The sequence below is a fragment of the Phyllobacterium brassicacearum genome (genome assembly GCF_003010955.1).
Lineage (GTDB): Bacteria > Pseudomonadota > Alphaproteobacteria > Rhizobiales > Rhizobiaceae > Phyllobacterium > Phyllobacterium brassicacearum.
Genome location: NZ_PGGO01000004.1, coordinates 1 through 109682 on the forward strand (window position 1 = coordinate 1; position 109682 = coordinate 109682).

Here is a 109682-nt window from a genome sequence, read left to right on the forward strand (position 1 = left end):
AGGCGCCGATGGTCACATCCGCCTCGACATTCATCATGACCAGATGCTTGCCGTGCTCCATCGCCTTCAAGCCGATCTCGGCCCCGACCGCCGGCACCCCGGTCGCATCGATGACCACATCGATCAGGTCGTTCTCAAGGATGAGATCGGCATCATTGGTGACGGCGATCTTGCCCGCTTCCATCGCCGCGGTGAGCGCCGAAGCATTCGAGACCTCGCGCGAATGCCCTTCTTCCTGATAGGCGATGTCGACCGCCTTCAGCGCACCCTGCAAGTTGAGTTCCGAAATCGCCCCGATCTCGATGCCGGGCATATGCGCCACACGCGTGACGATGTCGGTGCCCATCTCGCCCGAACCGATCAGGCCGATGCGGATCGGACGGCCCGTATCCGCCCGCGCCTGCATGTCCCGCGCCAACCCCGTCAGTGCAACATTCGTAGCCATGATGTCTCCTCCACGGCTTTTTCAGTATGCAAAGCCGTTCAAATTTCATTCATCGAATATTGAACATTTGTATTTTAGTCAAGACCTATGTGCACTATAAGAGAAGTAACGAGGGTGCCTTAAGAACCTCAGTGAAACGCACTATGACGAGGACGGAAATGCCGCAGAACCGATTTGACCTGGTGATTTTTGATTGTGACGGCGTCCTCGTAGACAGTGAACCCTTGGCCACACTTGCCTATCACAACGTCTATGCCAACCAGGGAATGACGCTGCCGGAGGGTACCATAGCGCAATGCGTCGGCATGAAGCAGTCGGATATCATCAAGCGAATCGCCGACCTCACGGGGCACTACCTTTCCGACGCTGCAGAAAGTGGATTATGGCCGGAAACCAGGCGAGTGTTCGGCCAATCGTTACAGCCAACGCCGGGTATCAAGTTGCTCTTGGACGAACTTGATACTCCCCGTTGCGTGGCTTCGTCATCCTCATTGAAACGCATTCATTTCAGCCTGGATACCACCGGGCTCGCGGTTTTTTTCGGTGATGCGATTTATAGTTCTTCCATGGTCAAGCGTGGCAAGCCCGCGCCAGACCTCTTCTTGCACGCTGCAAAGGCAATGGGAGCGGATGCCAGCGGCTGTGTGGTGATTGAGGATTCACCGTTCGGCATCGAAGGTGCTGTCGCCGCCGGCATGACTGCCATCGGCTATACCGGAGGCACTCACACCGACAAGGATCACGCTCAGAGACTTTTTGACAAAGGCGCTGCCGCCGTGTTCTCCGATTGGAAGGATATTAGCTACTGGATGCGTGCGGCCAATGATGAGTGATACCCAAGCTTCTGACCCTAGTCGTTGAAGCGCCGCCCTGTCCGCTCCGGGTCACGTGCAATTTCCTCTTCTTCCTCGTCATCAGGCAAGGCATCATCGCTATTCTGATAAGGATTATCGTCGTCGTCTTCCGACAGGTCTCCGGCGTCTTCCGATTCGACCTGCCTCTCGCCTCGAATGGCGAGCTCGTCGTCGGCGATGGTTTCTTCTTCTGTGAACTCCTCCCAGTCCTGCTTGGCAATCGGAGCAGTCGAAACTTCTTTTGGTTTGATCTTAGTGGCTTTCACTTCTTTGCCTGTCATCGCGCACTCCTTCCATCGTCGAAGGAGAAACGCACATAAAAACATTTGGATGCATAAAATGCATAGGTCTTCGAATGTTTTGCCTTTTGCCCTAATCCACCCATAATCGCCTGCGACGCATCAGCTTCACGTCACTTGGGGAGATATCCATGACATCCAAAATTCTGAGCCTGGCATTCGCCACAACTGCAATGATGGCCTTGCCTTTCGCCGCATTGGCAGACGAAGCTCCGCGCCCACGCATTACAGTGACGGGAGAAGGCGAGGCAGCCGCCGCGCCGGACATGGCCATCCTTTCACTGGTCGTGTTGCAGGAAAAGCCAACCGCGCGCGAGGCGCTCACTGCAAACAATGAAGCCATGGCCAAGGTGCTTGATGCGATGAAGAAGGCAGGGATTGCCGAACGCGACCTGCAGACGTCGGGCTTCAGCATCGACCCGCGCTATGTCTATCCGGAAAACAAGGATAACACACAGCCGCCTCAAGCACCGAAGATCGTCGGTTATGCGGTTTCCAACTCGTTGACCGTCCGCGTGCGCGATCTGAAGAAAGTTGGAGATATCCTCGACCAATCCGTGACGCTGGGTGTCAATCAGGGCGGTAATCTCACCTTCACCAACGACAAACCCGAGACGGTTGTCGAGGAAGCCCGCAAGAAGGCCGTTGCAAATGCGCTGGCCAAGGCGAAGACTCTAACAGAGGCTGCGGGTGTCAGTCTTGGTAAGGTGATCGAGATCAGCGAGCAGTCCTACAGCCCGCGCCCGATGCCCATGGGCCGGGAGAAGATGATGGCGGCAGCCCCCGCTGACTCCGTTCCGGTTGCAGCAGGCGAGAACACCTACAATGTGAACGTGAATGTGACGTTCGAGCTGAAGAATTGATCCACCACCATAGTGAAGCAAAAAAAGGGTGCCCTGCAGCACCCTTTTTCGATGATTGCCCTTATCGAATGAATGGGCATCCGGGTGCCCGTGCAAAAACGGCGATCGTGCGCAGGCCATGTTTCCACCCGGCGACACGGACAACGTTGCGGTTCACGACCACACGCGGATTGCGGATGCCCATGCGGCTGGCCTTGTAGGCTGCCTGACGGGGCGTGCAGACGGCAGGACGATAAGGTGGGCGATAGTAGCGATAGTCCACCTGCACGAGAGGTGCAGCTGCGTTACCATGTTCGGCGGCCATTGGCGCAGGCGTTAGTGGTGCCGCATTCGATGTGTTTGCGCCGAGAATGGCACCGATGCTAATCGCAGCACCGACTGCCAGCAACTTCAATGAAAGACTAGCCATAGGGCGTTCTCCTGTTCGATTATCCGGGATTGGGGGCAAGACTTCTGAAAATCCGGACAGGCGCCCTTTTTTCACATGCGAGCTGAACAATTCCTCAACACGCCGTTCACTCACGGTTCAGAGATGGCAGTTCGGCCTGCATCATGTGTTCAAAATAATCTTCGTCACTTGAGAGATCGTGATCATATGCAGTGATCTTGCCTCGCACGGAAATACCGGCCTCGTGCACGGTTTCTACGCTGCCCGATACGAGCGGATGCCACCAATAAAGATCCCTGCCCTCGTCGATCAACCGATATCCACAGGTCTCCGGCAGCCAGTCGACAGTACGGACGATCTCCGGTGTCAAAAAAACGCAGTCGGGCACCTTCCTCTTTCTGTGGGTATAATCCGAACACTGGCATGTCCCTGCGTCCAGCAACGTGCAGGCTACGGTGGTGAAATAAATTTCTTCCGTATCTTCGTCTTCAAGCTTGTGCAGGCAGCAGCGACCGCAGCCATCGCACAGGCTTTCCCATTCTGAGCGGTTCAGCTCGTCGAGGGTCTTGGTTTTCCAGAATGGTTCGGTAGGCATGTGCTCAAATACATCGCATGAGCTGTTGCGTCTATGTTTTAAACATGAACGCCAGATGAACGGCATCTTCACATGACATACAGGCGGGGGCTGCAATTCTGACGACATCGGTTTCGGCCAATGTCGGGCCGGACACATTGCCAGCGGCAATGAAACTGTAATGAGGATCGCACGGACAAGCCGTTGCCATGAAGCGGAACCAAGCTGCGGTCGCAAACATTTGACGTGTTTCAAAGGAAGGAACGCGAGACAGGGATGAAAATGAAACGGACAGCGCTCTTTTTTGCCTCAACGGCAATTCTCTTTTCTTCGCCATCGGCGATGGCTGAACAACCCCCGCTCAACCGGCCATTTATCTCCTCCAATTCGAATGTACCGCCGCTCATGCTGGCGCAAGCCGAGCAAGCGGCGCCAGAAGAAGATCCAGCGGCTGAGGAACTGAAGCGAAAGGGTGCAAAACAGGCCGAGCAAGCGCAGAAGCGTGCGGCAGAAGAAGCTGAAGCGGGTGCGAAGGCACAGCAGCAGGCCGAAGAACAGGCAAAGCAACAGGCTGAGGAAGCTGCGAAGGCCTCCGAGGCACAAGCTGCTCAGCAGGCCAAAGAAGCGAAACGCGCCGCGCAAGCTGAAGCCGACAAGGCAGCTGAGCAACAGCAGGCAGTAGAAGAGGAAGCAAAGCGGAAAGCTGCCGCGGAAGCCAAAGCCGCCAAGGCTGCCGAAAAGGAAGCTGCGCAGGAAACTGAGAAAGCCAAGCGTGCGGCCGAGGTCGAGGCGAACAAGGCCGCAGAACAACAGAAGGCAATTGAGGAGGAGGTACGCAAGAAGGCTGCAGCCGAGGCTGAAGCCGCGAAGGCGGCCGAGCAGGACACTGCGAAAGAAACGGAAAAGGCCAAAAAGGCCGCCGAGCAGGAAGCAGCCAAGGCGGCCGAGGCTCAAAAGGCTGCGGAAGAAGAGGCTCGCAAGAAGGCTGACGGCGCTCAAAAAGCTGCCGACAAGCAATCGGAAAAGGCTGCCGAAGAAGCCAAGAAAGCAGCAGATGAAGCTGCCAAGCAAGCGCCCGCTCAGCCGACACCGGAAACCCCGGCAACGGCGGAACAACCCTCGAGCGATCAGCCTGCAACCGCAACTGGCGAAAAGCCGATTGCACCCGCCCAGGAGGCCAAACCGGCAAAACCAGTTGATCCTGCAACGGGTCAACCTGCCCCTGATGGTACGGCGACCGCTCCCGCGACAACGCCTGACAGTCCAGCCCAGCCCGCCCAGCAGGAAGCCTCGCCCCTTCCGGCGAATGCAGCGCCCGTGCTTGATAGCGCCAAGCCAGCACCTGTTGTTGATGGCAAGGGTGGAAAGGCCGGACAAGCGGTTGAGGCGCCCGCAACTCAACAGCCGGTGGCCCAGGAGCCGGCGGCGGCGGCAGCACCACCGCCTAAATCCGACGCCGACGTCCAGCAGGCACTCGCCCCTATCAAGATTGAGCCGGTCCTGGTCGAAAAGGGTACCCGTATCAAGCAACGCCCGCGTGACGAGCGGCCAAGTGACGTCCAGGTCATCAAGCAGTTCGACGACCGGACCATTGTCGAGGTCAACAATAACGTCTTCGTCGAAAGTTCGGATCGTCCCCGCATGTCGCGCAACGCACAGGAGGTTTACTATGAAGATCTTCCGCGCCGCCGCACCCGCGAAACCATCGTGCGCGAAAATGGTGTCCAGATCGTCACGATCCGCAACCGCTATGGCGATGTGATCCAGCGCTCACGTGTAATGCCTGACGGGCGCGAAGTGCTGCTGACCTATACGCCGGACTATGATCGCGAGGAACGTCTGGCATGGCGTGATCCTGGCGATGATCTGCCGCCGCTTCGCCTGACCATTCCGGTTAGCGATTATATTCTGGACGCCGAGGAAGCCCCTGAAGAAGACGTCTACGAGTTCTTCGCGCAGCCACCAGTGGAACGTGTCGAGCGCATCTATTCCATTGATGAGGTCAAACGTTCCGCCCGTATCCGCGACAAGGTACGCCGCGTCGATCTCGATACGATTACCTTCCAGTTCGGCTCAGCGGAAATCGGTGAAGACCAGATCGAACGGATTGAGAGCGTTGCCAAGGCCATGGCGCAAATCCTCAAGAAGAACCCGGCGGAGACCTTCCTGATTGAGGGCCATACGGACGCTGTTGGTTCGGATCAAGCAAATCTTGTGCTGTCGGACAAGCGCGCCGAGTCGGTTGCGCAGGCACTGACCAACGTCTTCGATATTCCGCCGGAAAATATGGCCACCCAAGGTTACGGTGAGCGTTATCTGAAGATCAAATCGGATACTCCCGAGCAGCAGAACCGCCGCGTAGCCATACGTCGCATCACACCTCTTGTTGCTCCCGTGGCCAGCAGCCAATAACGGACTGATCATTGCAACAAGCAAAAACCCGGACTTTCGGTCCGGGTTTTTTATGATTATAGCTTGAGTTCACGACCTTCATCGCTATGTGATGGCTTGAGCCCAGTTTATGCAACCGGACCCCGCCTTATGAAACGTATCGAAATCTTCATCGAAAATATCATCCTCGCCTCGCGCTGGCTTCTCGTGGTTTTCTATCTCGGTCTCGCCGTCGCCCTTGCCATATACGCGTTTTCCTTTGCCGGAAAACTCATCGATTTCGTCGCCAAGGTCACGGTTCTCGACGAAACAGACACGATCCTCAAAATGCTCGGCCTGATCGACGCTGCACTCGTCGCCAGTCTGGTCGTCATGGTGATCATCTCCGGCTACGAAAATTTCGTCAGCCGCTTCGATGAGGCCGAAGAGGTACACTGGCTCGGGACCATCGATGCGGGATCGCTGAAGATCAAGGTCGCGTCGACGATCGTCGCCATTTCCTCGATCCATCTGCTGCAGGTCTTTCTAAACCTGACGCAATTCAGCACCGAACAATTGACGTGGTTCACAGTGATTCACCTTGCCTTCGTCTTCTCGGCGCTGTTCCTGGCCTACATCGACAAACTAATGGTCAAGGAAAAGGCCGGAAAGCAATCACCATCGCTTTGAAGGTAGCCAGCTTGGCTGGTGAATCATCCTGCCGCTAGGGGCAAAGAAAAACGGGATGGGCTCGCACCCATCCCGTTCATTTTTATAACTGGCCGCCGCAGATCAGCTGTCGAGGAATGAACGCAGCTTGCGCGACCGACTCGGATGCTTGAGCTTGCGCAGCGCCTTCGCTTCGATCTGACGAATGCGTTCGCGCGTCACCGAGAACTGCTGACCAACTTCTTCAAGCGTATGGTCGGTGTTCATGCCGATACCGAAACGCATCCGCAGTACGCGCTCTTCGCGCGGCGTGAGCGAAGCCAGAACCCGTGTCGTGGTATCGCGCAGATTGGCCTGAATGGCAGCGTCGATTGGCAACAGCGCGTTCTTGTCCTCGATGAAATCGCCGAGATGTGAATCTTCCTCGTCGCCAACCGGCGTTTCGAGCGAGATCGGCTCCTTGGCAATCTTCAGGACCTTCCGCACTTTTTCGAGCGGCATCGCCAGTTTTTCGGCTAGCTCCTCGGGCGTTGGCTCGCGGCCGATTTCATGCAGCATCTGGCGCGAGGTCCGGACGATCTTGTTGATCGTTTCGATCATATGCACAGGAATACGGATGGTGCGGGCCTGATCGGCGATCGAGCGGGTGATTGCCTGACGAATCCACCAGGTCGCATAGGTCGAAAACTTGTAACCACGGCGGTACTCGAACTTGTCGACGGCCTTCATCAGGCCGATATTGCCTTCCTGGATGAGATCAAGGAACTGCAGGCCACGATTAGTGTATTTCTTGGCGATCGAGATTACGAGACGCAGGTTGGCCTCGACCATTTCCTTCTTGGCCAGCGCAGCTTCGCGTTCGCCCTTCTGTACCTGATTGACGATACGACGGAATTCCGAGATCGAAATCGCAGTTTCCTGCGCCATGTTCTGGATTTCCGTGCGCAGGTTCTTGATCGTGTCCTTCTCGTTCTTGGTGAACTCTTTCCAGCCACGGGTCGTCAGGTTCGAAACGGCTTTGAGCCAGTTCGGGTCAAGTTCGTTGCCCTGATATTCCTTGAGGAAATCCTCTCGACGCACGCCATAGGACTCCGCAAGGCGCAGCAGGCGGCCTTCGTTCTGAACAAGGCGCTTGTTGATGTCGTATAGCTGCGCGACGAGCGCTTCGATACGGTTCTGGTTCAGCGACAGCGACTTAACCGCCTTGATCAGTTGATCCTTAAGCTCCTTGTAGCGGCGCTCCTGGCTTGGAGACAGTGAGCCCGAGGCAGCAAGGCGATTTTCGACCTGTTGATCCTGCAGCTTGCGCAGCTTCTTATAGGTATCAGCGATAACGTCGAGCGTTTCCATAACCTGCGGGCGAAGTTCGGCTTCCATCGCAGCAAGCGACAGATTGGCCTCATCGTCCTCGTCGTCGTCTTCCTCGACCGGCGTATCGCCACCGACATTGGTGATGTCGTCATCGTCGCGCGAGCGGCGTGGCTTGTCATTGGCCGCGGGCCGTTCTTCTTCGACGCGTTCGATCACCGGGGCTTGCTTGGCTTCCGGGCCCGCATAGGTGGTTTCGAGATCGATGATTTCGCGCAGGAGAATCTTCGATTCGTTCAAATCCTCGCGCCAGATAATGATTGCCTGAAAGGTCAGCGGGCTTTCGCACAGGCCGGAGATCATGGTCTCGCGGCCAGCCTCGATGCGCTTCGCGATGGCGATTTCGCCTTCGCGCGACAACAGTTCGACTGTACCCATCTCACGCAGATACATGCGAACAGGATCGTCAGTGCGATCGGTAGGTTCTTTCTTGGTGGTTGTGGGTGCTACCGCGGTGCCGGTCGCATCGGCCAGCTCGCGCGCCTCATTTTCCTCGTCGCCGCTGTTATCGGCTTCTTCGGCGTCAGCGTCCTGCTCATCATCTTCGACGACATTGATGCCCATATCGCTGAGCATAGCCATCGTGTCTTCGATCTGCTCGGAAGTGACCTCTTCAGATGGAAGAACCGCATTGAGCTCATCCATCGTCACATAGCCGCGCTTCTTCGCGAGCTTGATCATCTTCTTGACAGCGTCATCGGAAAGGTCGAGAAGCGGTCCGTCTGGCGCGCCTTCGCGCTCGACTTCTACTTCCTCGTTTTCCTTTGCCTTTGTTGCCATATTCCGTATCTCCAAGCGACGTCCGCTTTGTTCATGCGTGGGAACAACGAGTGCGGCGCTGCACCGGTTCCCCCACACCATAAAGGTAATAAATGATCGACTAGCCGAAATCCCGTTAATGTCGGATTAACCTTGTTATCCCGGTGGCGAGCACGTTACATATCTGCCGAATTTGCCGGTTTTTCTGCTGGACCCGCAAATATCTTCAATTCCGCGCAATCTGATTCCGTCATTATTGACCCACGTCAACCCCGACTCAACTGATTCGCTATAAAAAAGCGAATCAATTCGGTCAAAAACCCTTACCCGACCGTCCCGAGGGTATTCCGAACCCTTCGATCAGCGCTTCGGTTGCCTGCGCATTGCGAATATCGTTCTGAATATCGAGCAGCCGGTTGAGATTTTCGTCGGTGGCTTCAGTAGCCAGGGCGGTTTCAGCAACTTTCAGCTCTTTATGTAGTGTGCCTGCACGCTGATGCAAGTGAACGGCCTGCCTCAATGCTTCCAACGCATCCTCTTCCGCCGCTTCTGCTGTCGCTGTCCACATGCGGGCGCGCCGTACCAGCGCCTCCAGAGCTTCGATGAGCGCGCCATGGCTGGTTTCGACCATTGCCTTGCGCATCTCGGCGCCGGTTGCGACGTGATGCTCTGCCAAGGCGTTGAGCATCGCTGCATGAAAGCGCTTAAGGTCGGGATGGCTGAACTCCAGCCGCACGACCGTTTCAAAATCTTCCTCGATCAGACGAGGATGGTTGAACAAGGTCATGAGGATTGCGGTCTCGCGCAGCGGTGGTGCGGCTGATGTTGTCTTTACCAACACCGAACGCGCCAGACTGTCCGAAACAGCCAGACGGCCATTGGCCGCGCCCCTGCCCCGCTGTCCATATCCATTCTGCTGGCCGAAGCCATTCTGATTATGGCCACGCGGACCGGAATTGCGCCTGTCATTACCGCGCTGGCCCGACCTGAAAAACTGCTGGATGCGATCACGTACATCCTGAGCATAGTGACGGCGCACATTCTCGTCGCCAATCAGCGCCGTCATCTGTTTCAGCCGCGCTTCAAGTTCGGCGCGTCGCTCAGGCGTATCGAAGACACCGCCGCTCGTCTCACGCGCCCAAAGCATATCGGCCAGCGGACGTGCATCGTCGAGCACCGCTTGGAAAGCCTGCGGCCCGGATGATTTGACGAGATCGTCGGGATCCTTGCCCTCCGGCAGCACTGCAAAACGCAAGGAGCGCCCGGGCTTCAGTGCAGGCAGTGCTAGATCTATCGCACGATGTGCCGCCTTGATGCCGGCATTGTCACCATCGAAACAAAGGATAGGCTCGGGTGACATGCGCCAAAGAAGATCGAGCTGATCTTCGGTCAGCGCCGTCCCCAGTGGCGCAACAGCCTGGGCAAAGCCCGCCTGGGCCAGAGCAATCACATCCATATAGCCTTCGACGGCAATCACCGCCTTTGCTTGCTGCCCGCCTTGAGGCTGCGCGGCTTTTCTGGCACGCAAAGCATTGTAGAGAACCTTGCCTTTGTGGAAGAGCTCCGTCTCGTTGGAGTTCATGTATTTCGCGATTGCGTTGGGCGCCAGCGCCCGGCCGCCAAAGGCGATGATGCGGCCGCGCAAGTCCTCGATCGGGAACATGATACGATCGCGGAAGCGATCAAAGGAAACCGGCTTGTCATCACCATAGACCACGAGCCCGCAGGCCTCGATCTGCTCCTTCGTGGCACCCTTCAGGGCTAGGTGTTCTTTCAACGCATTGCGGCTCTCGGGAGCATAGCCCAAACGATAAGAATGTTGCGTCGCCGCGCTCAAGCCGCGGTCGCGCAGATAGGCACGTGCTTTCGCGCCGCCCGCCGCCTGCAATTGTTCCTCGAAGAACTTGGTCGCCATCTCCATGACATCGTAGAGCGTTGCACGCTTCGCCTCCCGTATTTCCATCTCGGCATCGCGCGCAGGCATGGGCACGCCGGCCATGTCGGCCACACGTTGCACTGCCTCCGGAAAGCTCAGTCCTTCGAGTTCCGTCAGGAAACGGAAATGATCGCCAGTAACGCCGCAGCCAAAGCAGTGATAGCGGCCCTTGCGGTCCTCACAATGGAAGCTTGGCGATTTCTCTCCATGAAACGGGCAACACGCCCAAAAATCACCCTTGGGCGCATTTGTCTTTTTCCGGTCGAAAGAAACACGCGTTCCGATCACACTGGAGATCGGTACACGCTCCCTGATCTCATCGAGGAAGGACGGCGGAAATCGCATGCTGCTCTTCGTGCTTCAAATGGACGGGTTCTAAAAGCCGGATTGTTTGACAACCTGAAGATCGCGTTTTCAGGTCTGACTCATACTGCAACAAATAGGAGCTGGGCGGAAGGGCCGCAAGGCATTCGTCCCCCGCTCATTACCGGTATCGTTCATGAGAACCGTGATTTTTGCCCAGCAGACAAGTCACAAAGTTATCCACTTAAATCTGTCATAAAACTGTTACATTTTGTCAAATGCGACACCTTTTTTCTTAGCCGGAACATATTTTTTTCTCTTTCTGAACGATATGTTATCTTAATCTGCTGCAACTAAAATGCACAAATTGCATTACCATATTGTCGAACTGATCAGGATTGTCTTCAAAGTGAACGGCTCGGAAATTTTGTTGCATCTAGCGGGCGCTGTGGCGCTCCTGTTGTGGGCAACTCGCATGGTGCGTACCGGCGTCGAGCGCGCTTATGGTGAGCGCATGCGCCAGAGCCTGCGCGGCGTCCTGCATAACCCGGTCCTCGCCGTGCTCTGGGGCTTGATGCTATCGATCGCGTTGCAGAGTTCGACGGCTGTGAGCCTTCTCGTCGGTTCCTTTGTCGGATCCGGAATTGTCAGCGGCATTGCCGGCCTAATGGCCGTGCGCGGTGCTGAAGTTGGATCGGCCCTTGTCGTCAAAATCCTGAGCTTTGATCTTACCCTGCTGGTGCCGCTCTGCCTCGTTGCCGGCACAGCCATCTTCATGTCGACAGAACGCAGCAACTGGCGTCAGGCGGGGCGTATCCTTGTCGGCATCGGCCTTTTGATACTTTCCCTCGAAATGACCGGCCAGGCGACCGAGCCGTTGCGCAACAGCGAACTGTTGCCGGTCATCGTTGGTTATCTCGATACGGATCCGGTTACGGCCTTCCTGCTTGCGGCAGTGATGACGTGGCTGTTCCATTCCAGTATCGCCGCCGTCCTGTTGCTGGTCACTTTTGCGTCCCGCGGGCTGATTCAACCGGAGCTCGGGATCGTGATGATTTTCGGCGTCAATCTTGGCTCGTCCTTCATCGCCCCAATCTTGACCCGCAATGCTGCCCCGCAGACGCGTATAGTGCCAATGGGCAATCTCCTGATGCGTGGCGCGGGTTCCGTGGTGATCCTGATCCTCTATCTGACATTCAAGCCATCGGTAGCTTTTCTTGGCGCTGCACCGGCAGACCAAGTGATCAACGGTCATATCCTCTTCAACATCCTCATCCTTGTTGCCGGTGTCCCGCTTTCCGCTCTCGTTCTCAAGGCTACCAAGGCCATCGTTACTCTCAACACTCCAGCGCAGCGACCGCCATCATTGGACCACGAGGAACTCAGCGCTCTGGACGAAACCGTTCTCGACACGCCGAGCCTGGCGCTGGCAAACGCGACACGCGAGACCGTGGCGGTTTGCGAAACGGTAGAGATCATGTTGCGGCGGATCATCGAACTGTATGAGCACGCAGAGCAGGACCGCATTGACGAATTGTCGGCTCTTGACGACAAGGTCGATCGCAAACATGCCGCTATCAAGCTTTATCTCGCCAAGCTGACAACGAGGTCGCTGACGAATTTTGAAGTCGCGCGTGCCCGGGAATTGCTCGGCGCGTGCGTCAAGCTCGAACAGGTCGGCGATATTATTGTTCGCAACATGCTGGCGCTGGTGCAGAAAAAGATGGACCGTAATCTCAAATTCACGGACGAAGGCTGGCTGGAGCTCAGCAATTTTCATGCAAAAGTGCTGAGCAATGCGCGTATGGCGTTTAACGTCCTCGTTTCACGCGATCGCGAAACGGCACACCAGCTGGTCCTGGAGAAAGATCATCTGCGCGACCTTGAAAGCCAGAGCAGCGACCGGCATTTCACCCGATTGCGCGAAGGAACCACTCGCAGTCTGGAAACAAGCTCCATTCACCTTGATACGATCCGAGATCTGAAGCAGGTTAATTCGCTGCTTGCCGCAATGGCTTATCCTGTGCTCGAAGAACAGGGCCTTCTGAACACAACACGTTTGCGTACATTGCACAGCTGATCGTTTAAAGTAGCAATGAACTAATAGTCGCGGTGGATGTGGGTGTTAGACCCGATGAATGCCCCCATGGCGCTGCCGATAAGCAGTCCGAGGAGTATATTGCCCATCATCGCACCACCGATGCCCGCACCAACAGACAACCCGGCCAGTATCCCAATAATGGTAGACCATCTTTGTTCTTTCATTATCGCCTCCATTCCTGTCAACAAAGAACGCGGATGTAGCGCGCAAGTTCCATATCCCGCGGCACTGGTATAAATTTCGACAGCGCGTACATCGAAGCCAGGCTCACAGCATCTCCTCGCCGCAGCCGGATACCATCCGGGCCAAACACGTCTATGATGTCTCGGGATTTTCGGATCACCATTATCAGCAAGGTGGTTGCACAATAGCTATGGGGACAGGTCCATGCCGAATGTAGACGAAGTAAAACAGGGCTTGTGGGGAGCCGAGCGCAAGCTGCTGCATCATTTAAGGGATGTTCGCCGGCGGGAGCGTCAAAAGAAGCCTTCCGACCGCGAGAGCGAACTTACGCGTGGACAGAAAATCGCGGACCTGGTGGCAGCAACGATGGGGTCCTGGTCGTTCATCATTATCCAGTCGACGATCTTGTTCGTCTGGATCGTGCTGAATGTTACAGCCTACGTGCGTGAATGGGATCCCTATCCATTCATACTCCTCAATCTCGCTCTGTCATTTCAGGCCGCATACGCGGCGCCGTTTATCATGATGAGCCAGAACCGCCAGCAGGACATAGATCGCAAGGAGGCGGAGAATGATTACCGCATCAACATCAAGGCAGAGCTTGAGATCGAACTGTTGCATGAAAAGATCGAACTTCTTCACCAGAAGATAGACCAGCTTCGCGAAAAGGAAGTGGTGTCACTCACCGAAGCGGTCCAGGAACTGTCAGATCCAAAACGGCCGCCAGAAAAGGCTGACTGACCCCAAGAACGAAAAAGGACCGCTGCGGGAGGAGGTGCAGCGGTCCTGATTGTAAATGTACCGCGGGAGGAGGTGCAGTACATTCGATGTTGGGGTATCTGGGAGGAGAAGAACCCAACGACCCCAGAATAGTACAGCACAAAAAAATGGCAACTTTCAATTTTGCATAATAGCTATGCAAATTGTCGCATTGACCAAATTTGCATGGCGGCTCGCAGAAGTCCGATGCTCCGACTCACGAGAGCGGCAATTCTGACGTCTGCTTTACCGTCTGACTCGGAACGTCCGTCTTGACGTTCTGCACCCCCTTGATCCGGCTCAAATGCTCTGACTGGAAGCGGCGATAGTCGTGTATATCGGCAGCTACCACACGGACCATGGCGTCGCAGTCACCAAGCATCAGATAACATTCGAGCACCTGAGGCAGCTTGGCCACCTCGGCTGCAAAATGTTCTATCGTGTCCTCGTCCTGCGCCTTCAGCCAGATGCGCGTGAAGAATGTCAGGCCCTTGCCGATCTTCGCAGGGTTGAGCACCGCGACATAGCGGTCAATCACGCCGGCATCTTCCAAGAGTTTTACACGCCTTAGACAGGGTGACGCTGAAAGCCCCACTGCCTTGGCAAGCTCATTGTTGGGCATCCGGCCGTCGCGTTGAAGTGCCCGAAGGATGCGCCTGTCAATATCATCCAGATTCATTGGCGTATGATTCCAATATCTACCATAATTTAGATACTAAATGCCAAATATTGGCAAAAACCAAGAATATTCGCAACCAAATTGCGAACTAATTTACCTATGTTCCCATTCGACATCATCGACATCCGACAAATCGGGAGGAGGCGGCCGCAAGGCGCGCCCAGGGAAAACTATGAGCACGACGCAAACTTATCTGCCGCAACAGGCCGGCGAAAGAGCCAGTCCCGAGTTCTGGCGCGGAATTGTGTCTTGCACGCCAGTCCTGCTTGGCATCGTTCCGTATGCGCTTGTGCTCGGTGCTCAGGCGGCCGAGAAAGGACTGAGCGTCGTTGAAGTGCCGCTCATGACGGGGCTGAACTTTGCCGGCGGTTCGGAGTTCGCCGCGATACAGCTATGGACCTCTCCCCCGCACATCCTGCTCATTGTCGCCATCACCTTTCTGGTAAACAGTCGCCATCTGCTCATGGGAGCAGCCCTCGCGCCATTCCTGCCCCAGCTGCCCAAACGCAAGGCGCTGCCGGCCCTCTTCTTCATGTGCGACGAAAGTTGGGCGCTCGGCCTGGCGGATAGCAAGAAGCGCGCCTCGGCCGGCAGGTACCCGGCATTCAGCCTGCCATATTATCTGGGAGCCGCACTCCCCTTCTATCTCACGTGGGTAGTCTTCACGACCCTTGGCGCCGTATTTGGCCCGGTGCTCGGCAACGTCGAGCCCTATGGCTTCGACATGGCGTTTCCGGCTGTGTTCCTGGTGCTGCTCCGGGGCATGTGGAAAGGTATGGCCCGTGCACGCCCCTGGATCGTCAGCCTTGCCGTTGCGGCGCTGACCTACCTTCTCATTCCCGGAGCCTGGTATGTCGCCGCTGGCGCACTCTCCGGGCTCGTTTCAGCCTACATACTGTCAGGTGACACATGAGTGATACAGCAACTCTTCTCACCATCGTCCTTATGGCAAGTGCCACCTATCTCACACGCATTGGGGGCTACCTCGTGCTGCGCAATCGCACGCTCAGCCCGCGCGCGGCTGCGGTCATGGAAGCCGCACCGGGATGTGTCCTGATCTCTGTGATCGCACCGAACTTCGTTTCCGACAACCCGGCCGACCTCCTTGCTCTTGCAATCACGTTCCTCGCGGCAACGCGCCTCTCCATGCTGCCGACCGTTCTGATCGGGATCGCTTCAGCGGGTCTCCTGCGGCATCTGATCGGGTAGGGCGTACTCCCTGCTTTACTGCAAAAGCTCTTTCACGATGCTGCTCGCGCGGCTGAAATCCATCTGGCCGGCATATCTGTCCTTCAGCATGTTCATGGTTTTACCCATGTCGCGCGGGCCGGCGGCGCCGATTTCATCGATGACGCCTTTGGCAGCCTGACGTATCTCTGCTTCGGTGAGCTGCTTCGGCATGAAGTCGCGAATGATCTCGATTTCCGCACGCTCCTGTTCGGCGAGCTCAAGGCGATTGCCTTCCTCGTAGAGCTTGGCTGACTCCTCACGCTGCTTGATCATCTTAGCGAGAATCGAACTGATCTCGTCACTCGTTGCCGGATCCTTGCCCGTGCCACGATTGAGGATGTCGCGATCTTTGATGGCGGCCATAATTAGGCGCAGTGTTGGGACGCGGCCCTTGTCCTGTGCTTTGATAGCTGTGTTCAATGCCCCGGCGATTGTATCGCGCATAACTTGTTCTCCTACTTTCGCGCACCCTAATGTTGACAGCTCACAAAGACAATCATCGCGAAATGCCAATTCTGGCAAGATTCCGCGAAGAGTGCTTGTGTCGCAATTGACCGGAGGTGCAGCTTTGTTTATGGCTTCAGTCTTAGCCAGACAAATTTCTATTGTTATGCGGTGAGGATCATCCAACACCGCGTTTAGCCACGTCATATGAAACGATGAACGACATCTTTCAATGTCGGGCGGACAGCAACAGACGACACACAACGATGCCAGCCAGAGCTTAAGGAAACCGCATGACCGCCACCACAATAACAGACGTAGGTATCCAGGCAGCGGGTCCCAAGACAGCTGGTTGGACCGAATTCAAGCCGACAGCCGTGCTTGTCCTAGCAGACGGCACCGTCATCGAAGGTAAGGGCCTCGGCGCGACAGGGATCTGTGAGGCGGAGGTCTGCTTCAATACTGCGCTTACCGGCTACGAGGAAATTCTCACCGATCCATCCTATGCAGGCCAGATCGTCACATTTACTTTCCCCCACATCGGCAATGTCGGCACCAACAAGGAAGACATCGAAGACCTGACCCCGGCCAATCGTGCAGGCGCGGTTGGAGCGATTTTCAAGGCCGACATCACCGCGCCGTCAAGTTATCGCGCTGCCGAACATCTCGATCATTGGTTGAAAGCGCGCGGTGTCATTGCCTTGGCTGGTGCCGATACACGCGCTTTGACTGTTTTGATACGCGAAAAGGGCATGCCCAACGCGGTGATTGCGCACGATCCGGACGGCAAGTTCGACATTCCTGCGCTCAAAGCACGCGCCGCCGCCTGGCACGGCCTGCTCGACCTCGATCTCGCCAAAGATGTCACGTCAGGGCAGAGCTCGGTCTGGACCGAAAAGCCGTGGGTCTGGAACGAAGGGTTCGACGATCAATCAGATCCGGAATTCCACGTGGTCGCCATCGACTACGGCATCAAGCGCAATATCCTGCGTCTGATTGCGGGTCTCGGCGCTAAGGTCACCATTCTCCCGGCTTCAGCCACCGCTGCCGATGTTCTGGCCTACAAGCCGGACGGCATCTTCCTGTCCAATGGTCCTGGTGATCCGGCAGCGACCGGCAAATACGCAGTGCCGGCCATCAAAGAACTGATCAAGACCGATATTCCGGTCTTCGGGATCTGCCTCGGTCACCAGATGCTGGCACTGGCACTTGGCGGCGATACCAAGAAGATGCATCAGGGCCATCACGGCGCCAACCATCCGGTGCGCGACGATACGACAGGCAAGGTCGAGATCGTCTCGATGAATCATGGGTTTGCGGTCGACGCAGGATCCTTCCCGGACGGCGTCGAGGAAACCCATGTCTCCCTGTTCGACGGCAGCAATTGCGGGTTGCGTGTGGTTGGCCGCCCGGTGTTTTCAGTGCAGCATCACCCGGAAGCATCGCCCGGACCGCAGGACTCACATTACCTCTTCCGCCGGTTCTTCAATCTGATCCGCGAAAGGAAGGGGCTGGAGGCTCTGCCCGAACGCGATCATGCCGCCTGAGATACCGGGGAGCTTGCCGAGGCACATTCACTGCTTACGGAACGTCTTCCCCAGTGCTTGCCTTCAAAATCTCGAACCATTGCTGGCGCTCGAGCTCGATGTCGAGCGCGGCTGCCATTAAAGCCAGACGTTCGCGCTTGAGACTGCCAAGCACCGGAATTGGCCGGGCTGGATGGCGCAACAGCCAGGCAATCGCGATCGCAGCGATATCGACGACGCCGGCTGCATCTGCCGCCACCTTCAAGGCCCCACGTACCCGCCTCTCCTGCGCGCCATCACCGGTAAAGAGACTGCCGCCACCCAGTGGTGACCAGATCATCGGCGAATAGCGCAGGCGCTGCGCGTGATCGAGACTGCCATCGAACAGCGCGGCCGTGTGGATGACTGAAACTTCGATCTGGTTGGTGACCAGCGGGAAAGGCAGCCGCGACGCGAGCAGATCGAATTGTGAAGGCGTGAAATTGGAAACGCCGACGGCCCGCACCTTACCTGCCGTGACGACGCTCTCGAGTCCCCTCGCCGTTTCATCCGCATCCATGAGGGGATCAGGCCGGTGGATCAGCAACACGTCAATATAGTCGGTGTGCAAGTTTTTGAGCGAGCGGTCCACAGATGCTTCAATATGGGCGGCACTCGTATCATAGTGTTTGATACGGTTAGCCGGACGCACATCCGATTTCAGTATGATGTCACACTTGGTGATCAGTTCGATCTGCTCTCGTTTGCCGCCCCAGTGCTTCAGCCCGGCGCCAAAGACTTCTTCCACGCCATAATCACCATAAATGTCGGCATGATCGAAGCTGGTCATGCCAAGATCGATGGCACCATTAATGAGATCTGCCACGCTGGCTGCGTCAGGTTTTTCGGGCCCGCTCAGCAACCGCCAGGCACCGAGGACGAGACGGGACAGGCTCAGGCCTTCGGCATGGAGCGCGATACGTTTTTCATAGGACATCGGGATTTCACCTCAGCTCCGACAGTGATCCTGCCTGCTTAAAGCAAAGCCTCAAGAGAGAAAATAGCGCGAGTGGCGCCGACTACGAAAGTTGTATCCGCGGCTGGTTGACAGCAATCGATTCCAAGTGTACCAAATGATACACACTTTACCAATCAGTACACAGCTACAAGGAGAACAGAATTGTCCGAACAACGCCCACCTTTGCCACCATACACCCGGGAGACCGCGATACAGAAAGTGCGCTTGGCGGAAGATGGCTGGAACACCCGCAACGCCGAACGCGTATCTCTGGCCTATACGATCGATAGCTACTGGCGAAATCGATCGACATTTGTGCAGGGACGTGAGGCCATCGTCGCCTTCCTCTCCGGCAAGTGGGACAGGGAATTGGATTATCGGCTGATCAAGGAGCTTTGGGCGTTTACCGACAACCGCATCGCCGTGCGTTTCGCCTATGAATATCATGACGATTCCGGTAACTGGTTCCGGGCCTACGGCAATGAAAACTGGGAATTCGACGAGAATGGCCTGATGCGAAAGCGTTTTGCAAGTATCAATGATTTGCCAATCAATGAATCGGAACGCAAGTTCTTCTGGGACCGCTCGGGACCACGCCCGGCCGACCATCCTGGCCTCTCAGATCTGGGACTGTAATTGATGGCAAGAACAGTTGCCGAACGTTCGGATGTTATTCCAGTTCTCGCGGAGATCTTCCGCGAGAACGGTTTCGAGGGCGCCAGCCTTGCGATCATCGGCGAGAAGACCGGGCTCGGCAAAGGCAGCCTCTACCACTTCTTTCCCGGCGGGAAAGAACAGATGGCTGCCGTCGTTCTGAACGAAATCGATACTTGGTTTGAGGATCATATCTATAGTCCGCTGCGCGAAGCCGACGACCCGCGCGAGGCGATCAGCGCGATGTGCCGCGCCGTGGACGATTATTTCCGCTCCGGGCGGCGCATCTGTCTCGTCGGCGCGTTTGCTCTCGATAGCGTACGGGACCGCTTTACCGCACAGATCAGGGGCTATTTTGTCGGCTGGAGAATTGCCCTTGCCGCGGCCCTGGAAAAGGCCGGGCATGAAACCGCCAAGGCCACAGATCTCGCCGAAGAGGCGGTCATCAGCATTCAGGGCGCGCTCGTCCTCGCCCGCGCGCTCAACGATCCTTCAGTATTCGAGCGCGCAATGAGCAAAGCCGAGAAACGGCTTCTAGAGTAGCCAGCAACGGCAGCTACTCTACCCGGCTTCGTTTGGAGCCAACGCACCTGGGGCGAGAACTTCGTCTTTAGCAAGCGATGGTTTCTCGACGCGAAGAACAAAAACAATCAGGCCGATCAACACGAAAATCCCACCAAGCACGTAAGGCGCACCACTAAACTTGATCGACGCGTCAGGCGCTGTGAAGATCGCGAATATCTGGGTGAAGATCAGCGGCCCGATAACGTTGGTAATGCTGAACAGGCTCGTCATGGCTCCTTGCAACTCGCCCTGCTCCGACGCAGGAACCTTTGCCGCGGCGATACTGCGCATGGCCGGATCTGCTACACCTTCAAGACAAGTGGCAACGATAACCACATAAACCAGCCAACCCTGCCAGGCACCGGCATAACCGAAGAAACCGAGCGCAGCGAAGGTGAGGCCGATAACCGCCGTACGCCACTCGCCAAATCTCGACACGATGCGCGGCAGGACGAGCCCCATCACGATCGCGCTGCACAGACCGTAAATGCCCAGTGACATGCCGATATCGCTCTCGCTCCAGCCATAGCGATAACTGCCGACATAGGCCCACACCGCAGGATAGGACATGTGTCCAAGCGTCAGCATGAAAAAGACCAAACCAATCCACAGGATCCCCTTGTGGTTACGCATCTGCTTCAGCGCGCCAAGCGGATTGGACCGCTTCCACTCGAACTTCCGGCGGTCCTTCGCCCCAAGCGTTTCAGGTAAGAGGAAATAGGCAGCAACAAAGTTCAGAAACGAAATCAGCGCTGCACCGAAGAAGGGTACGCGTGGGCCAAATTCACCAAGAAAGCCGCCAATGATCGGTCCGAGAATAAACCCGACGCCGAATGCAATGCCAAGCAGTCCGAAATTCTTCGCCCGATTCTCGTCGGTACTGACGTCGGCAATGTAAGCCGAGGCAGTCGAGTAACTGCCGCCGCTGATGCCTGCAAGAATTCGTCCGACTAGCAGGATTCCAAAGTTCGGCGCGAGCGCACAGATGAGATTGTCGAGAGCGAAGGTTACCACGGATACCAGCAACACCGGGCGGCGACCAAAGCGATCGCTCAGATTTCCGATCAGTGGCGCAAAAACAAACTGCATTCCGGCATAAGCAAGGAGCAGCCAGCCCCCGTAAATCGCCGCCTGCCCCACGTTCGAACCGGTCAGTTGCTCTAGATATTCCGGCAGGACGGGAACGATGATCCCGATACCGATAATATCCAGAAGCAAGATAATGAAGACGAGTGTGAGGCCGCGCTTGGCCAGAATCGGGTCAATCATCGGAAAACTCGCAAATGGCGTTTATATCCGCGATTGACGCGGAAAATCATCATGTCCGGTTCGCAAGAGCGAAACAATACGTGAACATGATCAGGAAACGACCCAATTTACCACCGGAAAGTGTCTTCGACACAAATTCCTCCTGACAGTTCCTGCCAGCCTAGCGCACATAATTGGTCGGCAATGCTGTCGTTGCCTTCAATGTTTCCATCGATACCGACGCTGAGATGTCGAAAAATTCGACTTTTTCGACGAGCGTTTTGTAGATGCTGTCATAAGCTTCCACGCGTGGAAGTACGATCTTCAGGATATAGTCGATCGTGCCGGTCATGCGATGCACTTCGACGATTTCAGGAATGTCACTGATCGCTTTGCGAAACTGTTCGAGCCATTCGGCCGAGTGACGCGCTGTCCGAACAATCACGAACATCGTGGTTGGCAATCCCATCAGCGGACGATCAAGCAATACGACCCGCCGGGCGATGTATCCGTCTTCCTCAAGGCGCTGGATGCGGCGCGAACAGGCAGAAATGGATAGGCTCACCCTGTCGGCCAGATCGGAGACGGCAAGCGATGCGTTATCCTGCAGCAGATCTAGAATCTTGCGGTCGCGATCGTCGAGCATTCTGCTTCCTTAGCAAATTTCAAGCGCATATGAATAACTTTACGCCATATGTTTGCATAAAAACAAGCATGCGCAACAATCTTCGCGAACCGTTCCCGCGCGATCCGACCTATCATCCCGGTCGAGTGAACAGTCAGGGGAATTTTGCAATGCGCACCATTGGATTGATCGGCGGTATGAGCTGGGAAAGCACCGCGGTCTATTATCGCCAGATCAATGAGAACGTCCGGACACGTCTGGGTGGCCTTGCTTCAGCCAAGATCGCGATGCAGTCATTGGATTTTGCAGAAGTGGTTGCCTTGCAGAAAAGTGACCGCTGGGATGAAGCTGCTGCACTCTTGTCCGATGCGGCCCGGCGTCTTGAAAGAGCGGGCGCCGATTGCATTCTGATCTGCACCAACACGATGCATCTTGTTGCCGACGCTGTCGCAACGGCGGTCAGTGTTCCGCTCATCGACATCAGGCATGAAACCGGGCGCACTCTTGCGGCAGCGGGTAAGAAGCGCCCTTTGCTCCTTGCAACCCGCTACACGATGGAGCATGGCTTCTACGCCGACTATATGCGCGCAGAATTCAACATCGAGGTCGTCGTTCCCAATGAAATCGATCGCGCCAAGGTTCATTCGGTGATTTTCGATGAACTCTGCTGCGGCATCGTCAAGGACGACTCGCGCCAGGCGCTGGAAAAGATCATTCAGCGCGGCATGGACGCTGGCGCTGATAGCGTTATTCTTGGCTGTACTGAAATCTGCCTGTCCCTGACCGACGACAACGTCGCCCTCCCGGCATTCGACTCCACCACCATCCATTCCAACGCTGCCGTGGCGCACGCGCTGGGGATGGATTTCAAGAGCGAGCAAAACGCAGTTTGACAATCGCAAACCCTCCCCTGCGGGAGGGCAAGGATGTTAGAGCAAGTTCCCGACCAGACCAGATAGACGCCTTCTGGTCGGACTTTGCTTTAGATGGCTCCGCTGAACGTGTCGCAACTCTCCAGCTTGCCGCTGTCGAATCCGCGTTTGAACCACGTAGCGCGCTGGGCTGACGTGCCGTGGTTGAAACTTTCCGGCACGACATAGCCCTGCATCTTGCGCTGCAGAGTATCATCGCCAATCTGTTGTGCGGCGTTGAGCGCTTCTTCCAGATCGCCAGCATCAAGGATGCCCTTTTGCTTGGTGAAATGGCCCCAGATTCCGGCAAAACAGTCGGCCTGGAGTTCGACCCGAACTGACATGGCGTTTGACTCCGCCTCACCCATGTTCTGGCGCATCTGATTGAATTTCGGCAGTACACCGATCAAGTTTTGCACGTGGTGGCCAACTTCGTGCGCAAGTACATAGGCCTGGGCAAAGTCGCCAGAGGCACCAAACTTCCTGTCGAGTTCGTCATAGAAACTCAAATCAATGTAGAGCTTGCGGTCACCCGGGCAGTAGAAGGGCCCTGACGCGGCGCTCGCAAAACCGCAGGCTGACTTAACCTGCCCATCGAACAGGACCATGGTCGGTGGCGGATATTGCTGTCCTTCGGCCTGGAAAATGCCGCTCCAGACGTCTTCCGTTTCCGCAAGCACTGTTTTCACGAATTGCGTCATCTCGTCATCAGTCTTAACGGACGCATCGCCAGAGGGAGCCTGGCTCTGGCCTGGCACCAATTGCCCCCCGGTGCCGCCGGAATCGACGAGAATCTGCATCGGATCGATACTCGTGCAGAATTTCAGGAACAGGAAGATCGCGGCCAGAATGATGATACCGGTAAACCCGCCGCCGCGTGCGGTTCGTATGCCAGACCCGCCCGGAAGGCGGAAGCCGCCACCTCGACCGATTCCGCCGGGAAACCCGCCGCCTTGTCCGCGTTGATCCTCAACGTTGTCACTCTGTCTGCGGCCCTGCCAACGCATTTCCCGTCTCCTGGTCACCTATCGGTCCAATCGGCCGATATGCTGTATTTGCAGTAGTATAGTGCGATATTTGTTTCACGCACGATGCTATTTTTCAACGTGCGGCTGCAATCGATACATAATCAATTTTCGTGACTGATTAATGCAGGAGCAAAACCAAAGTTGCATTGCGATGAAAACTGCAGCGAAAAAGCGTGAAATTGCGCGTTTTTGGGGTTACGCAATGCGATTGCTTTGCCTATAAGGCAACCTTAGCCTCGCATTTGGAACTATGTGCCTGCCCGTACGGTCAAAACCGTGCGGTTTTTTGTGCAGCACGCTGTTGATAGGAACGTACCCATGCCAAAACGCACCGACATCAAATCTATTCTGATCATCGGGGCTGGACCGATCATTATCGGTCAGGCATGCGAATTCGACTACTCCGGCACGCAGGCCTGTAAGGCGCTCAAAGAAGAGGGCTATCGCGTTATCCTGGTCAACTCCAATCCGGCAACGATCATGACCGATCCGGAATTGGCTGACGCAACCTACATCGAGCCCATCACCCCGGAAGTTGTCGCCAAGATCATCGCTAAGGAACGTCCTGACGCGCTGCTGCCGACCATGGGTGGCCAGACCGCGCTGAACACCGCCCTGTCACTCCGTCGCATGGGGGTCCTCGAACGCTACAATGTCGAGATGATCGGCGCCAACGCCGAAGCGATCGACAAGGCCGAGGACCGCGCCCTCTTCCGCGAGGCAATGTCCAAGATTGGTCTCGAGACACCGAGGTCGATGCTGGCCAATGCCACCGAGGTCAAGGATCTCGACCGCAGATTGCACAAGGAACAGCGCGAGGCAGTAAAGGCCAAGTATTCGGGCGCTGAGCTCGATGCAGCTTTGGACAAGCTGGAAACGGAATGGCAGTTGGGCGAAGGTGACCGCAAGCAGCGCTATGTCGCCCATGCCCTTGGAATGGCTGGCGCAGCGCTCGACCATGTTGGCCTGCCAGCGATCATTCGCCCCTCCTTCACCATGGGCGGCACCGGTGGCGGCATTGCCTATAACCGCGCCGAATTCTACGAGATCATCGGCAGCGGCCTCGACGCTTCGCCCACGACAGAGGTTCTGATCGAGGAATCCGTTCTCGGCTGGAAAGAATATGAGATGGAAGTCGTCCGCGACAAGGCGGACAATTGCATCATCATCTGCTCGATCGAGAACGTCGACCCGATGGGCGTTCATACCGGCGACTCCATCACCGTTGCGCCTGCCCTTACCTTGACGGACAAGGAATACCAGATCATGCGCAACGCCTCGATCGCGGTGCTGCGCGAGATTGGCGTCGAGACCGGCGGCTCAAACGTGCAATTTGCGGTCAACCCCGAGAATGGACGCCTCATTGTCATCGAAATGAACCCGCGCGTATCGCGGTCCTCGGCGCTAGCATCGAAAGCAACAGGCTTCCCGATTGCCAAGGTCGCGGCAAAACTCGCTGTCGGCTACACACTCGATGAACTTGAAAACGACATTACCGGCGGTGCGACACCTGCCTCGTTCGAGCCATCCATCGACTACGTCGTCACCAAAATCCCGCGTTTCGCCTTCGAGAAATTTCCGGGCGCCGAACCGACGCTGACGACTGCGATGAAATCGGTCGGCGAAGTCATGGCCATTGGCCGTACCTTCAAGGAATCGCTGCAAAAAGCGCTGCGCGGCCTTGAAACCGGGCTTACCGGCCTTGATGAGATCGCAATTCCCGGACTTGGCGAAGGCAATGACAACAATGCCATCCGTGCCGCCATCGGCGTGCCTACACCCGATCGTCTGCGCATGGTCGGACAGGCGCTGCGTCTTGGCCTATCAGTCGAGGAAGTTCACGAAGGGTGCAAGATCGATCCATGGTTCCTGGAACAGATGGCGGAGATTATCGCTACGGAAGAGCGCGTGCGGGAGCATGGCCTGCCAAAGGACGCGCAGAACCTGCGCATGTTGAAAGGCATGGGCTTTTCCGACGCCCGCCTTGCCAGCCTCGCCAAAATCGAACCCAGCGAAGTTACCAAGCTGCGCCACAAGCTCGATGTCCACCCGGTATTCAAGCGCATCGATACCTGCGCGGCCGAGTTCGCCTCCCCGACGGCCTATATGTACTCGACCTATGAAGTGCCGTTCGCCGGAGTGCTCGCATCCGAGGCACAGGTTTCCAACCGCAAGAAGGTCGTCATCCTCGGTGGCGGTCCGAACCGCATTGGTCAGGGCATCGAGTTCGATTATTGCTGCTGCCATGCCGCCTTTGCCCTGCGCGATGCAGGGTATGAGGCCATCATGATCAACTGCAATCCGGAAACGGTCTCGACCGACTACGACACATCGGACCGGCTTTATTTCGAGCCGCTGACTGCCGAAGATGTCCTGGAAATCCTGCGCACCGAACAGACCGCCGGAACGCTGCATGGCGTTATCGTCCAATTCGGCGGCCAGACGCCGTTGAAGCTCGCCGATGCCCTTGAGAAAGCCGGCATCCCGATCCTCGGCACCTCACCCGATGCAATCGACCTCGCCGAAGATCGCGACCGTTTCCAGAAGCTCCTGATCAAACTCGACCTTGCCCAGCCGAAAAACGGCATCGCCTATTCCGTGGAACAGGCACGTACGATTGCCGGCGAACTCGGCTTCCCGCTTGTCGTTCGCCCGTCCTATGTTCTTGGTGGCCGCGCTATGCAGATCATCCACGATGAACGCGGCCTGCAGAGCTACTTGCTCGACACCGTTCCGGAACTCGTGCCGGAAGACATCAAGCAGAAATACCCGAACGACAAGACCGGTCAGATCAACACGCTGCTCGGCAAGAATCCGCTGTTGTTCGATCGCTATCTGACGGAAGCAACCGAGGTTGATGTGGACTGCCTGTGTGATGGCAAGAACACCTGGATTTCGGGCATCATGGAACACATCGAGGAAGCGGGCATCCATTCCGGCGATAGCGCGTGCTCGTTGCCCGTCCACTCCCTCTCCGTTGAAACCGTGGCCGAGCTCGAAAAACAAACCGCCGCGCTCGCAAAATCGCTTAACGTCGTCGGCCTAATGAACGTGCAGTATGCCATCAAGGACGACACGATCTACGTGCTCGAAGTCAACCCGCGCGCCTCGCGTACAGTGCCATTCGTCGCCAAGACCATTGGCACACCGATCGCCAAAGTTGCGGCACGCATCATGGCCGGGGAAACCCTGGATGGTGCACTTGCCAACTATGGCGGCAGGCCGTCAACCACCGGACGCCAGCATATCGCCGTGAAAGAGGCAGTATTTCCGTTTGCACGCTTCCCAGGCGTCGATACGCTGCTTGGACCGGAAATGCGCTCAACTGGTGAGGTCATGGGCCTCGATTATGATTACGCGCTGGCCTTCGCCAAGTCGCAGCTCGGTGCCGGTGTCGATCTCCCGCGCGATGGAACGCTCTTCGTCTCTGTGCGCGATGAGGACAAGCCGGGGATCTTGCCCTCGGTCAAACGTCTGGCCGGGCTTGGCTTCAAGATTCTTGCAACCGGCGGGACCGCGCGCTTTCTCGGTGAGAACGGTGTCGAGGCGCAGAAGATCAACAAGGTTCAGGAAGGCCGCCCGCATGTAGAGGACGCAATTCGCAACAGGCAGGTGCAGCTGGTGTTCAATACCACCGACAGCGCCAAGGCGATCTCGGATTCGAAGTCGCTGCGCCGTGCAACGCTGATGCAGAAGGTGCCCTATTACACAACGCTTTCAGGTGCCGGCGCCGTGGCGGAGGCCATTGCCGCACTGAAAGCCGGATCGCTGGAAGTTCGGCCCCTACAGGATTATTTTGTGTGATCCATTGATCGAAATACAGGTTGCCCCGGTTACCGGGGCTCCTTGTTTTGGGCAGAACTTAGACGCCCTCGAGTCCCTCGCCTTCCATACCATGTCCCGAGGGATCACTAACAAAATGCAGCACCTTGGCGAAGACATGGTCGCCTCTGTCTTCGCGTCCGATATGCACCACCGTTGACTTGCCGAGGTGATTGCGAAGAACGCCCATGACCCGGTCGTGGGCGCCAGCTTCCATCCCATCAAGCGCCTCATCAATCACCACCCAGCGCGGCTTATGCAGTTTGAGCCGAGCGAACGCCAAGGACTTCTGCTCGTCATCGCTTAGCTCCCTATCCCAGCGCGCCCGGAAATCGAGCATCGACTCAAGGCGGGTTAGCCCAAGCTCATGCAGTGCTGAGACGAGCTCCTCGTCCGAGAACCCATCCTTGCCAACCGGGTAGGACATGGCCTCGCGCAAGGTGCCCGGCGGGAAATAGGGCAGTCGCGGCATGAATATGACATTCGCGTCTGTAGGCAGACTGACGGTTCCTGCTCCCCATGGCCAAAGGCCCGCGATCGCGCGAAAAAGCAATGTGCGATCGATCCCCGGTTCGCTCGTGATCAGAACCCGCTCTCCTTCCTTCACGACCGCCTGCTTTTCCTTCAAACGGACTGTCGCCCGGGGTGCGGTGATTTTGAGCGAATCGAGCCGGATCTCATTCGATCCAGATTCCGCGAATTTGATCCGTTGGTCTACACTGTTCCTGATATCAGTCGCTTGCACAGCCTGCCGGAACGATGTGATGCGCAGAAGTGTCGCGCGCCAGTCGGCAATGGCACCAAAATTATTGACGAACCATTTCAGCGCATCATGCACTTGATTGAACGCCCCGACCGCTGCCATCAACCCGCCAAATGACAGGTTCCCGGCAAAGTACACCGGTGCGGCCACGAGAATCGGCGCAACAATGGTGATCCAGCCATAACCGGATGTGACCCAGGTGAGCTGCGTTAGCGCCGTGACCAGCAAGCGGATAGCCGCAAGGAGGCTGTCAATATCGAAGCCAATCCGGCGGTTCTCATCCGCCTCTCCACGATAGAGCGAGATCGCATCGATGTGCTCATTAACCCGCATCAGCGAAAAACGTAGCTCGGATTCCTTCTGGTAGCGATCGGCGTTGTACTTGATCAACTTCCGGCCAACGAGCCAACTCAGCCAGGACGCCGAGGCAGCGTAGAGAAAGGCAGCCCAAACCATGTAGCCGGGGATGGAGAAGCTATAACCATAGACGTTGAACACGAAACCGCTGGAGAATGTCCACAGCACGCCGACAAAACTGATCAACAGAATCGAGGCCTGCAAGAGCCCGAACCCAAGGTCCGTCGACATTTCAGACAGATGCCGGGCATCTTCGTGAAGCCGCTGGTCAGGATTGACACCAATGGGCCCGGAATTGGACAGCTTGAATGCCCGGCGGGGCTGCAGCCATTCACCGACCAGGTCCCGCGTCAGTCCTTCGCGCAGTTTCAGGCGCGTCATCTGATTGAGCCATGTCTGGGCAACGTTAAGGACCAAAAGCACCGAGGCTATCGCGAAGAAAACCATCAACTGGTCCACAAATGCCGGGAAATCTCGTCTGGACAGCGCATCGTAAAATGGAACGTTCCAGCGATTCAGCAGAACTTGGCCCGCGGAGGTCACGATAATGATGCTGAACACGCCGAGAATCATCAGAATCAGTCGGTTGCGAACCGGTGAAATCCAATAAATGTCGCCAATGACGCGTAATTGGGAGAGAAGGCTTGCTTCCACTTCGCCTGCGACGGAGGTGGCTGTGGATCGGTTTTTTTTCTGCTCCGCCATGAGTTCCCCCCGTGGACGACCGCGATTCGGCCTGTTCACTTACCATTTAATCTTAAAACACGTCGGGTTGTGCGCTGAAATTCTAGAGAGAATGTAAAGCCAAAATTTGCTCGTACAACCCGTGACAGCGAGCCTCAAGGATAACCGCAATTGAATACGGCTTGTTTTGGCGCAAATTCTGTCATATGTATCCGGCATCGATTTTATCGGTCGAGTGACTTTGCGACCTGCGTAACCCGTTGCGCTTCCTGATGAACTCCATTGCATAGGTTCGATTCCCTTGGGCCGCATATGTGCATGCTGCCTGTCTTATACATCTGAAAGGAACTTCCCATGGCTTCGGGAACAGTGAAATGGTTCAACAGCACTAAGGGCTACGGCTTCATCCAGCCTGATACTGGTGGTGCAGACGTATTCGTCCATATCTCCGCTGTTGAACGCGCAGGTCTGCGCGGTCTCAATGATGGCCAGAAGGTCAACTACGAGATCGTACAGGACCGTCGTTCGGGCAAGTCGTCTGCTGACAACCTCAGCGTTGCCGGCTGATAACCGCATACGGGAATCGTCGGATTTCTGAACGCACATGAATTTGAAAAGGCGGGATTTTATCCCGCCTTTTTTATGTTATATCAATGGATTAGGCTGCGTATAGGAATCAATCTCTAACCGGCTTCATCCACGATCTTACCCAGTTAATCCGGCAGCCAACCGATGGGAACGTGCCCCTCATCGGCCGCCACACGACTCAACCATTTCGACACTGAAGGATAGGCCGAGAGGTCATAACCGCCACGATTCGCCTCATGCGTGTAGGCATAGAGCGCAATATCCGCGACACTGATGTTGTTCCCGGTGAAGTATGGCGTTTTCTGCAACTGGCTTTCCATGACGAGCAGCGCCTTATTGCCACCTTCCAGCGTCGCTGCCAGGCGTTCCGGCGTCGCATCCTTGGCTCGCTCTGGGTAGACCAGCAAAGCACGCCTGACGGCAATATTTGGCTCATGCGTATACTGCTCAAAGAACAGCCATTGATACATCAACGCACGATCATAAGCATCTTCCGGAATAAACCGGCTTCCCTCAGCGAGGTGCAGAAGGATGGCATTCGATTCTGCCAGAAGCCGGCCATCGTCAAATTCGAGCAGCGGCACCTTGCCATTCGGGTTCTTCGCCAGGAATTCCGGTTTGCGCGTTGAACCATCGGTTGAAGAAATGGAGATGTGCTCGAATGGCAACGCCAGTTTTGCCATCAAAAGCCGTGGCTTGTAGCAGTTTCCGGAATCGATTTGCGAATAGAGTTTTGGCATCGTGCTAGTCTCCTGTGGCGGGCGAATATTCCCGCTACTTCCCTCTCTGTCCAATCATTTTGATTGAAGCGTAATGCAAGCATCGCTGATGTTTGCAGCAATCCATGCCACACCCTGCACAGAAAGTGCACGATGTGAAGACCATCACCATGCTTTTGCTTGCGATTCTCCGGCCATTGCGACATAGCAGGCCCGCAAACCGTCTACCGGTCATCAAACCCTCGTTATTGGAGAACGATACCATGGCATTCCTCGCAGACGCCCTTTCCCGCGTGAAGACTTCCGCAACGATTGCGATCACCCAGAAAGCGCGCGATCTGAAAGCCGAGGGCCGGGATGTCATATCGCTTTCCGTTGGCGAGCCGGATTTTGATACGCCCGACAATGTCAAGGAAGCTGCTATCGCCGCTATTCGCCGCGGTGAGACGAAATACACCCCTGTCGCCGGCATCCCGCAGCTGCGCGAGGCTATTGTGCGCAAGTTCAAGCGCGAGAACGAGCTCGAATACAAGTCGAACCAGGTGATCGTCGGAACCGGCGGCAAGCACGTCATTTACAATGCGTTGCTCGCGACTCTAAACCCTGGGGATGAAGTGATCTGCGTCGCTCCGTATTGGGTGAGCTACCCTGAAATGGTGGCCCTGTGCGGTGGCACACCCGTCATCGTTTCAGCCGTCCAGGAGAACGAGTTCAAGCTGCAGCCGGAGGATCTGGAAAGGGTCATTACACCTAAAACCAAATGGATCATCATGAACTCTCCCTCTAACCCATCCGGCGCTGCATACAGCTGGGACGAGATGAAGAAGCTTACCGACGTCCTCATGCGCCATCCGCATGTCTGGGTGTTGACTGACGACATGTACGAACATCTGACCTATGGCGATTTCAAGTTCGTAACACCAGCACAGGTTGAAACGAACCTTTATGATCGCACGTTGACCATGAACGGCGTGTCGAAAGCCTACGCCATGACCGGTTGGCGTATCGGCTACGCTGCCGGTCCGCTGGAACTGATCAAGGCCATGGATATGGTGCAAGGTCAGCAAACCTCGGGCACAAGCTCGATCTCGCAATGGGCGGCAGTGGAGGCCCTCGACGGCACACAGGCCCACCTGACGGTCTTTAAGAAAGCATTCGAAGCGCGCCGCGATCTCATTGTCTCGATGCTTAACCAGACCAATTTCCTGGAATGCCCCAAGCCGGAAGGAGCCTTCTACGTCTATCCGTCCTGCGCGGCAGCAATCGGCAAGACCGCCCCGTCCGGCAAGGTCATTGCAACGGACGAGGATTTTGTGAGCGAACTGCTCGCGACCGAAGCCGTCGCGGCTGTGCACGGTTCGGCATTCGGTCTTGGACCGAATTTCCGCATCTCCTATGCCACGTCCGATGCCAATCTCGAAGAAGCCGGTAAGCGCATCCAGCGCTTCTGCGCCAACCTTCGCTGAGGCCAGCGAACAGGCAAGAATTGAGGGGCCCGTTGTGGCCCTTTTATTTTTGCGCGCCTCCCAAAGCTTCACAGTATTGTGTGACTCCAGTTGTCGAAAACTGGGTACGTTCAGTCGAAAACTGCACACAAGGAATGATCATGATTGCTATCCACCGAAAGCCCGGCTGGGCGCTTTCCGAAGCCCTGGCAACACCTGAAGACGTATTCCTCAATCGGCGTGCGATCCTCAAGGCCTGGGGCTTGGGTGCGCTGGTGGTTGCGACCTCCCCTCTGTCCGGAACGGCGCATGCAGAAGCCGAGCGCAAACCCGCAGGCAACCCTGCCCTTTATCCGGCGAAGCGGAATGAAGCCTACAAGCTTGATCGCAGCCTCACACCCGAAGAGATCAATTCGAAATACAACAATTTCTACGAGTTTGGTGGCGACAAGGACATCTGGACGGAAGCACAGACACTGATTACAAACCCTTGGGACATCGAGATCGACGGGATGGTGGACGAACCCTTCACGATAGCCTTTGCGGATCTCGAAACAAAAATCCCGCTGGAGGAGCGGCTTTATCGCCATCGCTGTGTCGAGGCCTGGTCAATGACAGTACCCTGGACCGGCTTCTCCCTGGCAAAACTCGTTGAACTTGCCAAGCCAACAGCATCCGCAAAATACATTCGCTTCGAGACGTTCAATGATCCCTCGATGGCAAGCGGACAGAACGGCTTCCTCTATACCTGGCCTTACGTCGAAGGCGTGACGATGGCAGAAGCCGCCAACGACCTGGCGTTCATCGTCACCGGAGCCTACGGCAAACCCCTGCTCAACCAGTTCGGCGCGCCCATACGGCTCGCCTTGCCCTGGAAATACGGGTTCAAGTCGGTGAAATCGATCCGCAAAATCACCTTCACTGATGAGCGTCCTGTAAGCTTCTGGGAGGGATTGGCTTCGAACGAATACGGCTTCTGGGCTAACGTTAACCCGGAGGTCGCGCACCCGCGCTGGAGCCAGGCACAGGAACGCGTGCTGCATACGGGAGAAACGGTGCCGACCCTGTTGTTTAACGGTTATGGCGAACAGGTTGCGTCGATGTACAAGGAACTCGAGAGCGAACCGCTCTATCGATGATGTACCGTGAATTTACCCCTGAAAAGAAAAGAGGCCGGACAATTGCCCGGCCTTAAGTTTTGAAGGGATGCCGTTTCCGGCGAAACCTCCAGAGGGGAACACTTGCGGGCGCGCAATGGGAGGAGGAGACGCACCGGCAAGTGATGTGGATATGAGGGTTTTAGCCGTTTATCGCAACACCCATTTGTGCAACGCACCCATGCGCCGAATGCATAGCACCAGTTTCCCTTGCAATATTGGAATGATCGTCAGCGGCATGGGAAAAACGGGTAATTTTATGCTGCCGCCAGGCGCTCGGCTGGAAAGAAAAACTTTTCGCAAAACCTCTGACCGATGCGCTCAATACGACCAGGTGCGCGCTTTCGAGAAAAGGAAATCTCGAAACACGTGCAATTTGGCAGCGTTTTTGATTCCTTCCGGATAGCAGAAGAACGTATCGAATGACGGCAGTTCCATTTCAGGCAGTAGCCGGACCAGCGTTGAATCCTTCTCCACCATGTAGTCCGGCAGCACACCGAGGCCGACACCCTTCTGGATCGCCCGCTTGATCGAGAGGAGGTTGTTGATCTGCAGGACTGCCGGCCGCAAATTGCCGTCTGACCGGCCGATCACCTCCAGCCAGTTAAGATTGGTCAGGTAAGAGGGCGCGGGCTCACCAAAGCTGACAATGCGATGCGTGTCGATCTCTTCGATACTTTCGATCTTGCCATACTTGGCAATATAGGCCGGCGATGCATAGACGTGCATGTGCACGGTAAACAGCCGACGCTGAATCAGATCTGGTTGCTGCGGCTGACGCAGGCGAATAGCGCAATCCGCATGGCGCATCGTCAGATCAAGCTCCTCATTGTCGAGTAGCAATTGCAGTTGCACTTCCGGGTAAAGCTCAATGAACTCCTGCACGCGCTCGATCAGCCAGCCTGAGCCAAGTCCGACCGTTGTGGTGACGCGCAATTTTCCGGATGGCCTGTCCTTGCTCTCGGTGAGACGCGAGCGGACATTTTCGAGCTTCATCAGCACTTCATGAGCCGTGCGGTAGAGAACCTCGCCCTGCTCGGTAAGGATAAGTCCACGGGCGTGGCGGTGGAACAGCGGTACGCCAACGTCCTGCTCAAGTGCACTCACCTGGCGGGAAATAGCCGATTGCGACAAATGCAGCGTCTCAGCGGCATGGGTGAATGACCCCGCCTCCGCAGCAGCATGAAATATTCGCAGCTTGTCCCAATCAAGCGACATCGCGCAATTTCTCCCCGTTCTGACCACGCATATCGTGGTCAGCTCCAATTATTGGCTGCTATTCAGCAGCTTCGCGTACTGGTTCCTGAGCAGCAAGCCAACGTTCGGCTTCGAGAGCTGCCATGCAGCCCATCCCGGCCGCAGTGACCGCCTGACGATAAATATCGTCAGTGACATCGCCAGCAGCATAGACACCTGAGACGTCCGTTGCAGTCGAGTCTGGCGCAGTCCAGAGATAACCATTCGGCTTATGCTTGAGTTTCCCCTTAAAAAGCTCAACGGCCGGTGCATGGCCGATGGCAACGAAGACACCATCAGTAGCCAGGTCTGTCGTCTCGCCCGTCTTCACATTCTTCAGCCGCACGCCGGATACCGATGCTGGTAGCGGCGCCTTGGCTTCTGTACCGGTGATCTCATCAACGACACTGTCCCAAACGACTTTGATGTTCTCTTTTCTGAAAAGACGGTCCTGCAGGATTTTTTCCGCACGGAAGTGATCGCGACGATGCACGACCGTGACCGACTTAGCCAGATTGGCAAGGTAAAGTGCTTCTTCCACCGCAGTATTGCCGCCGCCGACCACCACAACATCTTTGTTGCGATAAAAGAAACCATCGCATGTAGCGCAGGCGGATACGCCGAAGCCCATGAACGCCTGTTCTGTCGGTATGCCGAGCCATTTTGCCTGCGCACCCGTGGCAATGATGAGGGCGTCACATGTATATTGCGTACCGCCATCACCAACGAGGCGGAACGGACGAACGGACAAATCGACCTCAGTGATGATGTCATGCACGATCTCGGCGCCAACATGCTCAGCCTGGATACGCATTTGATCCATCATCCAGGGGCCCTGAACTGTATCGGCATAGCCCGGATAATTTTCCACATCGGTCGTGATCATCAACTGCCCGCCCTGCTGCAGGCCGGCCACGATAACCGGCTTCAGGTTTGCGCGGGCCGCATAGATCGCTGCGGTGTAACCGGCGGGACCGGAACCGATGATAAGAACGGGCACATGGCGCTGTGACATAACAAGACCTTGAATTATTGTCGGTTCGAGCCACGATAGGTGGCTTAAACCGGGGTTCGCTTTCAACCGCCATAAAGTAGTGGTTCAGACCCCTTTGTTGCAAGGTCTGTGCGCAACATAGGCGCGTTAGCCACAGCTTGTACGTTTGATTGCGGATCTCCAGCGCGTTGTACCGTCTGCCGGAACAGGTTATGACGCATCAGATGTCAAAATTGCGGTCTGGGGCTCTCGTATTCTTCGTATGCATCTTCCAGTGTTGAACCTGTTTGCAACCGGCGCGGGATGTGATTACACAGCGCGGGGAATCGCCTATGGTGACCACAATTCTCTTGGGACAGGATAGAATATGCCTTTGAAGGCGGACCTCGATGCGATCGACTGGAAAATCCTGAAACAGCTGCAGGATAATGGCCGGATCACCAATGTGGAACTGGCTGAACGCGTCGGTATTTCGGCGCCGCCGTGCCTGCGCCGGGTGCGCAAGCTCGAGGAGAGCGGCGTCATTCAAGGTTATCGGGCTATTCTCAACGGCTCGATCCTGGGTCAGGATATTGTCGCCTTTTGCATGATCCGCCTGCATCGCCAATCGGATGCCGATCTGAAAAGTTTCGCAGAAAAGACGCGGGACTGGATTCTGGTTCGCCGCGCCTGGATGGTATCGGGCGAGTCGGATTTTCTGCTCCACTGCGTCGCCAGCGACCTCAGCACGTTCCAGAACTTCGTCATCGAAGAATTGACGTCGACGCCGAATGTCGATTCCGTACGCACATCGCTGACCATCCGGTCCGTCAAGAACGAACCCCTGATGGTACTCTAGAGCCGTTTGCGTGTCAGGCTGTGGAAATACAGGCTGACACGATAGCAAGGCCGCAGGATCTCCCGGCCCAGCCGCGCCAAAACGGTCTTGTTCTTGCCCTGAACCACCGTTCCGCCAAGATTGAAATCAATCTCGCGAATGGTGATCGGACGCGCTGAAAGTATGCGGATCGGGTGCAACCAGCGCATCTGGATCGTCGTATCGACGGGCCGGTCGAAACGTTCGGTTGCCGCAAGCAGCGCGGCCGCCGCATCACGTCCGACGAGTTGCATCTGCATCCCGAGGCCCGGCAATGCCGGCTCTATAAGGCTGTTTGTACCGGCCCGGGCAACTTCTGGCCCCTTCTCACCCCGCGGCCAGCGCGGAAAGCGGATATAGTCGCTTTGCTTCACGCTATCCATGGCAAGCTTCAATTGCGTGGCAAAAGCTGCATCGTCCACATCGACATCGTCCTCTATGATGAGGCCGGCATCGAGATTGCGGTTGACGATTGCTTGCCAGGCCTTGCGATGCGATAGAAAGCAGGCAACTTCTGACACACGCAGCGCAAATGGATAATGCGGGCTGTGCAGCGAGCGGCTATAGACGGCCCGCACCTCGTCATCGCTCATGTCCAGCGCGTCCAAAGCTTCGACGATCTCTGCTTTGACTGGCAAGCGCCTGATCAATCCGCGAACATGTTCTCCACGCTTCTCCGCCCGTCCAAGATGGATGATGAAAGCCGCAACCGTCACAGCTTCGATCCGCTGTCGAACATGTTCTCATAGACTTCAAGGATCTTGACGGCTTCCTTTTGCAACGGGAAGTTTTCCCGGACATGGGCAAGCGCCGATCTGCCAGCGCTTTCACACATAGCTGGATCCGCAAGGTAAGGTGCAATGGCCGCCTCGAGCGCAGCACCATCGCCGGCGGTAACGACAGTTCCGGTTCCAGCCTCGATCATCTCGGCATACGCACCGGCATCGCTCGCCACGACAGCCGTTTGTGACGCCATGGCTTCAAGCGGCGTTAGGCCAAAACCTTCATTGCGCGAAGGCGCCACATAGAGGGTCATCCTGCGATACCAGAGGCGCACATCAGGCACCTCCCCCAGGAACAGGATGCGATCCGCGAGTCCCGCTTGCGCAATTTTGTCACGGAGCGCTTGTTCAAAGCCCTTGTTTTCCGTGGTCGTGCGGCCAGTCATGACCGCTGTCCATCGCGGGTGCTGCGGCAATAGATTGATCATCGCATCAACGAAGAGATCCGTACCTTTAGAAGGCCGGATGCGTCCCGAACAGCCAACCAGAAGTTCTCCCGGAAGGCCTGAGGCCGCAAACCTGTCCTGTTCATCCTGTGGTGGATGGAACAGGTCTGTATCGACACCGTGCATAATGACCGTGTGGGGCACTTTCAGGAAACTGCCAGACTTGCCACTCGTGGCAATCACCGCGTTCATTTGCCGGATCAGCCATTTGGTGAAAGGCTTGTGATCCCGTTGCGCAGCCGAAGTGAACAACAGCTTCAATCTCATGCGCAGCACCGAGCGCATAAGAATCCCGGCAATCATCTCATTGTTGCGGCGCGCGTGCCAGATGCGAAATGGTCGGGTCCTCGGCTTGAACCAAAGAGCTGGAACCGACATCCAGCCAATACTCGGCAGTGCCGCGGGCAATCCCGGACCCATGGTGACAATATTGAGGCCATTGGCCCGCTGCAACGGAATGAGTTGAATGATCGTCGAAGTGACTCCGGAAAGCTCTCGCTTGAAATTCGGAGCGATCACTTCGACGCTGTTCACGCTATCGGCAGACACCGATTCAGACGAATCTGAAGCCGATGATTTCGTAAGACCGGGCACCACCCGGTGCATTGACCTCGATCGTCTCACCCTCGCTCTTGCCGATCAGCGCGCGCGCAATCGGCGATGAAATGGAAATGCGTCCGGCTTTCGGGTCTGCCTCCTGATCGCCAACAATCTGATAGATCCGCTTCTCTTCGGTATCCTCGTCGATCAGATGGATCGTGGCGCCAAACTTGATCTTGTCGCCTGAAAGCTTTGATATATCGATGATTTCGGCGCGAGCGGTATAATCCTCAAGCTCGCCCACGCGGCCTTCATTATGGCTCTGCGCTTCCTTGGCGGCATGATACTCGGCATTTTCCGAAAGGTCGCCATGGGCGCGCGCTTCCGAAATTGCCTGGATGATGCGCGGCCGCTCTTCCTGTTGGCGCCAGCGCAATTCTTCCTTGAGCTTATCAAACCCAGCCTGTGTCATCGGGACCTTTTCCATGCCCTCTCCTTTCGTAGTCAGTACCGAACGGCGCCTTATCGGGTAGCCGCGCGGCACAAAAAGAAAACGGTCACCGAAGCTCAAACTTCGGAACCGTTCAGTCATCCGTCCCTCAATATAGCACTGTTTCGGGCAATTTCACGAAGAAAGTGGAAAATGTCGCAACTCACGGCTTGTTCTTAGCCGGCTGGTGGAGCCGAGGCATCATTCACATCACTGTGAGACGACGGATGAGTGGATTATGCGCAAAATACGGCATGCTTTGCCGAACGACAAAAGGATAGTCATTAATGAATTCGGGATTTAGAGCCTTATCCGTCAGCGTGTTCACCACCCTGATTGCCGCTTCTTGCGTCACTGCTTCCGCGAAGGACTTCAAGACCGAAAAAGTAACTGTTTCGACGGAAACAGTTGCAGGCAGTCTCAACCATCCGTGGAGCCTTGCCTTTCTGCCGGATGGCGCCCTCCTCGTGACCGAACGGGTCGGCAACATGCGCATCATCACCAACGGCAAGGTTTCGGAACCAATCGCCAACGTACCCAAGGTCGCAGTCATGGGTCAGGGTGGATTGCTCGACGTTGCGCTCGCCCCCGACTTCCCGACAAGCGGCGGAATTTATTTCACCTATTCACAACCGGGCAAGGGGGGAGCCGGAACGGCATTGGCAAGCGCGAAACTTGTCCGCGACCAGAATGGCGCAGCACTTGAAGATGTATCCGTGCTCGTTTCGATGAACCGGAAGAGCAGGAGAGGACAGCATTTCGGCTCGCGCATCGTTGTAGCGCCCGACGGCAAGCTGTTCGTCACCATGGGTGAACGGGGCGAGCAACGGCGTGCACAGGATTTCAGGGATCATGCAGGTTCTGTGCTACGCATCAACGCGGATGGCTCCATTCCGGCAGACAATCCGTTTGCCGATGGAAAGCTGGGCCTTCCGGAGCTCTGGTCCAAGGGCCACCGTAACCCGCAAGGCGCATTTTGGGACCCCGTCACGCAATCACTGTGGACCGTAGAGCATGGCGCAATGGGTGGCGACGAGGTCAACCAGCCGCAGCCAGGAAAGAATTATGGCTGGCCAGTGATAACATATGGCAAGGATTACTCGGGCGCGAAGATTGGTAAGGGTACGGCGGCCAAAGGCTATGAGCAGCCGCTTTACTACTGGGACCCGTCGATCGCGCCTTCGGGGGCCGCAGTCTATGAGGGGGCAATGTTTCCCGAATGGAAAGGCGACCTCCTTGTCGGGTCACTCAAGTTCGAATTGCTATCGCGCCTCGACCGCGATGAAAAAGGCGTGATCACGGGCGAAGAGCGGATTTTCGACGGCGAGTTTGGGCGTATACGCGATGTTCGGGTTGCTCCTGACGGCTCAGTCTACCTCCTCACCGATGAAAGCAATGGAGAAATCATCCGCTTGAGCCGCACACCTCAGACCTGATTCAAATCCGCTTGCTGCCGTGTGTCGTAGCCATTACAGATTCGCCGCGGCGGGGACAGGGTATCCGCGGAGAATCATCATGACGCACGGCCGTGCCAATATTTTGCTGCTTGCTGCTGGAGCTATCTGGGGCCTCGGTTTTGTCGCGCAATCCAGCGCCATGAGCAGTGTTGGCCCCTTCATGTTTGTTGCCGTCCGATTCCTCTTGGCGGCTCTGACCGTCCTCCCCTTCGCAGTCCGCGAAGAAAAAAATTCCCACGAAAAGCTGACACGCTCGGACTATTACGGATTTTTCTTCATCGGCGTGCTGCTTTTTTCCGGCGCAGCACTCCAGCAAATCGGCATAATGACAACGTCGGTTACCAACTCAGGCTTCCTGACCGGGCTTTATGTCGTGATGGTGCCATTCCTGGCCGTCTTGCTGTTCTGGCAGTGGCCCCATCCTGTGGTGTGGCCCTGCGCCATGACGGCGCTTGCAGGCATTTATTTGTTATCCGGCGGTCAGCTCGATGGATTGGCGATCGGCGACTGGTTGACAGTTGCCTGCGCTGCGTTCTGGGCACTTCAGATCATTTTCGTCAATCGCATTGCAATCAAGAGCGGCAGACCGATCATGCTTGCACTCGTGCAATTTGTCGTATGCGGTGTCCTCGGCCTCATCATCGCGCTCGGGACCGAACGCACCGAAGTCTTTTCAGTGCTGGCAGCCGCACCGGAGATCCTCTTTGCTGGTATATTCTCTTCCGGAATTGCCTTCACGCTGCAGGCAGTCGGTCAACGTTTCACAACCGCACCACAAGCTGCCATCATGTTGTCTTCCGAAGCGCTCTTCGCTGCACTTTTTGGCGCCCTCATACTTGGAGAACGCATGTCGATCCAGGGGGCAGTTGGCTGCGCCCTCATCTTCGTCGCAATGATTGCAGTCGAGCTTGTTCCGGCTCTGCGCAGCCGGGCCGATGTCAGGCCTTGAAAATCAACGTTGCCCCACCGGCTATCAGGGCGAATCCCGCCACATGCTGCCAAGTGAACGATTCCTTCAGGTAAAGGACAGAGAACACGCTGAAGACAACCAGCGTGATCACTTCCTGCATGGTCTTCAGCTCCGCCGTCGAATAGACCGCGTGTCCAATACGATTTGCGGGGATCGCAAACCAGTATTCAACGAGTGCGATACCCCAACTGCCGAAGACCACTGGGGTCAAAGGTGCAGCCGGGTACTTCAGATGACCATACCAGGCGAAGGTCATGAACACGTTCGACACTATGAGCAGCAGGATGGGCATGATGGAGGGTGAAAGGAAGGTTGACATCATTGGCTCATTTGGGAGGAAAGGAGAGACTGCAGTTCCACCTAATTGCATTGCCGCATGCAATGAAATCAAGCCACAACCGCGCGCGCCGTATTTCTGACGCAGGTCTTAAGGCCAGCGCTGACCTTTCCTTTACAATTTATAACTAGTTTTAGCTGCATCAGGCAAGGGGATGTGGTGACATGAGTTTTGCGTTGTCGTCCGCTAGGCGCTTGAGGCGCATGTCAACGATCATGGTTCTGTGTTCATGCACGGCGCTCAATGCTTGCGGCATGGGCGATGTCAGACGCCCGATGGCTGACGTCGGGAGCAGCACGGACACGGCTGTAGCTGAGCAATCCCTGGCCAGTGAGGAGAACCAGCAGGTAGCAACAGAGGATACTCAGAGACTGGTTGTACCAGAGAGCGAACAGATGGCGAGCGAGGAGCTGCAGCCGCTGTCGACACCGGACGATCAGCAAATTGCGAACCAGGATACCCAGTTACCGTCCACCCCTGAACCCGATCCAGTCATCAACGAAGAAAACCAGGACGATAGCCATGGTTATCCGGGCGGCATAAGCGATCCGATAGCCCGGGGTGAAAACCTTTATGCCATGTCCAGCAGCGAGGTCGCCTGCCGGACCCAGCTGAAACGGCTTGGCGTTGTCTTCCAGGAACGCGAACCGATCAACGATGGAGGCGTATGCCGTATCGATCATCCGCTTAGAGTCAGCGGTTTCTCGAGCGGTCGGATCAAACTCAAGCCGAGCGCAACGTTGAACTGCCAGATGACGCTGGCATTTGCGCGCTGGGTCAAGGGCGATCTCTCACCTTCTACGCGACTTCGCTATCTCTCCGGGATCAACACGATTCACCAGGCGTCGAGCTATTCCTGCCGTACCATGAGCAATCAACGCGGGCGAAGCATGTCTGAACATTCCAAGGGCAACGCACTCGATATCGCGAAGATCACCCTCAACAATGGTCGCGATATTAAGGTACAGAAGCCCGGCTTCTTCGCCTTCCGCCAGCGCGGGCTGCTAAATTCCGTGCGCTCAGACGCGTGCGATTATTTCACAACTGTTCTCGGCCCTGGCTACGACAGGTTCCACCGCGATCATTTCCATTTTGACCTGATGCAGCGCCGCACCGGGCGCCGCGCCTGTCGCTGAGCAAGAACAGAACGCTTTTATAAGCATGTCATTCCGACTGAACCGGATGATCCGCTTCCGCTCGTCCCCAATATTCCAGATCATGAAAATTGATCGGCCGACTTGCATGAAGACGAAGGCGCAAGCGAACACCGTTCCGCGTTCTCCGAACGCCGTGGGAATTGACGTGGAAAGCACAAGACCCGCCAGCATCAGCACGAACAGCATGATCCGCCCCGGCAGCGTGGCCGGGTCGAGCCAGTTGTTACACCACATCGTATAGACCCAGACCCACCAGATCGCTGCGAGCATCAACGCACTTTCGGCAAGACCTTTAATGCTCAGGTCGTGCAGTAGCAGATGCGATATTTGAGTGATTGCGAAGACAAAAACGAGATCGAAGAACAATTCGACAAAGTCGACTTTCGCGCTGTTGGCTTCATCGCGCGTGCGTGAGTATGAATTGCGCCAAAAAATGCCACGTTTTTGCCCCAATTTTCGAACGCATTTTTCCAGAAATGGTATGTCTTTTATCAAAATGAGGATCGTTTGATCCTGGAATTTTACAAGAATCGTATTCGACATTACCGATAACGACACGAACTTACCATGTCTCTGTGCATGATGATTTGCAATGCCACCGAAGTTCTCATCTGAGAACATATTCCTATAACGCTACTGCCAAATGGGACTTGCCACGTGCTTTTCATATCTTCTTTAATGGGCAGAATCGCACATTACAGGAGGACAATATGCGTTTCACCGACCGCTATCCGATCATCGTCACCACTCGAAAAGAAGCGTGCCGTGACTTCTGGATCAAGCACTTGGGCTTTGTCAGCGGCTTCGACAGCACGTGGATCTCCTGGCTCACAACCGAGGACCAGTCGGCCTCCATCGCCTTTATGACACCCGACCATCCGTCCGCCCCGCCCGGCCCCGAGTCTTTCAGCGGTAAAGGCATGTGCTTCGAACTACAGGTCGACGATGCCAAGGCTGTGTTCGAAAACATCAGCGCTACCGGCCTTGAGATCGAGTATCCGTTGACTGACGAGCCTTTCGGTCAGCGCCGCTTCGGTTTCCATGATCCTTCTGGCCTGTGGATCGACATAGTCGAACAGACTGAAGCAGAAGCAGGGTTCTGGGATAAATATTTGATCGGCAGCCAGAGCTAGCCGTTAGGTCTCCGGCACGGGTGTCGGCTTGCCTTCCTTATCGAGCGCAACCATGACAAAGTCGGCATGGGTAACCAGTTCCATCAGATCCGACAGATAACGCTGTGCCCATGCCTCGACCTTCAAGACGATCGATGTGCGTCCGACATGGGCGATATGCGTGTAGATACAGAGCGTATCGCCGATCTTTACGGGCTTGGCGAAAGCCATTTCCTTGACCGCAGCTGTCACCACGCGCCCGCGTGCTCTTTCCGCTGCCCGGATGCCACAGGACAAATCCATCTGCGCCATAACCCAGCCACCGAAAATATCCCCCGCCGCATTGGCATCGGCTGGCATGGCGAGGGTGCGCAGGGTCAGTTCGCCAATCGGCTTGGTCTTTTCGGTCAATTCCGGTCTCCGTAGGTGATTGCTGGTTCGGTCAATGATGCGGTGCGCCAATAGGATTGAAAAGGGGGTATGTGCAACAACTGTCGGAAACCCGACATACCGGGTCGTTGCGCGGTTTCAGGATCGTTCCTGGCCTGGCCTAGTCTGTGTCGGTAACGAATTTCGGAGGGATCCATGAAAATCACCGATGTCAAAACCTTCGTGGTCGGCAATCCGCCACCAGCGTTTGGCGGGACCTGGTTTCTCTTCGTCAAACTTACAACAGACTCCGGTGTTGTTGGCTACGGCGAGGCCTACAATTCCACCGTCAGTCCGCAAGTGATGCGCATGGTTGTTGAAGACGTTGCGGAACGCTGGCTCGTCGGAGAAGACCCGCATCACATTGAGCGCTTCTTCCGTCGCGCCTATTCCGCCGGTTTTACCCAGCGACCGGATGTGACCATCATGGGCGCGGTATCGGCGCTTGAGATGGCCTGCTGGGACATTATCGGCAAGGAAGCAGATAAGCCCGTCTACGAGTTGCTTGGCGGCAAGGTGCACGAGAAACTCCGCAGCTACACCTACCTTTATCCCAAGCCCGAACTTGGCGAGACATCCGCCATCTACTGGAATGCCGAGGCATCGGCGGAGCGCGCCGCAGAATATGTCGCGCAAGGCTACACTGCCGTGAAGTTCGACCCCGTCGCTCCTTATACGTCGTTTGATCCACGCCAGCTTTCTCTCGAGCAACTCGACCTTGGCGAGAAATTCGTTCGCCTTGTTCGCGAGGCTGTCGGCTCCAAGGCAGATCTGCTGTTTGGCACGCATGGCCAGATGACTCCAACGAGTGCCGTCAGACTGGCAAAGCGGCTAGAACCCTATGATCCGCTTTGGCTTGAAGAGCCAGTCCCGCCAGACATGCCCGAGCACATGGGCTACGTGCAGCAACACACATCCATCCCGGTCGCTGCCGGCGAACGCCTGACGACGAAGTATGAGTTTCAACGCTTGCTGGTGAATCGGGCGGCCAATGTCCTGCAAATGAATCTTGGCCGTGTCGGCGGGATCCTCGAAGCCAAGAAGATTGCAGGTATGGCCGAAACGTTTCATGCGCAGATCGCGCCGCACCTCTATTGCGGTCCCATCGTCGGCGCCGCCAACATTCAGATCTCAACGTGCAGCCCAAATTTCCTTATTCTCGAATGCATCCAGGCCTTTAGTGGTTTTCATGCCGATATCCTGAAGAAACCGATCCGTTGGGAAGACGGCTATATCATTCCATCACCGGAACCAGGACTCGGAGTCGAGTTGAATGAAGCAGTTGCAGAAGCCAACGCTTATGACGGGCACGAACTTCACCTCAACATGGGACGCGATCCTTTGATCTTCTGAGTGCAGCTCGATGGCACAAAAAGCGCGCAAAATACAAAATTGTCGCATACAAACTTTATGCCATGAATCCGCTGTATTTCCCCGGAGAATCTGCTCATATATCAATTGCATTCCGCCCGTTTTGAAAGCCCGTTCCGTGCCTCTCCATATTGAGCTTATCGGCAGTCTCGCTGCCGTAATCACTACCTTGTGCTGGGTCCCGCAGATTATCAAGATTGTGCGGCATCGCGAGACAGCAAGCATTTCCCTAGTGATGAATGTCTCGCTCGTGCTTGGTGTCTTTCTGTGGTTCATTTATGGAATGATGATCGGTTCCTGGCCAGTGATAGCGGCGAATGGAGTGACACTGCTGCTTATCCTGACGATTTTGGGCCTAAAGCTGCGCTACGGCTGATCCCCCCGTTTGCCATTCCAGATTGAATGGATCCTGAAAATACAATTTCAAATGCGTTTCGCTGCCTTGCAGTCACCTGCATGCTGAAAAGAGATTTCATTTCAGCAAGTAGATTGCGGACTTATGGCAGCCATATTTCACATAAAATCAAAGATATACACGAACTGCGATTACGATAAGCGCTTTCTCTTTCGCGAGAAATATCAAGACATTGTTCGCGATAGGATAGGCGACTGGGTTATTTATTATCTGCCGATGCCGCGTGCCGGCAGACGCCTGACGCGCCCCGCAGGATACTTTGCTGCGGCATGTGTCGCATCAATACACGCCGCGACCGACAACCCAGGCTATCGCGAGGCCAAGCTTGAGCAGTTCTTCGAATTCCCGGAGCCGGTTCCATTCAGCATTCGGGACGTTTCATTCGGTCCTATCCTGTATTTCGAGGACAGCATGTTGGAGAGCGACGGATCAGTAAATGCGTCGCTTGCCCAACAGGAAGTCAGGGCTATCTCTGATGAGAACTTTTATCGGATTATCGAAGCGGCTTTCGGCAAAGCCGTCCTTGAAGATGAGCCGGCGCTTCCACAAGGATTCGCAGAAGATGCGCCGACAGCTTCCGAACGCACGCGAATACTGACGTCCCGTTCACTTCGGGATCGAGCGTTCAGGCATCTGGTTGGAAATGCTTACGGGATGACCTGCGCCATGACCGACATATCGATGCAGGCACCAGACGGGACATTTGAAGTTGAATGCGCACACATCATGCCGGTCGAGGCGGGAGGCCCCGATTCGGTCAGCAACGGCATCGCACTTTCCCGCTGCATTCACTGGATGTTCGATAAAGGCCTCCTCTCGATCGACGCCGATTACCGGATATTGAAATCCCGTCGCTACTTCGAACCCCAGGTCGATAAATTGTTGAATGGATCGGGACGGATTGCGCTGCCAGAAGATGACAGTCATCGTCCTCATCCAGAGTTTTTGCGCTATCATCGCGAGAGCATTTTCCGGCGTTGAAGCACGATCAACGGTGACCTCGCTCCTGACAACACTGTGTCAGTAGCCTGTCGGGAACTGTGACTTTTCGCTACCCAGGTCTTCCCATTTTATCGGACTCCTCCCATATTCAACCTATGGTTAAATCTCCTGACAAGTATAACGTCGACGGTTTCGGCGAAATGCCCCAACCCGAACTGGAAGGCGCACCGCTGTCCGGTTCGATCAGCGATTGGGCCAAGCAAATCACCGATGAAACAGCCAAATCCGCACCGAAAGCGTCCAAGCCAAGGAAGGCCGGGAGTTCGCAATCCAGTACGTCGCGAACATCGCGTGGCACGTCAATTGGTGGGTCAACCGATCCAAAAACACGCGCCGCAGCAGGGCTCAATCCTGTAGCAGGACTTGATATCGGTCTGGAAGACGCCGGTAACATCATGCCCGGTGGCGCCACCGCCACGGTTGCCGCACTTACCGCATTGATCGAGAGCGGCAATCCGCTGTTCAAGAATGGTATGGCCTGGCAGCCCCACCGGCCCGCACGGCCGGAAAAATCGGAAGGCGGCATCCAGATAAGGATGGAAACCGACTTCCAGCCTTCGGGCGACCAACCGACTGCGATCCAGGACCTCGTTTCCGGTATCAAGGACGACGACAGGACACAGGTCCTGCTTGGTGTCACTGGTTCCGGCAAGACATTTACGATGGCGAAGGTGATCGAAGCGACACAACGCCCTGCTTTGATCCTTGCTCCGAACAAGACGCTTGCTGCACAGCTCTACGGCGAATTCAAATCGTTCTTTCCGAACAATGCGGTCGAATATTTCGTTTCCTATTACGATTACTATCAACCGGAAGCCTATGTGCCGAGGTCCGACACCTATATCGAGAAGGAATCCTCGATAAACGAGCAGATTGACCGGATGCGTCACTCGGCTACCCGCTCGCTGCTTGAGCGCGACGATGTGATTATCGTCGCCTCGGTATCCTGCATTTACGGTATCGGCTCTGTCGAAACCTATACCGCCATGACCTTCGAAATGAAGATCGGCGACCGTCTCGACCAGCGGGCGCTGCTCGCGGATCTGGTGGCGCAGCAATATAAACGGCGTGAGATGGATTTCACCCGCGGTTCGTTCCGCGTGCGCGGCGACACGATCGAGCTCTTTCCTGCCCACCTTGAGGATCGAGCCTGGCGTATTTCAATGTTCGGCGACGAGATTGAGGCAATCACAGAGTTCGATCCACTCACCGGCCAGAAGACAGGCGATCTGCGCTCGGTGAAGATTTATGCGAATTCGCACTATGTGACACCGCGTCCAACGCTCAATCAGGCTGTCAAGTCGATAAAGGAGGAGTTGAAACATCGCCTTGTCGAATTGAATGCGGCGGGGCGTCTGCTCGAAGCGCAACGACTCGAACAGCGCTGTACATTCGACCTGGAGATGTTGGAAGCAACTGGCTCCTGCGCCGGCATCGAAAATTATTCGCGCTATCTGACGGGCCGCAAACCCGGAGAGCCGCCACCCACGCTGTTCGAATATATTCCTGACAATGCACTCGTTTTCATCGATGAGAGCCACGTGACGATTCCGCAAATCGGCGCCATGTACAAGGGCGACTTCCGCCGCAAGGCAACGCTGGCCGAATATGGATTCCGCCTCCCGTCCTGCATGGACAACCGCCCGTTGCGGTTTGAAGAATGGGACGCCATGCGGCCGCAGACCGTCGCTGTGTCCGCAACACCCAGCACGTGGGAGATGGAAGAGTCTGGCGGCGTTTTCGCCGAACAGGTCATTCGGCCGACAGGCCTGATCGATCCGCCCGTCGAAGTGCGCCCGGCCAAATCCCAGGTGGATGACGTCCTTGGTGAAATTCGCGAAACAACGGCAAAAGGTTACCGTACGCTTGTCACCGTTCTGACCAAGCGAATGGCGGAAGACCTGACAGAGTACTTGCATGAGCAGGGTATTCGCGTGCGCTATATGCACTCTGATATTGACACGCTGGAGCGCATCGAGATCCTGCGCGATTTGCGACTTGGCGCCTTCGATGTGCTTGTCGGCATCAATCTGCTGCGTGAAGGTCTTGATATTCCCGAGTGCGGCTTTGTTGCTATCCTGGATGCTGACAAAGAAGGCTTCCTGCGTTCGGAGACCTCGCTGATCCAGACCATTGGTCGTGCCGCGCGTAACGTCGATGGCAAGGTCATCCTTTACGCCGATCACGTCACTGGCTCTATGGAGCGGGCGATGGCGGAAACAAATCGCCGCCGCGAGAAGCAGGAAGCCTATAACACCGAGCATGGCATCACGCCGGCCAGCATCAAGAAAAACATCGGCGACATCCTCAACAGCGTCTACGAGCGTGACCACGTTCGCGCCGATATTTCCGACTTCACTGATTCCGGCGCGATGATGGGCAATAACCTGAAGGCTCATCTCGAACATCTGATGAAGCAGATGCGCGATGCCGCCGACGATCTCGACTTCGAAGTCGCTGCCCGCCTGCGCGACGAGATCAAGCGTCTGCGCGAAATGGAATTGGCGATTTCAGACGATCCAATGGCACGGGAGGTCGAGATGGAAAGTCCGGTCACTGGCCGCACCAAGGGCAGGCATAACGCCGGGCGCGCGATGCACCGTGTGGTTACCGACGAGGGCGACAAGGATTCGGCACTGTTCCGCAAACCGCACCTCGACGAAATGGGCGGAGACACGACGCGCCCTCTCGGACCCGGCGTCTTCCGCAAGAATTCGCTGGATGAGATGACTGTCGGGCGCACGGAGAAACCGGTGATCGGCAACGTCCCGGCAAAGCCGGCCTTTACCGGAACCAACCGTAACGATCATACAATCATCCGCCGCGAGCGAACGGGTGCGGGCTCCTACGAAGACGCCGGTGATGCGCGCAAGAAGCGCAGACCAGGCAAGACCGGGCGTCCAGGGAGGTAGTTGTTTTTGGCAGCCCTACTTGCTGCCAAATATCACCTGGCAGGCCCTCAGTATCTCATCGGCAAACTCCGGGTCATCGACGGCACGCCAAAACACCAGCGTGCCGACCAAGCCTGCCATCGTCGCAATCGCCTTTTCGCGCCTGGCCGCCTCCATACGCAATCGATCTGCTGCACCGCGCGTAGCCGGATTTCCATGACGGACGGCAGTAGTTAGGTACCGAGCCATTTGACAATCAGCGACTGCAACACAGTTGCGGCCACTGCTTCGTCGAGATTTCCGCGTACCATCTCCCGGGAAACCGCTTCTGCCGCACCTATGATCCCGACACATCGCAGACGAAGTTCATTGCTCGAAAGATCGGTGTAAGGTGTCAAGGTCGCGCGGTATAGGTCAATGTAACTGTCGATCAGGCTCGTCTGAAACTTTTCCATTTCCTCGTCGCCCTTGAGCGCAGCAGAAATCGCTGACCATTCCGGGCCGATGGAACGATAGCATGCCATGTAGGCTGCGCTCATGATCCGAGCCACTTCCTCAAGTTGCTTTGGTGCTCCCTTGATTGCTGCGACCAGTTCATCGACCTGCCTTTGGTCCAATCGTTCGTAAAGGGCGATTAGCAGGCCCGCACGAGTGCCAAAGTGCTCATAGGCGATCGGCTTGCTCACGCCCGCCTGCTCGGCCAGATATCCAAGGGTTAGAGCATCGGTACCCTGCTCCCGAACGATGGAAAGAGCCGTGTCTAGAAGCTGATCTCGCCTCTGCGTTTTCGGCATTTTCTTTGCTGATACGTTTGTCATCCTCGCCTTCACTCTCAAGTTGCGCGTCCGCAGAAATTTTTGATCAGTCGACTCTTGTTTTATTACCAATAGTAACTTACTAATAGTAATATGACAAACGAACAGAGGAATCAGCCTCTCGCAAGCACGTTTGTCCAGTTTAAAGAAGGAGTCGAGATTATGTCATCACCTATTACGAGGCCGGTTCTGATCATCGGCGGATCAGGCATCGTCGGTGCGAAAGCAGCACAAACGCTGCGCCAGCTTCACCCCGAATTGCCCATTGCCATCGGGGGCCGCGACCTCACCAAAGCGATGTCAGTCGCGGAACCGTTGGGAAACGCTACTGCGGTCATGATTGACCTGGGCCGGAATGATCTCGGCCAAGACGAGATCAGTTCCTACAGCGCAGTCGCGGTATTCGTGAAGGACGACACGCTCAACAGTATGAAATATGCACAAGCTCATGGCTTGCCGTATCTCAGTGTCTCTAGTGGTGTTTTTGAAGTCGGTCCGGAAATGGCCCTCGCGATCCGCAGGCCCGAGAGCGCGCCCATTCTTATGGCGAGCAACTGGCTGGCAGGCGCTGCCACCTTTCCCGCACTACAAGTTGCCCGTGACTTCCGAGCCATCGATCACATCTCAATTACCGTCGTCCTTGACGAGGAAGACATGGGCGGGCCAGCGGCATTTGCGGACTTTCAACGGTTGACGGAGTCCGCTCCAAATCCCCTGCTCCTCAAGGACGGTCGTTGGAACTGGGCTAAGGGCGAGGATGCAAAGCGGAAATTCATCGACATCGATGGCACAGAAGTTGAAGCAAATGCTTATTCGCCACTCGATGTTCTCAGTCTTTCTACTGCGACCAATGCAAGATCCATTCACTTCGATCTGGTCTATGGTGTCTCGGCGAGCCGCCGGAAGGGTGAAGCATTTTCAACGGAGATCGCCATTGAGTTGAGCGGCGAATTGTCGTCGGGCAAGCAAGCGCGCAGGCGGCTGGATATCGTTCACCCCCACGGTCAGGCACCACTGACAGCCTTGCACGTCGCACTCGGAATTGAACGCCTTCTCGGTCTTTCCGGTGGCGCTCCGGTCAAACCCGGCCTTTATCTGCCGGATCTATTAATGGATCCAGATAATGTCGTCGACCGCATGAAAGAGTTCGGTGCTCTGTTCTACCAAAAGTAACATCAAACCAGCTGTGGGTTTCTTGCCAAAAATGGCCCATGGCAGGCGCAAGTCTCCGTAAGGGGTGCTAAGGACTCTGCGCGCCGCATCGCGCGCGGAATCACTTGAGCACCTGGAGAACTGATGAAAGTCAACATCGACATGGGGGCGGCGCCTGCCGGCGCGAAGGCCATGCTCGATCTGGAAGAGCTCCTGGCAACCCGCCTGCTCGTCCAGGGCAATTCCGGCTCAGGCAAATCACATCTCTTGCGGCGCCTGCTCGAGCAAAGCGCACAATGGGTCCAACAGTGTGTCATCGATCCGGAGGGCGACTTCGTCACCCTGGCCGACAAATACGGTCACGTAGTTGTCGACGGCGCTCGCACCGAACATGAACTGACCCGCATTGCTGCGCGCATCCGCCAGCACCGCGTTTCCGTCGTGCTTGATCTCGAGGGACTGGATGTCGAACAGCAGATGCGCTGTGCCGCAGCCTTTCTTGGCGGCCTTTTCGATGCAGAGCGCGACTATTGGTACCCTATGCTCGTCGTTGTTGACGAAGCGCAACTTTTTGCACCAGCCGTGGCCGGAGAAGTGTCTGACGAGGCGCGAAAACTGTCGCTCGGGGCCATGACCAATCTGATGTGCCGTGGCCGCAAGCGCGGTCTTGCCGGTGTTATCGCCACCCAGCGGTTGGCCAAACTTGCGAAGAACGTTGCCGCTGAAGCATCCAACTTCCTGATGGGACGTACCTTTCTCGATATCGATATGGCGCGTGCTTCTGATCTGCTCGGTATGGAACGGCGTCAGGCAGAGCAGTTCCGCGACCTGGCACGCGGCCATTTCGTAGCCCTCGGCCCTGCGCTGTCCCGGCGACCATTGGCTGTAACCATCGGTCCAGCTGAAACTTCTGCCCGCTCATCAAGCCCCAAGCTCACCCCGCTACCGCAGCCCGGGGAGGATACCCACGATCTGATTTTCACACCAGCTCCGGAGGAACGCCGTGCCATTGTCCGCCGTGCGCCTCCGCCACCAGCACCGACACCGACACCGACCGTAGACATTCTCAACCAGCTCTCTCAGGCCAAGGTGATGACGCAAGTCGAAACGTCTGCGCCAACGCTTTTTCCCGAAATTGATCAGGCAGAGCGCAACAGTCTCATCGACGCGGTCATGCATGAGATGCTCACCGATCCTGATGCGTCGTTCCGTTCCGATGCCGTTCTCTACCAGGACTTTCTTGTTCGTTGCCGAATCCGCCGTGTACCAGGTGACGCGCTGGCATTACCCGACTTCCGCCGCAGGCTTGCGGTTGCTCGAGCTGGTATCGACGGCGAAACAGCCCAAAGCGAGCCCTGGCAACAGGCGCTAGAACTGTCCAAAACCCTACCTGATGACGTTCAGGGGGTGTTTTTCATCGTGGCGCAAGCCGCTGTAACCCATAGTCCCTGCCCTTCGGACGCAACTTTGGCGCGAGCCTACGGCACGCATTCGACCCGGCGCGCCCGGCGGCTGCTTACCTATTTCGAGGAGCAGGGTCTGATTGTCGTTCGCACCGATTTCACCGGCAATCGTATAGTCGCATTCCCGGATCTCGCCTGCGAAACCACTGCCGGCGACCCGAACGGTCCCGATGAAGGCGGGCAGGAGCAGTACGCCGCCGAATAGTCAGCCGATCTCTGCGAGCAAAGGCAACAGTTCTCCCAGATGCTCGATCTGCCTGAATCGCTGCTCAGCAACCGGGGCCTCGACATGCTCGAGGACCCAGGTCAATTCGTGTGGCACAAATATACCCCAGCTCCCCGCCTCAATCGCCGGAACCACATCGGATTTCAGCGAGTTGCCGATCATCATGGCTCGTTCGGCGCCGTCACCGTGGCGACTGAATACACGCTCATAGGTCGACTTATCCTTGTTGCTCACAATCTCGACGGCATCAAAGAAATCTCCGAGACCTGACTGCGCCAGCTTGCGTTCCTGATCGAACAAATCCCCCTTGGTAATGAGAACGAGCCGATACTGATCCGCCAATTGTTCCAGGGTTTCCCGGACATGCGGTAATGTTTCGACCGGATGACGCAGCATTTCGCGACCGGCGGCGAGAATCTCAGCAACAACCGAAGTTGGGAGCTGACCCTCAGTCACTTCAACCGCAGTTTCGATCAATGACAGCGTGAACCCCTTTATGCCGAAACCATAGAGGTCGAGGTTGCGTTTCTCGATCGCAAGCAATCGGTTTGACAGGTCATCGATATTAGCATGGGCCGACAGCAGATCGGCAAAATGCCTTTCAGACGCCCGGAAGAATTGTTCATTCTGCCAAAGCGTGTCGTCTGCGTCGAAGCCGAGGGTGGTGATAGAGGAAGGCATGTCAGCAGCGCCCTCTGCCAATAACTTGGTAGCCGGCACTGCGAGCCTCGCAGGCATTGCCAAACGATTGAATGGAGTCTCCCCTGCGTCCGCAGACGGGTTCGTACTGCTGCGTGCACATGCTGGGAACACTTGGCTCAGTGGGCCGATCCGGCCGGCCGCTCCAGCCACCGCCAGGTCTGTTCCCCTGATAGCTGCATTCGCCCGAGCTGATGATGCGAAAGCTCCGCGAACGTGCTTCGCAAGCATTGCCAAATGTCTGACGCACCGATCCGCGAACTCCACACACTGGAGCAAATTCTCGCGTGCAGAACTGAGGGCTATCAGAACCCGGGTAGCCGGGTCCGTTCTCTTCCACTGAGACCGTACAGCTCGCGATTATAGCTGCACCGGCGATCAGCATACCAATCTTCCGGAAATTTGTTGTCCCCGCTTGCATGACCACTCCCTTCATTCAAACGTTACGCAATCCGATCAAAAGATGGAATCAATGCGCATGAACCTCTTACCAGAATTAAGGCCGTGGTTTATGCCTGTATGCTGCGTGAAGGGGATGATAACAGGGTGACTCGGCTCAGACAGCTCGGTTTGATCGCGGCGTTTCTACTTCTGCCCTCGCTTGACGGCTGGTCAGCAGACAATCCGTCCGTTTCAACACCAGCAAAGCCGCCTACTCCAACAGTCGGCCAGATCTGCGCAGCCATAGCAACACATGCCGACGGCCATGGGGTTCCTCGCGATTTCTTCGCGAGGCTGATTTGGAAAGAAAGCCGCTTTGATGTCGCGGCGACAAGCCCAGTCGGCGCGCAGGGCATAGCCCAGTTCATGCCCGGGACCGCGAAAGAGCGAAATCTTGACGATCCTTTTGACTTCACCAAGGCCCTGCCCGCCTCGGCGGCTCTTTTGAAGGACCTGCGCAAATCCTTTGGTAATTGGGGTCTGGCAGCCGCGGCTTATAATGCCGGGCCAACAAGGGTTGCAAATTGGCTGTCGAGTGGGGGCTTCCTTCCACTGGAAACGGAAGAGTATGTCCTCGATATCACCGGGCGTTCGGCGGACGATTTTGCAGCTGGTTCTGAAATAAATGTGCGCCCACTCAATGCAAAGCTTACCTTTGATGCGGCATGCCGCCAGCTGCCGATTGTCCGTTTTGCAACGATAGCCATGGCTCAGATCAAACCCAAACCGTGGGGTATCCAGATTGCCGGTAATTTCCGCCATTCGGCGGCGGTCGGTCAACTTCATCGTTTGCGCCGCAGTTTTCCAGCAATCCTCAATGCGCATGAACCGGTAATCAGCCGTAAACGGTCTGCCATGGGACGTCGCGGTATCTACGCCGTGCGCATCGGTGCTGACAGTCGAAGCGAAGCCAATCAGATCTGTGCCCAGCTGCACAATGCCGGAGGCGCCTGCATCGTGCTGCGCAACCGATAGCCAGCAAGTTGCGATACGACGGTACTTGGAATGACACAGGCGCCTCACTACAGAGGCGCCAGACTAGAATTTTCTACCTATAAGTATCTAAGCTGCACAGCTGTTCGATATAATCGTCTAAATTGTAGAAAAACTTTTGCTTGCCAAAAAACACTTATTCTAGCAGTCTCAAAGCGTTCGGGCATTTGCGAACACTGGAAGACTGGAAGAACGGCGCGCCGGAACCGCAAGAATACCGGGTCGGGAGTAATCCCGGCAATGATCGGCTCCTTTCCTGAATTCGAGAACTGCCTGCATGACTTCCGCCGAACGTAGCTTACAGAAGGCGGCACTACCAATCCCGCAAACCCGGAGGGGGACGCGGTAAGTAAGGAAAAGGAACGAAGCATGGCACAGACCGGTACGGTCAAATTCTTCAACAGTGAAAAAGGCTTTGGCTTTATCAAGCCGGATGACGGCGCAGCGGATATTTTCGTTCATATCTCCGCAGTTCAGGCGTCCGGTCTCACAGGTCTCGCAGACAATCAGAAGGTCTCCTTCGATACCGAGCCTGACCGTCGTGGCAAGGGCCCAAAGGCCGTTAACATTTCGGTCACTGAATAATTCTGGCAGTTGAAACTGCCCAAGATCCCCGGCGTTGCCGGGGGTTTTGATTTCTGAACCAACTTGCGGCAAGGCTCAGCCCTTTCTGCCGCAGAGCGGAAGCATTTGCAAAATCTGCAGCTGTGATGCGACTACTTCACGCCATGCTCCCGCCTTGGATTCGCTGATATTCAATGTATTTATTGCGCCTCGACCGGCTGCGGAACGATTCCCGTGGGTCCCGTTCAGCTTGCATTCATGCGGGAATGGATAAAACAGGCATCACGGCTGGCGCCCCACCTCAAGTCCAGCCCAACACTACACGGCGAGGCAACAAACGCTTCACCAAGGATGCTTCAAAGGAGGCACTTATGAACAAAGGCACCAAGATTGCCATTCTTGCAACCGCCGCTCTGGCAACGGTCATGGTACCTCTTACTTCGGCATCCGCCGACGGTTGGCGCGGTGATCGCTATTATCGCCATCGTTATCACAATAATAACAGCGACGCATGGGCGGCCGGCGCAGTCGGCCTTGCGGCTGGCGCCCTACTTGGCACCGCACTTGCCCAACCCCGTGAACCGGAAGTGATTTATCGCGATTATGACGATGGATACTATCGCCGCCCGGTTCAGGTTTACCGCGAGGCGCCCCGCTACTACGGTGGTGCGCAGCCTTGGTCGCGCGAATGGTACCGTTATTGCTCTGATCGCTACCGCTCATTCAATCCGGAAACCGGCACGTTCCGTGGATATGACGGGCGTGACTATTTTTGCAATGCCAATTGATTGAACAACATAAACCGCCGGTAACCCGGCGGTTTTTTTATTCCGGTGTTAGGAACGGGTTGGTGCGACGTTCTTCGCCGAAACGCCCCCCGGGACCGTGGCCACAAATGAATCCAATATCATCCCCGAGCGGTAAAAGCTTCGTCTTTATGGAGTTGATCAGCGTGGCATGATCTCCCCCCGGCAGATCTGTTCGCCCGACAGATCCATTGAACAAGACATCCCCCACATGGGCGAATTTTGCGGCCCGATTGAAATAGACAACGTGTCCCGGTGCATGCCCCGGACAATGCAGCACTTCAAAGATATGCGATCCGAACGATACCTGATCACCGTCGTTCAACCACCGATCCGGCGCGCAATTGCGTACCTTGCCGGTGATGCCATACTGCATGGCCTTCGCCTCGATACTATCCAACAGAAAGCGGTCGGCCTCATGCGGTCCAATGATTTCGACGTCAAGTGCGTCTTTCATATCCATGGCGCCGGCCGCGTGGTCGATATGGCCATGCGTAATCCAGATTGCTTCGATGACAATGCCATTTGACTTGATGGCGTTCAGAACCTGATCATTATCACCACCGGGATCGATGAGAACTCCATGCTTGTCATCGCTGTCAAAGAGGATTGTGCAATTCTGCTGAAAGGCCGTGACGGGAATAATACCGGCCTGCAATTGTCCCATGTTACGCTCGTCCTAATTGCTTCAGATTTGTTCAACCTACGTTAGTGCAAGGGACACCCAAATGAAAAGGGCGGCCACAGGACCGCCCTCTGAAAATTGCTTTCCTCTGAGTCTCAGGTCTTGGCCATGGAATTCTTGATCGCGCCGACGATGGCCGTGAGGATGAGGCCACCTACACCGCCGCCAGCAACCTGGCCAATGATCGAGCCAAGGTCCAGCCCGGATGATGCAGCAGCGTTCGCTACCATCTCGGCACCACCAGCGCCGAGGAATTGCGTCAGATATCCGCCTATAAGTCCGCCAATACCGCCGGCAACAGTATTGCCCGTCGTGCCAAGGCTCAGATTCTTGAGAAGACCGCCGACAATATTACCGCCGACACCACCTGAGATAAGCTGGATAATAATAGGAAGAAGCGCTTCCATGATTGACACCCCGTCAACGTTTCGAGCCAGACTCATGCCTGACAAACGTCATGATGACTAAGTTTTAAGCAATGTCAAACAGCTTGATACCTCTATTGTGAGGTATCAAACACTATTTTTGATTCAACTTTCGGCTATTCGGCCGCTGCTTTCTTTGGCATTACTTCTGCAGCATAATCATTCATCAGATTGATGGCGATTTCACCGACTGTGAAGCGATGGGGTCCTATCTCGGAAACCGGTGTAACTTCGGCAGCCGTACCGGTCAGGAAGCATTGTTCGAAACTATCCAGTTCTTCCGGCATGATCGCACGCTCGACAACTTCATAGCCACGGCGCTTAGCCAGATCAATCACTGTCCGTCGTGTAATGCCGTCAAGGAAGCAATCGGGCGTCGGCGTGTGAATGACCCCGTCCTTGACGAAGAACACATTTGCACCCGTTGCTTCAGCGACCTGTCCTCGCCAATCGAGCATCAGTGCATCTGCATAGCCCTTGGCTTCAGCCGCATGCTTGGAGATCGTGCAAATCATATAGAGACCAGCTGCTTTTGATTTGGACGGTGCTGTTCTTGGATCGGGGCGGCGATATTCTGCAAGATCGAGCCGAATTCCCTTAAGCTTTTGCGCCGGATCGAAATAACTTGGCCATTGCCATATGGCGATCGCGACGTTGATTTTGTTGGCCTGGGCCGAAACACCCATCGATTCACTGCCCCGCCAGGCGATCGGACGAACGTAAGCATTCTGAAACCCCTGCTTGGCCAGAAGCTTGCGACACGCGTCATTCAATTCTTCAACGGTAAAAGGAATTTTGAATCCCAGGATCTTCGCCGATTCATGCAGTCGTTCCGTGTGCTCATTGAGCTTGAATATCTCGCCACCATAGGCTCGTTCGCCTTCAAAAACTGAGCTTGCATAATGCAAGCCATGGGTCAGCACATGAACCTTAGCATCCGCCCAGCGAACGAATTCGCCGTTCATCCAGATGTAACCTTCAAGCTGATCAAATGGATCGGATGCCATGTTTTCCTCCAGGCGTTTGATTCCTGATAATTTGCGGGTTTTTAGGATTGCGCCAACTGGTCCCGGTTGCCAATTGGTGTACCATCGCCCACGGCACCAATAGGCGTTTCAATAAGGAAAATGTCCTAGAAACACGTATTGGCTTTTCGTTTAATTCAAAAATGTGGCCAACAGCTTGCCAAAAATTATCAGCAGTCTAAAATTAAGTCAACAAGACTGACATAATTTTCACCAAGAGCGGGAATCCTGCATGAAATCTTATACACCTAATCGGCATATCGAGACAGCCCTGACGAAAAATGATGCCAGTGAATTGGACATCATCGAGCTGTTCTTCTTCGCCTATCGCGACTTCACAGCCGATCCAGATCTCATTTTGGAGAAGCTGACCTTCGGTCGTGCCCATCATCGAGTTCTTTACTTTATCAACCGCAAACCCGGCATGACTGTCGCGGAGTTGCTCGATGTTTTGCAGATTACGAAGCAAAGCCTGGCACGGGTGCTTAAGCAGTTGATCGATACGGGTCACGTTGTCCAGATTCCCGGCCCCCGTGATCGGCGGCAACGGGAACTTTACCCGACACTGAAAGGCCGGGAATTGGCGCTCGAACTCGCGGCACCGCAATCACGCCGCATTACAAGTGCATTGGAGCAAATTGGTCTTTCCGATCGAACGGTAATAGAGCACTTCCTCAAGGCGATGGTGAACCCGGGACAGTGGCAACAGATCGACAGTCTGCCAAAGGCAGGGTAGAAACGCACTGGAACCTGCGGGGAGCAGACGGCACCAAGGCCATAGAAGAAAAGGAACAAAATTGGTGAGCGACGAAACTACGCTTTCAGACGATGCACCCCACCTGCTGATTGTCGACGATGACACCCGAATTCGAAATCTACTGTCTCAATACCTAACGGGCAGCGGCTTTCGCATTACGGTGGCCGCCAACGCGGATGAGGCCCGGCGTAAGCTGGCCGGGATTGATTACGATCTTCTGATCCTGGACGTTATGATGCCGGGCGAGAGCGGTGTTGCGCTAACGCAGTCGCTGCGCCAGGAGAAAAACGTCCCTATCCTCATGCTGACGGCCTTGTCGGAGACTGATAGCCGCATTGCGGGCCTGGAAGCTGGCGCCGATGATTATTTGCCCAAACCCTTCGACCCGCGTGAGTTGATCCTGCGCATCAACAATATCCTGCGCCGTGGCGCCCCTGCGGCGCAGGCCAAGATCGAGCAGATTGTCTTCGGGCCCTACACGTTCGTCATTGCCAAGCGCGAACTCAAACGGTCAGGGGAAATGATCCGCCTGACGGATCGTGAACAGGACATCATGGCGATCTTCGCGGCACGGGCTGGTGAAACCGTACCCCGCCATGAGCTGACCGGACAAGAGGGCGACGTGGGTGAACGAACTATTGACGTCCAGATCAACCGGCTCCGGCGCAAGATCGAAAACGACCCCGCCAACCCGGTTTGGTTGCAGACGGTGCGCGGCGTCGGCTATAAATTGAGCGTGGAGTAGCCACCCTCTCTCAATGTACTCAATGCGTAAGCGGACACTGACGAAATGGCACCGACCGACACCGCAAAACGCGCATTGGCAGTCAGAAAGCGCCACTGGCGGCGTAAGCGAAGCACCCTTCTTGGTCCATGGCGGAAGTTCACACGATGGCTTGCGCACTGGATGCCTAAGAGGCTTTACGCCCGATCATTGATCATCATCATCGCGCCAATGGTGCTTCTTCAATCCGTCATTGCTTTTGTCTTCATGGAGCGACATTGGCAAACGGTTACGCAGCGGCTGTCGACCGCTGTGGTACGCGATATCGCTGGCATCATTGACTTGATGGATGCCTTTCCACAGGATCAGGGCTATGAAAATCTGATCCGGATTTCCAGAGAGAGATTGGCGCTCAACATTTCGATCCTTCCGGCAGATCCCCTGCCCGCACCGGGACCGAAACCATTCTTTTCCATTCTCGATGGTATCCTGAGCGAAGAGATCACCAAACAGATCAACCGCCCCTTCTGGATCGACACGATTGGTGATTCCGACTTGGTTGAAATCCGCATCCAACTTGAAGACAGGGTGTTGCGTGTGTTCGCCCGCCGCAGTCAGGCCTATGCATCCAACACGTTGATTTTCCTCGTCTGGATGGCCGGATCGGCACTGGTCCTTTTGGCCATCGCGATCCTTTTCCTGCGAAACCAGATAAAGCCGATCCAGCAACTGGCAACCGCCGCTGACAGTTTCGGCAAAGGCCGGGCGCCGCCACCGGACTTCAAGCCTCGCGGAGCCGAAGAAGTTCGCAGAGCGGGCGCCGCTTTCATCGTCATGCGAGAGCGCATCGAGCGGCAGATTGAACAGCGCACGACCATGCTGAGCGGTGTCAGTCACGATTTGCGCACCATCCTCACACGCTTCAAACTCCAGCTCGCCCTCGTCGGCAACAAGGTCGATACCGAGGCGATGGAGCAGGACATTGAGGATATGCAGTCGATGCTGGAAGGCTATCTCGCCTTCGCCCGCAGTGAAGCCGAAGAAGAAACGGGCACGTTTAATCTGGAGCGGTTCTTTGCGAAGCTCAAAGAGGAAGGTGCACTTCTGGAACGTGGGTTTATATCAAGCATTCGGGGGGAACCAGAGATCCATGTCCGGCCCAACGCCTTTTCGCGCCTCATATCCAATCTCGTATCGAATTCCTTTCGCTACGCGAAAAACGTCTCCGTCGCTGCCGAACACCGGGAGGGCTGGCTGACAATCACCATCGATGATGATGGACCGGGCATACCCAAAGAAATGCGCGATGAGGTGTTCAAGCCATTTTTCCGATTGGACGAAGCCCGCAACCAAGACGCGGGCGGAACGGGACTTGGACTCGCAATTGCACTCGATATCGCTCGTAGCCATGGCGGCGATATCACACTGGATGAAAGCCCGACCGGCGGTCTGCGGGCCGTTGTAAGAATTCCGGCTTGAACTCGGTACCGTAGCCAGGTCTAGAACAACTTCCCGCCATTTGGCACGGGTTTACTGATGGCTGCCAGGACGACCGCCCCCTCATCATCCGGAAATCCAAGTGTCAGGACCTCTGACATGAATGGCCCGATCTGGCGCGGTGCGAAGTTCACGACAGCCATGACCTGGCGACCTTTCAACTCTTCCAGAGCGTAGTGCTTGGTGATTTGTGCAGATGATTTCTTGATGCCGATTTCCGGTCCAAAGTCGATTTTCAGTTTGAAGGCAGGCTTTCGCGCTTCAGGAAAAGTCTCGGCTTCGACGATAGTGCCGACACGGATATCCACTTTCTCGAAATCATCGAAACTGATGGCCATTGTCAAAACCGCTGATTGGATCCTGTCACTTCGGCTGGGTCAGGCTGAACCTACCGTTTCAAAAAGTATGCTGTCCAATGATTCCCGGGCGCTCGAGCCTGACCAGACAACGAACTGAAATGCCTGGAAGTAAGTCTCGCAGGCATCGAGGGCACTGGAGAGCAACACTTCAACCTGCTTGCTCGTCGGTTCGGCTCCACCTGATAGCAGTAGCGACTGGCGATACATGACTGCCCCCTCCTGCCGCCAAAGGTCGAAATGCCCCATCAGAAGCTGTTCGTTGATCAGGGAGAGCAAGCGCATGACTTCGTTGACCCGCGGTTCGCTGACGGCGATATCGAAGGCACATGCCAAATGCAGTGCCTCGAAATCCTCCATCCATGAAAACGAGATCTGGTAGTCGGTCCAGTTTCCCTCGACAGTGATGGCAATCTCATCTTCCCCGGTGCGCTCAAAGGCCCATTCATTTGTATGGGCCACATGCTCGATCACATCGACCGGATGCAAATCACGCGCAATTTCTATTTCCAGAAGGCTCATCGCCACTACCTGCTAAATCGAATCTCATATGACGCTGCGGGAGCACAGCGCACCCACCCGAAGAACACCAAACACTTGAAAACCCACCGGGAGGAAGAACGCACCAACCGGATCGTGGTTACAAAACCCTGTAAACCACGGCACGACCCTTGAAACGAATCATGCTGTAATTTCAGTGTATTGATGCTGAGTCCGAGCGCCAGCCCCCTTTTTATGGAATGGCGAGAATGGATGTGGACAGACGCTGCCAAAAAGATTCACGACCTGCCTTTAACTGACTCTAAGACAACGATTTTCGGCAGTTTCCACCTGTTGATAATTCTTAAGATTTATGTTGGGGAAAATGAAATTTGGCTTCGATAAGCGGACGAATACCCGAGAGAAACTGTCGGCAGGAGTGAGGGTCCCGATCACCGAGCATCCGAAATGCAAAAACCCACCGACTCGCCACTGCCGATGGGTCCGCATCATCCGATGACTATTGAGATCATTCCTTCTTGGTGCGACCAGCAGCCGGGCCAGACTTCGCAGGTTTGCCTGCCTCATCCTTTTGGCCGACAAGCGCCTCCAGGGCCTCGATCCGAGCCAGCAGCGCCGTGTTTTCCGCTCGCGCCCGGATTGCCATTTCCCGCACGGCTTCAAAATCTTCACGCTGCACAACGTCCATGGTGTTCAGCAATCGTTCTGCCTGGCCGCGGAACGCAGTTTCGACTTCGCGGCGCACTCCCTGCGCTGCTCCTGCAGCATCGGTCACGAGCTTTGCCAGTTCATCAAGAACGCGATTCGATGATCCGTTGGTCATGGCGAATACCTCCTGTGCTGCACCGTGCGCTTCTTGGCGCACAGAGGACGCAGTAGCACCTTAATTGGCGCAGTTTCACAATCAAATAATCGCCGCACGAGGCGAATGCAAGCAAGTTGGACATTGGACCGGTCGCGCACAAATGTTACCGGAGACGCAACTTGACGCTCTGCGTGCCCTCGCGCATGGTCCCGCCAACATTCGATCCTAATCTGGAGTGTCTTTGTGAGCGAATTCCTTCTTCCGACCTTTGCTGCGATCGCGTTTCCGGATATCGATCCCGTTATTTTTTCTATTGGCCCGCTCTCGGTCCATTGGTATGGTTTGGGCTATGTTGCCGGTATTCTTTTTGCCTGGTGGTACGCCAAGAAACTGATAAGCAAGCCCCGGCTGTGGGCGAACAATACTCCCCCTATGAAACCTGCTGATCTCGACGATTTCGTGCTATGGGCAGCCCTTGGAGTCGTCCTTGGCGGACGCATTGGCTACATTCTGTTTTACGACTTCGCCCGTTATATCGCCCATCCCCTCGATATTTTCAAAGTGTGGGAAGGCGGCATGTCATTCCATGGCGGTTTCCTTGGCACCGCCCTGGCCATGATCCTCTTCGCGAGGTCGCATAGGATCAACGTATACAGCATGTTTGATACCATCGCAGCGGGTGCGCCGGTCGGCCTTGGTCTTGTCCGGGTGGCCAATTTCATTAACAGCGAGCTTTGGGGACGACCAACCGATGTTCCGTGGGGTATGATCTTTCCAACAGGCGGCCCCTTTGTACGCCACCCCAGCCAGCTTTATGAGGCCGCTCTTGAAGGTATCGTTCTTTTCACAGTCCTGGCGATTCTGATCTTTTTCGGCCGCAAGTTGAAAAGTCCGCGCTTTATCAGTGGAGCCTTTGTCACGCTCTATGGCCTTTCACGAATCTTCGTCGAATTTTTCCGCGAACCGGACTCGCAGCTCGGCTATCTTTATGGCGACTGGCTGACAATGGGGATGGTTCTTTCGATTCCCATGGTGCTTTTGGGACTTGGCTTCGTGATGTCAGCTCGTAACCCTGAGGTCGCCACAGGACGATGAACCTGAAGCAACGCATAATACGCCAGATCGAGACAACAGGCCCTATCAGCGTTGCTGAGTATATGGCGATGTGCCTCTTCGACCGCGATGCTGGCTATTACACGACGCGCGAACCCTTCGGCAAGGACGGCGATTTCGTCACTGCCCCCGAAGTCAGCCAGATGTTTGGAGAACTCGTTGGCGTGTGGTGCGTCAACGCATGGCAGGCGCTCGGCGCTCCAGATCGATTCATTCTTTGCGAAATGGGTCCTGGACGCGGCACGCTCATGAAAGACCTCATCCGTGCGACGAGCAAGCTTGCTCCGGGTTTCATCGCCGCCGCCAAAATCCATATGGTGGAGATCAGCGAGCGGCTGACGGAAATTCAACAGACAACGCTTGACGTGCACAGGCATGCGATAGAATGGAACAAGCAGTTTTCTGATATTGGATCTGGCCCACTCGTTTTCGTCGCAAATGAACTTTTCGACGCCATCCCAACGCGGCAATATGTGAAGATAAACAACGGCTTTGTCGAACGCATGCTTGCATTCGACACAGAGAAGAACCTTGTTTTTGTCGGCGGGTCTGGTCCGATCGACCAAACACTGCTCCCGCCAGCCAGCGATATCGCCCCTCAAGGCAGCATCTTCGAAATATCACCTGCTCGCAGCGCTCTGATGCAGGAGATCGCGGGACGTATCCATGAAAACAGGGGTGCAGCCCTCCTTTTCGACTACGGCCACCTGCAGCAGGGTTTTGGCGATACGCTGCAAGCATTGAGCAGACATACTTCCGTTGACGTGCTGCACATTCCCGGCTCTGCTGATCTAACAACCCATGTTGACTTCTACAGCCTCGCCCAAGCTGCTCGCGCAGAAGGCTGCAAGACCAGCGCAACGACGCAGGGCGAATTTCTGGTTGCGATGGGTTTGCTGGATCGCGCCGGAGCACTCGGTCAGGACAAGTCAGGCGCCATACAAGATCAGATCCATGCCGATGTGGAACGGCTTGCCGGACCTGATCAGATGGGTACGCTGTTCAAGGCACTCTGTGTGACCGACCCCGCCACCCACATCTTTCCCTTCGAAGCGAAATGAATTTCAGGCGATTGACTTCAATCGATTGCTCAACCACCATCCGCAGCCTTGAAAGGCATCCGGTATGATCAATTCCAACAAACCAGTACCATTGCGTTCCTCCCTGTTGGGTTCCCCCGAAACGAATCAGATCGCACACGGCTTCTTCACGCGCCAAGGCGGCGTATCGAACGGAATCTATCGTGGATTGAACGTCGGTAGCGGTTCGAACGACAATCAGGATCATGTCAAGGAGAACCGCCGCCGCGTGGCGGAATCACTTGGCGTACCGCTATCGCACCTTGTTACCGTTCATCAGGTGCACTCGCCTGATGTGGTCACTGTCACGGCCCCGTTTGTCGGCGGGAGACCTGACGCCGACGCCATGGTAACGGCAACACCAGGCATTGTGATTGGTGCCCTATCCGCTGATTGCGGTCCGATTCTGTTTGCTGACAATGAGGCAAAAGTTGTTGGAGCCGCCCATGCCGGATGGAAAGGTGCCATTGGTGGTGTGCTTGAAAACACAATTGAAGCAATGATAGCCCTTGGTGCACGGCGAGATCGCATCCACGCGGCCCTTGGTCCGACAATCGGTCCCGACAACTACGAAGTAGGCGGTGAATTTTACGATCAATTCGTCGGCGCCGATCCTGCCTACAAGAGATTCTTCCGCGACTCGGTCAAGGATGGCCACAAGATGTTCGATTTATGGGCATTCATAATCACACGGCTCAACCAGGCCGGAGTGAATGCCTCATCACTTGAACAATGCACCTATGCCGATGAGGATCAGTTTTTCTCCTATCGTCGGACGACCCACCGCAAGGAACCGGACTACGGCCGCCAGATCTCGGCGATCACCATCATGGAGTAACAGTATGGCCCTTCATTTCGAACCGGAAGAATTTGCCGCGCGCCGCGACCGCCTGCTGATTGTGATGGCCGAACAGAAGCTGGATGCAGTTCTTCTGTTTGCACAGGAGAGCATGTACTGGCTGACAGGCTACGATACTTTCGGTTTCTGTTTCTTCCAGTGTCTCGTCGTCAAGGCCGATGGCAGCAATGTTCTGATGACTCGCTCCGCCGACCTGCGGCAAGCGCGTCAGACGTCGAACATCGAGAATATCATCGTCTGGGCCGATCGTGATAACGCCAATCCTGCGGCAGACTTGCGCGAGCTTTTGAACGACCTCGATTTGCTTGGCTGTCGTATCGGCATTGAGTACCAGACTCACGGGTTAACCGCTGCCAACGGCCGGAAGCTGGACGAACAACTCACGGCGTTCGGTCAGCTCGTTGATATTTCTGGCGTCGTTGACAGATTGCGCGTTCTGAAGAGCCCTGCGGAGATCATTTATTGCCGGAAGGCCGCGGAGTTGAGTGACGAAGCGTTCAGTGCAGGTTTGAAGCTGATCAAGGCGGGTGCCGACGAAGGCGCTGTTCTTGCCGCCATGCAGTCCGCGATCTTTGCTGGCGGCGGCGATTACCCCGCCAACGAATTCATCATTGGGTCCGGAGAAGATGCCCTTCTCTGCCGCTACAAGTCTGGCCGTCGCAAGTTGACCAAGAACGATCAATTGACGCTCGAATGGGCGGGCGTCTATCGACACTATCACGCCCCCATGATGCGCACCGTCTTGACTGGAAAGGCATCGAGACGTCATCAGGAGCTCCACGAGGCAGCACATGAGGCGCTTCACGAGGTTGAAGCGGCGATGACACCGGCATCTACATTCGGCGATGTGTTCGAAGCTCACTCCAAGGTGATGGAAGCCCATGATTTGACCCGCCACCGTCTCAATGCGTGCGGATATTCCGTCGGGGCACGTTTTACACCGTCTTGGATGGATATGCCGATGTTTTACGCCGGCAACCCTGAACGGATACAGCCCGATATGACGCTGTTTGCCCATATGATCATCATGGATTCTGACACCGGCACTGCCATGACTTTGGGTCGCACCTACCTCACAACGAACGGCGAAGCAGAGCCGCTTTCCCGCCAACCTCTTGACTTGATCGTAAAATAAAACTTTTGTCTGCTTTTCTTAAGCGGGCTAACAGGTGGCTCATGACGGGGTTTGACTGAAGATGAAGTCGCGTAACTCATTGACATGTGCAGTCGCATTGTTGACGGCGCTGGCGCTATCGGCGTGCAACAGCTCGGAAGCCCCGATGGGCGTCGCCAAATCTGATCTACAGAGTAGTCAGGCTGGCACCCCAGCGACTCCCGGCACAGCCACAACCCCTGGAACACCATCCACGGCAACGGGGGCGCCGGCAGTTGCTGCGCCAGGCAGCCCGACCACGGCTCAGACAGACGGTGGCACCGCGTCCGGAACGAACCAGGCAACTACACCAACCGCACCCGGCACGCCACGCACGGCAAAGTTGCGGTTCGCACCTATTGTTGGAGCACCCATTGCGGCCGCAACGCCACTGTCGCAGCGGCTGTCCACACTCGCCAAGGAAAAGGGCATCACACTCGGCACGGCCGCCGATACGGACAACACCCACATCATGAAGGGATACTTTTCCGCCCTGCCCGACGGCAATCAGACAACGATCATTTATGTCTGGGATGTGCTCGATCCCGCGGGCACACGACTTCATCGTATTCAAGGCCAGGAAAAGGTACCTGGCGGCGGTACAGATCCATGGCGCGCCGTTCCGCCCAAGGTCATGGAAGGGATCGCAGATAAGGCGATACAAGGCTACTTGGTATGGGTATCAGGCGCCAAGACGTGACATATTTACGCGTTTTATGCGATATTGCGGTTGAAATGTGCATGAATCTTGCTTGCCCGCTTGCAATGTGCGTCAAGGGCAGTAAAAGGCCCGCCATATCCTTTACTTAACTGACGCTCTGAAAAAGACGTGAGGAAAATACGGCATGAAACTCTTCGCGGGCAATTCCAATCGTGTTCTTGCCGAATCGGTCGCCAAATATCTCAACATCCCGCTCGGAAAGGCCAGTGTTCGGCGATTTGCTGACCAGGAGATCTTTGTCGAGATTCAGGAGAATGTCCGCGGCGAAGACGTCTTTGTGATGCAGTCGACGTCATTTCCGGCAAATGATCATTTGATGGAACTGCTCATCATGATCGATGCGTTCCGCAGGTCTTCAGCAAAACGCATCACGGCCGTCCTTCCCTATTTCGGCTATGCCCGCCAAGACCGCAAACCCGGTCCCCGCACGCCGATCTCTGCAAAACTCGTCGCCAACCTGATCACGGAAGCCGGTGCAAATCGCGTCCTGACTCTCGACCTGCACGCGGGCCAAATTCAGGGGTTCTTCGACATCCCTACCGACAACCTTTATGCAGTTCCCGTCATCGCTCGTGATGTCCGTGCGCACTATGGAACGTCGAATGTCATGGTCGTTTCGCCTGACGTCGGCGGTGTCGTGCGCGCCCGGTCATTGGCAAAGCGAATCGATGCCCAGCTCGCCATCGTCGACAAGCGTCGCGATCGTCCGGGCGAGTCGGAAGTTATGAACGTCATCGGTGATGTTCGTGGCAAGGACTGCCTGCTGTTCGACGACATCGTCGATTCCGGCGGCACACTATGCAACGCGGCCGAGGCGCTTCTCGCGAAGGGCGCTACGAGCGTGACTGCCTATATCACGCACGGGGTTCTCTCCGGTGGTGCTGTCACACGCATCACCAGCTCCAAGCTGAAGGAGCTCGTAATCACTGACTCCATCCAGCCGACGCCTGCAATCGAAGCTGCGCACAATATCCGCGTGCTGTCGATTTCCGACCTGATTGGTGAAGCAGTTTCACGCACCGCATCAGAAGAGTCCGTCTCCAGTCTGTTCGACTAATAATGTGCGGCCATGTGCCGAGCACTGCCGGTACTTGGTCAAGCAACTTGCACAACAGCAGTCTTTCCGTTATAGAGCCGCCATCCGCGTAGACACCCTTGGAGGCAACGCGGAATGGGGCGGTCGCATTGGGCCGCTTCATGTTTTTTGGACAGCCACCCATTGGCAGCAAAGAACACTCCAGATTTGAACCTCGAAAGGAAATGCCATGAGCGAAGCATACGAGCTCAAGGCCGAGGCGCGCGAACGGGTCGGTAAGGGGTCCGCCCGGGAAATTCGCCGCAACGGTAAAGTGCCAGCAGTCATCTATGGTGACAAGCAGGCGCCAATCTCGATTACCCTCGATTACAAGACGCTGTACTACAAGATTCACGGCGGCGGTTTCAAGACGACGATTGCCAACATCCTCCTGGACGGCAAGTCGATTCAGGTCCTGCCAAAGGACTTCCAGCTTGATCCGATCAGCGACAAGCCAGTACACGTCGACTTTCTGCGCGTATCGGCCAAGTCGGTCGTCAACGTGCATGTGCCAATCCATTTCCACAATGAAGACGCATCGCCAGGCATCAAGCGCGGCGGCGTTCTCAACATCGTTCGTCACGATGTTGAGCTTCATGCGCCAGCAAATGCCATTCCGGATGCGATCGACGTTGATCTGACCGGATTGCAGATCGGTGACTCGATCCACATTTCCGCCGTTACCCTGCCAAAGGGCGTAACGACGGTCATTCAGGATCGCGATTTCACGATCGCCACCATTGCGGGCCACGCTGCTGAAGTCGCAGAAACCACTGAAGCTGTTGCGGAAACCACTGAAACCGAAGAAACAGAAGGCGAGTAATCGTCTCTCTGACTATTGGGAGCTAGGCGCGTGCTGCTTATCGCAGGTCTTGGCAATCCAGGCTCCCAATATGCTGCAAACCGGCACAATATCGGTTTTATGGCGGCGGATGAGATACACCGCCGCCATGATTTTTCTCCCTGGACCAAGAAGTTCCAGGCGCTCGTCGCCGATGGCATGATTGACGGCGAAAAGACTATCCTGATCAAACCTCAGACCTTCATGAACCTGTCAGGCCAAGCCGTTGGCGAAGCGATGCGCTTCTACAAACTCGACTTGAGTGACCTTGTCGTCATCTATGACGAACTGGACCTGCCTTCAGGCAAGGTGCGTGTGAAGACGGGTGGTGGCTCAGGCGGTCATAATGGCATCAAGTCTATTGACGCCCATTGTGGCAAGGACTACCGGCGCGTTCGCCTCGGCATTGGCCATCCCGGCATCAAGGAAATGGTTTCGAACCACGTACTTGGTAATTTTGCCAAAGCAGATCATGAGTGGTTAGAGCCACTCCTCGAAGCGATTGCAGCCAATGCCGGGCTGCTCCACAAAAAAGACGATGCCGGTTTTATGAACCGCGTTGCATTGGCTGTTGGCAAGGAAGCACGCGGAACCGCGGAAAAGGTGGTTGCAAAACCGGCTGCTCAAAGCCATATCCGCCAGGCTCGCATACAAAAGCCAACCGTCGCCGTACCAAAATCCGGCCCCATGGCCGACATGCTGAACAAACTATTCGGCAAGAAAGAATAAGGATCGCTCATTATGGGTTTCAAATGCGGCATTGTTGGCTTGCCAAATGTTGGTAAATCAACGCTCTTCAACGCGCTGACCAAGACGGCCGCCGCCCAGGCCGCAAACTACCCCTTCTGCACCATCGAGCCGAACACCGGCGAAGTGGCAGTACCTGATTCCCGTCTGCAGGCGATTGCCAAAATCGGCAAATCGGCAAACATCGTGCCAACCCGCATCAGCTTTGTCGATATCGCCGGCCTCGTGCGCGGTGCCTCGAAGGGGGAAGGTCTTGGCAATCAGTTTCTCGCCAATATTCGCGAAGTTGATGCGGTAGTACACGTGCTCCGCTGTTTCGAGGACGACGATATCACCCACGTTGAAGGCCGTATCGATCCTGTCTCCGACGCCGAAACCGTCGAAACCGAGTTGATGCTATCCGATCTCGAAAGCCTTGAGCGCCGCATTGTACAGTTCCGCAAGCGCGCCAGCAGCAAGGACAAGGAAGCTCTTACCGTATTGCCCGTTATGGAACAGGCTCTCGCTCTATTGCAGGACGGCAAGCCGGTTCGGTTCATGCTGAACGGCATTGCCGCCGAAGATCTTCTGATCCTCCAGAGCCTCAATCTCTTGACGTCCAAACCGGTGCTTTATGTCTGCAATGTTGCCGAGAGCGATGCGGCAACCGGCAATGAATATACCGAGGAAGTCGAAGAGATGGCGACCAAGCAGGGCGCCGAAACTGTGACCATCTCCGCTGCTATCGAAGCGGAAGTGGCACAGTTGCCGGACGAGGAAGCCAAGGAATATCTGGAAGCCATGAACCTCGACGAGCCGGGTCTCGACCGGTTGATCCGCGCCGGCTACAAGCTGCTCCACCTGATTACCTATTTCACCGTTGGTCCTAAGGAAGCTCGCGCCTGGACCGTCGAGCGTGGTTCCAAGGCGCCGCAAGCCGCCGGTGTCATCCACACGGATTTCGAGCGGGGCTTCATCCGCGCTCAGACGATTGCCTATAGTGACTATGTCACACTTGGCGGCGAAGTACCTGCCAAGGAAGCCGGAAAGGCCCGCGACGAAGGCAAGGAATACGTCGTGCAGGATGGCGACATCATGCTTTTCAGATTCAATACGTAACACTCTGGCTGAACATGAGCTCACACCTTCCCCGCTATGCCTATGAGGACTTTACTGTCGGCAGCGAGTGGTCGCTGGGGTCCAAACTTGTAACTGCCGAGGAGATCATCGATTTCGCCGGCCAGTTCGATGCACAGCCATTCCATCTTGACGAGGCCGCTGGCAAATCAAGCATACTCGGCGGTCTCGCGGCGTCGGGTTGGCACACGGTTTCCATGTTCATGCGCATGTTCTGCGATGCTTATTTGCTAGACTCCACATCACAAGGAGCCCCTGGTGTCGATTACGTCAGATGGAAGCGTCCCGTCCTTGCCGGTGATACCCTGACTGGTAAGACGACTATCCTGGACCAGCGGACGTCGCGGTCGAAACCATCGCTCGGCTTCATCAAAATGCATCATGACGTCTTCAATCAAGATGGCCTGTTGGTTTGCGAATTGGAGCACACTGCCATGTTTTCGCTACGGGAGCCGGTGGAGTCATGAGCGGCGGGATCGAACAGTATATTGGTATCGAGCAGGATCTCGGCACGCACACATTCTCAGCCGAAGAGATTATCGCCTTCGCCACGAAGTATGATCCACAGCGCTTTCATGTTGACCCTGAAGCAGCAAGAAAGAGCAACTTCGGCGCGCTATGCGCCTCTGGTTGGCATACGACCGCCGTCTGGATGCGCCTGAATGTCGACGATACAAAATCTCAAGTCCAGAAGGCAATCGCGCGAGGCGAGAAGCCCCCGCAATTTGGACCGTCACCTGGCTTCGAAAATCTGAAATGGCTAAAGCCGGTCTATGCGGGGGACACGATCCGCTTCACGCGTACACTCAAACGCATTCGCGCACTTCAATCGCGCCAAGGCTGGTCCATGATGCAAATGTCGTCGGCCGCTTACAATCAGAATGGCGATAAAGTTCTGGAGTTCGACAGCGCTGCCCTGATCGCCTTGCCCGACTAGCTAGTGGCCCTCATAGGCAATCAGCGTACGCACATTGACGCCGAGCGCTTCCAGCTTCTTTCTGCCGCCAAGGTCCGGCAAATCGATCATGAAGCAGGCGCTGACAATGTCCGCGCCCATCTGGTGCAGCAGCTTCACTGCGGCCTCTGCCGTCCCGCCAGTGGCAATCAGGTCGTCGACTAGAATGACCTTGTCACCGGGCGCAATCGCATCACGGTGCATCTCCATCTCGTCCACACCATACTCCAGACTGTAAGCAACACGAACGGTATCGTGCGGCAGCTTGCCCTTCTTGCGTATTGGCACAAACCCGGATGAAAGCTGGTGTGCCATGGCGCCGCCGATGATAAAGCCGCGCGCCTCGATGCCAGCGACCTTGTCCACTTTGCCACCCGCGAAAGGGTGAACCAGTTCGTCTACAGCACGACGAAACGCACGCGCGTTGCCAAGGAGAGTCGTGATATCGCGGAACATCACGCCCGGTTTGGGATAATCGGGAATATTGCGAATGGCATCGATCAACGTCTGCTTCAGGGTGGATTCCATCTCGTCGCTCCTTCGTGCCGGATGCCGGGTCACGCAATCTAGCGTCCCTGCAGCGCAAAAGAAAAGGGCGCCCGGCGCCCCTCTCAAATTTCAGAATCTTTCTGGAGATCAATGCTCGACGTCAGCCCAAATCCGGCGCTTGGCTATGTATACCAAACCAGCGAAAACGATAAGGAAGATCATTACACGGAACCCGGTCTTCTTGCGGTCTTCCAGATGCGGCTCGGCAGCCCACATAAGGAAGGCCGAAATGTCCTTCGAGTACTGGTCCAGAGTCTGGGGAGAACCATCATCATAGGTCACTTGGCCATCCTGCAATGGCTGCGCCATCGCAAGTGACTTCGCGGCAATAAAATACGGGTTGTAGTGCGTTCCCTCAGGAATCTGCATGCCTTCCGGGGGCGTCTGGCCGAAACCGGTCAACAGCGCATGGATGTAATCCGGGCCGCCTTCCTGGTACTGCGTGAAGATATCGGCAACGAAAAGCGGGAAGCCGCGCTCTACCGCACGCGCCTTGGCTATCAGCGAAAAGTCCGGTGGCACAGCTCCGCCGTTGGCGGCCGCCGCAGCCTGCGCGTTTGGATAGGGTGATGGGAAATGATCGGCAGGAATGGCCTTGCGGTTGACAATTTCGCCATCCGCATTGGGCGCATCCGGCACTTCATATTCTGCGGCAAATGCCTTCACCTGCGCTTCCGTGTAACCAAGCTCTTCAAGCGAGCGAAAGGCAACCAGACTCATGGAATGGCAGGCCGAGCACACCTCTTTGTATATTTTGAGGCCGCGCTGCAGCTGCTGCTTGTCGTAGTGGCCGAAAGGACCTGCAAAGGTCCAGTCCAGTTCAGCTGGTTTCTCGATCGGGAAGTGCGTTGGCTCAGCAGCATTATGGCCTGCCTCTTCAGCGGCATAAGCGCCGCCGAGTGCCAACATTGTTCCAAGACCGGCGGCTGCGAGACCGAGGAGGATTTTTTTCATGGGGAAGTCCTTTGAGCCCTTCACGTTTCTCAGCCTTTGGTTTCGGGAGCCGCAGCAACGCCTACCGGCTGGCCGCCACTCTTGTTTTTGGCAAGCACGGCCTCTGTGATCGAGTTTGGCAAACGCCGCGGAGTTTCGATCAGGCCGAGCAACGGCATCAGAACGATGAAGAAGCCGAAATAATAAGCCGTGCCTAGCTGCGAGAAGATAACGTAGAGACCTTCGGCCGGACGAGATCCGAGCCAGCCAAGCATGATGGCGTTGGCGACAAACAGCCAGAAGAACAGCTTGTACCAGGGGCGATAAACTGCCGAGCGCACCTTTGATGTGTCCAGCCAAGGCACGATAAACAATACCGCGATGGAGCCGAACATGGTCAGAACGCCGCCGAGCTTAGAATTGATCGGCCCAATATTGAAGGTGATTGCGCGCAGCATTGCGTAAAATGGCAGGAAATACCATTCGGGAACGATGTGGGCAGGCGTCTTCAGCGAGTCCGCTTGGATATAGTTATCCGGATGGCCCATGAAGTTCGGCAGGTAGAACACAAAATAAGCGAAGAGGATGAAGAATAGGCAGAGGGCAAAAGCATCCTTCACGGTGGCGTAAGGAGTGAACGCGACTGTATCCGTCTTTGATTTCACCTCGATACCGGTCGGATTCGTCTGGCCAGTGACGTGCAATGCCCAGACGTGAAGGATAACAACGCCGGCAATCATGAAGGGCAGCAAGTAGTGCAGCGAGAAGAAGCGGTTCAGTGTGGGATTGTCGACGGCAAAGCCACCAAGAAGCAGCTGCTGGATCGGATCACCGATGATCGGGAATGCCGTAAAGAAACCGGTGATAACCGTCGCGCCCCAGAAAGACATCTGACCCCATGGCAGAACGTAGCCCATGAAGGCAGTCGCCATCATCAGAAGCAGGATGATTACCCCGAGGATCCACAGAAGTTCGCGTGGGGCCTTGTATGAACCATAGTAGAGACCGCGGAAGATGTGCACATAAACCGCAAGGAAGAACATCGATGCGCCGTTGGCGTGCAGGTAACGCAGCAGCCAGCCCGAGTTCACATCGCGCATGATCTTTTCAACGGAGTTGAAAGCCAGGCCAGTATCGACAGCGTAGTGCATTGCGAGCACCACACCCGTCAATATCTGCGAGACCAGCATGATCGCCAGGATGCCACCGAAGGCGTACGCATAATTGAGATTACGCGGAACCGGATATGCAACGAATGAATCATACATCAACCGCGGCAACGGCAGTCGCGCGTCAATCCATTTTTCGATTCCAGTGTTCGGCGTATAGGATGAATGTCCACCGCTCATGTCGTATCTCCCCGTGGAACCTTAGCCGATCTTGATGACGGTGTCGGAAATGAATGAAAGTGGCGGGATAGGCAGATTTTCTGGCGCAGGTCCCTTACGGATACGTCCCGCTGTGTCGTAGTGCGAGCCATGGCATGGGCAGAACCAGCCACCAAAATCACCTTGTTGACCAAGCGGAATACAACCGAGATGGGTGCACACGCCAACCATCACTAGCCAGTTTTCCTTGTCCTTGGATGCAGTCCGATCAGCATCGGTTGCCTGAGCATCGGTTGGCAAATTGGCGTTGCGTGCGACAGGGTCCTTGAGCTGGCTGAGCTCAACCGCCTTGGCTTCTTCGACTTCTTTGTCGGTACGATTGCGAATGAAAATCGGCTTGCCGCGCCATTTGACCGTCAGAGACATACCCGGCTGAACCGCCGAAACATCAACTTCGATCGACGAGACTGCCAGCGTAGATGCGTCCGGTCTCATCTGATCGATGAAGGGCCAAGCAAAAGCCCCTGCTCCGACCACACCGGCCATACCTGTCGCAATATAGAGGAAGTCACGCCGTGTCGGCTCGGTCGTATCGTGTGCGCTCACGGGGCCTGTTCCTTTCCGAATAACAACGCAGCGGGAGAGTCCACTATGTCAGCATAATAGAAGACGGGCCCAAGAAATGGACCTTGCGGAATCCCCAGCATATTGCGTGGTTTCTAAGCATCTCGCTTGAGCTTGTCCAGCCTGACGGCGCCACAAGGGCAGGATGTCGCAGGGATAAGCCGTTGCATCACTCGTGTCCGATAAATCCACCCGACTGCCGGGCCCAGAGGCCGGCATAGATGCCGTTCGAAGTTATGAGCTCGTCATGCGTCCCGCTTTCCACAATCTGCCCTTTATCCAGCACCACCAACCGGTCAAGGGCCGCGATGGTTGACAGTCGATGTGCAATAGCGATGACGGTTTTGCCGCGCATCAGGCGGTAGAGACTGTCCTGAATCGCGGCCTCGACCTCCGAATCGAGCGCCGACGTCGCCTCGTCCAGAATCAGGATCGGAGCGTCCTTCAGCATGACTCTGGCTATGGCGATCCGTTGACGCTGCCCCCCGGAAAGTTTGACGCCGCGCTCGCCCACATGCGCGTCGAGACCGCGTCGGCCTTTTGGATCGCTCAGAGTATCAATGAAGAGATCGGCCTGCGCATTCATGACCGCCTGCCGCATCAATTCGTCCGAGGCGTCAGGCCGCCCATAGAGAATATTGTCCCGCACCGAACGGTGAAGCAGCGACGTATCCTGGGTTACCATACCAATATGTGCACGCAGCGAATCTTGCGTCACCTTTGAAATGTCCTGCCCGTCTACGAGGATACGTCCGCTTTCGAGATCGTAGAACCTGAGCAGCAAATTGACGAGCGTTGACTTGCCTGCACCTGAACGCCCGACAATCCCGATCTTTTCGCCCGGACTGATAACGAGCGAAAAATCTTCGATGACGTTTCGGGAGTTGTCGTAATGAAAACGCACATTCTCAAATTTGATCGCACCGCGCGTAACGCTCAGCGCTGAGGCGCCAGGCCGATCAACCACTGTGACGGGCCGTGCCAGGAGTTCCATGGAGTTTTGGATCGTGCCGAAATTGCGCAACAGGCCATTGAGATTGGCCATCATGCGCGTGAGGAGCATGCTCAAACGGAGCACGAGACCGAGCGTAAAAGCCACTTCGCCGGAGGAGATCTCCCCGGTCAGCCAAAGGTCGATGGAAAGGGCCGCAACGGCGCAGATCATGACGCCGCTTGTTGCCGCCAGCGAAATGCGGATGCCGCTCAGACCGCGAGTGAGGGACATGATTGCAGCAAGCCAGCGGTCCATACCCCGGCGCATATAGGCATCGTCGCGCTGTGTCGTACCGAACAGCTTCAGTGTCTGGATATTGCTGTATCCGTCGACGAGACGCCCCATGACGAGAGAACTTGTTTCTGCCGTTTCCTTTGCAGCACGCCGGACCCGCGGCAGGAAATAGCGTGCGGTGAATCCAAAAACGACCAGCCAGATTCCGACTACCGAAGCAAGCCGCCAGTCCAGCCTTCCGATCAGGAACAAGGTCGTCGCACAATAAACCAGACTGAACCACACGGCCTGGAGCAACGTCACCATGAAGTCGCCGAGCGCCTGACCTGCCGCCCAGACCTTTGTAACAATGCGCCCGGCAAAATCATTCTGGAAGAATGACAGGCTCTGGCGATAGACGACGCTGTGTGCCTGCCAGCGTACAAGATTGTTGAAACCCGGAACGATGGCCTGTTCTTCCACCAGCGCTGCCAGCGACAACACAATCGTGCGTCCGATGAATACAGCCAGAAGCATAAGGAGAAGTGCTATACCATGTCTGTCAATGAGACCCTGCCAACCTTCCGCACGGTCAGTTGATGCCAGAATGTCTATGACTTTGCCGACAAACCAGAACAGTCCTGCCTCAAACAACGCGATCAGACCGCCGCACACCAGCATGGCAAGGAACACATATTTTTCCTGCCGAACGTAAAACCACATGAAGGCCAGGGACTGGTTCGGGACCCGATCTGCCGGTGAATTGGCATAGGGATCGATCCAGCTTTCGAACAGGCGGAAAAGGCGTGTCATTCAATCCACATCAATGTTCGAGGCGCCGTCATGTTTGCCTTTCGCCTCTTCAGCTAGCCGTTCGAGGATTCGCATCGCTTCATCGGCGCGATCGACGGGGACAAACAGGTGATCGTGGTAAAATGCCGATACCGGGTTCACACCAATCCCAGCAGCCGCGAGGCGGGCCGAAATGGCAGCTAGAAAGCCCACAGCTTCGAGCGAAGAGTGAACTTCAAGCGTGATCATGCGAGACGGAAATGTTCCCGCAAGATCGGCGCGACTGGCTTCAGATTCGTCCAGAATCAACGTGAGCCCCTCTGCTTCATGGAACGTCATCACAACATTCAGTCCAGATGGAACGATGCGTGCTGCTGGCAAGGTGGCAAACACATAGATTCCGTCATGCAGCCACGGTTGCATGGTCGCCAGAAGTTTCTTCAAGTCGGTTTCACCGGGCATTCAGTCGTCCTCCGTCGGAAAGTCTTCGAATTGCCGAATGATAAAAAGTCACCTGACTTTCACGCCGATGCGAAACGCATCAACGGCCAGCGAAACACCTTCGAGCGAGTCCCGCCAGCCGTCAAATTAAACTTGAGTAAGTTACGTCACTCGGCTGCTTCCTGATCATCAAGACCAAGGAAACCACCCGATTGTCTGGCCCAAAGCCCGGCATAAATGCCGTTGGCCGCAATCAGCTCTTCGTGACTTCCACTCTCGACGATCCGTCCTTTGTCCATCACTACCAAGCGATCAAGAGCTGCGATTGTCGAAAGCCGATGTGCGATTGCGATCACCGTTTTGCCCTGCATAAGACGATAGAGATTGTCCTGGATTGCGGCTTCCACTTCAGAATCAAGTGCTGAGGTCGCTTCGTCCATGATCAGGATTGGTGCATCCTTCAACATGACACGGGCAATCGCTACCCGTTGACGTTGCCCACCAGAAAGTTTGACGCCCCGCTCCCCGACATGCGCATCAAAACCGCGCCTCCCTTTCGGATCGGTCGCGGACTCGATGAAGCCATCGGCCTGCGCATTCTTGACGGCCTGCAGCATCAGGTCATCCGGCGCGTCGGGCCTGCCGTAAAGAATATTGTCCCGGATCGAGCGATGCAGGAGCGACGTATCCTGCGTCACCATACCTATGTGGGCACGCAGCGAATCCTGCGTGACCTTCGAGATATCCTGCCCATCGATCAGAATCCGGCCACTTTCAAGGTCGTAGAATCGCAAGAGAAGGTTGACCAGCGTGGACTTGCCAGCGCCCGATCGCCCGACGAGGCCAATTTTTTCGCCCGGACGAATATCCAGCGACAAGCGATCGATGATGCCTGCCCCCTTGCCATAATGAAAACCGATGGCATCGAATGTAATTGCGCCGGCACTGACCTTCAAATCGCGTGCATTTGGCGCATCCTGCACGAGGCGAGGCAACGAAATGGATGTAATGCCATCCTCGACTGTTCCGATATTTTCGAACAAGGCCGACATTTCCCACATGATCCATTGCGACATGCCGTTGAGGCGGAGAACGAGACCGATCCCGACCGCCACCGCACCGACCGAAATGGCGGAGCCGAGCCAAAGCCAGATCGCGATTCCGCCGACGGCGAGGAGCAACAGGCAATTGATGGCATAGAGGCCAACATGAAATCCCGTCACCATGCGCATCTGCGTATAGGCCGTGCCGAGGAAATCCTGCATCCCTTCGCGGGCATAGCTCTCCTCGCGCTTGGAATGTGAGAACAGCTTGACCGTTGCGATATTGGTGTAACTGTCGACAATTCGGCCGGTCATTGAGGAGCGCGCATCCGCCTGTTTCTCGGAAACTCTGCGTAAGCGCGGAATGAAATAGCGCATCAGGCCGACATAAGTGACGAGCCAAACCAGGAAAGGCATCATCAGCCGCCAGTCCGCCGAGGCGGCGATGATCAATGTGCCGCTGAAATAGACGATGACGTAGTTGAGCACGTCCAGAAGCTTCATGACCGTTTCACGCACGGCAAGCGACGTCTGCATCAGCTTGGTGGAAATGCGGCCTGCGAACTCATCCTGAAAAAAGGTCATGGACTGACGCAGAAGATAACGATGAACCATCCAGCGGATCCGCATCGGATAATTGCCAAGCAACGTTTGATGGATAACCAGCGAATCGATCATCACAATGCCGGGCATTACAATGAGTACAACGCCGGCAATCAGCGCGAGCTTCCACCCTTCATCGGCAAGAAAAGTCTCTCGAGTATGGTTCGAAAGCCAATCCACAATATTGCCGAGGAACGCATACATCGACACTTCCAGGACAGCGATAAGTGATGTGCAGACCGCCATGACGGCGATCCATGGCCAGACGCCCCTCGTGTAGTGCAGGCAGAACGCCACCAATGTCTTGGGCGGCTCTCCCGGCTCGGCGGATGGAAATGGTTCGAGCCTCTCTTCAAACCAGCGAAACATCATCAGACCTCATGGGGAATATCTTGATCACACGCATAGACCGAAAACCGGATTGCAGAAGTTTCGTTAAGACAAACATGGGTAAGACCTGCAAACGTGAGAACGAACGATTGCGGCTTGTGTCAGGGAATCGGAGAAAGCTACGCGAGAAGAATAGACACAGAACCGCGAACGGCACCGGAGATCATCCGGTTTGGAAGAGGTCGGGTAAATTCTGGCATCGACACCTCCAAAGTTAGCGTTGCGGTATGTCCCCTATAGCGATTATGAACGCAAAAGGCGAGAGCCCTATCTCAAGCGCAACGGTTCCATGGCGAAGTGTTGCGGACGGAGCACGTTCATTGACCGACTCACGACCAGACCTGCGCATCGCGCTCTACCAGCCGGACATTCCTGGCAACACAGGTACGATTCTGCGCATGGCCGCCTGTTTCGGTATTGGCGTTGACGTCATAGAACCCGCGGGCTTTGACCTTTCAGACCGCGCTTTGAAACGTGCCGGGATGGACTATCTGGAAAAGGCAGTGCTGACGCGCCATGCGGACTGGAAGCAATTTCAGGAATGGCGGCTTCGGGAAAAGCACCGCCTGCTTCTGTTTTCGACAAAGGCGGCCGTGCCATATACGCAGTTCGCATTCCGAAAAGGCGACATACTGCTGCTCGGACGCGAATCGGCGGGTACACCCGATGATGTGCATCGTGCAGCCGATGCACGATTGATCATCCCGATGGTTCCGGGGGCACGCTCCTTGAATCTGGCGCTCTCCGCGGCAATCGCCGCGGGAGAAGCCTTGCGGCAATTATCACTGCCTGAATGAACCGCCGGTCAACAGCGACCGGCGGTGTTTTTTTCACCTTATTGATCGCATTAGTCGATCTGAGCGGCCTTACCGCCTTCCCACTTGTAGAAAACGAAGGCCGGCGTGGTCAGATCGCCGGTGCTCGAATAGGTGAGGTCACCGACGACTGTCGGGATCGCTTCACCAGACTTGATCTTCGCGGCCACTTCTGTGGGCTCAGACGAGCCGGCTTTTTCAATGCCAGCTGCAATCACCTGCAGAGCAGCATAGGCGTTGAGCGTGAAAGCCTCTGCTGGAATGTTCTTGGCCTGCAGCGCTTCCACGACCTTGGCGGCCGCTGGATTCTTTGTCGGATCCGCACTGTTGGTGAACAGTGTTCCGGCAGCTGCGTCACCACCAATCGCCCAATATTCGGTATTGGACAAACCATCTGGACCGATAATTTGCGCCTTGATACCCTGGTCGCTCAGCTGGCGAGCGATCAGACCGCCCTCCGCATGATAACCGCCGAAGTAGATCACGTCTGCTTTTTCGGATTTCAGGCGCGTGACGAGCGCGCTGTAGTCTTTCTCGCCGGCATTGATGCCCTCGAACACGACTTCAGTGACACCACCCTTGTTGAGTACAGCCTTCAGTCCGTTGCCAATACCGGTGCCATAGGGCGTCTTGTCGTAAACAATGGCAACACGCTTGTCCTTGAAATTGTCGAGGATGTACTTGCCGGCGACGTCGGCCTGCTGGTCATCGCGTCCGCAGGTGCGGAAGACGGTTTCAAGACCGCGTGTCGTCAGGTCAGGCGTGGTTGCTGTCGGCGTGACCATAACGATGCCGTTCTCTGCCAGAACATCCGAAGCCGGCATGGCAACACCTGAGGTGACCGGACCGACCACGAACTTGATGCCTTCGCCAACCACCTGGTTCGCAACTGAAACGCCCTGCTTCGGCTCGCCTGCGTCGTCAAAAATCTTCGTAACGATTTTTTCGCCCTTGATGCCGCCCGCAGCGTTAATCGCTTCCGCTGCGCTTTCAACGCCGTTTTTCACCTGCAAACCATAGGCCGCGACCGGGCCTGTGACCGGTGCGATAATCCCGACCGTGATGTCGGCTTTGGCGAATGACGTCATCGCCATGACAGCGGCCAACGCGACGCCCGATATCAATGATAAGCGCATAGTTTCCTCCTTGATTTTTCTTGTGCGTCCGGTCGATTCTCCGGTGCTGGCAAAGTTCTACTGGCTTTGAATAAGCCTGTCAGCAACGATTGATCGAAATTCTGCGTGAACCTTAGAAAATCTGACAGATCTCCAAAAATTGCGGACATTTTTGACCATATCGATCAATTTTTTGAAGAAAACCATCAATTTTATTGTTGAATCTTCGATTTCTATATTTTTAGTCTGCATTCGGCAGCCGGCGCATCGTGAATTCGATGATATCACCGGGCCGTTCATACCAGCTTTCGATCTCGGTCCAATACGCAGCTTTCGGGTATTGTTCGAACCACTCGCGGGCCTTTTCCCTTGCGGCCAGTCGGGGCAATCTGAAACTTTCGCGGACAAATGCGCCACGCTGTTGGTTGGTGCCCTCGCGGCTTTCCTTCAATCTCTTGCGCAAGCCATCAAGCGGCGGCTTGGGAAACTGCGACCGGGGCGCTTTGGAGACCATCTCGTATCCCTCACTCAACCCTACACCGGTAGAGATTAGGGAGTGTTCAGACGGAAAACGAGTCATTTTTTGTGCATTTAGCAATTGAGTAAACAACCCTTCCTTTTGGGTTTCAGCTGATGTGATACTGTCGCGTCAAAAAGGATTCTTTGCCATGGACCGCCCTGATATTCCCGCCATCCTTCCAGAAGCGCTTGAAGACAAGAAAGTTGCAGCGACCGCCTGGTTCGCGGAGCTGCGTGACAAGATTTGCGCAGCTTTTGAACAGTTGGAGGACGAGCTGGATGGACCGCTCTCGGATCGCACGCCCGGTCGTTTCAAGCAGACACCGTGGCGACGTGATGAAGGTAGGGGCGGCGGCGGCATCATGTCCATCATGCATGGGCGTGTTTTCGAGAAGGTCGGCGTTCATATCTCGACCGTACATGGCGAATTCAGCCAGGAATTTCGTAAACAGATACCGGGCGCCGACGAGGATCCGCGGTTCTGGGCATCTGGCATTTCATTGATCGCCCATCCGCAAAGTCCTTTTGTTCCGGCAGTACACATGAACACGCGTATGGTGGTTACGACACGGCAGTGGTTTGGAGGCGGCGCCGACCTGACACCTGTACTGGAACGCAAACGAACTCAGGAGGACTCCGATACGGTGGCGTTTCACAAGGCAATGAAGTTCGTCTGCGACAAGCATTCTGCCGTCGCCAATCACGAAAAATTCAAGGCTTGGTGCGACGAATATTTCTATCTTCCCCACCGCAAGGAGCCGCGCGGGACTGGCGGCATCTTCTATGATTGGTTGCATTCCTCAGAAGAGATTGGCGGATGGGATGCCGATTTCAATTTTACGCGCGATGTTGGCCGGGCCTTCTCCGTTGTCTATCCTTATCTGGTGCGGCAGAACTTCAACCAGGACTGGACCGACGCCGATCGCCAGGAACAACTCGTTCGACGCGGCCGCTATGTCGAATTCAATCTGCTCTACGATCGCGGCACGATCTTCGGTTTGAAAACCGGGGGCAACGTCGATTCAATCCTTTCGTCCATGCCGCCAACGGTTAAATGGCCCTAATCCAGGTTTTTAGGGATCAAATCTCCGCCTCAATGCGTTATGATGTTTCGCAGCGCGGTTAATGCCGCGCCTGATCGATGGAGCGCGTCAGGCAAATGTTTGCGGGCTCACAACAGGGAGAGAAAGCCATGAAAGAACTTCATTGCATTGTTCCCGGTTGCCAGTGGCATACGCGTCACGACACCGAAGCTGAGATTATCCGCCGCGCCACCGAGCACCTTCGCGAAACGCACGGTGAGACCGTTATTCGCGAGCATATGCTCGAAACGATCAAGGCGAATATTCAACCTGAGAAAGGCCGGGCCGCCTGATCAAGCTCTCCCCGGGTAATCGGGAATTCTTGCAACCAAATCATCGCGGTTGAGGGTGAAACCGGACTCGATCCATTCGTCCTCGAGCGCGCGGTACACTTGCCCGATCGCAGGTCCTTGATCGAGCCCGGCGGCAACAATGTCACCGCCGGATAACGGGAATTTCGGCTTCTCGTACCTCTCCAAAAAAGTCAGTAGTTTTGACAGATGCCCAGCACGCATCATTGCCGCATTGTCATTCACCGCGTCTGCACGAGCGGAGGCTAGGGCGAGGCTAAGGCGGTCACGCATGCCTTGTTCGCTGCTCCGGTAGAGCTTCTTCGCAAATCCTGCTTCCGAAATTTCCGGTTGCGGGGGCAGTGTGGTTGTCCAGGCATTGAGCCTATCACGCTCGCTGTTTGACAGTTTCAGCCGCGAAGCGAGTTCAGCAACGCGTTCGACATTCGGCGGGATCATGCTTGCGAGGCGCAAGAGCGGATCGGCATCCCAGTGGAGGTCCTGCTCGGTTGTCACCAAACCGTGGATCGCGTCGATGCCCCATTTTTCGCTTTCTGGCAAAACTGCCGTCAGCACGCCCGCCTGTCGCATCCACAAGAGTGCACGTGAGGGATCCGGGGCAGCCAGAAGTTTCTTCAATTCGGACCAGACCCGCTCTGCCGATAGCCGGGCAAGACCATCCTTTAATCGAGCGCAGGCCTTCAATCCTTCGCTTTCCGGGCGACCTTTTCCATACCAGGCAAAAAATCGGAAAAACCTCAAAATCCGCAGATAATCCTCCCGGATGCGCTGTTCCGGGTCACCGATGAAACGCAACGTGCGGCTTTCAATGTCAGCAAGTCCCCCGACGAGATCGATTATCGTCCCATCAGCCTCTACATACAGGGCGTTGATTGTGAAATCGCGTCGCTCTGCGTCCACGCGCCATTCACGACCAAAGGCCACCTCGGCATGACGGCCATCGGTTTCGACATCTGCCCGCAGAGTCGTGACTTCATAGGGCTGTTCGTTTGCTATGACGGTCACGGTACCGTGTTCGATGCCGGTTGGCACAACCTTGAACCCGGCCTCTTCTGCGCGTCGCGAGGTTTCGTTCGGCAAACAGGTTGTCGCGATATCGAGGTCGCCGACCCGCTGGCCTAGCAGCGTGTTCCGCACAGCGCCGCCGACGACGCGCGCGCCCTCTCCTCCACTGGAAAGCACTGCTAGCAGTTTCTGCAGGGATGAATCCTTGAGCCATGGGGCATTGTCGGCGATGGACGCAAGTGTGCTCAAGCATAGAGCCTTTCATAAAGCGTGCGGATAATTCCGGCGGTGACTCCCCAGATGAAGCGATCACCAAATGGCATCGTATAATAGAACCGTTCCTTGTCCTGCCATATCCGACTTTCGCGGCGATGATTGGCAGGATTCATCAGGAACGATAATGGAACCTCGAAAACGTCGGCGACTTCATCCGGGTTCGGCGCCAGTTCAAAGGGCGGATGCACCAAACCAAGGACTGGCGTTATCGAATATCCGGTCGTTGTCAAATAGCGTGGCAGGCGGCCAATGAGTTCCACGTGCCGTCCCTCAAGCCCGATTTCCTCATGTGTCTCGCGTAATGCCGCTTTCTCGGGCTCATAATCGTCTTCTGGATCGATCGCTCCTCCTGGAAAAGCCACTTGACCAGAATGCTTGCGCATATTGGCCGTGCGGATTGTAAGGATTACGCTCGCTTCATCGCCGCGATCAACGATCGGGACCAGCACAGCCGCATCTCGCAACGGATTTGCAGCAATCATGGCATCCAGATCTGGATTGAGCAGATGGTCGCCATGGTCCTCACCCAACGTTTCATTGCCCTTGATCGCAACGCGACGGGCGAAAGCCCGGGCGGAGAAGCCCGCTTCAAGGGTTCCAGGCGGAGATGGGATCATAGGCTTTGCTTTTCCAGTTCGCTTGCCGGCATAATTGGGAAGATTTTGCCTCTCGATCGGACAGCGAACATGTTTTCACCATTAACGGCAATGTCTTCTCCGCAACTAACCAATTCGTACATGACCGGGCGAGCAAGGAGCGCTTCGAGCCGCCCCCGAACGAGAACGTACGGCTTCAGGCCGCCGTTAGCCTCATCGACGACAAAACGCAGGGGATTGTCGGCGCTGGCCTCAATAACATCGCCAACATTCGTGCGAAAGGTCATAATCTGGCTGTTGCCCTCACCGGACACGTTGAGTTCGACGGCAAGAAAAGGTGCATCCTCAACTCGTATACCTACCTTCTCAACGGGCGTTACGAGATAGGTCTTTCCATCACTGTCCTTGCGCAAAACCGTCGAGAACAGGCGCACAAGCGGCTGCCTTCCGATAGGTGTCCCCATGTAGAACCAAGTCCCGTCAGCTCTGATTTCGATGTCAAGATCGCCGCAAAAGTCGGGGTTCCATTTGTCGACGGGTGGTAGCTCTTTGCCTTGAGCGGCTGCGCGCGAGATTAGCGCCTCAAGTCCACCTGGGCTTTGCAAAGCACCTTCCCTGATCGCCATAGCCTGTCCTTTTTTCTGTATACGTCACGAAATAGTCAACGTTGGACCGCTTGTCTGCATGTCATAGTGATTTAGATTCATTTAAGAAAGACTCTGAGCAGATACCAGCGGCGAGGTAAGCCCATGACCCTGATTAAACCTGAGGTACAATCCGATCCCAAGGCTATGATCGCCGAGGCGGAAAGAGCACTGGCCGACATTGCGAAGATAAAAGCAGGAATCGGCACTGTCATCTTTGGTCAGGAAAGTGTCATCGAGCGAACACTCGTGGCGTTGCTTGCAGGCGGACATGCGCTTCTGGTTGGTGTTCCGGGTCTCGCCAAGACGAAGCTGGTAGAAACTTTGGGAACGGTACTTGGGCTCGACGAGCGCCGCATCCAGTTCACGCCAGATCTGATGCCATCCGATATCCTCGGTTCCGAAGTCATGGAGCAGGACGACAATGGCAAGCGTTACTTCCGCTATGTCAAAGGTCCAGTCTTTGCCCAGTTGTTGATGGCTGACGAAATCAACCGCGCATCACCGCGCACGCAATCAGCGCTGTTGCAGGCAATGCAGGAATATCATGTAACAATCGCTGGCGAACGCCATGATCTGCCCCAGCCGTTCCACGTCCTGGCGACACAGAACCCGCTGGAGCAGGAAGGCACTTATCCGCTGCCTGAGGCACAGCTCGACCGGTTTCTGATGCAGATCGATATTCTCTATCCCGAGCTTGAAGCAGAACGGCGCGTTCTCCTTGAAACCACCGGTATCTCCGAAGCCACGGCGGAAACGATTATCGATGCGGAGCGGCTTCGGGACATGCAACAGCTGATCCGGCGCATGCCTGTGCCCGAGGGTGTAGTCGACGCCATTCTCACGCTTGTGCGTTCCGCACGTCCCGGCGCTGACAATGAGATTGCGAAGAAATTCATATCTTGGGGTCCGGGACCGCGCGCCAGCCAGGCTTTGATGCTCTGCTCCAGAGCCCGAGCACTTTATGACGGACGCCTCGCTCCTTCAGTGGACGATGTAAAAGCGCTTGCCGAACCAGTATTGCAGCATCGCATGGCGCTGACATTTGCTGCACGCGCCGATGGCATGAACGTTCGTGATGTCATAGCCAACCTGACCAAGGCTGCTCTGTAATGGCAGCAATCGGCGCGCAGGTTCGACGGACCGAGACAGGTGACGCGTTGGCGCGAGCCCGCCAGCGTGCAGCCCTTCTGCCTGATCTTCTCGTCGAGGCGCGTCGTATTCTCAACACCGTCAACACCGGCTGGCATGGCCGACGCAAGAGCGGCGTGGGCGAGAGTTTCTGGCAGTTTCGCCCTTATACGGAGGGTGAAGCCGTTTCGCGCATTGACTGGCGCAGATCTGCCCGCGATGATCGAACCTATATCCGTGATCAGGAATGGGAAGCCGCCCATACGGTCTGGCTGTGGGCCGACCCTTCGCCATCGATGCTGTACAAGTCAGAACAGGCGCACGTATCGAAAGAGTCGCGCGCCCTGGTGCTCGTTCTCGCATTGGCCGAGCTTTTGTCACGCAGCGGTGAGCGTATTGGCTTTCCCGGCATTACCGACCCTTCGTCGGCCCGAAATGGCGCTGAGCGCCTGGCAACCCTGCTCTCGCACACCTCCAGCCTGCCCGCCAAACCCGACCTCAGCAAAGTGCGCCGGTTTTCTGACGTGGTTATCGTCAGCGATTTCCTCGATCCTGTCGAAGAGACGCTCGCCGTCCTGCAAAAGCTTGCCCATGACGGCGCTCGTGCCCATCTGATAGAAGTGTACGATCCAGCCGAAGAAGAATTTCCCTATAGGCGCCGGACGGAATTCATTGATCCGGAGAACGGGACCTCTCTGACCTTCGGTCGTGCCCAAGACTATGCCGAAGATTACAGGCGCCTTTTCTTTGCCCGCCGCGACACGTTGAGTGCTTTTTGCAAACGAATTGGTTGGAGCTACACCACTAACCGTACTGACCGGCTGGCTTCCGATGCTCTGGTATCGGTTCACATGAACATGACTGCCAGTATCGGATATCAGGGAGGAACCACATGAGTGCCCTCCCGCTCGCCTTTGGTGCGCCTGCAATCCTTCTGAGTTTGATCATTCTTCCGCTCATTTGGTGGCTTTTGCGGGTGACACCGCCACGGCCAATCAGAGAGGTGTTTCCTCCGCTGAAAATCCTGGCGCAGCTGCTGAAGAAGGAAGAGACACCGAACAAGAGCCCGTGGTGGCTGACTTTGTTGCGTCTGCTGCTCGCAGCTTTGGTGATACTGGCCCTGTCCGAACCTGTCTGGAATCCGCGGCCAGAAACGCTGACAGGCAAAGAGCCTGTCGCGATCGTGCTCGATAATGGCTGGTCGTCGAACGAGGAATGGAACGCGCGCAAGGAAACCGCCGAACGGCTGATTGCTGACGCCGCGCAATCAGGGGCACTCATTTATATTCTCGGCACCGCTGAAAAAGCCAATGCAGACATAGGCCCGTTCGAGGCCAACGCCGCACTGGAGCGGTTACGGGCATTGACGGTACGGCCAATTCCAGTTGATCGCCAAGCAGCTTTTGCGCGATTGAGAACAGCACTTGCAAACATTTCCGGAACGCGAATTGCCTATTTGAACGACGGTGTCGACACGCCGCAATCGGCCGAGGCACTGAAATCGCTGGAAGGCACAGGTATCGCGTCCATGATCTGGTATGAGCCGTCGATTTCGTCGCTTGTAGCGATACGCCAAGCCGTGAACAATGCGAATGGCCTGACCGTCCGCGCGGTGCGCCCAGTCAATGATCGTGGCCAAAGCGGCGTCACCATTGGGGCTTTCGACGAGAAGGGCCGCCGAATCGCCGAAACTGGACTGGTGTTTACTGCCGGCGAGGCGACCGCCGAGGCAGTTATCAGCGCCCCTTATGAACTGCGTAACGATTTTCACACCCTGCGTGTCGACGGGACTGCTCAGGCGGGCGGAACCTATCTGATCGACGACAACAACAAACGGCGGCGCGTTGCACTCCTTTCCGGTTCGGAAGCAGACATCTCACAGCCGTTGCTTTCGCCGCTCTATTACATTTCGCGGGCCCTTGAACCTTTTGCTGATCTCTTGCGCCCACGCAATGCGGAATTGGTGCGGGCAGTGCCGGAGTTGCTCGAGCAGAAGCCGTCGGTTGTTATCATGGCCGACATCGGCAAGCTTCCCGCCGAGACAGAGCAGATATTGTCAGACTGGATCAACAAGGGTGGCACGCTGGTCCGTTTTGCCGGACCACGTCTGGCGGGTAACAGCGAACTTGATCCGCTCTTGCCCGTAACGCTGCGCAGGGGTGAGCGATCGTTGGGCGGGACATTGTCTTGGAAGGAGTCGCAGCCCGTCGCCGCTTTTCCGGAAAATGGACCTTTCGGAGGCTTGCCAACTCCCCAGGATGTGACGGTGACACGACAGGTGCTGGCTGAGCCATCCGCCGATCTTTACGACAAAAGTTGGGCCAACCTGGCCGATGGTACTCCGCTGGTAACCGGGGAGGCGCGCCAGCGTGGCCAGCTTGTGCTGTTTCATGTAACACCCGAAGCCACCTGGTCGAACCTCCCGATCAGCGGCAGTTTTGTCGACATGTTGCATCGTATCATTTCGTTGTCCAACAGTTCCGGACCGACATCAAACGACACCCGCGAAAGCGGCTCAGCCGTCCTGCCTCCCTATCTTACATTGAGTGCCGAAGGCACGCTCGTACCGCCAAATGGAGATACCAAACCATTGCTCATCAGAAGCGGCACAAGCCCAGAGGTAAGCTTTGATAATCCGCCCGGCTTCTATGGTGTCGAAGATGCCATGATGGCGTTCAACCTCTTCAAGCCAGACGGCGAAATCAAACCGTTGATACGACCAGACCTGACAATACCAGTCATGACAGCCCGTTACGCGGTCGATGAGTCCGTGCCACTTCGCGGGCCGCTCTTTGCCCTCGCATCATTGCTCCTTGCCCTGGATGCCATCGCCATCCTGTGGCTTGGTGGTCATTTGCGCCGGCGCTTTCGCCCGACAGCAACCGCAGCTTCTCTGGTCATCCTCACGCTGGCAGCTATTGCCGGATTCGGTCCCTCACCCGCCCTCGCACAACAAAATGACAGCAAACCCGGTGACCAATTCGTCCTCGAAGCGGTCAATGCCACCCATCTCGCCTATGTTATTACTGGCGACCGGGCGGTCGACGACGTCAGCAAGGCGGGCCTTTCGGGCCTATCCCGGGCCCTCACCGACAGCACTGCACTGGAGCCAGGTGAACCTATCGGCGTCAATCCGGCGACAGACGAACTGGCCTTCTTTCCCCTGATCTATTGGCCGATCGATGCCGCGGCCAGAATGCCGTCTCCGGAAGCCATTGCCAAGATCGATGCCTATATGCAGCAGGGCGGAACCGTTCTTTTCGATACGCGCGATCAGGATGCAGCGGCTATCAATTTTGAGAACTCCACAACGCCTGCCAATCAACGATTGAGGGATATTCTCGCCGGACTTAACATACCGCCGCTCGAACCGGTCCCGAGCGATCATGTCCTGACCAAATCTTTCTACATATTGCAGGATTTCCCCGGCCGATACCGTGGTAGCCCGCTCTGGGTGCAAGCTTCGCTTTCGACCGAAACTCGCGCGGACAGACCAGTGCGTGCCGGCGATGGTGTCACTCCAATCATGATCACCGGCAATGACCTTGCCGGTGCATGGGCCATAAATGCCGACGGGTCACCCATTCTGCCGACGATACCGAATGATCCTATGCAGCGTACCTATGCCTACCGCACTGGCATCAACATCGTCATGTATATGCTGACGGGCAACTACAAGTCAGATCAGGTGCATGTGCCCGACATTCTCGAGCGGTTGGGGAATTAGAGCCATGTATTTGTCCCTGGATTTTCAGCCCCTCGTTTCAAGCACGCTTCTTGCGTTGCTGCTGGTGCCGTTGGTCCTCCTGACTTTAGCTGGGATTTACTTTCGCCAGCGCGGTAGCTTGATCCGGCTGTTGGCCGTCCTGGCCTTCGCGATGGCGCTGTTCAATCCGATCGTTGTCAATGAGGAACGCGAGCCGCTGAAAAGCGTCGTGGCCGTCATAGCCGACCGCAGCCAAAGCCAGGACATTGGCAATCGCTCCGCCGATACGGATGCGGCACTCAAGGAGGTGCAGACCACCCTCGCCCGTTTACCGCAATTCGAAGTTCGGACAGTCGAGACCGGCCGCGTCAGCGAAAACGATGACGCAACATCGACCCGTCTGTTCCAGGCGCTGAACGGAGCGTTTCGCGACGTGCCGCCTGCCCGCATCGGTGGTGCCATCATGATAACGGACGGTCAGATCCATGATATTCCCGCCAATCCAACCGGCCTTGGCTTCAATGCACCCGTCCATGGTTTGATAACCGGAACACCCGGTGAAATCGATCGCCGGATTCAATTTGTCCGCGCACCTCGCTTCGGACTGACCGGCAAGCCCCAGCAAATGACATACAAGGTTACGGGTGCTGGCGAGCCGCAAGGTGGCCGAGCCCATGTGCGCGTGCGCGTCAACGGCAACGAGGTCAACAGCGAAGACGCCATTGTCGGCGAGGAGATGCCCTTGGAGGTGACGCTGCCGCGTGCAGGTGTCAATATCGTCGAAATCGTCGTGGATTCAGTCCCGGACGAACTCACCGAAGTCAACAACCGGGCTGTTGCCATGGTGGATGGTATTCGCGAGAATCTGCGCGTCCTGCTTGTGTCGGGCGAGCCACATAATGGCGAACGCACATGGCGCAACCTTCTCAAATCCGACGCATCGGTCGACCTTGTCCACTTCACCATTTTACGACCACCCGAGAAACAGGACTCTACGCCGATTAACGAGCTTTCGCTCATTGCCTTCCCAACGCGGGAGCTCTTTGTCGACAAGATCGAAGAGTTTGATCTCATCATTTTTGATCGCTATCAGCACCGCGACGTGCTGCCGCTGCTCTATTATGACTACATTAATGACTATGTTCAGAAGGGTGGCGCACTCCTGATTGCTGCCGGTCCCGAATTTGCAGGCAACATGTCGATTGCCAACACGCCGCTCCTGTCCGTTCTTCCTGCAACACCGACAGGCAATATCGACGAGACAGCTTTCTACCCGCGCCTGAGCGACCAAGGCAAACGTCATCCGGTAACGCGCGGACTTGAAGGCAGCGCACAGGAGCCGCCAAACTGGAGCCGTTGGTTCCGCGTCATTGACGTAAATCCACCCGAGGGCAATGTTGTCATGAATGCCGACGACAGGCCGCTTCTGGTACTAAACCGCATGGGCGAAGGTCGTGTCGGTATGTTCCTCTCGGATCAGGGCTGGCTCTGGGCACGCGGATTTGAAGGTGGTGGCCCGCATGCGGCTCTTTACAGGCGTATCGCCCATTGGTTGATGAAAGAACCCGAACTGGAAGAGGAGGCGCTGACTGCAACAGGCAGCGGTCGCAACCTTGAGATCCAGCGCCAGACCATGAAGAAGACCGCTGACCCTGCGAGCATCATCACGCCGTCGGGGAAAACACTGTCGGTTCCTCTGACAGAGACAGAACCCGGTATATTCACGGCCGCGCTGCCAACCGACGAAATCGGCCTCTACCAGGTAGCCAACGGCGATTTGACAACACTTGCACACGTTGGACCGGTAGACGCGCCGGAATTTGCAGACAATGTCTCCACCACAGCAAAGCTCGATCCGCTTGCTCGGGAAACCGGTGGTGGTACCCGCCGCCTCCGTGCCGATGCCGATCAGAGCACCATCGAGGTTCCGAATATCGTTGCCTCCCGTGGCATTGCGAGCGCCAGCGGAGACAACTGGATCGGGCTAAGACCCACCAACGAAACGGTCCTCAAGAGCGTAGACCGCCTCCCGTTGTTCTCAGGTTTTCTCGGCCTCGCGGTAATGATCCTCGTACTGGGCAGCATGTGGTACCGCGAAGGTAAATAGGTCTAGATCCCGCCAGAGTCCGCGTGACGTACCTTTCCCTGTACATTCTGCAGGGAGCGGGGCGTGAGTTCACAGGCCAGAAACCGTGCCGGATCCACGGGCGCAGGCATCTCGATCTGATGCCCCGAAATCTGACGGAAACCAAAGGGGGCGTAATATGGCTCGTCACCCACCAGGATGACCAGACTGTGTCCGGCCAGGCGAGCAGCTTCCATGCTAGTACGCATGAGTGCTGCGCCAATGCCCTGATTCTTCCAGGCAGGACGAACTGCCAAAGGTCCGAGAAGCATGGCCGGAGTGAATCCAATCAGAATCGGCGTCAGCCGGACCGAAGCGATCACATGCTCGCCATTCAGGGCGACAAAAGAAAGCTTAGGGTCGTGCGGACCGCCCTCGCGAATCCGATAAGCGGCCCGGGTAAAGCGCCCTGGCCCAAAAGCCTCTTTGTTGATGTCTTCTATGGCATCATCGTGCACCGGCTCTTCCGGCGCGTAGGTCAGGACATGGGTCAGCATGCTGGGTATCTTTTCGAAGGAGTAGACAATCGCCAAAGGTTTCACATGTCGCCGTTGGCCAATACAGGAACGTCCGCCGCTGCTTGAGCGCCGGTAAGGGGTTTCATCGTCGGATGAACAGAATTCCTGCCACTAAATGTCTCCTTTTGTGCTCGCCTAACATCAAACCAGCAGGACGTAAAACAAAAAATCGCCTTCTGCGCGAAAAAGTGACGCCCTGTTTACATCCCTGCAGCTGGTGGCATGGATATTAAGGCGTGCTGACGGGCCAGTGAAACGAACAGCCAATCGCTTCTATGCGATTTCCTACCACGTCAGCGGCACTTCCACGCCATCCAATATCTCGGCGAGCCGACGCCGGGTGGACGGTGTGGTATCCTCTGGCAAGGCATCGAGTTTGAAGAACCCGGCTTCGGCGATCTCGCGAGTGGGCGCGAACGGGGTGGTCTGCCGGAAAGACCGGCAGATGTAGAGCGCCACGTGGTCACGCCTGGAGGCATGGGCGTTGTGATAGATAGCGAAAAGCTCCGGCCGTCTGGTCAGTTCGATGTTGCCCTCTTCCATCAGTTCCTTGGCAAGGGTCTGCTCTATCGTGTGTCCTGTCTCCACTCCGCCACCTGGAAATTGCCATCCGGGAACGTAGGTATGGCGAATGAGAAATACCGACCGTGTTGCATCATCAATCACAACGCCACGTGCTCCGAGCGTCATTGGACGATGAAACAGGAAATAGGTGTGAAACAGGCGGTGACGCCATTTTGAGCGTTGCTTGACCATTCATCCGACCTTGAGTGGAACCCTGACGCTGTGCGACGGTTGTGTCACTGGATTTCGCTTCCATACTCTCATAAAGCTGAAATGATGTTCCGTCTCGCCCACATCTCTGACATTCATCTATCGCCGCTTCCAGCGCTCACTTTGCGTGAGTTGGTTTCCAAGCGCATCACCGGTTACATCAACTGGCGTTCAAACCGCAAAGGCTCGATGACAGGCGGCACATTGGACACTCTCATTGCCGATATGCTGGCCCAGGAGCCCGATCATATTGCAGTGACGGGTGATCTGGTCAATCTCGCTCTCGACGAGGAACTCGAAACCGCTCAACGCTGGCTGAAAACGCTTGGCGATCCTGCAAATGTTTCAGTTGTCCCTGGTAACCACGATGCCTATGTGCCGGGCGCATTGAAAAAGACACGTCGGTTCTGGGAACCATGGATGCGCGGCGATCGTGAAGCCGCTGCAAACATCCCAGTCGAGTTTCCGTACCTGCGGGTACGAGGCGATGTAGCGCTGGTCGGCGTTTCCTCTGCGCGTGCCACGGCGCCTTTCATGGCGACCGGTGACATTCGAGACCGCCAGGCGCGCAAACTGGGGGAAATTCTAGATGAGACCGGCAAGCTTGGGCTCTTCAGAGTTATCATGATCCACCATCCGCCTGTGCGAGGCGCGGCTCCCTCCCACAAGCGCCTCCTCGGCATCGGTCTGTTTCAGCGAACCGTTCGGGAGCACGGTGCTGAACTTGTGCTCCATGGCCACACGCATCTGGCAACGCGCTACGAGATTAACGGTCCGGACTGGAAGATTCCGGTCATATGCGTACCCTCAGCGAGCCAGAGTTTTGGCGGAAATCACAAACCGCCTGCGGCTTTCAATCTGTTCTCGATCGCTAGAACGAACGCAGGCTGGTCTTGCCAGATGGTCGAAAGGGGAATTGTCGACGACCAGATGACTGTCCGAACCATTCGCGAGCACGACTTAACCGTGGGTGCAATCTTCAATCCGGCTTTATGAAGGGTGCAAGGCGATCCCAAAACAGTAGCAGCAGAGCGCCGGCGCCGGCCGATGCACCAATCAGAAACCAGAACGTTGCCGTGACGAACGCACTCAAGCGCGTTCGTTTGGGAGCGCCATAGACCAGACCTCGAGCTGACGAATCCGCATCATTAGAAGGTTCTGCCGGAAGCAAACTGACCCTTTGTCCTTCCATCAATCGTTGACGCTCAACGATGCGCTCGGCGATATAGTTTGTAACTGCGTCCGCTATCGGTCTTACTTCAGTCGACTCTGCGACAACGACCCGTCCAAGCCTCGTGTCCCGGACAAACCGGTACGTGCGCCGATCGCGCCCCATCATCACATGCGACGTGGCATCGATCCACAGTCGTGGCTGCCCGCCTTTGGAGACAGCGAAATCCCATTGAAGATCATCGATTGGTACGTCCTCAAAAACAGGGCGCAAGTCATCGGCAAGGATTTCTATCCGCGCAAGATCGGCCTCCTTTGCATCCATGGCGATGTCGCCCCGATCGGCAGCACTAACTTGCGCGCCGCGAATCGCGTCGGCAAGTTTTAGCCTGTCATCGGGGGTCTTCTCTCGCATGAAAGCTTCCACCATCCAGTCCGCACGGGTGTGGTCAGGTCGATCCTGTTTTTGAATTTGCACCTTAGACATCATTAACGATCCGGCCTGCCAATGCACCTTAAACTTGTCCGAATTCGGCCTATCCTTTGGCTTAAGCAAGGATGTATCTCCGAATTTACTACTCTTCCGAATGATGATGGAGAGGCCCCGAAGGGCCTTTCATTAACTGCCGATAATCCGGTTCGCCGCCGAGACAATTCCCTCGAGCGAGGCGGTCACTATGTTCTTGTTGATGCCCGCCCCGAAGATCCTTCCAGCCGGATGCTCGATTTCCATGTAGCTGATGGCAGCTGCGTCGGACCCGTGCTGCAGTGAATGTTCCGAGTAGTTCACAACCGACAATCTCATACCGAGATAATGCGACAATGCATCGATGAAACCATCGACAGGTCCGGTGCCCCGGCCCTCGATCCGCTTGGTTTCGCCGTGGTCGGTAATTTCAGCGGAAAGGATCCGCATCCCTTTGTGCTCAGTATCCGGATAGGTGTGGTGATCGACAAATTTCAACCGGGCATTGGGTTGTTCGACATAAAGCTCCTGGAAGCGCTCATAGATGCGCTTGGAGGGCATCTCCTTGCCTTCTTCGTCGGTGATCTGTTGGATATCCTCGCGGAATTCAACCTGCATGCCGCGCGGCAGGTTCAATCCATAATCGGCCTGGAGAATATAAGCGATGCCGCCCTTGCCCGACTGCGAATTGATGCGAATGATCGCTTCATAGCTGCGTCCAACGTCCTGCGGATCGATTGGCAGATAAGGTACTTCCCAGAGCGTCTTGTTTGCCTGCTTGATCGCTCTCATGCCCTTGTTGATCGCGTCCTGATGCGAACCGGAGAAAGCCGTGTAAACCAGCTCGCCGACATAAGGATGCCTCTCCGGGATCACCAGTTGATTGGAATACTCGTAGACATCCTTCATCCGGTTGATGTCGGAGCAGTCGATTTCAGGATCGATGCCCTGCGTGAACATATTGAGAGCCAGTGTGACGATATCGACATTGCCCGTGCGCTCGCCATTGCCGAACAAGGTGCCCTCGACGCGGTCCGCACCAGCCATCAGGCCGAGCTCAGTCGCTGCAATACCCGTTCCGCGGTCATTGTGCGGATGCAGGGAGATGATTAGGTTTTTACGATTGTCGAGCTGCCGGCACATCCACTCGATACGATCCGCATAGATATTCGGCGTCGACATCTCCACTGTGGAAGGCAGGTTGATGATCAGCTTATTGTCTGGAGTCGGCTTCACGATCTCGGTCACCGCGTTGCAGATTTCCAATGCAACTTCGAGTTCAGTACCCGTGAAACTCTCCGGTGAATACTCGAACCGGTAGCCGCCACCAGCCTTGGCTGCCATGTCGGTGATCATCTTGGCCGCATCGGTCGCGATGGACTTGACCCCGTGCACGTCCTTGTTGAACACAACACGGCGCTGCAGTTCGCTGGTCGAGTTATAGAAATGAACGATCGGCTTGTGAGCGCCTTCCAAGGACTCGAAAGTGCGGGTGATCAACTCGGGCCGACACTGCACCAGCACCTGCAGCGAAACGTCGGGTGAGGAATTGCCTTCTTCCACGCACCAGCGAGCGAAATCGAAATCCGTCTGGGAGGCCGAAGGAAATCCAATTTCTATTTCCTTGAAACCCATGTCGAGCAACAGCGCAAACATACGCACTTTGCGGTCGTGCCCCATTGGATCGATGAGTGCTTGATTTCCATCGCGCAAATCGACCGAACACCAGATCGGTGCCTTTTCGATGCGCTTGGACGGCCACTGCCGGTCCTTGAGTTCAACGAAAGGATAGGGCTCATATTTCTTGGCTGCGCTGGGCATGCCCGCATTTTGTCGAGGGGCGATCATATCGGTCATTTGCTTCTCGTTTCCGGCCGGATGCGGACAGTTCTCGCGCAATCTCGGCACTTTCTCAAGCGTTACATTGATCTTGCAAAGGGATAAGGAGCGATAGCCTCGCGGCGGTTTCGACCGCCGGACGCTCCTCTCAACGAGCCCGGCGGTCGCCGATAAGGTCGAGGAGAAGCGGGAGGAGGAACGCGCAATTCGTCAGGCCCGCAGAGGCGGACGAAGCGAAGGTCTGGTGGGCCGGGCGCGTTTTCATAGGTCAGACAAATAAACGACTGTCTGAGCCGATGCAAGTAGATTGGCTTCGAAGTTGCTCAGTTCTTTTTGAGCTCGGCGGTCGCACCGGACAGCCATTCGCTGACGACTTTCACATCGTCTTTGCCAAGACCGTGATCCGACTTGATGGAACGCGCTTCTACGCGAGCGCCATGCGAGCGCAGCAAATCCTCCAGGGCGGGCGCATAGGGTGCATAAAGCTGGTCGGAAGCGCCGGAAACTGTCAGCACGCGCGCGTTGGCGAGGTTAGCTTCCGAAATGCCGGTCAAGACTGGCATCGAACGCAGGAGCACAGCCTGTTTCACCAAATCCGGATACAGCATCATGACTGCATTGACCAGGTTCGCACCATTGGAATAACCGAGGAAGGTCGTGCGGTTTGAATCGATCTTGTATTCCCGTGTGACCTGTTTCAGGAATTCGGCAAACGCCTTTGCTTCGGAGCGAATGTCTTTCTGGTCAAAACTGACGGGAGTGAGCCGGCGGTACCAGCGATTCGAGCCGTCTTGGACCACTCGCCCGCGTACGGCAAGAAGCAACGCGTTGGGTGCAATCTTCGATCCGAAAGAGACAAGACTGGTCTCGTCCTGGCCAGAACCATGCAACAGCACCATCGTATCGCCATTTGGTGCTTCCGGGCGATAGATGCGGTACTTGAATGCCAAATTCTCGTGGAGCGATCCTTCGCCTTGGGGAAGAATGTCGCCTTTGATCGCCTTCTTCAAAATGTTTGCACTGCCTGTTGCAACGATATTGATGGGCACAACCTTCACCGGCTGCTGCGAAACTGCCTTGTTCTGCGGAGAACAGGCGTCTGCCTTGTCATTTTTATCAACATCGGGAATAGGGTCAACCGTATCGGATAAAACCTCCGCCTTAGCGGTCTGTAGCTTGTCGCAATCGGCGATGCTGCGGCCGCTTGCAGGAGGCGCCACGGCAAAGAGAGACATACCCGCAATCAGTGCATAAAAGTACAGTTTACCCATAAGTTAATCCTGGCAGTTTTAGAGCAAAGGATATTCAGATAGAATCAGTTCTGTTTCTCGGATGGCGAGACAATCCCCTTGACCTTGTCCACGAATTTCCTCCGGCAGAATGGTTCTATCTGGATATCCTTTGCTCTAAGGTTAACTAAGCTTGTAAACAGCCGCGGTTACCCGCTCGGCGCTGCCATGCGTATTGGCGCTCGATCCTCAATTTCGGGAACTGATGCGTACCGCCAAATTTACTGTCCCCTGACGTACGCCCCCGGCGTCGCATCAATGATGGAGAATTGCATTGCTGGGTGAGATGTGCCCCCGCGCTGCATCTATGTCAACATAATTGTAACGAAATCATGACCGACTGAAACAATCCGTTACAGAATGTTGCAAGTCTGCATCGAGCGAGCCTTCGAAGAAATTACGCAATCAGGCCCTTGAGCTTCACATGTTGCAGCAGCATGACCGTCTTGGCGTCGACAATGCGATGCTCCTCGACCATGACCAAGGCCTCGTCCAGTGTCATTTCCAGAACTTCGATGTCTTCGCCCTCGCCCGCATGACCGCCCCCATCTGAAATGCGGTCGGCCGCATCATAAGCGGCAATGAAAAATACAAGGCGCTCGGTGACGCTGCCTGGACTCATGAATACGTCGAAGACTCGCTCGATGTGCTGCAAACGATAACCGAGTTCTTCCTCGGTCTCCTTGCGCGCAGTCGTTTCCGCATCGTTGTCATCCAGCAGACCAGCGCAAGCCTCAATCAGCATGGGATCATGCCCCGTGACATGGGCCGGCAGACGGAATTGCCGGGTGAGCAGCACCGTTCCACGGGTTGGATCATAAGGCAGAACCACGGCACCATTGCCGCGATCATAGATCTCGCGCGTATGAGGCTCGGTCTGCCCGTCGCGCCGCACGAAATCATAGCTGTATTTTTTCAGAGTCCCCCAATTGTCGGAGAGGAGCTCTACTGATTTCATACGGACAGGACTGTCGCTCATACGGGAAACTCCAGCAAAGTTGAAAGCTACGCGAAAGGTACAGCGACCGTGCCAAGCGGCAATTTCGCTTCGTCCTCCGGTTCGACATGGATAACCACACTGGCATCGGGAATCTGTTGCATCAGCGCGTTTTCGATGCGGTCACAAATGATATGCGCGTCGCCAACGCTCATATTTGCTTCGACCACAAGATGAAACTCGATGAAGGTCATGCGACCGGCAATGCGGGTTTTGAGGTCATGCACTTCCAGCGCGCCACCGGCATTGGCAGAAATGACGTCGCGAATGCGCATCGTTTCTTCGGTTGCGACACCGACATCCATCAGCCCCTGCACCGAGCTGCCGATGACATTCCAGCCTTGCCATAGAATGTTCAGCGCTACGATAAAGGCAAGGAGCGGATCCAGGAAGGTCCAGCCGGTTGCTATGGCACCGACCAAACCAGCGAACACGCCGACCGATGTCACAACATCGGTCATGATGTGTTTGCCATCGGCTTGCATGGCCGGAGATCGGTGCTTTCGTCCGCGATTGATGAGCAACGATGCCCAGAACGCATTGATTATTGTTGCCCCGCCATTGATCGCGAGACCGAGCCATGGCTGGTCAAGCGTCCTCGGTGTTGCCCAGGCAAGCCAGACCTCACGCAGGATCAGGAGCGCGGCCACTACAATCAGCACGCCCTCGAGCACCGCAGAGAAATACTCCGCCTTGTGGTGGCCGAAAGGGTGGTTTTGGTCCGCCGGCTTGTAGCTGACGCGGATCGCCCACCAGGCAGCCATTGCCGCTACCACATTGACGATAGACTCCAGAGCATCGGAGTAGAGCGCGACGGAACCGGTGAGATAGTATGCGCCATACTTCATAGCGAGCACGGTCAGTCCGATGAATATCGACCAGAACGCCAGACGCTGAACCGTCGTACTCTCACTCATACTAGGCCGCTCGCTCCTTCGCACGTCGCGGCAGATGCGCCACGACATTCTCGATCATGCGCATACCAGCATTGTGGCCAAGTGTCATGATCGATTCCGGATGGAACTGCACCGCCGCGATTGGTTCGCTCTTGTGCTCGAAAGCCATGATGACACCATCTTCGGTTTCTGCGGTAACGACAAATTCGTCCGGCAAGCGAACGGGATCAGCGAAGATCGAATGATAACGACCAACCGTCACTTCCTTCGGCAGTCCGGAAAAGATCTTACCTTGCTTGGTGACCCGGATACGCGAAGGTTTGCCATGCATCGGCACATGAAGCTGGCGGAGCGTTCCACCATAAGCCTCAGTCAGCGCCTGCAAACCAAGGCAGACGCCGAAGATCGGCAAATCCCGTTTCCGCGCCTTCTTGATTGTCGCTTTGCAGTCAAAATCCTCCGGTGTGCCCGGTCCGGGCGAAAGCACGACGAGATCCGGTTTGATCCGGTCAAAGATTTCATCCGGCACAGGCGTTCGAACCGTGCTCACAGTCGCCCCGGTCTGACGGAAATAGTTCGCAAGCGTGTGAACAAAGGAATCTTCATGATCAACGAGAAGGATCGACAGCCCCTCCCCGACACGTGCCACAGCCCGCTCTTCTGGAAGGACGTTGCTCTTGTGCGCCTCCCGAACCGCTGCGATCATCGCCGAAGCCTTCAGCTCTGTTTCAGCCTCTTCCTCTTCGGGCACCGAGTCATAAAGCAGAGTAGCACCGGCGCGAACCTGCGCGATGCCGTCCTTGATGCGGATCGTGCGCAGCGTCAGCCCGGTATTCATGTCTCCATTGAAGTTGACCATGCCAATCGCACCGCCGTACCACGCGCGCGGGCTCCGCTCGTTCTCTTCGATAAAGCGCATGGCCCAAAGCTTCGGCGCACCAGTAACCGTCACGGCCCAGGCATGTGAGAGGAACCCATCGAATGCATCCATGTCTTCACGTAAACGCCCCTCGATATGATCGACCGTATGGATCAGGCGTGAATACATTTCAATCTGGCGGCGGCCAATCACGCGGACTGATCCTGGTTCACAGACACGGCTCTTGTCGTTGCGGTCGACATCCGAGCACATGGTGAGCTCGGATTCGTCCTTTTTCGAGTTCAACAGCTTGATGATCTGCTCGCTATCGGCGATCGCATCCTCGCCGCGCTTGATGGTGCCAGAAATAGGGCATGTCTCGATGCGCCGGCCAACCACACGAACGAACATCTCCGGAGAAGCTCCAACCAGATATTCATTGTTGCCGAGATTGATGTAGAACGAGTACGGCGACGGATTGATGGCCTTCAAGCGGCGCGAAATGACGGATGGGCTGGTTTCGCATCGCTCATAGAACGTTTGACCAGGCACGACTTCAAAGAGATCACCGCGCTTGAAACTGTCTTTCGCCTTCTTCACCAACTCCGCATAGTCGCCCGGATGATGATCGCCGCGACCCGGGATCACATCCGTCGGTTTGAACGGTTCCGCAGCCGTATCCCGTGGCAGACCCTCCGTCGAGGCGCCATCAAATGCATATTCGTAGCGATCGAGCCACGCCTTGGCAGCATGGTGGTCGACGACGAGGATTTCGTCGGGCAGGTAGAGCACAATGTCACGCTGGTCGTCCGGGCGCTTCAGCTTGTACTCGATAGGGTCGAACTGGAACGCGAGATCATAGCCAAACGCGCCGTATAGACCGAGATTGGCATCGTCTTCAGTAAAAAACAGCGCGACTATCGCGCGCAGGACAGTGAATACGGATGGAACGCGAGAGCGCTCTTCTTCCGTGAAGTGACGGGATGGTAATGCGATTTCAAGCTCCAGCCTGGTCACGCCTGCGGAGAGCAGGGACACTTCTTCAAGCGCCGCAATGGCTTGTCTAATGGGTGCGAGCAGAATTTCGCCACGCTTGTTGAGCGCCTCGATCGTCATGTGGCGGCCGTTGGAAGTGATGACCACGGGTGGGTCGACAATGGCCGTGTCCCATCGCGTATAGCGGCCCGGATACTCGTAGTTGGACGAGAACACCGCGCCGCGCCGCTCGTCCAGGGCATCGACATAGCTGTCAATCGCACTGGCATAAGCCGTTGCAATTCGTGACCGGGAGATCGTGACACCGCCCGCAGTGTCGAATATCTCGACGTCGCCCTCAATTCTATGCATCCTGATCTCCACTCTGTTGCATCTGGCCTTGGGGGCTTCTGGCGGTCAAACAAAAAGGCCGCCCGGAAAACCCGTTGCGGCCCTGTTCCCTTTTCACAAACATGCAAAAGGCTGCCTGGCCGCTATCAGCGAGCCCACCACCAGCCATTTGCAAGAATGCGCGTGTTCATGGCGGTGATTGTTAGCTGCATGCAGCGCCGCTTGCAACAGCAAAAATATGCCTGGATTTGACAATGCCGCAAAATGAACCAGCCTGTCACAAAATAGAAACCTGTTCGATATAGTTGACGTTGTATTTCGAATATCCAATTTCAAATGAGTACTTTTCCTATGACCTTACGTCTAATAACAATGATGATCCTATCAATCTCTCTGACCAATACTGCCTACGCACAAACAAATGGCGACAAAACGATGATATCGCCTGATGCATGGCTATATCCTCTCAACGAAATATCTCAGGTCGCCTGCCACAATTGCTTTGAGCACCGATTTACGACGGCCAAGGGGTCATTCAGTACAGTATTGAATGACATCAAAACTCTGGAGATCGATTTTTGGGATCAGAAGACGCTGTTCCTGGGTGGGCAGCCGAAAGCTTGGTATGTACGGCACGACGCCAATTTCCTTGGATTTTTCAATTCCGGCAATGACAATAGTTGTTCTGGCGATGGGAACGGCACGAATGATTTGCGTGCATGCCTCAAAGACGTCAAGCGCTGGAGTGACGATCACTCCGATCATTTTCCGATCATCATTATGCTCGATAAAAAGCAGTCTTGGTCACACGTTCAAGGCAGCGATAGAAAGCCGGCGAATCTTGATGATCTGGTAAGAGATGCTTTCAAAGAGGCGCTCTTCGCTCCGAAGGACCTGTTTGCATTCGCTGAGCCGGAAAAGCCTTTGGACAAAGATGGCGACACTCTGCAGGCGCGAGTCAAAGTCAAAGGCTGGCCCAGGCCCAGCGACTTGAAGGGGCGCATCTTGGTAGTGTTGAACGGCAGTGATGTGCTCAATGTGGGATTGAGTGTAGCGAGCCAAATCTTGAACATCCTGGTCAAAACGTCATTCAAGGTCGATGATTGCGTTATGAACCAATACCTTGATGAGCAAGGCTTAAACGCGGCCATGTTTGTTGCACCAAACCTGAGCACAGAGGCAGAGGTCAACGGAAAATCCGGTTGTATAAGTGCCAAGAACGCAAAGTTTGTTGTCATGAACAATATGGACGCTAGTCATAAACATTTGTCGGGGAAGGCTTATAATGAAAAACACCTCACCCGAGTTTGGGGCAATGATCACGAGGCCTTTTCCGCGCAGGTTGCCAGCAAGACAGGTTTAGCAACTTACGACAGATATCTCGCACAGAAGAAAGCCTCCTATCGAATAGTCCATATCCCGCCAGAGACACCTGTTTCAGAATAAACCCTCGATCAAGCCATCACCATTCAGATGGATACGCTCGGCCGATGGCGACTTTGGCAGGCCAGGCATGGTCATGATCTCACCGCAGATTGCCACGATGAAACCGGCACCGGCGGAGAGACGGACTTCCCTCACATGGACGACATGATTGACCGGCGCACCTCGCAGATGCGGGTTTGTCGAGAATGAATATTGGGTCTTTGCCATGCAGACAGGGAGGTTGCCATACCCGGCGTCCTCCCATTGCCGCAATTGTTCGCGTACGCTTGCGTCGGCGTCCGCCTCAGCGCCGCGATAGATGCGCTTGACGATCGTCTCGATCTTGTCGAACAGTGACAACTCGTCTTCGTAGAGCGGCGAAAACTGCGCTGCGCCGCTTTCGGCAAGGGCGACGACTTTGTGCGCCAGATCTTCTATCCCGGCAGAGCCTTGCGCCCAGTGCTTACACAGGATCGCCTCGGCGCCATGGGCCGTAACGAACGCCTTCACCGTCGCAATTTCGGCTTCCGTATCCGCCGTGAAATGGTTGATGGCGACAACCACCGGCACGCCGAACTGCCGGACATTCTCCATGTGGCGGCCGAGATTGGCGCAGCCCGCCTTGATGGCGGCAATGTTTTCTTTACCCAAATCTTCCTTGGCAACACCACCATGCATCTTCATCGCGCGGACTGTGGCAACTATGACAGCTGCGGCCGGTTTCAGCCCCGCCTTGCGGCATTTGATATCGAAAAACTTTTCTGCCCCAAGATCTGCGCCGAAGCCTGCCTCCGTCACGACATAGTCGGCAAGTTTCAGCGCCGTTGTCGTGGCGACCACCGAATTGCAACCATGGGCGATATTGGCAAACGGCCCGCCATGGACGAAAGCCGGGTTGTTCTCCAGCGTCTGCACGAGATTCGGCTGCATTGCGTCCTTGAGCAGCACCGCCATCGCCTTGTCTGCCTTGAGGTCGCGGGCATAGACGGGCGTCTTGTTGAAGCGATAGCCAATGATGATTTCACCCAGCCGCTGTTCCAGATCGTTCAGGTCAGTGGCAAGGCAGAGAATCGCCATTACCTCCGAGGCAACGGTTATGTCGAAGCCCGATTCTCGCGGAAACCCGTTGGCAATCCCGCCCAGCGACGATGCGATGTCACGCAAGGCGCGGTCGTTCATGTCCATGACCCGACGCCAGGTAATGCGGCGCGTGTCGAGATTGAGTTCGTTGCCCCAATAGACATGATTATCGATCATCGCCGCGAGCAGATTATGCGCCGCAGTCACGGCGTGGAAGTCGCCGGTGAAATGCAGGTTGATGTCTTCCATCGGGATGACCTGCGCATAACCACCGCCCGCAGCTCCCCCCTTTGTCCCGAAACAGGGACCGAGCGACGCCTCGCGGATACAGACAATGGCCTTCTTGCCGATGCGATTGAGCCCATCGCCAAGCCCGACCGTTGTGGTGGTCTTGCCTTCGCCGGCCGGCGTCGGACTCACGGCCGTGACCAGAATGAGCTTGCCATCCCTCGCGTCACGCTTCGAACGGATGAATTCCGCCGAAAGCTTGGCCTTGTCATATCCATAGGGCGCAAGATGTTCGGGTGGAATGCCAATCTTTGCGCCGATCTCGAGTACAGGCTTTTTCGCCGCTGAGCGTGCAATCTCAATATCGGATTTGACGATAGCCATCGGCAGTCCCCCCATATCGGAAGTACGTCAAATAGCATTCTCGAAGCGAATTGGGGATAGCCCGAACTGACTATCCCCAATTGTACGCCGGAAGTTCTCCGTTTTCCTATTCGCCCATGGCAATCAGGCTCGCATTGCCACCGGCGGCTGCGGTATTAACTGAAACCACCTGCTCCAGTGCGAAGCGCGAGAGGTACGCGGGTCCGCCTGCTTTTGGCCCGGTTCCCGAAAGACCCGATCCACCGAACGGCTGAGTGCCAACAACCGCACCGATTGTGTTGCGGTTAACATAGACATTGCCGATATCGAGCCGGTCGATAACCTTGGTCACCGTCGCTTCGATGCGCGTATGAAGCCCGAACGTCAGGCCGTAACCTGTCGAGGCAATCTGATCGAGCACCTTGTCGAGGTCCTTGGCCTTCCAGCGCACCACATGCAGCACGGGACCAAAGACTTCGCGCTCCAGCGCTTCCGGGCGGTCGAGCTCGACGATATGCGGCGCAAAGAACAGACCGTCCTTCGGGGCGTCACCGGCATAGCGCACCTTCTGGCTCTTGCGCATCGCCGCAATGTGGTTTGACAGCATCTCGCGCTGTGCCTCATCGATGATCGGCCCAACATCTGTCGAGGGTAGCGAAGGATCGCCAACCGTCAGCTCCATGGCGGCGCCTTCGATCATTTCGAGCATGTTGTCGGCGATGTCCTCCTGCAGGTAAAGGATGCGAAGTGCCGAGCAGCGCTGGCCAGCAGAACGGAATGCCGACATCACGACATCATCTGCCACCTGTTCGGACAGCGCCGTCGCATCGACGATCATGGCATTGAGGCCGCCCGTTTCTGCAATCAACGGGACGATCGGGCCCTTCTTGGCAGCTAGTGTTCGGTTGATAGCCCAGGCCGTGTCGGTCGAACCCGTGAAGGCGACACCGGCAATCTCGGGATGAGAAGTCAGCGCCGCACCAACTGAACCGTCACCTGGCAAATAGAGCACTGCGTTCTTCGGCACACCGGCCTCGTGCAAAGTGCGAATGGCTTCATAGGCAATCAGCGGCGTTTGTTCCGCGGGTTTGGCAACCACGGTGTTACCAGCGGCCAACGCCGCCGTTACCTGACCGAGGAAAATCGCCAGCGGGAAATTCCACGGGCTGATGCACACAAAAGCACCCCGGCCGCGATGCCGCAGCTTGTTGTCTTCACCCGTTGGCCCCGGCATGACTTTGTCGGTGCCGAATTGCCGCCGTGCCTCAGCCGCATAGTAACGGCAGAAATCGACCGCTTCGCGAATTTCGGCAATCCCGTCATCGATCGTCTTGCCTGCCTCGCGCGACAGAAGATCGAGAAGTTGATCGCGCTTGCCTTCAAGGAGGTCCGCCGCCTTCTCCAGAGCCTTGGCTCGCATTTCCACAGATAGACGCGACCACGACGCGAAACCTTTGCGGGCAATGCCCACTGCCTTTGCAGCCTCATCGGCAGTCGCAAACACGACGGTGCCAACTGTCGATCCGTTGACGGGCGAGATCACCTTCTGGGGTTTACCGGATGTCTTGGCGCCGTCAATCAGCGCAACCGCGTCGACGCTGCGCGAAGCCTTGACGATGCCGCTCAGCAATCCGGCAAGCTCCTTCCGATCGCCAAGTTCGACGCCGGCGGAATTGGCACGTTTACCGTAGAGCTTTGCTGGTAGCGGAATATTTGGATGCCTGTAGCCCTTACCATCGTTCAGTTTCTCGCTCGGCCGGATCAACAGGTCGGCAATAGGCACGTCATTGTCACCCACGACCGAAACAAAAGAAGAGTTTTTTTTTT

General features: G+C 55.9%; 108 protein-coding genes and 1 pseudogene. 53 read left to right on the top strand and 56 right to left on the bottom strand.

Annotation, left to right across the window (positions count from 1 at the left end; translation table 11 throughout):
• A pseudogene (locus CU102_RS07085) lies at positions 1–445 on the bottom strand (homoserine dehydrogenase); the annotation flags it as partial.
• A gap of 158 nt (positions 446–603) precedes the next feature.
• On the opposite strand from CU102_RS07085, the gene CU102_RS07090 reads away from it, so the two are divergent.
• Positions 604–1278, top strand: coding sequence for an HAD family hydrolase (locus CU102_RS07090; RefSeq protein ID WP_106710367.1), 675 nt, complete (start codon positions 604–606; stop codon positions 1276–1278).
• Between the two features lie 17 nt (positions 1279–1295).
• Here the strand turns inward: CU102_RS07090 and CU102_RS07095 are convergent, their stop codons facing one another.
• On the bottom strand, positions 1296–1580 hold the full coding sequence (locus CU102_RS07095; protein ID WP_106710369.1) for a hypothetical protein: 285 nt from the start codon (positions 1578–1580) through the stop codon (positions 1296–1298).
• Between the two features lie 149 nt (positions 1581–1729).
• Between CU102_RS07095 and CU102_RS07100 the strand changes: the two genes are divergently transcribed.
• The gene (locus CU102_RS07100) at positions 1730–2461 is read left to right on the top strand and encodes an SIMPL domain-containing protein (protein WP_106710370.1); all 732 of its coding nucleotides are present in this window, start codon (positions 1730–1732) and stop codon (positions 2459–2461) included.
• 61 nt (positions 2462–2522) lie between these two features.
• On the opposite strand, the gene CU102_RS07105 is transcribed toward CU102_RS07100, so the two are convergent.
• The 3 genes from CU102_RS07105 to CU102_RS30095 form a co-directional block, all read right to left on the bottom strand.
• On the bottom strand, positions 2523–2870 hold the full coding sequence (locus CU102_RS07105) for an antifreeze protein (protein WP_133624527.1): 348 nt from the start codon (positions 2868–2870) through the stop codon (positions 2523–2525).
• A 106-nt stretch (positions 2871–2976) separates the two neighbouring features.
• The gene (locus CU102_RS07110) at positions 2977–3444 is read right to left on the bottom strand and encodes a YcgN family cysteine cluster protein (RefSeq protein WP_106710374.1); all 468 of its coding nucleotides are present in this window, start codon (positions 3442–3444) and stop codon (positions 2977–2979) included.
• A 31-nt stretch (positions 3445–3475) separates the two neighbouring features.
• Positions 3476–3760, bottom strand: coding sequence for a hypothetical protein (locus tag CU102_RS30095; protein WP_166648414.1), 285 nt, complete (start codon positions 3758–3760; stop codon positions 3476–3478).
• A gap of 5 nt (positions 3761–3765) precedes the next feature.
• On the opposite strand from CU102_RS30095, the gene CU102_RS07120 reads away from it, so the two are divergent.
• Positions 3766–5835: an OmpA family protein gene (locus CU102_RS07120; protein WP_245425259.1), complete on the top strand. Its 2070-nt coding sequence runs from the start codon at positions 3766–3768 to the stop codon at positions 5833–5835.
• A 129-nt stretch (positions 5836–5964) separates the two neighbouring features.
• Positions 5965–6483 carry a TIGR00645 family protein gene (locus tag CU102_RS07125; RefSeq protein WP_106710378.1) on the top strand — a complete coding sequence of 173 codons (519 nt, stop codon included), beginning with the start codon at positions 5965–5967 and terminating at the stop codon, positions 6481–6483.
• Between the two features lie 102 nt (positions 6484–6585).
• Here the strand turns inward: CU102_RS07125 and rpoD are convergent, their stop codons facing one another.
• Complete coding sequence (gene rpoD, locus CU102_RS07130) at positions 6586–8610, bottom strand: RNA polymerase sigma factor RpoD (RefSeq protein ID WP_106710380.1); 2025 nt, start codon at positions 8608–8610, stop codon at positions 6586–6588.
• 292 nt (positions 8611–8902) lie between these two features.
• Complete coding sequence (dnaG, locus tag CU102_RS07135) at positions 8903–10870, bottom strand: DNA primase (protein ID WP_106710382.1); 1968 nt, start codon at positions 10868–10870, stop codon at positions 8903–8905.
• A gap of 367 nt (positions 10871–11237) precedes the next feature.
• On the opposite strand from dnaG, the gene CU102_RS07140 reads away from it, so the two are divergent.
• Entirely contained in the window at positions 11238–12908 is a 1671-nt protein-coding gene (locus tag CU102_RS07140; RefSeq protein ID WP_106710505.1) for a Na/Pi cotransporter family protein, read from the top strand.
• A 20-nt stretch (positions 12909–12928) separates the two neighbouring features.
• Here CU102_RS07140 and CU102_RS29730 read toward each other — a convergent pair whose 3' ends face one another.
• Positions 12929–13093 (bottom strand): hypothetical protein, encoded by a 165-nt coding sequence (locus CU102_RS29730; protein ID WP_166648415.1) that lies wholly within the window; start codon positions 13091–13093, stop codon positions 12929–12931.
• Between the two features lie 223 nt (positions 13094–13316).
• Between CU102_RS29730 and CU102_RS07145 the strand changes: the two genes are divergently transcribed.
• Positions 13317–13853 (top strand): DUF1003 domain-containing protein, encoded by a 537-nt coding sequence (locus tag CU102_RS07145; RefSeq protein WP_106710384.1) that lies wholly within the window; start codon positions 13317–13319, stop codon positions 13851–13853.
• Positions 13854–14088: 235 nt separating this feature from the next.
• Here CU102_RS07145 and CU102_RS07150 read toward each other — a convergent pair whose 3' ends face one another.
• Complete coding sequence (locus tag CU102_RS07150) at positions 14089–14550, bottom strand: Lrp/AsnC family transcriptional regulator (RefSeq protein ID WP_106710386.1); 462 nt, start codon at positions 14548–14550, stop codon at positions 14089–14091.
• A 172-nt stretch (positions 14551–14722) separates the two neighbouring features.
• Here CU102_RS07150 and CU102_RS07155 point away from each other — a divergent pair, with 172 nt between their 5' ends.
• Positions 14723–15463: an AzlC family ABC transporter permease gene (locus CU102_RS07155; protein WP_106710506.1), complete on the top strand. Its 741-nt coding sequence runs from the start codon at positions 14723–14725 to the stop codon at positions 15461–15463.
• Positions 15460–15759, top strand: a complete 300-nt coding sequence (locus CU102_RS07160) for an AzlD family protein (RefSeq protein ID WP_106710388.1) — start codon at positions 15460–15462, stop codon at positions 15757–15759. The genes CU102_RS07155 and CU102_RS07160 overlap by 4 nt, the downstream gene beginning before the upstream one ends.
• A gap of 15 nt (positions 15760–15774) precedes the next feature.
• On the opposite strand, the gene CU102_RS07165 is transcribed toward CU102_RS07160, so the two are convergent.
• Positions 15775–16224, bottom strand: coding sequence for a GatB/YqeY domain-containing protein (locus tag CU102_RS07165; RefSeq protein ID WP_106710390.1), 450 nt, complete (start codon positions 16222–16224; stop codon positions 15775–15777).
• A 293-nt stretch (positions 16225–16517) separates the two neighbouring features.
• Here CU102_RS07165 and carA point away from each other — a divergent pair, with 293 nt between their 5' ends.
• The gene (gene carA, locus CU102_RS07170) at positions 16518–17771 is read left to right on the top strand and encodes a glutamine-hydrolyzing carbamoyl-phosphate synthase small subunit (RefSeq protein WP_208113826.1); all 1254 of its coding nucleotides are present in this window, start codon (positions 16518–16520) and stop codon (positions 17769–17771) included.
• 34 nt (positions 17772–17805) lie between these two features.
• Here the strand turns inward: carA and CU102_RS07175 are convergent, their stop codons facing one another.
• Complete coding sequence (locus tag CU102_RS07175; protein WP_106710392.1) at positions 17806–18726, bottom strand: aldo/keto reductase; 921 nt, start codon at positions 18724–18726, stop codon at positions 17806–17808.
• A 183-nt stretch (positions 18727–18909) separates the two neighbouring features.
• On the opposite strand from CU102_RS07175, the gene CU102_RS07180 reads away from it, so the two are divergent.
• Positions 18910–19383, top strand: a complete 474-nt coding sequence (locus tag CU102_RS07180) for a nuclear transport factor 2 family protein (protein WP_106710394.1) — start codon at positions 18910–18912, stop codon at positions 19381–19383.
• 3 nt (positions 19384–19386) lie between these two features.
• On the top strand, positions 19387–19944 hold the full coding sequence (locus CU102_RS07185) for a TetR/AcrR family transcriptional regulator (RefSeq protein WP_106710396.1): 558 nt from the start codon (positions 19387–19389) through the stop codon (positions 19942–19944).
• Between the two features lie 18 nt (positions 19945–19962).
• On the opposite strand, the gene CU102_RS07190 is transcribed toward CU102_RS07185, so the two are convergent.
• Positions 19963–21234: a TCR/Tet family MFS transporter gene (locus tag CU102_RS07190; protein ID WP_106710397.1), complete on the bottom strand. Its 1272-nt coding sequence runs from the start codon at positions 21232–21234 to the stop codon at positions 19963–19965.
• A gap of 160 nt (positions 21235–21394) precedes the next feature.
• Positions 21395–21859 carry an Lrp/AsnC family transcriptional regulator gene (locus tag CU102_RS07195; RefSeq protein ID WP_106710399.1) on the bottom strand — a complete coding sequence of 155 codons (465 nt, stop codon included), beginning with the start codon at positions 21857–21859 and terminating at the stop codon, positions 21395–21397.
• Positions 21860–22008: 149 nt separating this feature from the next.
• Between CU102_RS07195 and CU102_RS07200 the strand changes: the two genes are divergently transcribed.
• The gene (locus CU102_RS07200) at positions 22009–22731 is read left to right on the top strand and encodes an aspartate/glutamate racemase family protein (protein ID WP_106710508.1); all 723 of its coding nucleotides are present in this window, start codon (positions 22009–22011) and stop codon (positions 22729–22731) included.
• An 89-nt stretch (positions 22732–22820) separates the two neighbouring features.
• On the opposite strand, the gene ypfJ is transcribed toward CU102_RS07200, so the two are convergent.
• Positions 22821–23756 (bottom strand): KPN_02809 family neutral zinc metallopeptidase, encoded by a 936-nt coding sequence (gene ypfJ / locus CU102_RS07205; protein WP_106710401.1) that lies wholly within the window; start codon positions 23754–23756, stop codon positions 22821–22823.
• Between the two features lie 339 nt (positions 23757–24095).
• Between ypfJ and carB the strand changes: the two genes are divergently transcribed.
• Positions 24096–27581: a carbamoyl-phosphate synthase large subunit gene (carB, locus tag CU102_RS07210; protein WP_106710403.1), complete on the top strand. Its 3486-nt coding sequence runs from the start codon at positions 24096–24098 to the stop codon at positions 27579–27581.
• Positions 27582–27639: 58 nt separating this feature from the next.
• Here the strand turns inward: carB and CU102_RS07215 are convergent, their stop codons facing one another.
• Entirely contained in the window at positions 27640–29424 is a 1785-nt protein-coding gene (locus tag CU102_RS07215; protein WP_106710405.1) for an ABC transporter ATP-binding protein/permease, read from the bottom strand.
• A gap of 333 nt (positions 29425–29757) precedes the next feature.
• On the opposite strand from CU102_RS07215, the gene CU102_RS07220 reads away from it, so the two are divergent.
• Complete coding sequence (locus CU102_RS07220) at positions 29758–29970, top strand: cold-shock protein (RefSeq protein WP_099998246.1); 213 nt, start codon at positions 29758–29760, stop codon at positions 29968–29970.
• 146 nt (positions 29971–30116) lie between these two features.
• On the opposite strand, the gene CU102_RS07225 is transcribed toward CU102_RS07220, so the two are convergent.
• Entirely contained in the window at positions 30117–30731 is a 615-nt protein-coding gene (locus CU102_RS07225; protein WP_106710407.1) for a glutathione S-transferase family protein, read from the bottom strand.
• Between the two features lie 242 nt (positions 30732–30973).
• On the opposite strand from CU102_RS07225, the gene CU102_RS07230 reads away from it, so the two are divergent.
• Both CU102_RS07230 and msrP read left to right on the top strand, forming a co-directional pair.
• A complete protein-coding gene (locus tag CU102_RS07230) occupies positions 30974–32176 on the top strand; it encodes a pyridoxal phosphate-dependent aminotransferase (protein ID WP_106710509.1) in 1203 nt (400 codons plus the stop codon).
• 140 nt (positions 32177–32316) lie between these two features.
• Positions 32317–33294 (top strand): protein-methionine-sulfoxide reductase catalytic subunit MsrP, encoded by a 978-nt coding sequence (msrP, locus tag CU102_RS07235; RefSeq protein ID WP_208113827.1) that lies wholly within the window; start codon positions 32317–32319, stop codon positions 33292–33294.
• Between the two features lie 339 nt (positions 33295–33633).
• Here msrP and CU102_RS07240 read toward each other — a convergent pair whose 3' ends face one another.
• Positions 33634–34530: a LysR family transcriptional regulator gene (locus tag CU102_RS07240; protein WP_106710409.1), complete on the bottom strand. Its 897-nt coding sequence runs from the start codon at positions 34528–34530 to the stop codon at positions 33634–33636.
• A gap of 58 nt (positions 34531–34588) precedes the next feature.
• Positions 34589–35563: a thioredoxin-disulfide reductase gene (gene trxB / locus CU102_RS07245; protein WP_106710411.1), complete on the bottom strand. Its 975-nt coding sequence runs from the start codon at positions 35561–35563 to the stop codon at positions 34589–34591.
• Positions 35564–35909: 346 nt separating this feature from the next.
• On the opposite strand from trxB, the gene CU102_RS07250 reads away from it, so the two are divergent.
• The gene (locus CU102_RS07250) at positions 35910–36380 is read left to right on the top strand and encodes an Lrp/AsnC family transcriptional regulator (RefSeq protein WP_106710413.1); all 471 of its coding nucleotides are present in this window, start codon (positions 35910–35912) and stop codon (positions 36378–36380) included.
• Here the strand turns inward: CU102_RS07250 and CU102_RS07255 are convergent.
• From CU102_RS07255 to greA, 3 genes are read right to left on the bottom strand one after another with little or no spacing between them, the layout of a single operon-like run.
• Positions 36377–37114: a glycosyltransferase family 25 protein gene (locus CU102_RS07255; RefSeq protein WP_106710415.1), complete on the bottom strand. Its 738-nt coding sequence runs from the start codon at positions 37112–37114 to the stop codon at positions 36377–36379. The genes CU102_RS07250 and CU102_RS07255 overlap by 4 nt on opposite strands.
• Positions 37111–38160, bottom strand: a complete 1050-nt coding sequence (locus CU102_RS07260) for a glycosyltransferase family 4 protein (protein WP_245425260.1) — start codon at positions 38158–38160, stop codon at positions 37111–37113. The genes CU102_RS07255 and CU102_RS07260 overlap by 4 nt, the downstream gene beginning before the upstream one ends.
• Before the next feature lie 19 nt (positions 38161–38179).
• Positions 38180–38653 carry a transcription elongation factor GreA gene (greA, locus tag CU102_RS07265; RefSeq protein WP_106710511.1) on the bottom strand — a complete coding sequence of 158 codons (474 nt, stop codon included), beginning with the start codon at positions 38651–38653 and terminating at the stop codon, positions 38180–38182.
• A gap of 290 nt (positions 38654–38943) precedes the next feature.
• On the opposite strand from greA, the gene CU102_RS07270 reads away from it, so the two are divergent.
• Positions 38944–40092 (top strand): PQQ-dependent sugar dehydrogenase, encoded by a 1149-nt coding sequence (locus tag CU102_RS07270; protein ID WP_106710418.1) that lies wholly within the window; start codon positions 38944–38946, stop codon positions 40090–40092.
• Positions 40093–40171: 79 nt separating this feature from the next.
• Complete coding sequence (locus CU102_RS07275) at positions 40172–41062, top strand: DMT family transporter (protein ID WP_106710420.1); 891 nt, start codon at positions 40172–40174, stop codon at positions 41060–41062.
• Here CU102_RS07275 and CU102_RS07280 read toward each other — a convergent pair.
• Positions 41052–41402 (bottom strand): DMT family protein, encoded by a 351-nt coding sequence (locus tag CU102_RS07280; RefSeq protein ID WP_106710512.1) that lies wholly within the window; start codon positions 41400–41402, stop codon positions 41052–41054. The two genes, CU102_RS07275 and CU102_RS07280, sit on opposite strands and share 11 nt — an antisense overlap.
• A 182-nt stretch (positions 41403–41584) precedes the next feature.
• On the opposite strand from CU102_RS07280, the gene CU102_RS07285 reads away from it, so the two are divergent.
• A complete protein-coding gene (locus CU102_RS07285; RefSeq protein ID WP_106710422.1) occupies positions 41585–42556 on the top strand; it encodes an extensin-like domain-containing protein in 972 nt (323 codons plus the stop codon).
• On the opposite strand, the gene CU102_RS30955 is transcribed toward CU102_RS07285, so the two are convergent.
• Positions 42440–43198 carry a low temperature requirement protein A gene (locus tag CU102_RS30955; protein WP_342588742.1) on the bottom strand — a complete coding sequence of 253 codons (759 nt, stop codon included), beginning with the start codon at positions 43196–43198 and terminating at the stop codon, positions 42440–42442. The two genes, CU102_RS07285 and CU102_RS30955, sit on opposite strands and share 117 nt — an antisense overlap.
• A gap of 89 nt (positions 43199–43287) precedes the next feature.
• Here CU102_RS30955 and CU102_RS07295 point away from each other — a divergent pair, with 89 nt between their 5' ends.
• Positions 43288–43710 (top strand): VOC family protein, encoded by a 423-nt coding sequence (locus tag CU102_RS07295; RefSeq protein ID WP_106710424.1) that lies wholly within the window; start codon positions 43288–43290, stop codon positions 43708–43710.
• A gap of 3 nt (positions 43711–43713) precedes the next feature.
• Here the strand turns inward: CU102_RS07295 and CU102_RS07300 are convergent, their stop codons facing one another.
• Entirely contained in the window at positions 43714–44049 is a 336-nt protein-coding gene (locus tag CU102_RS07300; RefSeq protein WP_106710514.1) for an acyl-CoA thioesterase, read from the bottom strand.
• A 225-nt stretch (positions 44050–44274) separates the two neighbouring features.
• Here CU102_RS07300 and CU102_RS07305 point away from each other — a divergent pair, with 225 nt between their 5' ends.
• The 4 genes from CU102_RS07305 (at position 44275) to uvrB (ending at position 49818) form a co-directional block, all read left to right on the top strand.
• Positions 44275–45471, top strand: coding sequence for a mandelate racemase/muconate lactonizing enzyme family protein (locus CU102_RS07305; RefSeq protein WP_106710426.1), 1197 nt, complete (start codon positions 44275–44277; stop codon positions 45469–45471).
• A 136-nt stretch (positions 45472–45607) separates the two neighbouring features.
• A complete protein-coding gene (locus tag CU102_RS07310; protein ID WP_245425261.1) occupies positions 45608–45865 on the top strand; it encodes a SemiSWEET family sugar transporter in 258 nt (85 codons plus the stop codon).
• Positions 45866–45988: 123 nt separating this feature from the next.
• On the top strand, positions 45989–46885 hold the full coding sequence (locus CU102_RS07315) for an HNH endonuclease (protein WP_106710430.1): 897 nt from the start codon (positions 45989–45991) through the stop codon (positions 46883–46885).
• Positions 46886–47001: 116 nt separating this feature from the next.
• The gene (gene uvrB / locus CU102_RS07320) at positions 47002–49818 is read left to right on the top strand and encodes an excinuclease ABC subunit UvrB (RefSeq protein ID WP_106710432.1); all 2817 of its coding nucleotides are present in this window, start codon (positions 47002–47004) and stop codon (positions 49816–49818) included.
• A 15-nt stretch (positions 49819–49833) separates the two neighbouring features.
• Here the strand turns inward: uvrB and CU102_RS29395 are convergent, their stop codons facing one another.
• Positions 49834–50046, bottom strand: a complete 213-nt coding sequence (locus tag CU102_RS29395) for a hypothetical protein (RefSeq protein ID WP_133624529.1) — start codon at positions 50044–50046, stop codon at positions 49834–49836.
• On the bottom strand, positions 50031–50615 hold the full coding sequence (locus CU102_RS07325) for a TetR/AcrR family transcriptional regulator (RefSeq protein ID WP_106710433.1): 585 nt from the start codon (positions 50613–50615) through the stop codon (positions 50031–50033). Before CU102_RS07325 ends, CU102_RS29395 begins: the two co-directional genes overlap by 16 nt.
• A gap of 159 nt (positions 50616–50774) precedes the next feature.
• Here CU102_RS07325 and CU102_RS07330 point away from each other — a divergent pair, with 159 nt between their 5' ends.
• The gene (locus CU102_RS07330; RefSeq protein WP_106710434.1) at positions 50775–51785 is read left to right on the top strand and encodes a saccharopine dehydrogenase; all 1011 of its coding nucleotides are present in this window, start codon (positions 50775–50777) and stop codon (positions 51783–51785) included.
• A gap of 123 nt (positions 51786–51908) precedes the next feature.
• A complete protein-coding gene (locus CU102_RS07335; RefSeq protein WP_106710436.1) occupies positions 51909–53432 on the top strand; it encodes a helicase HerA domain-containing protein in 1524 nt (507 codons plus the stop codon).
• Here CU102_RS07335 and CU102_RS07340 read toward each other — a convergent pair whose 3' ends face one another.
• On the bottom strand, positions 53433–54134 hold the full coding sequence (locus tag CU102_RS07340) for an HAD family hydrolase (protein ID WP_106710438.1): 702 nt from the start codon (positions 54132–54134) through the stop codon (positions 53433–53435).
• A gap of 1 nt (position 54135) precedes the next feature.
• Positions 54136–54588 carry a Kazal-type serine protease inhibitor domain-containing protein gene (locus tag CU102_RS30960; protein WP_342588743.1) on the bottom strand — a complete coding sequence of 151 codons (453 nt, stop codon included), beginning with the start codon at positions 54586–54588 and terminating at the stop codon, positions 54136–54138.
• 110 nt (positions 54589–54698) lie between these two features.
• Between CU102_RS30960 and CU102_RS07350 the strand changes: the two genes are divergently transcribed.
• The 3 genes from CU102_RS07350 (at position 54699) to CU102_RS07360 (ending at position 56938) form a co-directional block, all read left to right on the top strand.
• Positions 54699–55568, top strand: a complete 870-nt coding sequence (locus CU102_RS07350) for a lytic transglycosylase domain-containing protein (protein WP_425351530.1) — start codon at positions 54699–54701, stop codon at positions 55566–55568.
• A 387-nt stretch (positions 55569–55955) separates the two neighbouring features.
• Complete coding sequence (locus tag CU102_RS07355; protein WP_099998216.1) at positions 55956–56171, top strand: cold-shock protein; 216 nt, start codon at positions 55956–55958, stop codon at positions 56169–56171.
• Positions 56172–56521: 350 nt separating this feature from the next.
• Positions 56522–56938 (top strand): BA14K family protein, encoded by a 417-nt coding sequence (locus CU102_RS07360; RefSeq protein WP_106710516.1) that lies wholly within the window; start codon positions 56522–56524, stop codon positions 56936–56938.
• Positions 56939–56975: 37 nt separating this feature from the next.
• Here the strand turns inward: CU102_RS07360 and CU102_RS07365 are convergent, their stop codons facing one another.
• From CU102_RS07365 to CU102_RS07375, 3 genes are all read right to left on the bottom strand, one after another.
• Positions 56976–57623: an MBL fold metallo-hydrolase gene (locus CU102_RS07365; protein ID WP_106710442.1), complete on the bottom strand. Its 648-nt coding sequence runs from the start codon at positions 57621–57623 to the stop codon at positions 56976–56978.
• A 113-nt stretch (positions 57624–57736) separates the two neighbouring features.
• Positions 57737–58048, bottom strand: a complete 312-nt coding sequence (locus CU102_RS07370; protein WP_106710444.1) for a hypothetical protein — start codon at positions 58046–58048, stop codon at positions 57737–57739.
• Between the two features lie 134 nt (positions 58049–58182).
• Complete coding sequence (locus CU102_RS07375) at positions 58183–59073, bottom strand: branched-chain amino acid aminotransferase (protein WP_106710446.1); 891 nt, start codon at positions 59071–59073, stop codon at positions 58183–58185.
• A 250-nt stretch (positions 59074–59323) separates the two neighbouring features.
• Between CU102_RS07375 and CU102_RS07380 the strand changes: the two genes are divergently transcribed.
• The 3 genes from CU102_RS07380 (at position 59324) to CU102_RS07390 (ending at position 62051) form a co-directional block, all read left to right on the top strand.
• Entirely contained in the window at positions 59324–59827 is a 504-nt protein-coding gene (locus CU102_RS07380) for a MarR family winged helix-turn-helix transcriptional regulator (RefSeq protein WP_106710448.1), read from the top strand.
• Between the two features lie 61 nt (positions 59828–59888).
• Positions 59889–60593, top strand: a complete 705-nt coding sequence (locus CU102_RS07385; protein WP_106710450.1) for a response regulator — start codon at positions 59889–59891, stop codon at positions 60591–60593.
• 162 nt (positions 60594–60755) lie between these two features.
• Positions 60756–62051 carry a sensor histidine kinase gene (locus tag CU102_RS07390; RefSeq protein WP_106710517.1) on the top strand — a complete coding sequence of 432 codons (1296 nt, stop codon included), beginning with the start codon at positions 60756–60758 and terminating at the stop codon, positions 62049–62051.
• A gap of 20 nt (positions 62052–62071) precedes the next feature.
• Here CU102_RS07390 and CU102_RS07395 read toward each other — a convergent pair whose 3' ends face one another.
• The 3 genes from CU102_RS07395 to CU102_RS07410 form a co-directional block, all read right to left on the bottom strand.
• Positions 62072–62407 carry a tRNA-binding protein gene (locus CU102_RS07395; protein WP_106710452.1) on the bottom strand — a complete coding sequence of 112 codons (336 nt, stop codon included), beginning with the start codon at positions 62405–62407 and terminating at the stop codon, positions 62072–62074.
• A gap of 39 nt (positions 62408–62446) precedes the next feature.
• Positions 62447–62947, bottom strand: coding sequence for a type III secretion system chaperone family protein (locus tag CU102_RS07400; RefSeq protein ID WP_106710454.1), 501 nt, complete (start codon positions 62945–62947; stop codon positions 62447–62449).
• A 487-nt stretch (positions 62948–63434) separates the two neighbouring features.
• Positions 63435–63749 (bottom strand): accessory factor UbiK family protein, encoded by a 315-nt coding sequence (locus tag CU102_RS07410; protein WP_106710518.1) that lies wholly within the window; start codon positions 63747–63749, stop codon positions 63435–63437.
• 225 nt (positions 63750–63974) lie between these two features.
• Here CU102_RS07410 and lgt point away from each other — a divergent pair, with 225 nt between their 5' ends.
• The 11 genes from lgt (at position 63975) to CU102_RS07465 (ending at position 73372) form a co-directional block, all read left to right on the top strand.
• The gene (gene lgt / locus CU102_RS07415; RefSeq protein ID WP_106710456.1) at positions 63975–64826 is read left to right on the top strand and encodes a prolipoprotein diacylglyceryl transferase; all 852 of its coding nucleotides are present in this window, start codon (positions 63975–63977) and stop codon (positions 64824–64826) included.
• A complete protein-coding gene (locus CU102_RS07420) occupies positions 64823–65905 on the top strand; it encodes a class I SAM-dependent methyltransferase (protein WP_106710458.1) in 1083 nt (360 codons plus the stop codon). Before lgt ends, CU102_RS07420 begins: the two co-directional genes overlap by 4 nt.
• Before the next feature lie 64 nt (positions 65906–65969).
• Positions 65970–66761, top strand: a complete 792-nt coding sequence (gene pgeF / locus CU102_RS07425; protein WP_106710460.1) for a peptidoglycan editing factor PgeF — start codon at positions 65970–65972, stop codon at positions 66759–66761.
• Positions 66762–66765: 4 nt separating this feature from the next.
• On the top strand, positions 66766–67917 hold the full coding sequence (locus CU102_RS07430) for a M24 family metallopeptidase (protein ID WP_106710462.1): 1152 nt from the start codon (positions 66766–66768) through the stop codon (positions 67915–67917).
• Between the two features lie 145 nt (positions 67918–68062).
• On the top strand, positions 68063–68635 hold the full coding sequence (locus CU102_RS07435) for a hypothetical protein (RefSeq protein ID WP_245425262.1): 573 nt from the start codon (positions 68063–68065) through the stop codon (positions 68633–68635).
• Between the two features lie 145 nt (positions 68636–68780).
• On the top strand, positions 68781–69713 hold the full coding sequence (locus CU102_RS07440; protein ID WP_106710464.1) for a ribose-phosphate pyrophosphokinase: 933 nt from the start codon (positions 68781–68783) through the stop codon (positions 69711–69713).
• A 208-nt stretch (positions 69714–69921) separates the two neighbouring features.
• Positions 69922–70554: a 50S ribosomal protein L25/general stress protein Ctc gene (locus CU102_RS07445; protein WP_106710466.1), complete on the top strand. Its 633-nt coding sequence runs from the start codon at positions 69922–69924 to the stop codon at positions 70552–70554.
• Positions 70555–70584: 30 nt separating this feature from the next.
• Positions 70585–71301 (top strand): aminoacyl-tRNA hydrolase, encoded by a 717-nt coding sequence (pth, locus tag CU102_RS07450; RefSeq protein ID WP_106710467.1) that lies wholly within the window; start codon positions 70585–70587, stop codon positions 71299–71301.
• 12 nt (positions 71302–71313) lie between these two features.
• Positions 71314–72417: a redox-regulated ATPase YchF gene (gene ychF, locus CU102_RS07455; protein WP_106710469.1), complete on the top strand. Its 1104-nt coding sequence runs from the start codon at positions 71314–71316 to the stop codon at positions 72415–72417.
• A gap of 14 nt (positions 72418–72431) precedes the next feature.
• Positions 72432–72902: a MaoC family dehydratase gene (locus tag CU102_RS07460; RefSeq protein ID WP_106710470.1), complete on the top strand. Its 471-nt coding sequence runs from the start codon at positions 72432–72434 to the stop codon at positions 72900–72902.
• Positions 72899–73372 carry a MaoC family dehydratase gene (locus CU102_RS07465; protein ID WP_106710472.1) on the top strand — a complete coding sequence of 158 codons (474 nt, stop codon included), beginning with the start codon at positions 72899–72901 and terminating at the stop codon, positions 73370–73372. The genes CU102_RS07460 and CU102_RS07465 overlap by 4 nt, the downstream gene beginning before the upstream one ends.
• Here the strand turns inward: CU102_RS07465 and CU102_RS07470 are convergent, their stop codons facing one another.
• The 7 genes from CU102_RS07470 to CU102_RS07500 form a co-directional block, all read right to left on the bottom strand.
• Entirely contained in the window at positions 73373–73918 is a 546-nt protein-coding gene (locus tag CU102_RS07470; RefSeq protein ID WP_106710473.1) for an adenine phosphoribosyltransferase, read from the bottom strand. It abuts the gene before it with no gap.
• A gap of 108 nt (positions 73919–74026) precedes the next feature.
• Positions 74027–74893, bottom strand: a complete 867-nt coding sequence (locus tag CU102_RS07475) for a cytochrome c1 (protein WP_106710475.1) — start codon at positions 74891–74893, stop codon at positions 74027–74029.
• 29 nt (positions 74894–74922) lie between these two features.
• Complete coding sequence (locus tag CU102_RS07480) at positions 74923–76221, bottom strand: cytochrome b (RefSeq protein ID WP_106710476.1); 1299 nt, start codon at positions 76219–76221, stop codon at positions 74923–74925.
• Positions 76222–76242: 21 nt separating this feature from the next.
• Complete coding sequence (gene petA / locus CU102_RS07485; RefSeq protein WP_106710478.1) at positions 76243–76806, bottom strand: ubiquinol-cytochrome c reductase iron-sulfur subunit; 564 nt, start codon at positions 76804–76806, stop codon at positions 76243–76245.
• Between the two features lie 187 nt (positions 76807–76993).
• On the bottom strand, positions 76994–78844 hold the full coding sequence (locus CU102_RS07490; RefSeq protein ID WP_106710480.1) for an ABC transporter ATP-binding protein: 1851 nt from the start codon (positions 78842–78844) through the stop codon (positions 76994–76996).
• Positions 78845–79285: an ACT domain-containing protein gene (locus tag CU102_RS07495; RefSeq protein WP_106710482.1), complete on the bottom strand. Its 441-nt coding sequence runs from the start codon at positions 79283–79285 to the stop codon at positions 78845–78847. It lies immediately after the preceding gene.
• A gap of 146 nt (positions 79286–79431) precedes the next feature.
• Positions 79432–81279: an ABC transporter ATP-binding protein gene (locus tag CU102_RS07500; protein WP_106710519.1), complete on the bottom strand. Its 1848-nt coding sequence runs from the start codon at positions 81277–81279 to the stop codon at positions 79432–79434.
• Between the two features lie 341 nt (positions 81280–81620).
• On the opposite strand from CU102_RS07500, the gene CU102_RS07505 reads away from it, so the two are divergent.
• Positions 81621–82097, top strand: a complete 477-nt coding sequence (locus CU102_RS07505) for a tRNA (cytidine(34)-2'-O)-methyltransferase (RefSeq protein ID WP_245425263.1) — start codon at positions 81621–81623, stop codon at positions 82095–82097.
• A 50-nt stretch (positions 82098–82147) separates the two neighbouring features.
• Here CU102_RS07505 and CU102_RS07510 read toward each other — a convergent pair whose 3' ends face one another.
• Together CU102_RS07510 and CU102_RS07515 are read right to left on the bottom strand one after the other, a co-directional pair.
• Positions 82148–83251, bottom strand: coding sequence for an ABC transporter substrate-binding protein (locus CU102_RS07510; RefSeq protein WP_106710486.1), 1104 nt, complete (start codon positions 83249–83251; stop codon positions 82148–82150).
• Between the two features lie 220 nt (positions 83252–83471).
• The gene (locus CU102_RS07515) at positions 83472–83744 is read right to left on the bottom strand and encodes a hypothetical protein (protein WP_106710488.1); all 273 of its coding nucleotides are present in this window, start codon (positions 83742–83744) and stop codon (positions 83472–83474) included.
• A gap of 154 nt (positions 83745–83898) precedes the next feature.
• Here CU102_RS07515 and hemF point away from each other — a divergent pair, with 154 nt between their 5' ends.
• Entirely contained in the window at positions 83899–84813 is a 915-nt protein-coding gene (gene hemF, locus CU102_RS07520) for an oxygen-dependent coproporphyrinogen oxidase (protein WP_106710490.1), read from the top strand.
• A 128-nt stretch (positions 84814–84941) separates the two neighbouring features.
• Positions 84942–85124, top strand: coding sequence for a DUF1059 domain-containing protein (locus tag CU102_RS07525; protein ID WP_106710520.1), 183 nt, complete (start codon positions 84942–84944; stop codon positions 85122–85124).
• Here CU102_RS07525 and CU102_RS07530 read toward each other — a convergent pair whose 3' ends face one another.
• Genes CU102_RS07530 through CU102_RS07540 form a run of 3 tightly spaced genes read right to left on the bottom strand, consistent with a single transcriptional unit; the run spans position 85125 to position 87645 of the window.
• Positions 85125–86396 (bottom strand): CCA tRNA nucleotidyltransferase, encoded by a 1272-nt coding sequence (locus CU102_RS07530; protein ID WP_106710491.1) that lies wholly within the window; start codon positions 86394–86396, stop codon positions 85125–85127.
• A complete protein-coding gene (locus CU102_RS07535) occupies positions 86393–87040 on the bottom strand; it encodes a CoA pyrophosphatase (protein WP_106710492.1) in 648 nt (215 codons plus the stop codon). The genes CU102_RS07530 and CU102_RS07535 overlap by 4 nt, the downstream gene beginning before the upstream one ends.
• Positions 87037–87645, bottom strand: coding sequence for a DUF1285 domain-containing protein (locus CU102_RS07540; protein WP_106710493.1), 609 nt, complete (start codon positions 87643–87645; stop codon positions 87037–87039). The genes CU102_RS07535 and CU102_RS07540 overlap by 4 nt, the downstream gene beginning before the upstream one ends.
• A gap of 123 nt (positions 87646–87768) precedes the next feature.
• Here CU102_RS07540 and CU102_RS07545 point away from each other — a divergent pair, with 123 nt between their 5' ends.
• From CU102_RS07545 to CU102_RS07560, 4 genes are read left to right on the top strand one after another with little or no spacing between them, the layout of a single operon-like run.
• The gene (locus CU102_RS07545) at positions 87769–88776 is read left to right on the top strand and encodes an AAA family ATPase (protein WP_106710494.1); all 1008 of its coding nucleotides are present in this window, start codon (positions 87769–87771) and stop codon (positions 88774–88776) included.
• Positions 88776–89690, top strand: coding sequence for a DUF58 domain-containing protein (locus CU102_RS07550; RefSeq protein ID WP_106710495.1), 915 nt, complete (start codon positions 88776–88778; stop codon positions 89688–89690). Before CU102_RS07545 ends, CU102_RS07550 begins: the two co-directional genes overlap by 1 nt.
• Complete coding sequence (locus tag CU102_RS07555) at positions 89687–92521, top strand: DUF4159 domain-containing protein (RefSeq protein WP_106710496.1); 2835 nt, start codon at positions 89687–89689, stop codon at positions 92519–92521. Before CU102_RS07550 ends, CU102_RS07555 begins: the two co-directional genes overlap by 4 nt.
• Positions 92522–92531: 10 nt before the next feature.
• Positions 92532–94607 (top strand): glutamine amidotransferase, encoded by a 2076-nt coding sequence (locus CU102_RS07560; protein WP_208113829.1) that lies wholly within the window; start codon positions 92532–92534, stop codon positions 94605–94607.
• 2 nt (positions 94608–94609) lie between these two features.
• Here CU102_RS07560 and CU102_RS07565 read toward each other — a convergent pair whose 3' ends face one another.
• Positions 94610–95122, bottom strand: coding sequence for a GNAT family N-acetyltransferase (locus tag CU102_RS07565; protein WP_106710521.1), 513 nt, complete (start codon positions 95120–95122; stop codon positions 94610–94612).
• A gap of 306 nt (positions 95123–95428) precedes the next feature.
• Positions 95429–95899 (bottom strand): NUDIX domain-containing protein, encoded by a 471-nt coding sequence (locus CU102_RS07570; protein ID WP_106710498.1) that lies wholly within the window; start codon positions 95897–95899, stop codon positions 95429–95431.
• An 84-nt stretch (positions 95900–95983) separates the two neighbouring features.
• Between CU102_RS07570 and CU102_RS07575 the strand changes: the two genes are divergently transcribed.
• Positions 95984–96913 carry a metallophosphoesterase family protein gene (locus CU102_RS07575; RefSeq protein ID WP_106710522.1) on the top strand — a complete coding sequence of 310 codons (930 nt, stop codon included), beginning with the start codon at positions 95984–95986 and terminating at the stop codon, positions 96911–96913.
• Here CU102_RS07575 and CU102_RS07580 read toward each other — a convergent pair.
• From CU102_RS07580 to CU102_RS07605, 6 genes are all read right to left on the bottom strand, one after another.
• A complete protein-coding gene (locus CU102_RS07580) occupies positions 96897–97502 on the bottom strand; it encodes a hypothetical protein (RefSeq protein WP_245425264.1) in 606 nt (201 codons plus the stop codon). The genes CU102_RS07575 and CU102_RS07580 overlap by 17 nt on opposite strands.
• Before the next feature lie 204 nt (positions 97503–97706).
• A complete protein-coding gene (leuA, locus tag CU102_RS07585; RefSeq protein WP_166648416.1) occupies positions 97707–99410 on the bottom strand; it encodes a 2-isopropylmalate synthase in 1704 nt (567 codons plus the stop codon).
• Positions 99411–99715: 305 nt separating this feature from the next.
• Entirely contained in the window at positions 99716–100663 is a 948-nt protein-coding gene (locus tag CU102_RS07590) for an alpha/beta hydrolase (protein WP_106710499.1), read from the bottom strand.
• A gap of 415 nt (positions 100664–101078) precedes the next feature.
• Positions 101079–101660, bottom strand: a complete 582-nt coding sequence (locus CU102_RS07595) for an NUDIX domain-containing protein (RefSeq protein WP_106710500.1) — start codon at positions 101658–101660, stop codon at positions 101079–101081.
• A gap of 26 nt (positions 101661–101686) precedes the next feature.
• Positions 101687–102595, bottom strand: a complete 909-nt coding sequence (locus tag CU102_RS07600) for a cation diffusion facilitator family transporter (protein WP_106710501.1) — start codon at positions 102593–102595, stop codon at positions 101687–101689.
• A 1-nt stretch (position 102596) separates the two neighbouring features.
• Entirely contained in the window at positions 102597–104780 is a 2184-nt protein-coding gene (locus CU102_RS07605) for an anthranilate synthase (RefSeq protein WP_106710525.1), read from the bottom strand.
• A 330-nt stretch (positions 104781–105110) separates the two neighbouring features.
• On the opposite strand from CU102_RS07605, the gene CU102_RS07610 reads away from it, so the two are divergent.
• Positions 105111–106205, top strand: a complete 1095-nt coding sequence (locus CU102_RS07610; RefSeq protein WP_166648417.1) for a Ca2+-dependent phosphoinositide-specific phospholipase C — start codon at positions 105111–105113, stop codon at positions 106203–106205.
• Here the strand turns inward: CU102_RS07610 and CU102_RS07615 are convergent.
• Both CU102_RS07615 and putA read right to left on the bottom strand, forming a co-directional pair.
• Positions 106197–107876 (bottom strand): formate--tetrahydrofolate ligase, encoded by a 1680-nt coding sequence (locus CU102_RS07615; RefSeq protein ID WP_106710503.1) that lies wholly within the window; start codon positions 107874–107876, stop codon positions 106197–106199. The two genes, CU102_RS07610 and CU102_RS07615, sit on opposite strands and share 9 nt — an antisense overlap.
• 106 nt (positions 107877–107982) lie before the next feature.
• Positions 107983–109682 (bottom strand): bifunctional proline dehydrogenase/L-glutamate gamma-semialdehyde dehydrogenase PutA (gene putA, locus CU102_RS07620; RefSeq protein WP_146146465.1); only part of this gene is annotated, 1700 nt, incomplete at its 5' end.

Bases quoted from the DNA above. Each gene is read 5' to 3' on its own strand.
- CU102_RS07090 (WP_106710367.1), top strand. From the start codon at position 604: ATGCCGCAGAACCGATTTGACCTGGTGATTTTTGATTGTGACGGCGTC.
- CU102_RS07095 (WP_106710369.1), bottom strand. From the start codon at position 1,580: ATGACAGGCAAAGAAGTGAAAGCCACTAAGATCAAACCAAAAGAAGTT.
- CU102_RS07100 (WP_106710370.1), top strand. From the start codon at position 1,730: ATGACATCCAAAATTCTGAGCCTGGCATTCGCCACAACTGCAATGATG.
- CU102_RS07105 (WP_133624527.1), bottom strand. From the start codon at position 2,870: ATGGCTAGTCTTTCATTGAAGTTGCTGGCAGTCGGTGCTGCGATTAGC.
- CU102_RS07110 (WP_106710374.1), bottom strand. From the start codon at position 3,444: ATGCCTACCGAACCATTCTGGAAAACCAAGACCCTCGACGAGCTGAAC.
- CU102_RS30095 (WP_166648414.1), bottom strand. From the start codon at position 3,760: ATGGCGAAGAAAAGAGAATTGCCGTTGAGGCAAAAAAGAGCGCTGTCC.
- CU102_RS07120 (WP_245425259.1), top strand. From the start codon at position 3,766: ATGGCTGAACAACCCCCGCTCAACCGGCCATTTATCTCCTCCAATTCG.
- CU102_RS07125 (WP_106710378.1), top strand. From the start codon at position 5,965: ATGAAACGTATCGAAATCTTCATCGAAAATATCATCCTCGCCTCGCGC.
- rpoD (WP_106710380.1), bottom strand. From the start codon at position 8,610: ATGGCAACAAAGGCAAAGGAAAACGAGGAAGTAGAAGTCGAGCGCGAA.
- dnaG (WP_106710382.1), bottom strand. From the start codon at position 10,870: ATGCGATTTCCGCCGTCCTTCCTCGATGAGATCAGGGAGCGTGTACCG.
- CU102_RS29730 (WP_166648415.1), bottom strand. From the start codon at position 13,093: ATGAAAGAACAAAGATGGTCTACCATTATTGGGATACTGGCCGGGTTG.
- CU102_RS07145 (WP_106710384.1), top strand. From the start codon at position 13,317: ATGCCGAATGTAGACGAAGTAAAACAGGGCTTGTGGGGAGCCGAGCGC.
- CU102_RS07150 (WP_106710386.1), bottom strand. From the start codon at position 14,550: ATGAATCTGGATGATATTGACAGGCGCATCCTTCGGGCACTTCAACGC.
- CU102_RS07155 (WP_106710506.1), top strand. From the start codon at position 14,723: ATGAGCACGACGCAAACTTATCTGCCGCAACAGGCCGGCGAAAGAGCC.
- CU102_RS07160 (WP_106710388.1), top strand. From the start codon at position 15,460: ATGAGTGATACAGCAACTCTTCTCACCATCGTCCTTATGGCAAGTGCC.
- CU102_RS07165 (WP_106710390.1), bottom strand. From the start codon at position 16,224: ATGCGCGATACAATCGCCGGGGCATTGAACACAGCTATCAAAGCACAG.
- carA (WP_208113826.1), top strand. From the start codon at position 16,518: ATGACCGCCACCACAATAACAGACGTAGGTATCCAGGCAGCGGGTCCC.
- CU102_RS07175 (WP_106710392.1), bottom strand. From the start codon at position 18,726: ATGTCCTATGAAAAACGTATCGCGCTCCATGCCGAAGGCCTGAGCCTG.
- CU102_RS07185 (WP_106710396.1), top strand. From the start codon at position 19,387: ATGGCAAGAACAGTTGCCGAACGTTCGGATGTTATTCCAGTTCTCGCG.
- CU102_RS07190 (WP_106710397.1), bottom strand. From the start codon at position 21,234: ATGATTGACCCGATTCTGGCCAAGCGCGGCCTCACACTCGTCTTCATT.
- CU102_RS07195 (WP_106710399.1), bottom strand. From the start codon at position 21,859: ATGCTCGACGATCGCGACCGCAAGATTCTAGATCTGCTGCAGGATAAC.
- CU102_RS07200 (WP_106710508.1), top strand. From the start codon at position 22,009: ATGCGCACCATTGGATTGATCGGCGGTATGAGCTGGGAAAGCACCGCG.
- ypfJ (WP_106710401.1), bottom strand. From the start codon at position 23,756: ATGCGTTGGCAGGGCCGCAGACAGAGTGACAACGTTGAGGATCAACGC.
- carB (WP_106710403.1), top strand. From the start codon at position 24,096: ATGCCAAAACGCACCGACATCAAATCTATTCTGATCATCGGGGCTGGA.
- CU102_RS07215 (WP_106710405.1), bottom strand. From the start codon at position 29,424: ATGGCGGAGCAGAAAAAAAACCGATCCACAGCCACCTCCGTCGCAGGC.
- CU102_RS07220 (WP_099998246.1), top strand. From the start codon at position 29,758: ATGGCTTCGGGAACAGTGAAATGGTTCAACAGCACTAAGGGCTACGGC.
- CU102_RS07225 (WP_106710407.1), bottom strand. From the start codon at position 30,731: ATGCCAAAACTCTATTCGCAAATCGATTCCGGAAACTGCTACAAGCCA.
- CU102_RS07230 (WP_106710509.1), top strand. From the start codon at position 30,974: ATGGCATTCCTCGCAGACGCCCTTTCCCGCGTGAAGACTTCCGCAACG.
- msrP (WP_208113827.1), top strand. From the start codon at position 32,317: ATGATTGCTATCCACCGAAAGCCCGGCTGGGCGCTTTCCGAAGCCCTG.
- CU102_RS07240 (WP_106710409.1), bottom strand. From the start codon at position 34,530: ATGTCGCTTGATTGGGACAAGCTGCGAATATTTCATGCTGCTGCGGAG.
- trxB (WP_106710411.1), bottom strand. From the start codon at position 35,563: ATGTCACAGCGCCATGTGCCCGTTCTTATCATCGGTTCCGGTCCCGCC.
- CU102_RS07250 (WP_106710413.1), top strand. From the start codon at position 35,910: ATGCCTTTGAAGGCGGACCTCGATGCGATCGACTGGAAAATCCTGAAA.
- greA (WP_106710511.1), bottom strand. From the start codon at position 38,653: ATGGAAAAGGTCCCGATGACACAGGCTGGGTTTGATAAGCTCAAGGAA.
- CU102_RS07270 (WP_106710418.1), top strand. From the start codon at position 38,944: ATGAATTCGGGATTTAGAGCCTTATCCGTCAGCGTGTTCACCACCCTG.
- CU102_RS07275 (WP_106710420.1), top strand. From the start codon at position 40,172: ATGACGCACGGCCGTGCCAATATTTTGCTGCTTGCTGCTGGAGCTATC.
- CU102_RS07280 (WP_106710512.1), bottom strand. From the start codon at position 41,402: ATGTCAACCTTCCTTTCACCCTCCATCATGCCCATCCTGCTGCTCATA.
- CU102_RS07285 (WP_106710422.1), top strand. From the start codon at position 41,585: ATGAGTTTTGCGTTGTCGTCCGCTAGGCGCTTGAGGCGCATGTCAACG.
- CU102_RS30955 (WP_342588742.1), bottom strand. From the start codon at position 43,198: ATGTTCTCAGATGAGAACTTCGGTGGCATTGCAAATCATCATGCACAG.
- CU102_RS07295 (WP_106710424.1), top strand. From the start codon at position 43,288: ATGCGTTTCACCGACCGCTATCCGATCATCGTCACCACTCGAAAAGAA.
- CU102_RS07300 (WP_106710514.1), bottom strand. From the start codon at position 44,049: ATGCCAGCCGATGCCAATGCGGCGGGGGATATTTTCGGTGGCTGGGTT.
- CU102_RS07305 (WP_106710426.1), top strand. From the start codon at position 44,275: ATGAAAATCACCGATGTCAAAACCTTCGTGGTCGGCAATCCGCCACCA.
- CU102_RS07315 (WP_106710430.1), top strand. From the start codon at position 45,989: ATGGCAGCCATATTTCACATAAAATCAAAGATATACACGAACTGCGAT.
- uvrB (WP_106710432.1), top strand. From the start codon at position 47,002: ATGGTTAAATCTCCTGACAAGTATAACGTCGACGGTTTCGGCGAAATG.
- CU102_RS29395 (WP_133624529.1), bottom strand. From the start codon at position 50,046: ATGGCTCGGTACCTAACTACTGCCGTCCGTCATGGAAATCCGGCTACG.
- CU102_RS07325 (WP_106710433.1), bottom strand. From the start codon at position 50,615: ATGACAAACGTATCAGCAAAGAAAATGCCGAAAACGCAGAGGCGAGAT.
- CU102_RS07330 (WP_106710434.1), top strand. From the start codon at position 50,775: ATGTCATCACCTATTACGAGGCCGGTTCTGATCATCGGCGGATCAGGC.
- CU102_RS07335 (WP_106710436.1), top strand. From the start codon at position 51,909: ATGAAAGTCAACATCGACATGGGGGCGGCGCCTGCCGGCGCGAAGGCC.
- CU102_RS07340 (WP_106710438.1), bottom strand. From the start codon at position 54,134: ATGCCTTCCTCTATCACCACCCTCGGCTTCGACGCAGACGACACGCTT.
- CU102_RS30960 (WP_342588743.1), bottom strand. From the start codon at position 54,588: ATGAAGGGAGTGGTCATGCAAGCGGGGACAACAAATTTCCGGAAGATT.
- CU102_RS07355 (WP_099998216.1), top strand. From the start codon at position 55,956: ATGGCACAGACCGGTACGGTCAAATTCTTCAACAGTGAAAAAGGCTTT.
- CU102_RS07360 (WP_106710516.1), top strand. From the start codon at position 56,522: ATGAACAAAGGCACCAAGATTGCCATTCTTGCAACCGCCGCTCTGGCA.
- CU102_RS07365 (WP_106710442.1), bottom strand. From the start codon at position 57,623: ATGGGACAATTGCAGGCCGGTATTATTCCCGTCACGGCCTTTCAGCAG.
- CU102_RS07370 (WP_106710444.1), bottom strand. From the start codon at position 58,048: ATGGAAGCGCTTCTTCCTATTATTATCCAGCTTATCTCAGGTGGTGTC.
- CU102_RS07375 (WP_106710446.1), bottom strand. From the start codon at position 59,073: ATGGCATCCGATCCATTTGATCAGCTTGAAGGTTACATCTGGATGAAC.
- CU102_RS07380 (WP_106710448.1), top strand. From the start codon at position 59,324: ATGAAATCTTATACACCTAATCGGCATATCGAGACAGCCCTGACGAAA.
- CU102_RS07390 (WP_106710517.1), top strand. From the start codon at position 60,756: ATGCCTAAGAGGCTTTACGCCCGATCATTGATCATCATCATCGCGCCA.
- CU102_RS07395 (WP_106710452.1), bottom strand. From the start codon at position 62,407: ATGGCCATCAGTTTCGATGATTTCGAGAAAGTGGATATCCGTGTCGGC.
- CU102_RS07400 (WP_106710454.1), bottom strand. From the start codon at position 62,947: ATGAGCCTTCTGGAAATAGAAATTGCGCGTGATTTGCATCCGGTCGAT.
- CU102_RS07410 (WP_106710518.1), bottom strand. From the start codon at position 63,749: ATGACCAACGGATCATCGAATCGCGTTCTTGATGAACTGGCAAAGCTC.
- CU102_RS07420 (WP_106710458.1), top strand. From the start codon at position 64,823: ATGAACCTGAAGCAACGCATAATACGCCAGATCGAGACAACAGGCCCT.
- pgeF (WP_106710460.1), top strand. From the start codon at position 65,970: ATGATCAATTCCAACAAACCAGTACCATTGCGTTCCTCCCTGTTGGGT.
- CU102_RS07430 (WP_106710462.1), top strand. From the start codon at position 66,766: ATGGCCCTTCATTTCGAACCGGAAGAATTTGCCGCGCGCCGCGACCGC.
- CU102_RS07435 (WP_245425262.1), top strand. From the start codon at position 68,063: ATGGGCGTCGCCAAATCTGATCTACAGAGTAGTCAGGCTGGCACCCCA.
- CU102_RS07440 (WP_106710464.1), top strand. From the start codon at position 68,781: ATGAAACTCTTCGCGGGCAATTCCAATCGTGTTCTTGCCGAATCGGTC.
- CU102_RS07445 (WP_106710466.1), top strand. From the start codon at position 69,922: ATGAGCGAAGCATACGAGCTCAAGGCCGAGGCGCGCGAACGGGTCGGT.
- ychF (WP_106710469.1), top strand. From the start codon at position 71,314: ATGGGTTTCAAATGCGGCATTGTTGGCTTGCCAAATGTTGGTAAATCA.
- CU102_RS07460 (WP_106710470.1), top strand. From the start codon at position 72,432: ATGAGCTCACACCTTCCCCGCTATGCCTATGAGGACTTTACTGTCGGC.
- CU102_RS07465 (WP_106710472.1), top strand. From the start codon at position 72,899: ATGAGCGGCGGGATCGAACAGTATATTGGTATCGAGCAGGATCTCGGC.
- CU102_RS07470 (WP_106710473.1), bottom strand. From the start codon at position 73,918: ATGGAATCCACCCTGAAGCAGACGTTGATCGATGCCATTCGCAATATT.
- CU102_RS07475 (WP_106710475.1), bottom strand. From the start codon at position 74,893: ATGAAAAAAATCCTCCTCGGTCTCGCAGCCGCCGGTCTTGGAACAATG.
- CU102_RS07480 (WP_106710476.1), bottom strand. From the start codon at position 76,221: ATGAGCGGTGGACATTCATCCTATACGCCGAACACTGGAATCGAAAAA.
- CU102_RS07490 (WP_106710480.1), bottom strand. From the start codon at position 78,844: ATGACACGCCTTTTCCGCCTGTTCGAAAGCTGGATCGATCCCTATGCC.
- CU102_RS07495 (WP_106710482.1), bottom strand. From the start codon at position 79,285: ATGCCCGGTGAAACCGACTTGAAGAAACTTCTGGCGACCATGCAACCG.
- CU102_RS07500 (WP_106710519.1), bottom strand. From the start codon at position 81,279: ATGTTTCGCTGGTTTGAAGAGAGGCTCGAACCATTTCCATCCGCCGAG.
- CU102_RS07510 (WP_106710486.1), bottom strand. From the start codon at position 83,251: ATGCGCTTATCATTGATATCGGGCGTCGCGTTGGCCGCTGTCATGGCG.
- CU102_RS07515 (WP_106710488.1), bottom strand. From the start codon at position 83,744: ATGGTCTCCAAAGCGCCCCGGTCGCAGTTTCCCAAGCCGCCGCTTGAT.
- hemF (WP_106710490.1), top strand. From the start codon at position 83,899: ATGGACCGCCCTGATATTCCCGCCATCCTTCCAGAAGCGCTTGAAGAC.
- CU102_RS07525 (WP_106710520.1), top strand. From the start codon at position 84,942: ATGAAAGAACTTCATTGCATTGTTCCCGGTTGCCAGTGGCATACGCGT.
- CU102_RS07535 (WP_106710492.1), bottom strand. From the start codon at position 87,040: ATGATCCCATCTCCGCCTGGAACCCTTGAAGCGGGCTTCTCCGCCCGG.
- CU102_RS07540 (WP_106710493.1), bottom strand. From the start codon at position 87,645: ATGGCGATCAGGGAAGGTGCTTTGCAAAGCCCAGGTGGACTTGAGGCG.
- CU102_RS07545 (WP_106710494.1), top strand. From the start codon at position 87,769: ATGACCCTGATTAAACCTGAGGTACAATCCGATCCCAAGGCTATGATC.
- CU102_RS07550 (WP_106710495.1), top strand. From the start codon at position 88,776: ATGGCAGCAATCGGCGCGCAGGTTCGACGGACCGAGACAGGTGACGCG.
- CU102_RS07555 (WP_106710496.1), top strand. From the start codon at position 89,687: ATGAGTGCCCTCCCGCTCGCCTTTGGTGCGCCTGCAATCCTTCTGAGT.
- CU102_RS07565 (WP_106710521.1), bottom strand. From the start codon at position 95,122: ATGCTGACCCATGTCCTGACCTACGCGCCGGAAGAGCCGGTGCACGAT.
- CU102_RS07570 (WP_106710498.1), bottom strand. From the start codon at position 95,899: ATGGTCAAGCAACGCTCAAAATGGCGTCACCGCCTGTTTCACACCTAT.
- CU102_RS07575 (WP_106710522.1), top strand. From the start codon at position 95,984: ATGTTCCGTCTCGCCCACATCTCTGACATTCATCTATCGCCGCTTCCA.
- CU102_RS07580 (WP_245425264.1), bottom strand. From the start codon at position 97,502: ATGCGAGAGAAGACCCCCGATGACAGGCTAAAACTTGCCGACGCGATT.
- leuA (WP_166648416.1), bottom strand. From the start codon at position 99,410: ATGACCGATATGATCGCCCCTCGACAAAATGCGGGCATGCCCAGCGCA.
- CU102_RS07590 (WP_106710499.1), bottom strand. From the start codon at position 100,663: ATGGGTAAACTGTACTTTTATGCACTGATTGCGGGTATGTCTCTCTTT.
- CU102_RS07595 (WP_106710500.1), bottom strand. From the start codon at position 101,660: ATGAGCGACAGTCCTGTCCGTATGAAATCAGTAGAGCTCCTCTCCGAC.
- CU102_RS07600 (WP_106710501.1), bottom strand. From the start codon at position 102,595: ATGAGTGAGAGTACGACGGTTCAGCGTCTGGCGTTCTGGTCGATATTC.
- CU102_RS07605 (WP_106710525.1), bottom strand. From the start codon at position 104,780: ATGCATAGAATTGAGGGCGACGTCGAGATATTCGACACTGCGGGCGGT.
- CU102_RS07610 (WP_166648417.1), top strand. From the start codon at position 105,111: ATGACCTTACGTCTAATAACAATGATGATCCTATCAATCTCTCTGACC.
- CU102_RS07615 (WP_106710503.1), bottom strand. From the start codon at position 107,876: ATGGCTATCGTCAAATCCGATATTGAGATTGCACGCTCAGCGGCGAAA.